The sequence below is a fragment of the Marinobacter sp. F4218 genome, from assembly GCF_019443085.1.
In the GTDB taxonomy this organism is placed as follows: domain Bacteria; phylum Pseudomonadota; class Gammaproteobacteria; order Pseudomonadales; family Oleiphilaceae; genus Marinobacter; species Marinobacter albus.
Genome location: NZ_JAHZIL010000002.1, coordinates 632,014 through 747,356, shown reverse-complemented (window position 1 = coordinate 747,356; position 115,343 = coordinate 632,014). Strand labels below are relative to the sequence as shown.

Here is a 115,343-nt window from a genome sequence, read left to right as displayed (position 1 = left end):
ACGCCTCCCTGACCGGCAGATTGCTTGAGGGGTGGGTGCAGGCGGCTGACGAACAGGACCCCTGCGGTGCGGAATGGCTTTCCGACTGGTTAGCGACCCGAGAGACTCAGCTGGCGGCGGGAACGCTGTCCGTTACGGTCCATCACCTGGACTTGCTGGCCTTGCCGGGAGAGGCGTGAGAATGAAGTGGTCGGGGCATCCAGCGCGCCGTCCCCTACTGAAATGGGGCATGGCATCATGTCTGCTTGCTGCTGTGCTCGTGTCTGTGGATCGCGAGACGCTGTGGCAGGAACTGTCGCAGTTGCCGGTCGACCTCCTGCTGCCGGCATTAGTTTTGACGGTGTTTCAGGTGCTGTTGTCGGCATGGCGCTGGTGGTACACCTCATGGCTTCTGAAAACACCTTTGTCGTATCCTGTGGCTGTGCGTGAGTATTACCTGGCCAGTTTCCTGAACCAGGTATTACCGGGTGGGGTACTGGGGGATGTGAATCGGGCATGGCAACACGGCAAGGCCAGTGGGCGGCCGCTGTTCGCGATTCATGGTGTCGCCATCGAGCGTTTGTCAGGCCAGCTGGTGCTGGGCCTCGTAGTGTTGATCGCTGTGGCCTGGTTGTCGCAGGCGGGCATGTTTCCCATCCAGTCTCAGTGGTGGGTGTGGGGGGGTGCCGGGCTGGCTACCCTCCTTCTCTGTCTGGGGCGATTTGTCATTCGTCCGGACGATGGCCCTGAGTGGTATCTGAGGCGACTTCGGAAAGACATCGGTCGCACGCTTCTGGGGTGGCCGGCATTCCCGGTTCAGATGGGAACATCCCTTCTCGTCCTTGCCAGCTATCTGGGAGTTTTTCTGATTCTGGCCCATGGCGCGGGCTACCTCGACAGTTTGAATTCCCTGTTGCTGATGACGGCGTTGTGCAGCCTTTTGCTGTTAAGCATGGTTATCCCCGTCACCGTCTCTGGCTGGGGGGTTCGGGAAGGTGCTGCTGCGTTACTGTGGCCGATGGCGGGATTGCCTCCGGAGCAGGGCCTGGCGTTGAGCGTCGGTTATGGCGGGCTGGTTTTCCTGTCCACCCTGCCGGGGCTGCTGGTTCTGGTCGCACGGATGCGAAACGCTGGATTCCTGGTCGACGGGCAGGTCAGGAAAAATCGAGATCAAAGAGCATATCACTGCCCAGATTAACCAGTCGGGACCGTGGACGCAGCGCATCCTCCAGCAGGTCAATCTCAGGAAGGGAAAAGGCGGGCCTGCCGCTGCCGATGATCATCGGGGCCACCATGACATGAAGCCGGTCAAGCAGCCCCGCACGCAGGAATGCTGAGACGGTGACGCCGCCGCCTTCGACAAAAATCTTGCGAAGTCCGAAGTCTGCCAGTACCTGGATAATAATCGTCGGATTGACCGTCTCCCGGTCTCGGTCATCACCGAGACAGGGCACTTCTGTCACGCCTTCGCACAATGTTGCCTGGGCTCTCGGCTTGTACCGTCCGGCCACCAACCTCAGTGTTGGCGCTTCGTCATCGGTGAACAGGTGGTGGCCGTCCGGAACGCGGCGATGCCGGTCGATGACGACGCGAACCGGATTGGGGCCCTGGGTGCGTCGGACGGTCAACCGCGGGTTATCCGTCATCGCGGTTCCAGCGCCGACGATCACCGCATCCGATACAGCACGGATACGGTGCAAATGAGTAATGCCGTCTGAACCGTTAATAAACCGTGAGCGCCCAGTGACCGTCGCGATTCGACCATCGAGGCTCTGCCCGAGTTGTCCGACCACGCGTGAGGGTGTGCCGGGTGCCAGTGGCTTGCACAAGGGCAGAAAGAGGGAAAGAACGTCTTTTGCCTGGGGCGTCGCAGGATGCAGCAAATGCCATGCACCCTGGCCATTGAGCCTTACCGCAGCCTCGCTGCTTTCAGGCAAGCCCAGTGTCACATCGCTGCGATTGACGGCTTGCAGCACCAGTTGCCAGGCGGTCTCGACATCCAGAGGTTGTGCAGCCATATACATCCTGTTCCGTCGCCATCGGATTCAATAAAGGTAGATTGTGTGCAAAGCTATATGTACGTTACATTTCCAGTTTGATTCACTTTTCGGTGAGATTCGGATCTTTTCTGGGCTCAGACACACTGGCCCCTGCAGAGGGTAGAGGCAACCAGTTATGCGGTACCTGCAAACGTTCAATCGTCGCTTGCGACAGATTCGTGAGGACGGTCGCCTCTCGCGGTGGGATGTAGCCCAGATGTGCGGTGTGGAGGAGACCCGCGTCAGAAGCTGGGAGGCAACCGATGCGAGGCAGCGCAGTTACCCCAGCGTGACCGAACTGCTTGATTTCTGCATGCGTACTGAAACTCCCCTGGAAAACCTTCTTGATCTGGACGAGCCTGGCGATGGCGGCCAGCTCGAGTTACCAGGCCTGGCCTTCAGCAACAGTGACGATCTCTCGGTCGCGATCAAACAACTGGAGCAGGAAATCAACCGCGTTCAACTGTCGGAGGAGGAAGTGGAACTGCTGCGCCGGTTCCGCAATACGTCCACGGAGAACCGGCGCATGATTCTTCAGATCCTCGGTGGCTAGCCAAAGCCGCCTACCTCTCAGTTTTCCTTCTTGTAGATGTTTTCGTAAACATAGTTGGTCGCTTCAACAAAGCCATCGATACTGCCGCAGTCGAAGCGGCGGCCCTTGAACTGGTAAGCGAGCACACAGCCATTTTTGGCCTGTTCCAGAAGTGCATCGGTGATCTGAACTTCGCCGTTCTTGCCGGCCGGTGTTCGTTCGATGATTTCGAAGATGTCCGGGGTCAGTATGTATCGGCCGATAATCGCAAGGTTGCTGGGCGCGTCTTCAGGTGCCGGTTTCTCAACCATGTCGGTAATCCGGTACAGGCCATCCTTCATGGAGTCGCCAGCTATGACGCCGTATTTGTGGGTCTCGTCTTCCGGCACCTCTTCGATGGCAACAATGGAACAGCGGAACTGGTTGTAAAGCTTGACCATCTGAGCCAGCACGCCATCCTCACCATCAGGGCCCAGGCAGAAGTCGTCCGCCAGAACCACCGCGAAAGGGTTGTCTCCGACCAGGTTGCGACCTGTCAGAATCGCATGGCCGAGGCCTTTCATCTCGTTCTGGCGGGTAAATGCAAAGGTGTTGTTATCGATCAGGTCGCGAATGGACGCGAGTAGGTCTTCCTTGCCCGAGCCTGCGATCTGATGCTCCAGCTCATAGCTGATATCAAAATGATCCTCGATAGCCCGTTTGCCGCGCCCGGTTACAAAACCAAATTCATGGATCCCGGCCTCGGCAGCTTCTTCCACACCGTATTGCACCAGCGGCTTGTTAACGACCGGGAGGATTTCCTTCGGCATGGCCTTGGTGGCGGGAAGAAAGCGGGTGCCGTATCCGGCAACGGGGAACAGACATTTTTTGATCATTGGGTTCGTCCTTTGTTGAGCAATCACTGCCCCTGAATGGGAATCTTCCAAGCGTGTCGCTTTAGCCTAATCACAAACTGTGCCGAGTTTAACGAAGTTGTCCGTCGAAATGGAGGTTTGCGGCCTTGGTGTAAGGAAGTGTAACCGGAATGTTTCAGGATCGGGCTTTGGTTACACTGTGCAACACTTCGCAAACAACTTTCAAATGCAATTATAAGGGCATGTATTGCCGCATATTAAAAGATGTAATTTTTGGTCAATCTGGCTGGTGTTGAACGCCGTTGGGCAGATAAAGTGCTGTTCATATTTTGGTCACCTCCCGAAGGATCACGAGTGCGAGTTACCCGTTTTTTTGCACTGATTTTGTGCATTTCACTCATCAATATTGGCGCCGCATCGGGCTATGAAGGCGCAAGCGGGCCTGCAGGTGGCTACCCGGGTGAACTGCTGCCATCAGTTGCCAGATACGTGGCGTCGAAAGTTCAGGTCACCGGCTCCTCCAATCACGACGACGAACGGACGTACGGCAGAGTTGGCCTTGCAAGCGATGACCTGGGCTGGTCAAAGCAGCGGATCGGGCTCAATTATCAGGACACTGTCTCCCGACGTGAAAATCTTGAGTCCAGCTCTCTGGTGTTCAATTACGGGCTTTCGGTGTCGAACTTTGATATCGGTATGGAGTTCGAGAACAGCGATTGGACGGGAGTGAGCGTTGGCGAAGGCAACCGGTTCGACTCCCAGAGCGAACACGATGTTTTCAGGATCAAGGGGAGCCGGCCACTGGTTTCCTGGCGCGGGTTTTCCCTGAACAGCCTGTTGAACCATGCCTCCGGCACTTCGAGCATGGCAAATGCGACGGGCTGGGCGGAGGAAACCCAGTACCAGATTTCGAAACTCGGACTCGAGGTGCGGGAAGATCACGAGTTGTTGGCGGGATTGCGGTCCTCCACAAGTCTTAGAGCGTTCGGCGGTGTTGAAACCCGGGACGTCACCAACACATCGAGTCACAACTACACGGAAGATCAGTTCCGGAAAATTGCGCTGTCGGCATCGATCCATCGGGAATTTCATGACTGGAGCCTCGGATTGGGCGGTCAGTACCAATTTGCAGGTAAGGATCTGCCCTCAGCCGAGCAGATCCAGATTGCAGGATCGTCCTTGGCCATGGGTTACAGCGGCCAAGCCAAATACGCCGCAGAAGGCGGATGGCTGCGGCTTGAAGCGGGAAGTCCGAAATTCCGGATTCCTGTGTTCCCCGGCACTCAGTCCTCTGTCCAGATGGCGATGCTCCGTGGTTGGACCCCGGGTAATGAGCCTGACGGCCTGCAAGAGGGCGGCGCGAGCGTGGGCGAAGTTTCCCTCAAACTCGATTCCCGGGATTTTTACGCCGCATTAAGTGTGGGTAAGATGCTCGCGGTTTCGGACCCTGAGTTGACTCTTCCGAGCCACCCAGATCTGTCTTTTTCCATTTTCGTCGACATGTAACCTCCGTTTCCTCTACTTTCGAGTTGCCACTTGTGGCTAGATTTGCCTATGTTGATAGGTGATCCATCGGAAGCACGCAAGGAAGAGGGCAGGATCGTGGCAGATACCAGGAAGTATCGAGTCATACTTTGCTTGGCATTTGTTATGACGTTGCCTCGCCTCGTTTACGGCTTCGATTTTAACGATGTTGAGCAGAAAGCTGAGGCGCTTGCTGGGGCGGAATTTGAGGCGCCTCAAGAAGTGCCGGATTTTCTCCGGGAACTCAGCCCGTCCCAACATCGATCCATTCAGTTTGATCCGAACGCAGCCCTTTGGCGTGAGTCCGGGGCAAAGTTCCGGGTGACGATGATGGCGCCCGGCAGCTTTTACGCTCACCCTGTGCGCCTTAATGAGGTGAAGGAGGGAAACGAGCACCCCATTCCATTTCGCCGGGAAGCGTTTACGTATCCTGACAAGGACTTGATGAACCGTATTCCAGCCGACCTGGGGTATGCGGGATTCAAAGTCACCTACCCGTTCTCTGGCTCTGATGTGAGAGAACAGTTCCTGGTATTTGGTGGCGCCAGTTACTTTCGGGGAATGGGCGAAAATCAGCGTCTGGGAATATCGGCACGGGGCATCGCCATTAACACCGGCTTGGCCTCAGGTGAGCAGTTCCCGTCGTTCACTGAGTTCTGGCTCCAACAACCTGCAACTGGCGATGACTCAATGGTGGTGTTCGCGCTGCTTGATGGAGCCTCGATTACCGGCGCCTACCGATTTGTCATCCAGCCAGGCTCCTCCACCCGGGTGGATGTCACGGCCAAGCTGTTTTTCAGGGAGGATATTGAGCAACTGGGCCTCGCGCCTTTGACGTCAATGTTTTTCTACGGCGAGAACTCGTTGAAACCCCTGGGGCAATGGCGCCCCGAAGTTCACGACTCGGATGGCCTCCTTGTTCACGACGTTGAAACCGGGGAGTGGCTTTGGCGCCCGCTGCTGAACCCGAAAAAACTGAGGATGAGTTACCACCAGGTCGGAGATCTGGAAGGCTTTGGGTTGATGCAAAGGGACCAACAGTTTGAATCCTATGAAGATGTTGGGTACCGGTATGACATCAGGCCAAGTGCCTGGGTTGAAAGCGGCGATGGTTGGGGGACCGGCAATGTGGTGCTGGTCGAACTGCCCACCGAGGAGGAGTCGAACGACAACATCGTGGCGTTCTGGAAACCCGATTCCACATTTCGCGCCGGGGAGACGTTGGACTTCAATTACCGGGTGAGTTTTGGTGGCCCCGATATCAGCGGTCAGAAAACCGGGCGCGCCATCCCGACCTTCTTCGGTAGCAGTGAACCCTCTGATGACAATCCCAACGCCTACCGGTTTGTCGTTGATTTTGAGAGTGAGGAGTTGTCAGGGCTTTCCCGCGACGCACCCGTGGTGAGTAATGTTTCCGGTGGGGAGGGTGTCGAGATTCTGGAGCATTTTGTCCAGTTTGTAGAAGCAAAGGACATGTGGCGCCTTTCGATATTGGCGCGTCCTGAGCCTGGCAAGGTGTTGTCCCTGAGGGCCTTCCTCAGCCTTGATGGCGCCCCAATGACCGAGACCTGGATTTACGAGCTGGGCAGTGACAATAACCTGATGCGTCAGTCCGAGTGAGCAACCCCGGGAGCAACGTTTCGAATGCGCGATATTGACCTTCAGGACGTCTTCAACCGGGCCTTCCTCTACCTCGTGGAATCCGGTGTCGAGATGACCGGAGACCAATGCTGCAGGCTGCTACAGCTTCTGGAGAAGGCGGTTCTGGCGTCTCAGGCAGACGATTCCCAGACCAGTGTCCGGGATCGTGTAATAGATATGATTCCCGAGTATTTTTCGTTACCCACTCTTGCCGTGCCTGAGATCTGTCCGCCCCTGAAACGGGGCAGTATTGGCTACAATCCGCCCGGAGTTGACGATGGGAAAGGCTAGGCGATCCGGTTGGCGTGGTGTTGCAATCTTTCGCCGGAGCCTGATGATATTTCTGGTGTTCGGCCAGACCGCCATAGCCACCTATTACCTGCTCTGGATATTGCCGTACCACGGCGGCACGATCGTTGAAAAAGCCCTGATCGTTCTTTTCGCTGTGCTTTACATCTGGATTGCGATTGGCTTCTGGATCGCCGTCTGGGGATTCTTTATCCGGTCCTTCGGAGGCGATTCCTATTCGCTGGTCAAGCGGCATTCAAAGGCAGAGCTTGAGTCAGCGCCGCTGGCGACAACCGCGATTCTGCTCCCCATCTATCACGAACCCGTCGACTGGACCTTCAAAGGCCTGAAAGCGGTCTATGAAGACCTTGCCGGCCAGGGGAAACTCGACCACTTCGAGTTTTATATCCTGTCTGATAGCCGATCCCCGGATGTTTGGCTGGAAGAGCGGGCGGCCTGGTACGATCTCGTGACCGAGCTTGGTGCGGAGGGCCGGATCTTCTACCGGCGCAGAGCGGTCAATCTGAATTTCAAGAGCGGAAATGTGGCAGATTTCCTCCGACGGTGGGGACGCCGCCACAAATATATGGTTGTCCTCGACGCCGATAGCCTGCTGAGCGGCCAGACGGTCTGCCAGATGGTGCAGCTTATGGAGCTGGAGCCCCAGGTCGGGATCCTGCAAACCAACCCCAACATCATCAATGGAAAATCGCTGTTTGCAAGGATTCAGCAGTTTGCTAACCGTTTCTATTCTCCACTGTTTGCCACCGGCCTGGCCGCCGTACAGATGGGTGACGCGGCGTTCTGGGGCCATAACGCGATACTTCGGGTTGAGCCTTTCATGAAGCACTGCGGGTTGCGAAAACTCCCTGGACGAGGACTCTTCAGCGGCGCCATCATGAGTCACGACTTTGTCGAGGCGGCCTACATGGGTCGTGCCGGCTACGAAGTCTGGCTGGAGCCGCAGCTGGGTGGAAGCTTTGAGGAATCGCCGCCAACACTGGGAGATGAGCTGGCTCGAGATAACCGATGGGCAAAGGGCAATCTTCAGCATCTTTGGGTCATGCTTCGGGAGCCAGGTCTGCGGTTCGCGCACCGGATGGCTTTTCTCAATGGAGTTATGGCCTATCTGGCATCCCCGCTGTGGCTGCTGTTCCTCATCGCGGTGACGATCTCGGCGGCGCAGATGACGCTTGCGCCCATTGACTACTTCCCTGAAGGGTATCAGGGCCTGTTCCCACTATGGCCGGAGTGGCGGCCCGAGTGGGCGTTGGGGCTGGCCCTGAGTACCTTGATGCTGTTGTTCTTCCCGAAGTTCCTGGCCATTTTCGATTCAGTGGTCCAGCGCACTTCCGCCGGGTTTGGTGGCTATATAAAGTTGCTGAAGAGTGTTCTGCTTGAAAGTCTGGTGTCTGTCTTGCTGGCGCCCGTTCGAATGTTGGCTCACAGTCGGTTTGTCATTGCGGCGCTCTTTAACGTTTCCCTTAAATGGGCCGGTCAGAACCGGACCGAGGAGATAACCTGGCGAGAGGGATTCTGGAATCAACTGCCGGCCATGCTGGTTGGAAGTGGTTGGGCACTGTTTGCCTGGCAGCTGGATACACTGTTTTTTTTCTGGTCGCTTCCGGTCGCGGTACCGCTGATTCTGTCGGCGCCGACTTCCGTCCTGCTGAGTCGCCAGGCGCTGGGGATAGGGTTGCTGGAGAGGCGCTTGTTGATGATACCCGAGGAATTCCAGCCACCTCCCGTGCTTGAACGTGCCTTGGAGTACCGGTTGTTGAGCAGGCCTTCCCAAACCCTCACACCTTTCCAGCAGGCGATTCTGATTCCACATGTCAATCGCCTGCATCAGGCGTTCGCTCGTGTTCATACAGCCGCTGCCCGTCAGCAGCATTGGGCCAGTGATGTGGAGAGTTGCCTGCAACACGGCCCTGTCTATTTGTCGAACGCAAAGGTTGCACGCATCGCAAGAGACAGGTGGGCGCTGGATTATCTTCACAGGGAAGCATGGAAAGCATCAGTAGGGACTTATTGGGGGCAATGTGTTCATCGGCGCATTCTGGAGAAGGTAGACGGCTCGGCCAGAGATGCCGACGTCTACAAATGAGAAGGAGGAAGCATGGACAGGCGTTCACTGCTCAGGTGGGTTGCAGTCGGTGCGGGTAGCTACTATTTCCCGTCCGGCTGGTTGTGGGCTGCAGAGAGCGAGAGTCCGTCAGAGGGTCCGAAAACGTTCAGCTACGAGTGGCTGAAAGGCAGGGCCAGGTATTTGTCCGAGCAATCTTATGAATCCCATGAGGGCGAATTGCCCGACTCGCTGAAGGCCTTGTCCTGGGATGATTATCAGGCAATCAGTTTTCGCCCTGATCGCGCGTTGTGGGCCGGTCAATCTCTGCCATTCCGGGTGCAACTCTTTCATCTCGGCCTGTATTTCCAGACCCCCGTTCGCATCCATGAGGTGCAGGAGGGTATGGCCTGGCCGCTGGAGTACCACCCGGATTATTTCAAGTACGAAGGCGAACAGCCGTTGGGAAAACTTCCCCGGGACCTGGGGTTCGCGGGTTTTCGTATTCATTATCACACCAATTTTGAGCTGGATCTTGCCGCCTTTCTGGGTGCGAGCTATTTCCGCGCTGTGGGAAAAGAGATCCAGTACGGTATGTCCGCTCGGGGGCTGGCCATCAACACGGCGGGGCCCGACGGTGAGGAATTTCCACGTTTTGCAGAGTATTGGCTCGAACGGCCAGCGCCCGGAGCAAAGGCACTCCGGGTCTGGGCTTTGCTGGATTCGCCAAGCGTCACCGGTGCCTACGCGTTTGTATTGGATCCCGGCGCCAGATTTGTGATGGACGTTGAGGTGGCGCTGTATCCCAGGAAAGAAATCGACAGGCTCGGCATTGCACCACTGACCAGCATGTATCAGGTCGGCGAGAACAGTCGCCGGATGGACTATGACTGGCGACCGGAAATCCATGATTCAGATGGCCTGCTCATGCACACCGGGGCAGATCAGTGGATCTGGCGACCGATCGTGAATCCCGGGAGTCTCCGCTACAACAGTTTCCTCGATCAGCATCCGAAAGGCTTCGGGCTTTTGCAGCGCGACCGAGACTTCGATCATTACCAGGACGACGGGGTTTTCTATGATCGACGCCCCGGTCTCTGGGTGGAACCTCTGGATGGCTGGGGCGCGGGCAGCGTCGACCTCGTAGAAATTCCAACTGTTGATGAAACGTTCGACAACATAGTGGCCTACTGGAATCCGGAAACAGTCCTGTCTCCGGGGCAGGAGTATCTGTTCTCCTATCGTCTCACCTGGGGCGATACAGCGCCGCTTGGCGAAGCCAGACTGGCAACAACCCGAGCAACCCGGACAGGGCTGGGTGGCGTTGTAGGTCAACCGAGAGAGTACTTTTCGTGGCGGTTCGTTATCGATTTTGCCGGTGGCATGTTGGAGATGCTATCCGGGGACGCGCAGGTGGAACCGGTGATAACGGTGAGTCGCGGCTCTGTCGAAATCTCGTCGGCGAGGCCCCTGGCTTCGCTCAACGGCTATCGAGCGATGTTCGATCTTGTACCGGATAATTCGACTGACCCCATTGATCTGACAGTGGTGCTGAAGTTGGGTGACGAAGTACTGACCGAGACGTGGGTGTATCAGTATTCACCGCCGCCACCCAAGGAAAGAGAACTGTACTGATCGGCAGCTTGAATGTTGACAATAACTGCACTGTGCTGAAGTGCATTGTTGACAATATGGGCTTTTCGGCGTAATTTCTCTGGAAAATATTCCGGATTGTTAACAAAAATGCCAGAGGTCAGCGAAAAAACATACACCCGTGCGGATGAAGCATTCGATTGTCTGCAAACATCCATCGTAAAAGGTGAGCTCGCTCCGGGAGAAAAGATCGGAGAGCTCGAGCTTTGTACCCGGTTCAACCTGACCCGCGGACCGCTCCGGGAGGCTCTGGGCCGCCTCGAATCCCGAGGGCTTCTGGTTCGCCGGCCCCATGCCGGCGTGAAAGTGGTGTCCGTGAGCGCTGCAGAGTTGGTTGAGCTCTATCGCATCCGGGAAGTGATGGAGGGGCTTGCCGCCCGGCAGGCTGCCGAGAGAATGACCGATGCGGAGATTTCCGACCTGCAGGCTACACTGGATGTTCACGAACGCATGATTGAAGAGGCTCAGGGGCAGGCCTATTACCAGGCAGAGGGTGACTACGATTTCCATCACCGCATTGCCACCGGCAGCCGCAATACCAAACTGGCCCAGATGTTACTGGGCGATCTCTATTACATGGTGCGAATGTACCGTTACCGGTTAAGCACCTCCGCCGGGCGCCCCCATCTGGCGCTCGGTGAACACCGCCGTATCGTCGAAGCCATTGCCCAGCGTGATGGTGAACTCGCCGAATTTTTGATGAAACGACACATCAACGCCGCTCGCCGAAATATCGAAAAGAAGATTCAGGAAGGCGTTTTAACTATCTGATAGATGAGGGTACGCATCATGTCCACCAAACTTTCCCCGGGAGCACGCTTCCGCAAGGCATTGAAAGAAAACCAGCCCCTGCAGATTGTAGGCACCATCAACGCTTATGCGGCGATGATGGCGCAGAAAGTAGGGCATCAGGCGATCTACCTTTCGGGCGGCGGTGTCGCAAACGCCTCCTATGGTCTGCCGGATCTGGGCATGACCAGCATGAATGACGTTGTAGAAGATGTTCGTCGTATTACTGCGGCCTGCGATCTGCCGCTGCTGGTGGATATCGACACAGGTTGGGGTGGGGCCTTCAACATTGCCCGCACCATTCGTGAGATGGAACGGGCGGGTGCTGCCGCTGTCCATATTGAGGATCAGGTGGCCCAGAAGCGCTGTGGGCACCGACCGAATAAGGAAATCGTGTCGCAGGAAGAAATGGTTGACCGCATCAAGGCCGCTGTAGATGCCAGAGAGGATGATGACTTCTTCATTATGGCCCGTACCGATGCCTTCCAGAAAGAAGGGTTGGACGCTGCCATCGAACGGGCCAAGGCGTGTATTGAAGCGGGGGCCGACGGTATTTTCGCGGAGGCGGTGACCGAACTTGAGCATTACAAGGCGTTCGCGGACGCGCTGGATGTGCCGATTCTGGCGAACATTACCGAGTTTGGCGCCACGCCTCTTTACAACCGCTCAGAGCTCGGCGATGCCGGTGCTGACATGGTTCTGTACCCGCTGAGCGCCTTCCGCGCGATGAACAAGGCTGCCCTGTCTGTTTACCAGAACATCCTTGAGAAGGGCGATCAGAAAGATGTGGTCGATCTGATGCAGACGCGGATGGAGCTTTATGATTTCCTGAACTACCACGAGTTCGAGCAGAAGCTGGATCAGCTTTTCCAGCAGAAGAATAACTAATCCGATACGTGACTGATGATCATCCTGAGATGAGGGAGAGCAACAATGGCTGAAGCGAAGAAACTGGGAGGCGCAGGTCTGCGCGGACAGGTAGCGGGTCAAACGGCCTTGTGTACGGTGGGCCAGTCCGGTGCAGGACTGACCTATCGCGGATATGAAATCGCCGATCTGGCTGAGAAGGCCCAGTTTGAGGAAATTGCCTACCTGCTGTTGAGAGGCAAGCTGCCCAACCGCCAGGAGCTGGACGCCTACAAACAGAAGCTGCAGAGTCTCCGAGGCCTTCCGGCTGCCTTGAAGACTGTGCTTGAGCAGATTCCCAGGGATGCGCACCCCATGGACGTCATGCGCACCGGTTGTTCCATGTTGGGCAACCTGGAGACGGAAAAAGATTTCAGCGAGCAGGACGACAAGATCGATCGCATGCTGGCCGTTTTCCCGTCGATCATTACCTACTGGTATCGATTTGCGCACGAAGGTGTTCGAATTGAGACTGACAGTGATGTTGATTCTATCGGTGGCCATTTTCTGGAGCTGCTGCACGGTAAGAAACCGAGCGAGCTTCATGAGCGAGTAATGAACGTGTCGCTGATCCTGTACGCGGAGCACGAGTTCAATGCGTCCACCTTCACGGCCCGTGTCTGCGCCTCCACGCTGTCCGATATTCACAGCTGTGTGACGGGCGCTATCGGCACCTTGCGGGGGCCTCTGCATGGCGGAGCGAATGAGGCAGCCATGGAGCTGATCCAGAGGTTCAGTACTCCGGATGAAGCAGAAGCGGGCCTGATGGGCATGCTCGAGCGGAAAGAAAAGATCATGGGCTTCGGCCATGCCATCTACAAGGACTCGGATCCCCGTAACGCGATTATCAAAAAATGGTCCGAAAAGCTGGCGGATGAAGTGGGCGATACCGTCCTTTACCCGGTTTCGCTCCGTTGTGAAGAGGTTATGTGGCGGGAGAAAAAGCTGTTCTGTAACGCCGACTTCTTCCACGCCTCGGCCTATCACTTCATGGGCATTCCAACCGAGCTGTTTACCCCGATCTTTGTTATGTCGCGGGTTTCGGGCTGGACTGCCCATGTAAAAGAACAGCGGGAAAACAACCGGATCATTCGTCCCAGTGCCGAGTATACCGGTCCCGCGGATTCGAAGTGGGTGCCCATCGACGAGCGCCCGTAAGCCTGCCGAGGCACTCCCGGAGTTTTCCCGGGAGTGCCCGTTCCCGCCCACATCTTCGATACCTGACATGAGTTTCTGCCGATGAACACTGATTACCGTAAGCCACTCCCGGGCACCGACCTGGACTATTTCGATACCCGCCAGGCCGTGGAAGACATCCAGCCTGGTGCCTATGACACGCTTCCATACACCTCCCGGATCCTGGCCGAACAGTTGGTCCGCCGTTGCGATCCGGAGATGCTGACGGCTTCACTTAAGCAGCTGATCGAGAGTAAGCGCGATCTGGATTTTCCGTGGTATCCCGCGCGTGTGGTCTGTCACGACATTCTTGGCCAGACCGCCCTGGTTGACCTCGCGGGCCTGCGGGACGCCATCGCTGAGAAAGGTGGTGATCCCGCTAAAGTGAACCCTGTGGTTCCAACCCAGTTGATCGTCGACCATTCGCTGGCGGTAGAGCACGCGGGTTTTGAAAAGGATGCGTTTGAGAAGAACCGTGCGGTGGAAGACCGTCGCAACGATGACCGTTTCCACTTCATAGACTGGACAAAAACGGCCTTCAAGAATGTGGATGTGATCCCGCCCGGCAATGGGATCATGCACCAGATCAATCTGGAGAAGATGTCTCCGGTGGTGCAGTCCCGTGACGGTGTAGCCTTCCCGGATACCTGTGTAGGGACCGACAGCCACACTCCGATGGTTGATGCTCTGGGCGTCATCTCTGTCGGTGTGGGTGGCCTGGAAGCCGAGAGCGTGATGCTTGGTCGTGCCTCGATGATGCGCCTGCCGGACATCGTCGGTGTGGAACTGACGGGTAAGCTGCGGCCGGGCATTACCGGTACCGATATGGTGCTCGCTATTACCGAATTCCTGCGTAAAGAGCGGGTTGTTGGCGCGTACCTGGAGTTCTACGGTGAGGGTGCAGACAGCCTCACGGTTGGCGACCGCGCCACCATCTCGAATATGACGCCAGAGTACGGTGCGACTGCGGCCATGTTCTACATCGATGGCCAGACGATTGACTATCTGAAACTGACCGGGCGTGAGGATGATCAGGTTGCCCTCGTCGAGACGTACGCCAAGCACACAGGGCTCTGGGCTGACAGCCTGAAACAGGTCGAGTACGAGCGGGTATTGAAGTTTGACCTGTCCAAAGTTGAGCGGACCTTGGCAGGCCCCTCCAACCCGCATGCGCACCTGCCGACCTCCGAGCTTGCCAAGCGCGGAATTGCCGGTGAGTGGGAGCAGGAAGAGGGCAAGATGCCCGATGGTGCGGTGATCATTGCAGCAATCACCAGTTGCACCAATACCTCGAACCCCAGGAACATGGTGGCAGCGGGCCTGATTGCCCGCAACGCCAACAAGCTGGGACTCACGAGGAAACCCTGGGTGAAGACCTCGCTGGCACCGGGATCCAAAACGGTGAAAATGTACCTTGAAGAGGCCAATCTCCTTCCGGAACTTGAAGACCTCGGTTTTGGCGTCGTCGCTTTTGCCTGTACGACCTGCAACGGCATGAGCGGTGCGCTGGACCCAAAGATCCAGCAGGAAATCATCGACCGGGACCTATACTCTACAGCGGTCCTGTCCGGTAACCGGAACTTTGACGGGCGGATTCACCCCTATGCGAAACAGGCATTCCTGGCTTCTCCGCCGCTGGTTGTCGCCTATGCGATTGCAGGAACAATCCGTTTTGATATTGAGAAAGATGCGCTGGGCTATGATCAGGACGGTAACCCGATAACGCTGAAAGATATCTGGCCGAACGATGAAGAAATTGACGCAATTGTGAAGGCGAGCGTCAAGCCGGAGCAATTCCGCAGTACCTACATCCCGATGTTCGACATCACTCGCGATGCCCAGGCGAACACCAATCCGAATTACGAATGGCGCCCCCAGAGCACCTACATTCGTCGTCCTCCCTACTGGGAGGGTGGGCTTGCCGGCGAGAAGACCCTCAAGGGCATGCGCCCGCTGGCGATTCTGCCGGACAATATCACCACTGACCACCTGTCGCCCTCGAACGCCATCCTCGCCAACAGTGCGGCCGGTGAATACCTGGCGAAAATGGGCTTGCCGGAGGAAGACTTCAATTCCTACGCAACGCACCGTGGCGACCACCTCACGGCCCAGCGTGCCACCTTCGCCAATCCCAAGCTGTTCAACGAAATGGTCCGGGATGAGAATGGCAATGTGAAACAAGGCTCCCTGGCCCGGGTTGAGCCGGAAGGGAAGGTAACGCGCATGTGGGAGGCGATTGAAACCTACATGGAGCGTAAGCAGCCGCTGATTATTATTGCCGGGGCAGATTATGGTCAGGGTTCTTCCCGCGACTGGGCTGCCAAAGGCGTAGCCCTGGCGGGCGTTGAAGCCATCGTCGCCGAGGGCTTTGAGCGCATTCACCGCACGAACCTGGTGGGTATGGGTGTGATGCCTTTGCAGTTCGAGGAAGGCACGACTCGCCAGACTTTGGCACTGGATGGCACGGAAACCTACGATGTCGAGGGCGTTGCCTCGCCGAAAGCCGAGCTGACGCTGGTGATTCATCGTAAGAACGGCAGCACCGAGCATGTGCCCGTGATCTGCCGGCTCGATACCGAGGAAGAGGTTTCAATCTACTCCGCCGGGGGTGTGCTCCAGCGATTCGCTCAGGACTTCCTGGAGGCGGAGGGCGCCGCATGAGCTTTCCAGCGCAAATCAGAATCCCCGCCACGTATATGCGTGGCGGAACCAGCAAGGGCGTGTTTTTCCGGCTGCAGGATCTGCCGGAAGCCGCCCGGGTTCCGGGTACGGCCAGAGACCAGCTGCTGCTGAGAGTCATTGGCAGCCCGGACCCCTATCAGAAGCAAATCGACGGTATGGGCGGGGCGACCTCCAGCACCAGCAAAACGGTGATCCTGGCTGACCCTACCCAGCCTGATCACGATGTGGACTACCTTTTCGGGCAGGTGTCTATCGACAAGCCGTTTGTAGACTGGAGCGGAAATTGCGGCAACTTGACCGCCGCGGTCGGCGCATTCGCCATCAACGGTGGGTTTGTTTCGCGAGATCGCATTCCCGACAACGGCTTCTGCAAGGTCCGTATCTGGCAGGCCAACATCCGGAAAACCATCGTCGCCCAAGTACCAATTACCAACGGAGAAGTTCAGGAAACCGGTGATTTCGAGCTGGACGGAGTGACCTTCCCGGCGGCCGAGGTTCAGGTGGAATTCATGGACCCCGCCGATGGCGACGGAGCCATGTTCCCGACTGGCAATGTGGTTGACGAACTCGAGGTTCCCGGAGTCGGTTCACTCAAGGCTACGATGATCAACGCAGGTATCCCGACAATCTTTGTGAACGCCGAGGATATCGGCTACACAGGGACTGAATTGCAGGATGACATCAACAGCGACCCAAAGGCGCTGGCGATGTTTGAGACGATTCGGGCCCACGGTGCCGTGCGAATGGGGTTGATCGAAAACATTGAGGAAGCGGCGAATCGGCAGCACACGCCCAAGGTTGCCTTCGTCAGTTCGCCCGCGGATTACATCTCGTCCAGTGGAAAACAGATCAGGGCCGGTGAGATCGATGTCCTGGTCAGAGCCTTGTCCATGGGCAAACTCCACCATGCCATGATGGGCACAGCTGCAGTTGCCATTGCAACGGCGTCAGCCGTTCCGGGAACTCTTGTGAACCTTGCTGCCGGTGGAGGCGATCGTACCGATGTGACCTTTGGCCACCCTTCAGGCACGCTCCGTGTGGGCGCTGAGGCGCGGCAAGAGGACGGCGAATGGACAGCAACCAAAGCTATCATGAGTCGAAGTGCGCGGATACTCATGGAAGGGTGGGTGCGTGTTCCCGAGGACACTTTTTAGAGTGCAATAATAGCCCGGTGGCATCCATTCCAGGGATGTCACTGCGGCCATTTTCAGCCAGAACAGTCAGGCTAACCTCTTCTCCACATCTTCCTTGAGAAAAAGCCGAGCAAACTTAGCGCTACCAGAGCGAAGGATGATGGCTCAGGCACTTCCAAGGCACTGGACCGTATGATGCCCGAAAGCAATGAGGTACTCGTGGTCCTCTCCTGGGTCCACAGTTCGTGAGCGAGTTCACCGTCTTGGAAGAATCCGGTGATATCCAGATAGTACTTTTTCGAGCCAATCGCATAGTAGGAAGAACTCGACTCGTTCAACGCGAGAGTGACGCGGTCGGCGCATCCATATTGATTAATCGTAGATTCTCTGGATTCTCCATTGGCGCATGTTTCACCGGCGGCTGGTCCGTTGACGGTTTCCCAGTGGTCGAACTGAAAGATGGATTCCAGTATTTGGGAAACTCCGTCGAGATTGACCATCGCTGTAACCTTGAGTTCAGCACTCGTTAAAGGCGTACCGCCAATCGGGTGGTTGAAATGCATGAACTCGCCGAGCGAAAACTCCTCTCCCTCAGTGGCATGAAATGCTGGAGCCGCATTGCCAAGGAAAGCATAGCCACTCTGGTAATCAGGGTTGGAATTTCCCCACTTAATTGTATCCGTGTTCAGGCCTGAGACCACGGGCGCACCCGGCGTCACGTTTACCCAAGACCCCGTAACATCCGCTATCTTGATGGGAGACGCAGCGGCCAAGCCTGTCACAAAAGCCGAGCTGCAAAGAATCAGTGTAATGGCAGAGTGTTTCATAGCTAGGCATCCCTAAATAGTGAAACGCTGCTTTAATAAAGCATTACTACTGCTCTTAAAAACGAACGCAAGGTGAGTACCAGTTCTAGAATTACTGCGCTAAAACAAGTGTGTTTATTGGGGGCGGTTGGGCTACTTTGTCTGCAAGAACGAAGGGTTGTAAAAAAATGTGACGCTGGTCACGTATTGCTGCTGACGAAGCGTGGTTCCGGTAAATCCGTCGTTCCGATAGAGAGTGAACTAGGCTTTTACCTGATAACTCTGGCTGGAAAGGAGTGTGTGATGATGACCGACAACAGCGACCAGAATGAGCGCCCGGACTTTGATGAAGTTCTCCAGACGATCGCAGACTATGTGCTGGACTTCACCATTGAGAGCGCTGAAGCCTGGCGAACCGCCCGTTACTGTCTGATGGACACCATCGGCTGTGGCCTGCTGGCGTTGCGCTTCCCCGAGTGTTCAAAGCATCTCGGTCCGCTTGTGGAGGGGACAATGGTCCCGCACGGTTCCCGTGTTCCGGGCACATCGTTCCGTCTGGACCCGGTCAAAGCTGCCTGGGACATCGGCTGCGCTGTTCGTTGGCTGGACTACAACGATACCTGGCTGGCCGCCGAATGGGGGCACCCCTCAGACAATCTGGGTGGCATCCTGGCAGTGGCAGATCATCTCTCTCAGAAACGTGTTTCGAACGGACAAATGCCGCTGACCATGCACACTGTTCTTGAGAGCATGATCATGGCGCATGAAATACAGGGGATACTGGCCCTGGAGAACTCCTTCAATCGGGTCGGCCTCGATCACGTGGTGCTCGTAAAAGTCGCCTCAACGGCTGTGACCGCGAAACTGATGGGTGCGAACCGGGACCAGCTGCTGTCTGCGCTTTCCCACGCCTGGGTTGACGGGCAGAGCCTGAGAACATACCGGCATGCACCCAACGCAGGCTCCCGTAAATCCTGGGCTGCGGGCGACGCTACTTCAAGAGCTGTTCGTCTTGCAGACATTGCCATGCGCGGAGAGATGGGAATCCCCGGTGTGCTTACAGCGCCTCAATGGGGCTTCTATGACGTGTCGTTCAGCAAGACAAACAAGGATCAGAAGCTCAAGCCGGAGGGCGAGCGCTGCTTCTCGTTGCCGCGTGCGTTCGGGTCATACGTGATGGAAAACGTTCTTTTCAAGGTTTCTTTCCCCGCGGAATTCCATGCCCAGACCGCCGTTGAGGCAGCTGTCACCTTGCACCCCGAGGTCCGCAACAGAACTGAGGAAATCGACAGGGTTGTTATCACAACCCACGAGTCCGCAATTCGGATCATTTCCAAGCAGGGCGCTCTGGCCAACCCGGCTGACCGGGATCATTGTCTCCAGTACATGGTTGCGGTGCCTCTGATATTTGGGGGCCTGACGGCCGACCACTACGAAGACAGTTTTCACGAAGCAAACCCGACCATCGACGAAGTGCGGGCCAAAATGGAGGTTGTCGAAGATCCGCGCTACTCATCGGAGTACCTCGAGCCAGAAAAGCGCTCCATCGCCAATGCGATCCAGGTTTTTTTCAAGGACGGCAGCAGCACAGAAAAAGTCGCGGTAGAGTATCCGATAGGGCATCGCCGGCGTCGGGAGGAAAGTATTCCCCTGCTTGAGGATAAGTTCCTGATGAACCTGAGGACGCGCTTTCCACTTCAGAAAACCAGAACAATCCTGGATTGTTTCGCGGACCACGCAGCACTTGACGATATGCCTGTTCATTTATTCCTGGATCAGTTCGTGATTTGATCTGGTCCCAGGGCTGAATTTGTTCATTAAGACGCGATGTCGAATTAATTTACGCGCCTGAATGGGAGAACAGGCGCTTCGATACAGGGTGAAAGAAATCAGGCCGCAAAACATAGGGATGTTGTTGTGTGGTACAGCCTATGCACGTGTTATTTGCCAGTACTGTATTGGAGGGCTTATGAGGATCACCAGTGTTGGCAGATTGGTAGGTGCTCTGTCTGTGATTCTTTCGGGTGTTTTTGTCAGTGTCCCGGCTTCGCCCGTTATGGACCACGGTATCGTACTAGCCACGCACCATAGTTCCGCCAACGAAGCCCCGTCGGTACGTTCTGAGCAAAAACGGGATCTCGAGTTTCCCGATCCTTCTGGGTGGGAGGGAAAAATCCAGGGTAGCGAAGAACTCACATCCTCCCTGATCGGACCGAATTACAGTACCCGGGCCACCCCCATGACGGGCGATGACGAACTGGGTGTCAAAGTTGTGTGGCCACTCAAAGAACCCGGGTCTTTGGCGCTTTTGGGGCTGGGCATCCTCGCACTTTTGCTACTAAGCCGGGTGGGGCGTAGACGCTGACCGGAGCTCGTCGATTCCGCTTCGAAAATTCCCATCAATCATTGAAGTTACAAAAATTTACAGTAAACTCTAATGTATTGAGTTCCCGCCGCAGTGGATGCAGGGATCAGGCTCGGTTGAACATCAAAAGGAGTTGACGTGGCCCACGTCAGGCTGTTCCGGCATTACATACACCTTCCCTTCGTAATCCTCGGCCTGATTGATTTCTCGGTGTTGGTCTGCAGCTTCTCGCTGGCCGCATTTTTTCGTTACTTTGGCGATGCTGGGTTTTTCCTTGAAAACCTCGTTTTTGTTCTCCCTTCCGCCGTAGTTTTTGCTGCTGCCAACCTGCTGGTAATGATCTCGATAGGCGTCCATCAGGCCCGACTGGAAGAGGGCATGTCGGGAATGATGCTGAGAACAATCCTGGCATTGATCGTTGGCGTGCCTGTTGCCGGTTTTACTTATCTGCTGGCTAGCGAGTGGCTATGGTATCTGGGCTCCAGCGGAGTACTGACCACGGCCTCTGTTTTCGGTTTTTTTCTACTGGGTATTGTTCGCTCCGTGTTTTTTGCCGTGGCGGGCAAGGATGCTTTTAAACGCAAAGTTCTGGTCCTGGGCTCGGGATTTCGTGCAAATCAGCTTCTTGAAGACCTGAAGACCCCCTTTAATCGCAAAGGCTTCAGGCTGAGTGGTTTTGTGCCCCTCCCCGGAGAAAAAAGAGAGGTTCCGGAGGAACACCTGATTTATCCGGGCACCACTCTGCAACAATACATTCACAAATACCCTGTTAGTGAGATCGTTGTAGCCGTTGACGATCGCAGGAAAGGACTCCCGATGGAAGATTTACTCGAGTGCAAGATGGAGGGTGTAAAAATTGTCGACGGTGCGACCTTCTACGAACGGGAATCCCGAAAAGTCGCGCTGGAAATGATTTCCCACGGATGGCTCGTGTTTTCGGACGGGTTCACTGTCTCGTCGGTTTTCGGTGTTGGCAAACGATCCCTGGACATTCTCGCGGCGACAGTGCTGCTGATTGCAGGCCTACCGCTGATGGTCCTCACGGCAATTGCCATCAAAATCGAAGACGGATTGAAGTCCCCTGTTTTCTACAGCCAGGAAAGGGTGGGGCTTAATGGGCAGGTTTTCAAAGTGTATAAATTCCGGTCGATGATTACGGACGCGGAGAAGAATGGAGCAGTGTGGGCGAGTAAGAATGATTCTCGTGTTACACATGTCGGCGAGTTCATCCGCAAGGTCCGAATTGACGAGCTGCCTCAAATCTTCAATGTACTGAATGGCACTATGGCCTTTGTCGGCCCCCGCCCTGAGCGGCCGGTATTTGTTCAGCAACTCTCTGAAAAAATACCCTTTTACAGCGAAAGGCATCGCGTGAAGCCAGGGGTGACCGGATGGGCCCAGCTTTGTTTCGCCTATGCTGATAATGAGGAAGATACTCGGGAAAAACTTCGCTATGACCTTTACTACATCAAGAATCAAAGCCTGCTGCTAGATTTATTGATTATAATTCAGACAGTCGAAGTGGTATTGTTCAAAAAAGGATCAAGGTAGTTTCGGGGTTATGCTGTTCCCGAGATATGGAAAAGCAAGGAATTGTAGAGAGGATTTACAATGTCACGGATGTACTCCCTTCCAGGGCTTGCCCTGTTTTTAGTGGTCACCCTGATTTCAGGATGTGCCGGTCAGTCTGCCTCATCTCGAGATAAAATCCAGCGGGCGTTGAGCGTCAATACTGCGACCAGTGTTGAGGAATATGTGCTCGGGGCCACGGACACCGTGAAGGTTTCGGTCTGGCGTAATGAAGACCTCAGCATCGAAGTGCCAGTTCGTCCAGACGGCAAGATCTCGGTTCCTCTCGTGGGCGATGTGCAGGCAAGCGGGCGCACACCGCAGGCACTGGCCGATGACATCGAAAGTAGCCTGGCACGCTATATTCGCCAACCCCAGGTCAGCATTGTGGTTACATCGATGGGTAGCCACGAGTATACCGATCGGGTGAGGGTGACCGGTGCCGTTGAACAACCTGTATCCGTGCCTCACCGAGCCGGAATGACCGTGCTTGATGTTGTCCTTGGTGCTGGCGGTACTACTCCCTTTGCGGCCCTGAATAAATCCATGTTGTATCGCAGGGTTGACGGTGAAGTTGTCGCCATTCCTGTGCGTCTGGAAGACATTCTGAATAACGGTGATGTAGCAACGAATTACGCGATTCGACCGGGAGATATTCTTAGTATTCCGGAGCGGAATTTCTGAGCCTCCGGATTTTAAACGGACCTGTGTTAATCCAATAGTGAGTTATGCGCCATGGCATTACCTCTGTCTGAATTACCAGTCGAAATCGTTAAGGAAGTTCGCTCCCGGAAGTGGCTGGCTCTGCTGATCTTTGTGATTGTGAGCTTCGGTGTTCTGGCCGCCGGATTTCTTTGGCCTTACAAATACCAATCCGAGACGGTGATATTTATTGACGATCAGAACATCATCCGTCCGTTGATGGAGGGCAGTGCGGTTGCCACGGAAATCAACGATAGGGCGTCTGCGGCTCAGGAATTACTCTGGAGCCGGAGCGTGATCGAAAAAATCGCCAAAGATGACGAGATTTTTGGAGAAGGTGCGGCGGACGTCGGGCGTGAAAGGCTTGAGAGCCGGATCTTCGCCTTGAAGCAGAATTTATCGGTCGTCCCGCGCGGAGACAGTTATTTTGCCATTGCGTATCAAGCCGAGTCTCCAATGCGAGCTTTTCTGGTGGCTCAGCGCATGGGGCAGCTCTTTATCGAGGAGACGAATGAACGAAAGCGTACTGAAAGTCGGAATGCGTATGAGTTCATCAATAACCAGGTGCGGAGTTACGAACGACAGCTCGCCCAGGCTGAGGAGCGACTTCAGGAGTTTCTTGCCGAAAATGTCGATGGCACCGAGGGCGATGCCAATAATCGTCTGGATAATCTGAGAAGTCAGCTTGAGCTTGCCCAGATGGAAAAATCGGAACTCGAGGCCCGGGAACGCTCGCTCGAATTGGAGCTCAGTCGAGTTAATCCGACCATTCGTCAGGGCAGGACACCGGATGCCTACCAAACTCGAATCAGTTCCCTCGAAGAGCAGTTGGATAACCTCCGTCTTCGGTATCACGATACCTATCCGGATATTGTAATCCTAAGGGAGCAACTGCAGGAGTTGCGCCGCCAGAAAGCTCGCCAACTCGCCCAACAGGGTGACGAGCCACAGCCCTTGGGAGAGGAGTCCCTATCGAACCCGGTCTATCAGGATATCCAGACAGAGTTGACCTCCACTCGAGCGGACATCCAGACCATGAATTCGAGAATCAATAGCTTTAGACGGCTGCTGGCAGAACAGGCGCAGCGGATGGAACGCATCCAGGAAAACAAGGCTCAGTACATGGAGCTTACTAGGGACATGGAGGTCAACAAAGAGATCTATGACGATCTTCTGAAAAGACGTGAGCGGGCAAGGGTGTCGATGCATCTCGACGTTGAAGGGCAGGGCTTGAACTATCGAATCAACGAGAAGGCTCAGTTTCCGCTCGCGGCATCGGGCCCCGGATTTCCACTATTCGCTGCTGCTGGTCTCTTTTTGGGGCTGGCTGCGCCTTTCGGTTTAGTCGCAGGTTTGCTGCAAATTGATCCCAGAGTCCGGGCAAGGGAGCAGCTTGAGGAAACCATTGAATTGCCGGTATTGGTGCTGCTGCCACAAATAAGGACACCTTATGAGCAACGGCGGGACCATAGGATCACCATGTTGGTTGGGATGATCGCAATCGTGGCCGTGGTTGTGTATTTGAGTATCGCTGGAGCCGCTTTGATGGGAGTTATCGGATGAATGACCGAAAAAGCAACACCGGTTCCCTCAAGGATTCGGAAGAAGACCAGCCAGTTGTTGGAGATGACAACGGAAACCATCCGGAAGATGGTTACTGGTTAAGAAGCAGGGATGAACTGAATAAAGAGGGTGTCCCATACTCGGAGTGGGATGATTCCCGAATGCTGGTTCCCAGCTCCCTTGAACTTGGGCCCGGAGCTGTAGACAGGTACGTCATCAGCAAGCAGATTGTCCGCATGCAAGAGCCTCGTCGGCTCACAGCGGATGATATGGATGAACGCCGGATTATTTATCCCGAATCTGGTAACCGTGCCATGGTGAACCGATTTCGGGATCTTCGGACCAAATTGCTTGAAGCTTCGGGAGGTAACAATTTTACAATCGTTGTGAGTGCGACCAATCGGGGAGCGGGCGCTTCATTTGTCGCCCTCAATCTGGCAGCGGCATTTGCATTCGATCAATCCAAAACGGCGGTGGTCATCGACTGCAATCTTCGTGAGCCATCCCTTCACTCTACGCTCGATATCATGCCGGAAACCGGGCTGACGGACTTTCTCGAGGATCCTGATTACGATATAGCCCGAATTCTATATCCAACAGGAATTCCCCGGTTAAGACTGATACCTGCGGGTAGTCGTCGGGAAACGCCCAGTGAGTTTTTTACCTCTTTCCGGATGAAACAGTTCCTCCAGGCGGTCAGGCGTCGTTATCCAGACCGATTTATTGTGCTCGATACTGCGCCGATCACCGAATCGCCTGATGCCCGAATTCTCTCGGAATTGTGCGATTACTCCATGTTGGTTGTCCCCCATGGTCGGGTTACTCCGAATCAAGTGGAGCAGGCAGCCACCGCCTTTAATCCCCAAAAATTCGTTGGAACGGTTATCAATGGTTAGACATGGATTGTCAGTGCTGAAACGTCGGAGTGGATTACTGTTTTTGGGGATCTGGATTTGTTCGTCAGGCCCAATAGCTGCAGCTCCCGCGGTCTTCTCGGTAGGGCTGGATTCGCGGTATACCAACAACGCAACGCAGGCTCCTTTTAATGAGGAGTCGGACCTTGAATCGAGAGTTTTTGTGGGTGTCCAGCATTCCTCCGATCCTGGTAATTGCAATTCCGAGCTGGCCGCACAGGTTGGGTATAGCCGCTGGCTTGATGAGACCTTTTCACCGGAAACAACCGCCAATGCTGACTTTGAAGGTGATTGTCGCCTTGGAAGTAACCTGGTTTGGGAGGCCTCGGACTATCTTAGAGACGTTGTGCGGGACAGCCGGGTAAACAATACACCCAATAACCGGACCCAGAAAAATGTTTTCCGAACCGGCCCGATTCTTACATTTAGGTTAGGGGCAGTGGATGAGCTCTTGCTTTCTGCATCCTACGAGAACACAGAGTTTCGTGAACCTGAGCAGAAGGATGGCGAACGGTATAGTGGGTCGGTCGGTTGGAATCATTTCTTCAGCCCTTCTTTCTCGGCCGGGCTGCGTGCGAGTGCAGACCAGTCTGAACTTGATACCGAAGAGGAATTCGATCGTGTCTCTGTCAGTGCCCCTTTCAACAAGGCGTGGGCAGCGACCAGCCTGAGCGGCGCGGTAGGCTATGGCCGAATCGAATCGTCATTACAGAACAGCAGTCCACGGAAATACGACAGCTTCGTGGGCAACTTGCTTTTGGTGCGACAGATTAATGTCACAACAGAACTTGAAATTGAGGCAAGTCGAGAGCTCACCGATCAGACCTCGGATTTCGATACTCGATTTGATGATTTTATTTTCAACCTGGACCAGACAAGCGCTGTCGAGGTGACAGCTGTGCGTCTAGGGGTAAACAATGATCTTGGTGCCTCTACCTTTGACATTGGGTTGTTCGCAAACCGATCAGACTATCTCGATATAAGGATTGAGGAGGATAGTGCTGGTATTGATGCAGCCTTTCGGCGCCCGCTAACCGGCCAGTTAAACTGGACTGTAGGAGCGCGTTATGAGTTGTTCCGATACAGTGCCGACGATACCGAGGATGATGTTATTCGAGTCAACACCGGGATCGATTTCCAATTGAACAGACAGCTCAGTTTCGTGAGCGTAGTTGGATATGAAAAGCGGACCAGTGACGTGCTGAGTCGAGAATTCGATGAAGCCTGGGTCCTGGTTGGCGTTGAATATCTGTTCCGCTGAGGCCCGAATGAGGGGCACGCCAGACAGGGAAGAATACTCTATGCAGACGACGATACAGAACGCACTCACGATCGATGTCGAAGACTATTTCCAGGTTGCGGCGTTGTCGGAGGCCGTGGAACGGGATGACTGGTCGTCCATGGAATATCGGGTAGAAGCGAACACTGATCGTCTGCTTGAACTCTTCGACAGCCACAATATCAAAGCCACATTTTTCACTTTGGGTTGGGTGGCCGAGCGGTCACCCGCTCTGGTTCGACGGATCCGGGATGCCGGTCACGAGATTGCAAGCCACGGTTACAGCCATCAGCTAATTTATGATCAGACGCCGGAACTGTTTCGGGAAGAGACTCGCCGATCCAAGAGGATTCTGGAGGATATTACGGGCGAGCCGGTCACAGGCTACCGGGCGGCGAGTTATTCCATTACATCGAAATCGCGCTGGGCGCTCGACGTTCTCTGTGACGAGGGTTTTACCTGGGATTCCTCTATATTTCCGGTTCACCACGATCGGTATGGAATGCCCGGCACGCCGTTCGAGCCATACCAGCTTCGGGCACCTGGCGGCGGTTTGCTGACGGAGTTTCCCCTTTCAACGTGTCCCATCGGAAGGTACCGGTTGCCGATCGCTGGTGGAGGCTATTTTCGGCTTTTCCCATACTGGTTTAGTCGGTGGGGATTAGGGCAAATTAATAAGGCGGGACAACCGTTTATTTTTTATCTGCACCCCTGGGAAATCGATCCTGATCAGCCGCGACTGAAAGTAAAAGCTTTCTCGCGTTTCCGTCATTACAACAACCTCGATAAATGTATGAGCAGGCTCGAAAGTTTGCTTGGAGATTTTCGGTTTGGCCCCGTATCGAGTGTACTTTCGCGTGTAACGATTTCCTCAGAGGCTGTCGCCGTCTGAGTGCCTTTCGAAGGATAGTCTGATGGAAAGGGATATTTCCTTGGTTGGTCTGGAAGATCAAAAACATCGCCTGGATCGATTGAAAAACGAGAAGGGCCGCTTGGGCCGTTTGGTAAATGAGGCGCGACGGTCGGGAGGTACAGGGGATCACTGGATCTCAGAATTTCGCGACGTGTCCCAGGAGATCAAAAGGCTTCAGAAACTAATCAAAAAGCAGGTCAATGGCGCTGAGGTCGAAAAGAAATGGGCGCCGGAGACGATAGCACCCCCTCCAGCGATTACCGAGAAGCCCCTCGATAAGCCTGTTTCGGTCAAACCCTGTGTCGGCGACATGCTTATAGCGGCCGACGAATATGTTGGCCAACATCCCGGCGCAGCGGTATGGCATCGGCCCTTAATTTCTTCCTTCATCAAGCAGACGTACGGCCATAAAGCTCGTTACCTGTGTGCGGTGACAGAGTGCGGAAAATTGGTGGGAATTCTCCCTGTGGTTCGTCTCAATAGCCGTCTGTTCGGAAATTTCATGGTTTCCATGCCGTTCTTTAATTATGGCGGTGTGCTCGCGGATAATGCCGATATCGCCCATCAGTTGATTTATGCCGCTGATCAATGGCGAAGGGAGGAGGGGGCCAAGCACCTGGAACTTCGATTCCTTCAGGACAACAAACTCGGTCTGCCCCAAAGAACTGACAAGGTAACTTTCTGGTTACCTTTGCCGGATCAAAGCGATGCCCTGTGGAACAGCTTCAAGCCAAAACTCAGGGCACAGATACGTCGAGGTAATCGGGACCTGAGCAGCCTGAGTATTGGAGGTAGTGAGCTTCTGGATGAGTTCTACAAGGTATTCTCGGTCAATATGCGTGACCTTGGAACGCCGGTATACAGCCGCGCTTTTTTCCGGAATCTACTGGCAGGTCTGGACGGACAGGCCTGGCTTGTAGTGGCCCGAATTGGTGGGCGGGCAGCCGGCTGTGCGTTTTTGACCGGCTATCGGGAACGAATGGAGATACCGTGGGCATCCACCCTCAGGAAGCAGAGCCACACCGGCATCAATATGATCATGTATTGGAAGATCCTTGAGTTTGCGATTGAGCATAAATTTAAGATTTTTGATTTTGGCCGCTGCACCGAGAACGCTGGAACCTATAGATTCAAGGAGCAATGGGGGGGGCAGCCCATTGCTCTTCACTGGGATTATGTCCTGCCAACAGGGGAGAGGCTTCCAGAACTTAACCCGGATAACCCGAAATTCCGACTGTTAATAGCGGCCTGGCGAAAGCTGCCGGTTTGGGCTGCAAATCTGTTGGGGCCGCGCATTGTCAGGGTATTGCCATAATGCTCCACCACTCGGAGAAAACCATTCTGCATCTGATTGATACCACCGGACCCGGTGGCGCAGAGACTGTCTTTATTAATTTACTCAGGGAACTGGGGCGTACAGAGTTCCGAAATGTGGTGGTTCTTCGCGGTGACGGATGGGTCGCGGACAAGGTGCGTTCCATCGGGATCGCTCCACACTTTATTGATTCGAAGGGCAGTTTTAACCTTGGTTACATCAAAGCTCTCAGACGCTTGGTAAGTGATGAAAACGTTGCTCTGATTCACGCGCATCTCCTTGGCTCCAACGTTTATGGTGCGTTGCTGGCTCTCATTTGCCGAAAGCCAATGATTGCGACCTTTCACGGGGCTGTGGATGTCGCGGATGGTGAGCGGTTCCTCCGAGCGAAGTTCTTCTTGATCGGTCTTGGTGCTTCAAAGATCGTCTGTGTATCAAAACGGCTGAAAGAAGAGCTTTCCGCCCGAAGCGCCTTGCCAGCCGAAAAAGTGAAGCTGATATACAACGGTGTCGATCCTTCGAAATTTCTTAACGCCTCTCTCGCCAACTTAAAACAATCGCTCGGTCTGAAGCCGGAATCTATCCTGGTAGTGTCTGTTGGTAATATCCGCCCTGCAAAAGGCTATGAGTATCTGGTCGAGGCATCATTACGAATGTCAGAGTCTGATCCAGACATTCACTTCGTCGTGGTAGGACATCAAAGGAAGACACTTTTCGACAGACTGACCGAGCAGATATCCGAATCTACAAAAAAGCCCAGGCTTCACTGGCTTGGATTCCGGGAAGATGTGGCAGACATTCTGAGACAAGCGGATATATTTCTTCTCCCCTCCGTTTCCGAGGGGTTCTCTATCTCAACGGTAGAGGCGATGATGGCCGGGGTTCCTGTTATTGCAACGAAGAGCGGCGGGCCAGAGGAAATTATTGTTGATCGTGAAACCGGTCTTCTTATTCCGGTCAGAAACCCCGACGCCATCGTAGCGGCGATTAAGGACCTCAGAAAACCAGATATTAGGGAGAGGGTAGTAGCCAGGGCTCACACTGTTGCGGTCGAAAAGTTTGGCCTGGAGACTATGCTTCAAGAATACCGTGGGCTCTACCAACAACTTATCGGCTAGGGCAAGATGCTAAAAAGTGTTGTTCTGAAGTTTGCCAACTGTGTTGGCGAATCGGGTCTGTTTCGATCCCTTTGTCCAGGGCGGGTACCGGTGTTTATGCTCCACCGAGTGTCTGACTCTGGAGAGGAACGCCTGCCCGGATGCATGAATTCGGATATACTCCGCTCCCATCTGGATTACCTCGCCAGGAAAGGATTTCAGATTCTGTCTATGGAGGACCTCAGGGCCATGCTTGATGACGGCCGGCACCTTCCTTCGAAATCCGTTATGTTTACTGTCGACGACGGTTTTTTTGATCATCATGATGTGGCCGCCCGGGTATTTGGAGAGTTTGGTTTCACCCTGAACTTCTTTTTGATTACCGGATTTCTAGATTTGAAACTCTGGCCATGGGACGATCAGGTTGCGTACGCGTTGCATCGCGCTCAGCCCTCAAAGGTTCAGGTAAAGATGCCCTCCGGTGCCATTTTTCCGCTAGACCTTCTGAACAACGAGATCAACGATGTTGTTTATAGTCTTCGCAGCAGGTTAAAGAAGGAAAGTCAGAGCGAACTTTATGACTGGTTGGAAACAGAGCTATATCCAGTTCTGAAGGTAGAATGTCCGGACGAGATCCCTCCTGAATACAAACCAATGTCCTGGGACAATGCCAGGACTCTCCGCGATTTGGGACACGGGGTTTTTCCACATACCTGCACTCATCGAATTCTTTCAACGTTGCCAATCGAACAAAGGCAAACGGAAATTGAAGTCTCAATCAAGAGAGTAGCGGCCGAGCTACGTTATGCTCCGGAGATTTTTGCCTATCCTACCGGGCGCCTGTCTGACTATGACGAGGTTGATGTCGAGCATCTCGGTAAACACGGCATCAAGATGGCTTTTAACACTGTTCCTGGCTATGTTCGAGCTGGACAGAATTGTTTTGAACTGCCTAGATTTTCATTGCCTTGTGATTCGGATGATTTTCGCCAAATCGTTAACGGGTTTGAGGCATTCAAGATGAAATTGCGGGGATTAGCTAAACCTGCGGCGTAATTTCTTGTTGGTTCTGCGAAAGATATTTTTAATAGCATCCCAAGAATATTTACAGGCCGGGATTGGATCTCTCCAATAGAATAATGCGCCAATCCTTCGGCGAAAGAGTAGTCTTAGATAGAGAAAAAGAATGGAGAAAATGTTTTCCCGATCTTCCAGCCTCGCAATCAAATCACCAAAGAAGTTCCAGTAGACCACGTTATTTGTTTGTGGACCAAACGCCACTTCCTGGCCATAGGCCACCCGAGTGCAGGCAAGAATGTTATTGATACCGCATCGAGTATCAAACCAGTTACACATGCCCAGGCGAGGATTAGTCTCGATATATAAGTATCGACCGGAAACGGGATCTTTTTTGAACTCGATCATGGCTGGCCCACAATAGTTCAGGGCCTTTCCGATCTTTTCACACTCCTCACGCAGCTCCATGTTCTCTCGACTAATGGCCAAAGAAGTTACACCGTAATGGGACGGCATCGTCCCTAGGCGCTGGAATAGAAAACAGGCGCTCATTTCTTTCTGGAGGTTAAAGGTGACATTACAAACCCATAGGTTGTCGTCTGCACCCTGAATGACTTCCTGGCCGATGAACCTCTCTACCTGCCCCCTGAAACGTTGTCGAAATTCATCCAGTTCGGTCTGGGTGTAGAGGATGACATTCTTGGCCCCCAATATTTGATAATCGCGAAACGTACGGGGCTTGATAATTAGTGGAAAGGATTCAGGATCGTTGACAGAGAGTTGGTAGTAGGTTTTGGGTAGAGCAATTCCGCCTTGCTCCATCGCCCGGCATTCGAGCTTTTTATCGTTCAGGATACGGGTCGTTTCCATGGAGGGGACAATCAGATGATGCTTGGAATACCCTTCATTTTTGAGCTCCCCCAGTAATTCGGCGGAATTGTCCGAGCAAGCCAACAAAACCCCCGGACCGTTCTCTCTGATGAACAACCGGTCGAGTATCGGCCTGAGATCTGCCAAAGAAGGATTAGGCGGTACCAGAAAAGTCACCTCGCTGAAACGACTGTAAGTGCTTAGGTCTGAACGTTTCGTGATCAAAGTGTAGGCCTTGAGGCCGGCCTGGGCCGCGGAACGGATCGCTCCAAGACCATTGAGGCCGTTTGCGAGAATGATGACGTAGGGAGACGGCATGGACACTGTCAGCGCCTCAGTGCTCTTAAGTATTGTCTGAGTTCAAACCAAAAAGGCCTGAGGTCGTTCCAGCGATTTACTTCATGCCGGGTTTGTAGCCCTGGCTGGAAAAAACGTAAAACTTCGATGAGCTTTTGCCCAAAGGAATAGTTTTTATTCGGCGACTTCAAGATGATGATAAGCCGATCAAGGTCTCCAAGGATCCAGCGTACCCGCCGTTGTCGCCACTTTACTTCGGGCATCTGCTGCTCGGTGCAGACGAGATACAGCCACCAGGGGAAGTCTATTCCTGAATCAATAGCCAATTGCAGGGAGCCCCAGAATCTGGGGTTTACCTCCATTAAATAGCCGGTGCCGTTATGGTCAACCCGGAACTCTACCATCGCAACACCATGCCACTGGACGCCTCCCAGGAGATGCTCGGCGGATAATCTTAACGCATCATTTAATGGTGCGGACTCGCTCAAGACACTAACGCCGCCCGCAGGGGGCTTTTCACGGATCCTGCGGTGTGAGAAATAGCACACTGGCTTACCATGATTATATAGCGCGAACACGCCTTGGCCCGTCCCCGCGATGAAAGATTGAATTGTGAAAGGATATGAAAAGAAATTGTAGGAAGCCAGGTACGAACGGGCCTGTTCAGCCGATTCAGCAATGAGAACGCGGGTTGATACAATATGGCCGTCCTCAAGAATTTTTGACTTGAACGGCTTTAACACGATGGGGAAGTGATCTATTTGGCCGAGCTTCCTCAGTCCTTCTTCAGCATTTTCACAAAACAGGGTTTCGGGAACCGGCACCCCCTTAATAGTGGCATATTTGAAAAGCTCGTTCTTGTTGGCAAGCTTCTCAACGGAGTCGCTACGTGGAAAGGGAAAGGTTACATGTTGAGGCAGTTCGTCGCGGTATCGGAGAAGGACATATGTGGTCGCTTCTGTAATGGGCAGCAAGAAGGAAATGTCCAGATCGTTGACTAGCTTTACTATCGCCTCAAAAAAGAGGCGTGGTGACTCATAAGGGTCAGGATAGGTCGCCCTTACTTTGCAATAACGGGACATTCCAGCCATCGAAGTCGCTGTGCTTTCCGCGACTGCCACCCATAGATTTCTAGAACCAAGAGATCTGACCGCTGCCAGCGATGCCCGCTGGTTCCCATCAAGCACCAAGATTCTGGATTCCATGGATAGCAACGTCCTTTGTTGGTACCAACCTTGAGAAGCGGGACTATATTATCATTAATAACAGCTCCAAATACTATCGAGGTGGGCCGTCGTAGAAGATACGTATGTTCCTCGTAATCTGATCAGGCGTCTATGTGAAAGATAGCTCAAGAACTTCTCCGTTGATTACTTCAGTTGTGGCATGATAGGGCTAGCCATAGATTTTCGGGGACTTTCACTCAGAAATAAGGAGATTATCTGGTGAACCGGGTGGTGTATGAACGGTTTGGATCAAGAAATGGGCTTGTTCGATTTCTTGGGTATTGGCTCCTCTTTCAGATAGGTGCCTATCGCCGTTTCCCCGCTTTGATACCTGCAGCCGATCAGCGGGTCGTCTTTGTTTGCAGTGGCAACATATGCAGAAGCCCTCTGGCCGAAGTGTATGCTCGCAGCCTGGGCCGTGAAGCCAGGTCCTGCGGGCTTGACTGCACCGATGGTCATCCTGCCGATCCGAGGGCTAGGGAATTCGCACGTAGGCGCGGTTTAACACTGGACGACCATAGGACGGTCAATGTCCGGAATTTCGAGTTTCAGGATAATGACCTGATCGTCCTGATGGAGCCGACGCATATCGCCTCTTTTCAGAATAAGATCGGTAAAGCCTATCCACTGGCGCTAGCGGGAAGTTATTGCAAGCGGCCTGCTCCTTATATTCACGATCCGTTTAATTGCAGTAAAGAGTTCTTTGCCAACTGTGAACACAAGATCATGGAAGCGGTGAGGAGAATCTGTGATTAAAAAGCGCAAGGAGGTCAGTCTCCAGGAGTTTTATCAGCTCAACATCGGGGCGATGTGGCGGTATTTCAGAACCGAGACACTGGCTTTCTGGATGATCTGCGCCTACCTGTTTCTGGAGTACGTAAGACCGCAGTCTATTTACCCTTTCCTGAACTTCCTTCCGTGGACACAGTTGGCTGTTCTTGGAGCATTCATCGGGTGCTTTAATGATAAGAGCGTAAAATGGGTTTCGTCTCCAATAAATATTTGGCTGGTATTGTTCTTTGTCATAATTGTCCTTTCAAGTGCCTTTGCCTATTGGCCATCATTTGCTTTTGAGCGACTGGAGAATTTTTATACCTGGTTTATTATTTATTTTTTAATTATTAATATCGTAAATACCGAGAAGCGGTTTTTTATATTTATATGTATTTTCTTTTTGGCGACGTTTAAACTATCACTTTCGCTTTCAATAACCTGGGCAAAGCGCGGCTTCGCGTTCACCGATTGGGGGTTAAGTGGGCCGCCTGGCTTTTTCCAGAACTCAGGTGAGCTTGCCATCCAAATGCTGGTTTTCTGGCCTCTTGCCTGGGCATTTGCCCTGTATCTGAAGCCACATATCAGTAAAGCTAAATATTTTATTCTGTTACTGATGCCATTTACTGCAATGATGGTCGTTCTCGGCGCCAGTTCCAGGGGCGCACAGCTTGCCCTGCTTGTTCAATTGATCGTACTTAACTCCAGGTCCCTGTTTAAACCAAAGGTTTTGGTTTCCTGTGCAGTGGTTTTATCCATTCTTTGGGCCGTTCTGCCCCAGGAGCAGAAAGATCGTTTTCAGGTGGCAGGGGACGATCGAACCTCGATTCAGAGACTCCTTTATTGGGAAAACGGCATTGATATGATGAACAATCATCCTGGGCTAGGTGTGGGGTATTTTAATTATGTCCCATTTTATGAACGGGCGTATTACGAAGACATGTTATACGATTTCGCTGAACTTCCTCACAATATCTTCATTCAAGTTGGAGCTGATTTGGGGTATCCCGCATTGGTACTCTATTTGATTATGATCTCCTATGCATTATTTAAGACTAGAAAAGTCGGGAAAGTTCTGAAAAAGAATGCAGAGAGTAGTTTCTTCACGACAATTTTTTCTTATCTAAACCTTTCTCTTATTGGGTTTGTCGTTGCGGGTCAGTTTGTTTCCGTTGTTTATTATCCTTTTCTCTGGATTCATTTTGCTTTGTTTGTGTGTGCCTGCAATATTGTTTTTTCGGAGGTTTTGGTCCCAAGTCGTCGCAAGAAAAAAATTCATCGACTTGGGCGCGGAGCTGAAGGCAAGGAACTGAGTCGGGTGTAAATTCGGCAATGCCCTGATAACTGTTCATGGGTTACAGTTTGATCAACCTAATCTAGGAATTAAAGCTGCTGAATCTGGGAGAGTAGTATCGCCCTCTGGCTGGTTTCCCTTTCGAGAATTTCTTTTTTCAGGTCAACTGCGTCCTGACGCATGGGCTCAATACCGTTTACCATTTGATCTATCGCATGCTTTATATCCTGCGCTGTGTTCTGGCTAAAAACGGCGCCTTTCGAGAAGTATCTCCTTTGCACGGGCGTGTCCGAGAGAATCACGGGTTTCTCGGCGGAAATACTCTCGTACGCTCCACATACCATGCAATCCGACCGCTTTGTCATATCAATGCAGAAGTCCGCTGAGAAAAGATGATCATGGAAAGCATTTTCATCTATGAAGCCGAGAAGATGGACGTTGCTTGGAATGGTGTTAGTACGCAAGGATCGGATTTTCTTATGGTTTCCGGAAAAAAAGAACTCGACCTCATCTGTAAAAGCTGAAGCCGCTTCAAGAATTTCGCGGTAAGGTTCGTCTTCGCTCCAGGAGGTAATGCAAAACGCTTTGATCTTCTTTTTTCCACCGCATTCGACCGGTGCCATTTTCCTCTCAAGGTTTGGAAGAGGGTCCGGCAGGATGATCGGAGTGCCGCCACACGAGGTGATGAATTCGGCCAATTCCGGGTTTGTTACGATGACGGCGTCAGCCTTTCGAATAACAAACCTGTTTATTCTTGGCAGAAACCGACTACCGTTTTCCGGCCCGTGAATTCCGGCGTTGTGGGCGTCGATGATTACTTTAAATTTTCGCCACGGTTTGAGAGTTATCGCGAGGACTGCCAGAACAATAGAAGGGTTCTGAGCAAAGAAGTAGCGCGGTTTTTGTTTTCCTACAATAGCGATGGTTCGGAGAGTGCTTCTAATATAACGCGAAGCGCGACCGGGGCCTTCTTCAATGACTTCGTAAAGCGGGACATTAAAATAATCACTCGCAGAGCGGTTTCTGGTTTGCCGCTCCCATGTCACCCAGACTGCATCATCCCTGATTGTGGGGGGCATAAGAATACCTTTCTTGAAATGGTCTATTCCACGTTGAGCTGTGGTGCCGCTGGACGAACACTTGGCTCCCCGCCACCGCTACTGGCACCGCCAACCATTGGATTGCCGCTAGCGTCTCGGTTCGAAGGCGTATCCGACGTAACCACGATATCGTCTACATACATGAACTGCGTCTTGGGCGCTGCGCCATTCCAGTATGTGAAAAGATGAGCCCGGTCAGACGTGTCGGAAGAGCTGTTCAGCGTTTCAGCCCCCGTGATTTCCCGGAGCAGCCTTCCGTCTTTCCATACCCGAACGACGGCAGTTCCGCCTTGGTCGGCGGGAACATTATCAAATTTGATATACATCTCATAGGTTTCCCACCGTCCGCGTTGGACCTCATCCGAGGGCGCACCGAATTCAAACCATTGTTGCTGACCTTCGTAAATAAACTTGTGGGGAACCGTGGATGCTTCCGGGTTCATGTACCAGTCGTTGTACCCGGAGTTGGAACCATCACTCTTCTGAGCATGAATCCTGAGAAACTTCAGGTGACCGCCACCGCCGGTTGAGTCGTAGTTGAATCCCTCGGGAAAATAGGTGTTGACGCTGAACCAAACTTCATCGCCCTTTCTTAACAACTCCGGGTAATTGATGATCCCTCCCCACTCACCAAAGGCCGTCGAGCCTCCGGTCACAGTCAACTTAGCGGCCTTGCTGCCAGTCAGAACCCGCTCGTCGGTAATGTAGGATCCTCCGGCTGCGTCATCGAAATCCTGATCACTGCCGCTCTGCGCTTTGGAACCGATCGCCCCTTGCTCGAAAGTCAAAGCTCGCGTCCAGGAGTAAGCGGGAAGGGAAAGGGCCACTAACAGCGAAAGTGCCGCTGTTTGGACGAAAACATTGGAGTGTTTCATGTTTACTCTCTCCATGTTGCGGACTTGGGAGGCGTGTCTGATGCAGAGGCAGAAACGCGGTTTGACGTTGGAACAATTATAGCTGATTGTCCTTTAGTCGGAGCAATAAATTTTCTGGTTTCCGTCGCAACTTTAATTGTTCGTTCTGGTGCTCCCGGACAATAGAAATCTCACTATCTGAGTCGTATAAAAGACGGTTTCATATAACCTCTTGTTTTTAACCGAGTCTGTGTGGGGCGTTTAACGGTGAAGTTGGCCAGTAATCGGTCATTAAGGAATTGTCATCATTAAAAGAGCATTACCAAAATGCTAATCATTTGGTGTCGAGTACTACGTAAGTGCAGACAATATTACGACTCTACGTAATGGTCATTTCGGTCTCCGAAATGGGAGAATTTGAAACTTTTCGAAGTATTTAATCGAGCGCTAAAGAAGAATCAGTTAATGTTTCTTGAAAAATCCTATTACATAGTCTTTCGATCCTGAGAGTTCATGTTTCTCAAACAGTGAGAAAAGAACTGCTAGTGAGAATGTTATTGCAAGTAAAATTTTACTGGATATTGAAGGAATAGATAAATCTTGATTAATAAAGGACTGGTCAACTATTGCAGCTAGCAATAATACCACAATGCCGGTAAGCAATGATTTTTGGTTTATCTTCATAGGATAGATTTTATTTGCGATATGTAGTGCATACGCGTATTGGACAATAGAGCCAGCTGCCAGCGCAATTGAAGCCCCAACGAAACCATAATCGGGTATTAAAACGAAATAGAATGCGGTAATAAAGGCCGCGGTAACGATGTTATTCTTGGTGAGCTCGAAAGTTCGGTTTCGATACATAAAACTGAAGTTGTTGAAGATCGTCAAGCTTTGAAAAATCCCCGCCAGTACAAGAAACGGGACGGCGTCAGTTGCAGGGTGGAATGGCGGGGCAGACATAAACTGAATAATCATCGTCGAGAATGTGTTTACGCTGATGCCTGAAACCAGCAAGAGTGCAGTGATCATCCGAAATGCCAGTGAGTATGAGGGGTAGGGGTTAGCCGTTTTGGCAATGGCAAAGCGCTCAGTTTGCCAGTATTGCGAGAACGGACTCCAGACTAGGACACCTACAATCGCACCGAATTTTGATGCTAATTCGAAAAGTCCCACATCATCCAGGGACGAGAATATACGGATAAAATAACGGTTGGATGAACCAATATAAAGTCCAATGAGGCCTGATATCCACAATGGCCAGCTGAATTTTAAAATTTTAACGGCCACAGATTTTGTTAAATGGAAGCCGGTATGATATATCGTGTAGGTCGTTAAGGTAATAGATATAATGACTGAAGATATAAGGCTGCTTAGTGCAAGGCCCATTAGGCCCCAGTCTAATATAACGATTGTCAGAATGTTCAGGCTTAGCTGGAGGGCAAGCTTAGCCATGCTAAAGTTAAAGAAAGTCCATGGCTTTTTAACTATTCGTAAATAGGTGAGGCTATATTGCTCTAAGGCATGGGTAAGTATCAATGCGGAGAAGATGATTATGTAGATGCTGTATTTTTCGTCTCCGAATACGAGTGACGATAGGGGAGTTGAAAAACTGGCCATTATCAAGCAGGCAAAACCACTGAAAAAAGAGGTGATCAAAAAAGCAGTAGTGACTACGGAGTTTTTTCGTCTCCGACTATCTTCTTCGTGAAAAAATTTCGGTACGGCCTGAAACATGTGGCCACCTAAAATAATTTCAAAAAGGCTTACCAAGAATATTAAAAGGCCAATAACACCATAGTCGGCAGGCGTTAAGTAACTTGTGTAGATTGGGAGCATCAAGAACCCAACAAGCTGTCTGGATATATTTCCGACAGCGTAGATTGTTGAGTGTTTGACCATTTGTTGGGTTTGGCTCACAACACAAGCTCCTGCTCGCGTTCCAGTTCTCTGAAAATATTGATTATTCCCTTCGCTTGAGCGGTTCGGGAGTAATGTTTGATGACACGTTCTCGGCCTTTACTTCCCATGGTTTCGAGAAGTTCTGTTTGATTGAGAAGAGTATTCAGTTGCTCTGCTGCAGCAACATGATCGTTAACGGGGAATTTTCTACCGGTGTCGGGTGCTACCGCTTCATTCAACCCCGGAAGATCTGATACCAGGAGTGGTAATTCGGTTGCCGCCATCTCAAGTGAAGACATAGGGAAGGAGTCCCATTCAACTGAGGCGATCATCCCAACGGAGCAACTCTTCAGGAGGTCAGGTACATCGGCCCGGTATCCGCCAAAGGTGATGTGTTCATTGACCTCAGGGTCCTGCAGATATTCCAGGAAGTTCTCACGCTCTCCCGGTCGGTTTCCGAGGATAAGGAACTGAACGTTCTTTTGTTTTAGCTTGCGGGTCAGGATTTCTGCGGCCTGAAGGATAACGTGCACACCCTTTCTTCTTTCCATATGCCCGGAAAATACAACGATTTTTCGGTCCCTTGGTATGTCAAAACATTCGTGGGCGTACCAACGTCTTGACGGGTCGGGTGCATACTTCCGAGTGTCTATTCCGGTTTTAACAATGGAGGTTTTCGAGAAGGGGATTCCTCTACCATTAACAGCGGTATCACGCATTCCGTCAGATTGAAAAACATAGTGATCGGGGCCGTAACGTTTGGTTGAAACCTCGAGCTTTTTTAGGAAGAGTTTTAGGCCGCTGTTTAGCGAGCTCATTGGCGCCCCCCAATATGATACGAAGGTTTTTACACCGCCCTTCCGAAGCGCCTGATACATCGGACGTGAGACAGGCTGATCAAATCCGAGGAGGCGCCGGATCCGGTGTTTCCTGACATAGGATTCGATGCTCCTGAGTTGATCGGGGTCTGACCACTGTGTATCAAGGTGAAGGATATTGGTCAGCTCCGCCGGCAGTGAAGAGGTCATTCCGCCGGTCAAATCTGAGTACGCGTAATGCACGTTTTGAATATCGCCCGCCAGATTCCTCGCAACATCTAGGAACGTGTGTTCATGGCTTGATGCTGCATACCCGGGGTTCGACTCACAGTGAAAAAGAACCATCATTCCTGTCACGAGCCCTTTGCCTCCGTTGGCTTCCCAATGGAATCGGCGAGCGGTTCCTCCAATACATCTGCGAGTAATCGGTAGGGGCGCTCGCTGACTTTTTTTTCTTCCTGCTGAATCTTGTGAGCGGCGGCTTCGAAACTCTCCCGGGATTCAAGAGCCTCGGACACCAAGGCGTCCAGATTGTCATCGACGTGATTTATGGATGTAACCAATGGCTTTAGCCCCAGGGCCTCAAAAGACCCCGTAAGTTTTGCCTGGGTATACTCATCAACATAAATTCCGACCGCTGGGACGCCTATCGACAGGGCAAATACGAGCTGATGGTACCGCATGGATATAACAAACTGACTGTCTGCGGTGAGAGCCTTTAGTTCGGATGCCAGAGGTATGGGATCCACGAGGTGGAAGCTCTCCTTCTTCCACAAATGCTTTATTTGATTCGCCAGCGCGATGTCACCCTTGGTACCCATGGGCGCATGGTGAGGAATAAAGACACTATTTAGGTTATGCGACCGAACGGCTTGTTCAATGGCTGCAGCCACTCGGAGAACGTCGGAGTCATCCATGTCCCCAAATTTCCGCATGGAGATACAAGCGAAGTCACCGCTATCGGCGCTGATTGACCGGCTGTACTCGCTGTGACGTTTCTCCAGATAGCAGGCATCATCCAGAGCAAAGTGAACCGGTGAGCTGACTTGCGTGTGGGAAAAGTTGATGTCCCGAACACCGATCCATTTTGCTTTGCGCAGAGCCCGATCGACGGCTTCTCTGTGTGGCTGTTCAAAGGGTCCGATCGTTTGGCTGACGAGGATGACGTCTTTCTTGAAAAAATTGGCGACTTTCAGAAGCCGCAGCCGAGCCTCAAGAACCCCAGGCCAGACACTCGTCATATTCCCGCCACCGCACACCAGGACTTTGTCGCAACGCGCCACCTGGTATACGTTCATGGCAAAGGCTTTGAAATAGGACAGTGGTTTGGTCCAGAGCATGCTTCTGAATTGGTTGTCCGTTATGTGGTAGAACGCAAAGGCGCGAATTCCGTAGGTTTCCGGAACCTGGGCGGGACTGGCGCAGCCCAGTATCAGGTTCTCCTTTCCTACCAACTTGCCGAGGCGTTCTATAGCCACCTGCGCCATTGCTTCGTCCCCGACATGGTAATCGGGTCCGAGTCCAGTGATGTCCGATAACATGAGAATTTTTGGCATTTCCCTATACTCTGTAATTCACAAACAAGTTAACGATCCTTGTCGCTCTCGGAGCTTCCGGGTAGTGTAAATCCCTGGATCGGTATTTAAGTCGCTTCAAACTCGCTCAGGCCTGTATATCTATTGTAGAGCCCCAAGTACTTTTCTGTATTCGATTGCTTTCCAAAAATGCCGGTGGCGTGTGCCAATCCTCTCTGGCATTTCCGCGCGCGCTCCTCGCAGGCGTTGAGGGCCATTGACGTAACTGACGCATAGGCTTCCGGTGTTTGCTCGTCCACGAGCCAACCACATGCTCCCTGATCGAGCACTTCGGGTATTCCGCCTACTCGATGCCCGATAACCGGAATCTCAAGCGAGAGGGCTTCCAACAGGGTCAGCGGCAGACCTTCGTGGTCCGATGTCATCAGAAGGGCATCAAGCGTTCTTAGTTCCGTAAATGCGGGGTTCACAAAGCCTCTAAATTCAATTTTTGTAGTGACCCCCAAGCTTTCAGCCAACTCCCGCAGTTCACTATCCAGCGGCCCGGTTCCGATGATGATCCCTCTGCAGTTTTCGCCCGTCTGATTAAGGAGGGCAATTGTTTTGATGAACAGATCCACTCTCTTTACCGGAGTAAGACGGCCAATGATCCCTAACCGTTTTGTTTCCCCAGCTTGCCTGACCAATTTCGGCCACTGAGCCCGGATAGCTTCGACATCTACAAAGTTGAATATCTTGTGTACCTTGCCGGGAAATACCGGCGAGAGACGTTCCTCTAACTGTGTCGACACGGCTACAACAGCCTGCTGCCTAAACCGGCCAAGGAAATGATCAAGCTTGTGAATCAACCATTTGTGGGGGGCGCTCAATTTAAACGCGGATTCCGGATTGCCGTGGACAGTTCGGACTGAGTAAGGGACATGAGCGAGATCTTTGCCGACTATCCCCAGGATGTTTTCCTTGAACCCGTGGGTGTGCAGCAATTGTGTTTGATATTTCCGGCAGTGATCCCGTATTACCTGGATCATCTGGAGGGCGTTCAGCCGGGATTCGTCAGCCAGGTCCACTGGGATGCCGAGCTCGCGAAGCTTTTGACTGAGTATGCCTTCGTTAAAAACGATAGCCGTCAGGTTTAGTTCGTTGGATGCCTTCAATGCCCGACACAGGCTAAAGACCTGTACTTCGGCGCCAGCCCACAGGTCTCCGGATACGACATGAGTGACAACGCCGGGAATGTTCATAGCTTTCATAAAATTCCCCGACCGATCGTGGCCAATAAGTGTCGGGCACTGCCACTGTTTCCGTCATGTAGATTGAATCGGTGTAGGTCAAACGGATCGCGGTTTCCGAGATTCCACCCTGTCTTGGTGGTACAGGCCGCTCGATAGCGATCTTCTACCAGCTTCCTGCCTTCAGCGGTAATGTCCCCATTGGGGTAACAAAAAATGGGCACTATTCCCGTCCCGAATTCGTTCAAGTCATCCAGACATCCAAGAATCTCTCGCTTCAGCGTGGCGGGATTATCAAGACGATTAAGACGGAAATGATGCTGAGTATGAGCGCCATAGCGAACAAGATCGTCAGAGGCCATTTCCGTTAGTTCCTGACGATTCAGTATCGACCTGCCGTCTCCGCTGGCGTCTGAGGACGGGGATCTTTGGCTGGCCTCACTGAGGTGGGCCATGATCGTGGCGTCATCAAGGCTCTTCAGTCGGTTTATAGCCTGGTCAGCCTGATACAGTGTCAGCGGCGATTGATTAGACTGGGCATTCGGCAAGTACGGGGTGAGCCATTGGTATTCAGGCCCTGCCTCATTGATGGGCTTTGAAGTAAGCAGTTTAAGGACCTTCTCCGGCCAGAAAACGTCGTTTGTATCGACAAGGCGCGTCACCAAAAAAACTGTTGCCGGCACATTCTCTGATTTGAGGATAGGGTAGGCATACTGGAAGTTGTCTTTCCAGCCATCATCAAACGTCAGGGCTACGGAAAGCTTCGGCAATGCCCGGTCGCTTGCGCGAAGCCGCAGCCACTCGTCGAGATGTATCGGGATGGCCCCGAGAGATTTCATAAGATGGATGTGGCGCCTTAATACCTCTGGCGCCGTCACCATTCCCGGTTGTTCAAACTCACGGTCGGGATGATGTTTAGGCAGGATCCGGTGGTACGTCAGGATGATCAGTATTGGCTCAGATGCCAGCTTCACTCTCAGCCAGCCATAAACAGCGAGAGCGGCAATGACCAAAAATTTCAAAGCAGAGCGTAAATAGGCCAAGACCATGCCTCCTTGAAAGCCACCAGTGGTGTTGGCTTTATCGTCCCTGTATAGTCTGTAACCATGATTCTGCCAGTAGAAGGCGGAGTTGTCATTAATGCCGGTGCACAGGGATTGAGAGCTATGCTGGTTTTATTGTTTTGGTTGGCCGTCTTCGGCGTTTCGTTCAGCTATTTTATTTATCCCCTCCTGTTAGCTCTGGTCCCCAAACGAAAACACACCGGTCACAAGCGGTCCAGCCCGGAAGACGAGTCTCCAGCGGTTTCCCTCATCGTGACTGCCCACAATGAAGAATCACGAATACGTGAAAAAATCGAAAACTGTCTGGAAATCGATTATCCCAACCTCGAGATATTGGTCGCTTCGGACTGCTCTACCGATGCTACCGATCAAATCGTAGGGGATTATGAGAAAAATAACGTTCTGCTTGCCCGCGCGGAGGAGCGAAAGGGTAAGGAGCATGCGCAGTTGCAGGGAATCCTGAAATCCTCCGGCCAGATCTTGGTGTTCTCCGACGTTGCCACCTCTATTCCGAAAGATGCGCTTCACAAACTCGTTCGATATTTTAAGGACCCTGCTGTCGGCGCGGTCTCGAGCGAGGACCGATTTTTCAGTCGGGACGGCAGTATCGTTGGGGAAGGGGCCTACGTGCGCTACGAGATGTGGTTGCGTGGGCTTGAGTCTGACCGGGGCGGTGTTGTGGGCCTGAGTGGTTCTTTCTTCGCAGCCAGAAAAGAAGTCTGTGAGCGCGACTGGGATATTTATTCTCCCAGTGATTTTAACACCGCCTTAAACTGCGTGAGAAAGGGGCTGGTAGCAGTTACCGCGCCGGATGTTCTTGGCTTCTACCAGGATGTCAGTGATCCGTCTCGAGAGTATCAGAGGAAGATACGGACAGTAATCCGGGGGCTTACGGCCCTGAGTCGGCACCTTGAAGTGCTGAACCCAAAACGTTATGGACTTTTTTCGTTCCAGGTTTTTGGGCACAAAGTCATGCGCTGGGCAGTGCCGTGGTTTCAGCTACTATTGCTCGGCACTTCTTTGCTCTTGTCGAGCGAGGGGGTTACCTATTTCGTGGCGCTTCTCGGTCAAATTGCGTTCTATGGTTTGGTCATTTTGGCGCGTTTTGTTCCGACAGTAAGGGGCAAGACCTGGGGAAAGATCCCGTATTTCTTCGTTCAGGTTAACCTTGCCATAGCCCAGGCGACTCTCTCCTTCCTGACTGGTCGAAGGATGACAGTGTGGACTCCCTCGAAACGTTAGATACTCGGAAGGTAGGTCTATGTTGGGCAAGCTAAGACCGGTGGGCAGCCGGATCCCGAATCCAGATGCAGTGTCGACAACCGAAAAGTTTCCCTGGCATCGCGATTACCGTGCCGAATTCACCAGTTCTGGAACTGCGGCGCTCGCAATGGCTATTTCCCTGGCCGTTTCCCGAAAGGCGGCGATTTCGCCTCCTGAAGTCATTATTCCAGCGTATGGCTGCCCTGATTTGGTGGCAGCAATTGTGGCTAATGGGGGAAAGCCCGTTCTGGCTGATCTCATTCCCGACACCGGTGTCATGGACGAATCTCAGGTGAGAGGTGCGGTGACGTCCCAAACGGTTGCCGTGGTGGCGGCGGGACTGCTTGGGTTTCCGGAACGTCTTGAGGTGCTTGCGAAAATCTGCAATGACCTTGAGCTTTTCCTGATTGAGGACTCCGCCCAGTGCTTTCCTCCGGCGAGCACTGAGAACCCCTGGGCAGATGCCGTTGTAGTCAGTTTTGGGAGGGGAAAACCGATTAACTTGATGGGAGGAGGGGCTCTGCTGGTCAGGGTTGAACTCGAAAAAGACGCGAGGGACGTTATCGAACGATTTCCACTGCTAAAAGCCAAAGCCGGAGTGATTTGGCGGCTCAAACGGCGCCTCTTTCACCTGCTTATGGCCCGTTACCCTTTCTTTGTCTTGGAAAAACTTCCTTTTTTAAACATCGGCGACACGAAATATCAGGAATGTTCCGCGATATGTCGAGTTGCAATGTCTGAGTTAATGGTTCTTGCGGGAATTGATGATTTTTTTTCTCGGCCCCTGACTTATCCGCTTTATGATCGAGAGTTAAAGCCCTTGGAGCAATTCGGCTGGAAAAAACTGGAAGGAGAGGGCGCCTCAGTTCAAAACCCGCGGATTCGCTATGGTTTGCTCGCGCCAACGGAAGATGTTCGTGACCAGGCTTGCCGGGCACTCAATAGCTCAGGAATTGGCGCAAGTCGTTTTTATGGGCAGACTTTGGCGAAAATCGAAGGCTTGCAAGACCTCTGTGGCTCCGGATATTTCCCGGTTGCCGAGGATTTTGCTTCCCGATTGTTAACCCTGCCATGCCACGAAGATGTCAAGGCAGATGACGTGGCCCTGGTAGCCCGGATCCTTTTAGGTTTATACGAGAACTAAGTCCAAAGGGCCATGAGGCAGGGACTGGCCGTCTCGCCTATATCACCACCTTCAATTTCAGTTACTGGACAATACTCGTTTCTACACCTGAGTATTCTCCAGCCACACCATCGGTATCAATTGCCCTGATCTTGAACTGCCATTCGCCTGCTTCAAGGTCTTTGACCAGGTAGCTGTTGGTTCCGGTAGGCTCTATTATTTGCGTTTGCGCCGGAGCTCCCTCTGCATTCACTCTTATCGCGTCGGCAACTACGTAACCATCGGCGTCGTTATCGATCCGAACAACGACCCCGACATCGTTTGTGGTGAAGGTGCCCAACAACTGGAACGAACCGCCGTTTTCACGTTGGTCAACGGTTGCGGCATCGGTAGTCTCACTGCCACTGCTGTCTGTGTAGGTGTACTCGTAAGTCGCATTGGACGCGCGCAGACCTGACGACACCCAATGGGCGTAGAGTTCGTAGGTGGTTCCAGGAACCAGGTTTGTGACGCGCCACTCCGCTGCGGTTTCTCCGGAACCCGGCTCCATGATGAAGTAGTCGCTGCCAATAAATCCGCCATAGCTGCTTGAGGTCCGTCCGCCTCCTGAACTCATAAAATTGCCTGATTCGTTGTCAACGACTATCTCCGCTCCAGCCACGGCCAACTGATAGGAGAGTTCATACTGGGCGATATCGCTCTCGCTTAGAGGACTACCATCGGTACGCTGAGTGGGTGGAGTCCATGTCACCAGAACAGAAGTAGTGTCCGGTACGCTAGAGGCGTCATTCGGGTCAGTTCCGGCGGTGTACTCCTCTAAATTGGAGAAGCCATCGTTGTCCGAGTCGGCACCTGAATCGTCGGTCGTTGGGTCGAGGCCGACGGAAACCTCATAACCATCCGGAGAACCATCGCCGTCCGTATCTGAATCGGTGGGATCAGTCAGGGTCAGGAATTCGTCGAGATTGGTCAGATTGTCGCCATCAGGATCGAGATCGGCGTCTGCGGCAGAGTTCGGATCAAGTCCATAGGTGAGTTCCCACTCATCAGGAATACCATCACCATCCGAGTCATCGGTTACTTCGCCGCCAGAGATCCCTACTTCCCTGAAAAGAACGGCATCGGCGATTACGTAACCATCCGCATCGTCGTTTACGGTTACCCGCCCGGTTAAAGTCGACATTCGGTAAGTACCAAGCTTGAACCACTCGCCCCCGTTTTCTCGCTGATCGACGATCACCGTCTCTGTTACCAGGTTGTTTCTGCTGTCCAAGTGGTGGACAGTGTATTTGACATTCGATCCACGTCTTGGTGTTGACGACCACTTTGCGTAAATATCAAAGGTTCTGATTATGTTTAAGTTCCAGGTCGCGACATTGTCTCCCTGACCGGGAGGCACGATCAGATAGTCACTGCCCTGATAGCCTGAAATAGAACTTGATATTCTCCAGTCGCCGTCGGCGTAAAAGCCGATATCCTCCCGGTCAATAATGTGTTCAGAGAGGTCACCTGCCGCAGGGGGACCAAGTTCTTCGACGTCTAAGGGCGTTTGAATGGCACAACCGGCGAACAGTGAGCTCGAAATAGACAGAAGTAAAATCCTATTATTTCTGACCATGAGAGCATCCTCAGACCTAAATAGAAAGTGCGGGGTAATTCACTGAAGCATGGCACAGGGCTGTGATAAATAAATATGTAGGTTAGTTTTTCTACTTTTATAAAATGGGTTTTGATGAAGAAATAGAATTTCCAAATACTGTCATAGCCAGTCCTTGATGCTCGCGAAAAGAATTTTGCCGGAGCATCCGGTTTTCCTGACAATCTTTCAGGTTGGATTGTATGCGATACGCCTTGGCTTGAGCCGATCCCGCATAGGGGCTTCGAGGAGATGGTAGGTTAGGTGTGACAGTCCCAGGACAATCAGCGTTAGCCCTGCCATAACGATGAGCTGCTCAGAGAAAGACAGCACCTCGCTCACGGGCACCCCCGTAAAAAACACAATACTTTCTCGAACCAAGTCCATGATGAACCAGTGTACGAGGTAAATTGAGTAGGAAATTTTGCCTAGATAGACCAGTGCCGGGTGATTCAGTAAGTGCGGTTCAGAGCCTGGTAGTCTGGCCGCACAGAGTACCAGCCACATAAACCCGGCGACGGAAATCACGCCGGGGATGGGGAGTGCAAGCAGGACCAGATTCACGGCCAAGGCCGGCATAAGAAGCCGGCCGGAGGCATAGTCACTGAAAAGCCCCACTTGATAGCATCGGAATAACATCAAACCCAATGCCGCCTCGCTCAGGCAGCGGACCAGCATCGGCCACCCCGCGTATTCAAGGCCAAGGTCGCCAAAATTCCATTCAATGATGGCCAGCGGTAGTAGTGCAAGCCCAGTCAGGAAAGCGGGGCTTCTGTGGGCAACTGGGAGCAGCCAGCGCATCAGGAAAGGAAGCGAAAAATAGATGATCCATTCGGCGCTGATGGACCAGGCAGGCTGATTCCAGTAAGCCTTCCAGTGTAGCGTTTGCACCAGGAACACGTTCGTCAGAAGGGTGTCCGCACTCTGGTCGCTGGTGAAGGGTTCGGTCAGATTTTCCATGCCCTCGGCGCCAAGCATACTCAGGAGCCATTGAAGGCTTTCAAACCCGACGAACAGTAGCAGGACGAACAGGTGTAACGGATAAATCCGTGCAAACCGGGTCTGCATAAACCTTCGATAGGTTGAGCCGTCAACGCCTGCACGGAAATGATTCTGATAGACATAGGCAAGTACGAAACCGCTGAGGATAAAGAACAGGTCAACCCACAGGTAGGATTTGTAGAAGAGTTTTGAGGGGATTATTCGGCCGATGTCGAGGAGCAGGACAAACATGAAGTGATGGCACATCACTAGAATCGCGGCAATCCCCCTCAGAGAGGTTAGGGCAGATAGTTCCGATCTGGTTTGGTGGGGCGCCTGCGTTGCTGTTTCCATGGCCTTTAATGTAACCCATTCAATAAGCTGGCAATTTTTCGTTTACCCAGTCCGTAATTGCCTCGATGACACGCCTTCGATCCTCTGGTTCCGAGAGGATGTGCGTTGCATTGGGGCGATGAATGACGGTGAGATTGTCTTTGAAAGATACGTCGTCGAAACAGTCCTCGAACTGTTTGTGGTATTTGTAGTGTTCGTTGCCAAGAAACACATACAGCATATCCAACCCCCTATCATTCAGAGTCTTGAGTCCTTGTTGTACGTCTTCCTTTGGCGGATAACTGGCAAAATCCGGGACCTCGAAAAACTGCTCTTCGATACCTGAAACTTCCACCCCCTTCTTGACCTTCCGCAAACCGAGTTTCCGTAATAGCCAGGTTAGCCATCGGGTAGGTGAGAGCAACCTCGGTGAATAGTGCATCATATGGCTTTTCCAGGTCGTGTAGCAGTAGCCGTCCAGTTGCACTGTGCCTAGAACCCGTTCGTCAGCGATGGCGGTGCGGTAGGCGGCGAATGCCCCGGAGCAGAGGCCGTAGAGGATGAAGCGGTCAATCTTCTTCCATTTCCCGAGGTAATCCATCACTTCCTGCACTTCCTCAATCGCCGCCTGGTTCGCGGTCAAGGTGCCCCGCCGTGCGTCACTGTCACCAATACCGGAAAAATCGAACCGAAATGTGGCTATGCCCGCGTGTTCGGCCAGCGCCCGCCCCAACGATACCGACAGGCGGCAGGAACCAACCCGGTGGATAACACCTGAGTTCAGTAAAATCACGGCCGTTTTGGAATCCGACACCCGATCGGCGTCTGGTTCACAGAAGATGCCCACCAGGGGCAGATGATCGCCAACTGTGACTACCCGTTCTCGCATGATCTTCCCTTTATGAAGAGGTTGTCCGGCCGAAATACTGCTCAATCGCATCGATCACTGGCTTTGGCCACAGAATTCCTCCGACGTGATCAACATAGTTCCAGTCGTGGGGCGCCGGGGCCAGTTCTGAGTAAAAGCCCGGCTGGCTGGACAGGAAACGTTTCAGTCGAGCGAAGGTCTCGGATTCATGAGACATGATCTGTGCAATAGGAACCCCGACCCGGGGTGCCAAGTCCTCGAGATGCCAGCTCGAGATGGATTCTTGAAAAAGTGGCGGCATACAAAAGCCATTGAAATGCAGGGTTCCATCCGAAGCGATGATTCGGGATCGGCTGCCAAGAGGTTGGGCATCAACAATTGCGGACCGAATGCCCTCAACATAGGCTGAGCCATCAACGACGGGATCCCACATTACCAGACGAGACACCTGATCGTTCTCCAACGTTGCCTTTGCCGCCAGTAAGGCCCCCAGTCGCAGTCCTATCAAGGCAACCCTGGGTACCGCGGCCATGTCCTGTAGTTCCTGGATGGCGTGTCCGATGTCGGTTACCCATTGATCGGCGGATACGCCAGTAATATCACCCGCGGAATCCCCCGTCCCCCGGTAGTCGAACCGAAGCACCGGGTAGCCGAGGCTTGCCAGATTAATCGCCAGTCGTCGTATGGATTTGTGCGACCTCAAATACTCCTGGCCGAATGGATTACACAGGACAATGGCCTCATCGCGGCTGGCACCCTGTCTGGGGTGGAACGCCCCGAACAGATAGCTCTCAGACGGACCGAAGTAAAACGCTTCCAATATGCTCTCCCGATCACACTGCAATTTGGCACGAGGAACGTTCATCGACTTGTTGGGAGCACCAAGAGGAACCGAAGCCATCACGATGCACCGAAAAGTCGCCTGAACATACCTCGTCCGGTTTTCATGGGTTTATCGTTATCTGACTGCGCCCCGGACTCGGCTTTCACCGAAGCCTGTTTCTGGTCGATCAGGTTGGCTAGTTGCTCTAGTGTATTCACCCAAAGGTCCTGCGGCATTAACCTCGCTCCGAAGGCTTTCTCAATATCTACGATAACCTTTAACGCCAGAAGGGAATGCCCTCCTATGTCAAGAAATTGATCGTTCAGAGCCACTTCGTCACGCTTGAGTAATTCCTTCCATATGGCCATCACGCGTGCTTCGGTTGCGCTCGGTTCCCGATGGGATGCGATACGACTTGGAGACTGGTTGCCATTGGCTTCGGCCAGTAGTTTCCGGTTGACCTTACCTGAAGGCAGCAACGGAAGGCCTTCATGGGCCGAAAATTGCTGGGGAATCATGTAGTCCGGCAAGAACTTCCGGAGGTATTTACGCAACTCACTTCCGGTAGGCTGTTCTTCGCCGCAATAGCTAACATGCGCGACGAGGCGCTGGTCATCCGAGCTGAAACTCTGGACGACAACGGCCGCATCGGCGACGTTTGGATGGGCGCGGAGGTTGATCTCGATTTCCCCAAGCTCGATTCGATATCCACGCACCTTTACCTGATTATCGAGACGATCTGCGAACTCGATCTGGCCGTCCAGTGTCCAGCGTGCCCTGTCTCCGGTGCGGTAAAGTCGCTCGCCATCCTGAGATTGGGGAAATCGCTCTGCTGTTTGCTCAGGCTGGCCACGATACCCGTTAGCGAGGCCGGCACCGCCAATCCATAGCTCGCCATAGACTCCGATAGGGAGTGGGGTGCCCTGGTCATCAAGAACGTGCAACTGAGTGTTTGCCAGTGGCCTTCCAATCAGGATTCTTGGCCAGGTTCCCGCTTCACTCTCTGGAATTCGGTAACAGCTGGTCCAGACGGTTGCCTCGGTTGGGCCGTACATATTCCATAGCTCAACGCCCTGATCGACCAGGCTTCCTGCCAGGTCCGGGGGAAGCTTCTCTCCCCCGATCAAGCCCTTGATAGAGGTTTGAGGCTTGAACCCCGCGTTGATCAACAAACGCCAGGTTGCGGGAGTTGCCTGTAAGGTCGTGATGCTGTGCTGTGCGATCAGCGAGAGGAGTTGGTGAGGGTCCGCACTTTGGTTTGCCGAAGCCACAAACACGGTCGCGCCGACACTGAGTGGCAGGAAAAGCTCAAGCAAAGAAATATCGAAGGCCAGAGTGGTGATGGCAAGCAACCGATCATCCGCGTTGAGGCCGGGTTCCACAGCCACGGCCTTGATAAAGTTATGCAACGCGCCGTGACTGATTTCCACACCCTTTGGTATGCCGGTGGACCCGGAGGTGAAAATTACATAGGCCAACTGCTCTGGTTTAAGCAATGTGGAAACGGTGTCCGATCTCTGATCGGCAATATCAGACGCCACCTGATCCAACAGGATAGTTGTTCCCTCATGTGCCGACTGGGCAGCAGCGTAACCTGAGTAAGTCACCAGTACCTGAGCCTGGGCGACTCCGAGTATGGCTCTGATCCGCTCTTCCGGGTAAACCGGGTCCAGGGGGACATAGGCGGCACCGAGTTTCCAGAGTGCAATGACGGTTGCGGGCAAATCGACATTCCGGTCGAGCAGCAGTGCGACAATATCGCCCTCTCCAACGCCGTTGTTGGAGAAGAACCGCGCAAGTTGGTTGGCACGCTGTTCGAGCGTGCGGTAACTGTAACTCGAACGTTCGTCCTGGCAGGCTGGTTTATCGCGGTTAACAGCAACCTGCCGTTCAAAGTCGGTGAGAAATCCCTGTTCAAACTTCCATGAGGTGTCGGTCTTATTCCAGACTGAAATTTGCTCCAGATCCTGCGCCGTGGCACCAACCATTTGCCGAAGATCCAGATCATCCTGCTGTTCGGTCAGTGCCAGAACGCTTTCTCTAAAATTCGTCACTAAAGCCTCGATAGTTTCGCGTTTAAAGAGTTCGATCGGGTACTCGAAACCGGCCTGCATCCCGCTGACCTGTCTCTTGAACCAGACATCAAGGTCTGTCTCGACTCCCACCCGGTCGAGGTTGATCTGGGATCGATGTATGCCGGTCATCTGGTCTTGGCGGTTACGTACATCCTGATAATTGAATAATGTCTGGGCAATCGGATTGCGCGACGGATCCCTGGGTGGATTGATCGTGCGCACCAGAAGATCGAAAGGTACGTCCTGATTGTCTATGGCATTGAGAATGGTTTCCTTTACATGCTGCACAATGTCATCAAAAGACTGGGTCCCGGCCAGCCGGAATCGGCAGACCAGCACGTTGATCATTGGCCCGATAACGTCACGCAGTTCGTCCTGGTTTCTGGCATAGACCGGGACATTTATGATCAGATCAGACTGTCGACTGAATCGATGGAGCATCAGGACATAAAGGGACAGGAGGACCATGAAAAGGGTGGTTTGATGCCGGGTTGCAAGTGACTCGAGTGCATCCACGGCCGTCTCGTCGATGTCGAATTTGACCCCCTCCGATCGGTGAGCCTGGGTGAGCGGTCGATCAAAATCAGTTGGCAGATCCAGCACCGGCAGTTCTCCGGCCAGCTGCTCTTTCCAATAGGATAATTGGTCATTAACGGCATCGCTGTGCAACCAGTCCCGCTGCCAAAGGGCGAAATCCTGGAACTGAACGGGCAGGGCGGGAAGGGGATTGCCCAGTCCTTTGCTGTACGCGTTGTAAAGCGCGCACACCTCTTTCAGGAGCAGATCAAACGACCAGCCATCGAACACCAGATGGTGAATCATCAAAAAAAGTATGTGGTCGTGATCGTCGATACGGATCAGCCAGACCTTGAACAAGGCACCTGACGCTACGTCAAAACTCTCGGCAACTTTCAATCGCAGGGCCCGCTCCAGAGTTTCAAGGTCCACGGCGCCATAGTCCGACAGGGTTTGTGGTTCGAGGCGCACTGACCGGGACTCGTCGATGAGTATCTGTACCTCGCCATCGGGATTGATAAAGTTGGCCCTCAGTATCTCATGCCGCTGCAGGATCGTATTGAAGGCCCGCTCAAGCGCCGCGGTATCCAGATCACCCTGAAAACGGAACACAGCTGGAAGATTAAAAGCATAGGAGTCCGGGACGATCTTTTCGTAGAGGTACCAGACCTGTTGTTGGGGGATTGCATAAACGGTGGCTTCTGGCAGGCGCTTTTGAATCTGTTGCACCTGCCGGCCACTCTGCAGTTCCTGATCTATTAGTTTAGCCATCGTTCGGACCGTCGGTGCTTCGAACAACTTACCCAGGCCCAGGGTAATGCCGTAACGGCTTTTGATCTGAGCCAGCATTTGTGTCCCCAGAAGGGAGTGCCCACCCAAGTCAAAGAAATTGGCGTCCACGCTCAGAGTGGGAACACCAAGTACTCTGGACCAGATGTCACAAAGATCCGATTCCGTCAGGGTTGCTGGCGGAACGTAATCGGACTCTGCCGCCATGGAGATATCCGGTAAGGGAAGCGCGTTGCGATCCACTTTGCCGCTGGAGGTAAGGGGCAAAGCGGTCAGCTGTATGAAATGTTGCGGCATCATGTAGTCAGGCAAACTTTGCCCGATATGCGCTTTCAGCTCTGCGAGCGAATCCGCGACCTTTGATTTTGCCACAATGTAAGCGACCAGGCGCTGATCATTCTTGCGATCTTCCCGAGCGAGAACTGCGCATTGGGTAATATCGGGGAACCGGAGAATGACGGATTCAATTTCGCCGAGTTCGATCCGCAGTCCTCGAAGCTTCACCTGGAAATCATTTCGCCCGATGTATTCAAGTACCCCATCCGAGCGCATTTTCACCAGATCCCCGGTCCGATAGGCTTTGAACGGCTCATCGGAGAACGGGTCCTCAATAAAGCGCTCGGCCGTGAGGTCGGGTCGGTTCATGTACCCCCTAGCAACCTGAACGCCGGCAATCAGAAGCTCCCCAACCAGGCCCGGAGCAAGCAGCTGCATCTGGTTATTCACCACATACAGCCGGGTGTTGGGCGGTGCTTTCCCCATGGGCACGGTATGGGCAAAAATTTCTTTGCCGCATTGCCACAGACTGGCGTGCACGGCGGCCTCCGTCGGTCCGTAGAGGTTCCAGCACTCGGCATCTGGAAACGCTTCGGTTAACCGGGATTCCAGTTCCGTACTGACGGCTTCGCCCGCCAGGATGAACCGGCGAATGGAGGGGCAGTCGGACTGCTTGCAGATGTCAAGGAACAGGTACGCCAGGGAAGGTACAAAATGAATGTGAGAGATCTGGTGTTGGTTAATCAGGGCTGCGAGATACTCTGGATCCTTGTGACCTCCGGGGCGGGCAATGATCAGCCGGCTTCCCACCATCAGAGGCAGGAAAAGTTCGCACAGCGATACATCAAACGTGTATGGGGTTTTCAGCATCACAGAGTCCGTTTCATCAAGTGGAAACGTCTCCTGAAGCCATAGCATGTGATTGCAGATAGAGCGGTGTTCCAGCATCACACCTTTGGGTGTTCCAGTCGATCCGGAGGTATAGATCACGTAGGCGAGCTGAGAGCAGGAAAAGGGCACGTCGGGGCGCCGTTCTGGATACTCCGTCAGGTCAATGTCATCGGCATCCAGGGCGATGGCTTGAGCGTCAGCGGGAATCCGGTCTGCGAGAGCTGATTGTGTCAGTACAAAGCGGGCGCCAACCTCTTCCAGGATAAACGCCAATCGGTCGTGGGGATGATCTGGATCCAGTGGCAGGTAAGCGCCACCCGCCTTCAGAATGCCATTAATTGCGATCAGCATATCGAGGGAGCGGTCCATCAGAATGGGGACGACCGTTTCCGTCATGACCCCCCGGTCTATCAGCCAGTGTGCGAGCCGATTAGCCTGTCGATCCAGTTCTCCGTAGGTCAGTTCGACGTTCTCGAACACCAGTGCCGTCCGATCCGGGAACCGTTCTGCCGCAGATTCGACCAGTCCGTGCAGGCTTGTGTGCTCAAGATCGTACGGGCGATAAGCCGTTGCCCACTGGCTGCGATAGAGCAACAGGTCCTCGTTCCTGATCAGGTTATGCCGATTAAGAGGGGCGTCCGAATCGTCGAGAACACCCCGCATGAGAAGCAGTAACTCCTCCATACGGCGATCCATGGTCTCGGTATCCCAGAGCTGCAGATTGTGAGTGCACTCCATTACTGCGGCGGAATCCGACAACGTAATATTGAGGTTCAGGTCGAAATTTTCGAACGCGCGAGGATTGGATTGAAACGAGGCCGTCAGGCCAGAGAACTGGAAATCCGATTCGTTGGCCTGATCCACATTGAAAATGACGGAGACCAAGGGCGGTTTCGAGGGATCACGGGCAACCCCCAAGGTCTTCAGAAGCGTGCCGTAGGTCAGGTACTGGTGCTCGAACGCTTCGAGCATATTCTGTTGGGTCTTCTGGAGCAGTGTCTTGAATGAATCGTCCCCCGAAACAGTGATGTAGAGCGGGATAATATTGACGCAATGGCCGACCAGGTTGTGCTCTTCTTTTGCCATCTGCCCGGCAAACGGGATACCGAGGACGATATCCTCGCACCCTGAAATACGATTCAGGTACGCGACGAACGTTGCAATCAAAGCCGTGGTAATGGTGCTGCTATTTCTCGCTGCCAGCGTTTTCATGCCACCCAGAAGTTCCATGGGCAGGTCTTTGTCCAACCGGAATGCATCAAAGCTTCGGGAGAATGAGCGGGGTCGGTCATAGGGAAGATCAAGCGCCGGGATTCCCTGGGCAAAACGTTTCGTCCAATACTCGATGCTTTGTTCCCGCAAGGGCCGGGTATCCTCGCTGCGCTCCCAATCGGCGTAGTTGCTGAATCTTGGCGCGGGGTCCAGCAAGGATGTTTCCGATGGCTCAACAAAGTCGGAGTACAACTTGCCAAGCTCGCTGGCGAGGATATAGAGCGACCAGCCGTCACAGATCGAATGATGCAGGGTCAGCAGGACGCGGGTCTCCAAAGCGGAGCACTGAATGACGTCCATTCGGGCAAGGGGGCCGTTAAACAAATCAAACGCATCGACAACGGCGCTGCGAGCCAGTGCCGCGATCTGTTCATTTCGCAAATTGGGCGGCTTTGATGAAAAGTCGTGTGTGTAGATCGGGGCAGGGCGATTCTTGTAGATCACCATTTCTTCCCCGTCATCGCTGAAACACCCACGCATGGCCTCGTGACGGTCCCAAAGTGCCTTCAGCGCGTTGGTCAATGCGGTTTCGTTGACCTGTCCCTGTAGGTTGACGAAAACCGATTCATTGAAGGCCGCACTTGCGCCTTCACCGAACTGTGCCGCCAGCCAGACTTCTCGCTGGGATTCGGTGGAGATGATGACCCCTTCCAGTTCACCGAACTGGAAGGGGTCATGTCGGTCAACGTAATTCAGAACGGCAGTATTCATAAGCGGTTAACCTGCCCATTTCTCGAACTGGTTCTTGTTCGTTTTGGAAGGGATATACCAGGCGGCCTTTCCGGATTCATCACGACCGAGTCGAGCACCCTCGACCGGAGGCCGTTGACCGCTCCCGTTTGCCGCCTGTACCGAATCCTGGGTGGTCGGGAAAAAGTCCATGGCAATCATCTCGTCCATGGCCTGTTTGAAAGCGTTGACGATACCGCTTATGTCTTCGTCACTGTGGGCGGTGGTGATGAACATTGGGCGCGCATCCCAGATATGGATGCCTTTCTCGCGCAGGAGGATATAGATCAGCTCCTCGAACGCTATGTCCTGCGGAATCTTTACCTTGCACATAGATCCGCAATTTTCGATTTTCAGCGGGGCGCCAACCAGTTGGGCGTAGTGATTGATATCCCTCACCATCTGACTGGCACGCTGGTTCAGGTCGTCCTGAAGCCCTGGTTCTTCGGTCAGGCGCTGCAAAACAGCAACTGCGGCGGCCAACACCAGGGGGTGGCGAACGAATGTGCCGGCAAAATAGGTCACACCGACCTCGGGAGCAGAGTCGTCACCGAATTGCCATTGGCCGCCGTCCAACGCGTCCATGAACTCGGCTTTTCCGGATATGGCGCCGATAGGGAGACCGCCGCCGACAATCTTGCCGTAGGTACAGATATCGGCATCAATACCGTAATAACCCTGTGCTCCGCGTGGGTGGATTCGAAACCCGGTGATTACTTCGTCAAAAATGAGCGCAATCTGCTTTTCTGAACACAGTGTCCGGGCCTTCTGAAGAAAGCTTTTTGGCTGCAGGTCAGGGTTGCGGCTTTGAACAGGTTCAACCAGGATGGCCGCGATCTCTTCAGCATGCTCTCGAATGTAGGCGAGCGAGTCGTCATTACCATAATCGAGGACAATCATGTTCTCGACGGCAGCTTCGGGAATGCCCGCGGCCGCCGGAACGGCGAATCCGCTGCTTCCCCGGGTAACGATAACGTCGTCGTGGATGCCATGGTAATCGTTCTCAAAGATGACGACTTTCTCCTTGGCGGTCACCGTCCGGGCCAAACGCATGGCCCCAAGAACCGCTTCTGACCCGGTATTGCAGAAGGCCACGCGTTCGTTGCCCGTGATCTGGCAAAACAGTCGGGAAGCATCGGCAACGAGAGGGTGTTGCGGGCCAATCTCATAGCCGAGATCGAGCTGCCGCGATATCGCATCCTTGATAAAGGGCGCAGAGTTGCCAAAGACATTACTGCCAAAACCACAGGTGACATCAATCAGTTTTCCGCCGTCGATATCCCAGAGGTAGGGGCCCTCGGAACGCTCAACCACAATCGGATAAATGACTTCCTTGATCACATTACGAAACCCCGAAACAACCCTCGGGTCCGCCAGTTGCTTGCGGTTGTTCTGGGCAAACTCCTTTGAGCGTGCAAATCGAGTGTTGTAGCGAGTTGCCAGTTCGTCGAAATTCGCCTGCTGCTTGGGCGTCATCTCATTACTGCGTTTGACATTGATGCGTGTGCCGGCCCCGAAAGGCTTGATCGGCGAAGTCGTTGGCCTCGTCTGGTCATGACTGCCGGTTACACCCTCAGAAGAGGAATGAGTCGAGCCACCCTGGGAGGGCTGGCTCGATAATGACGAAAGCAGTGCCAGTTGGCCTTGGAGAATCTGCATTTGTTGATGCAGTAACGACTGAATTTCGCCGGATGCCCCTGCTGTAAGGGCGAACGAGGGCAATGGACTGGGTTGGCCGGAAGAAACTGTTGCATTGGCTTCGCCTGGCGTGGCGGTTTGACGCGGTGCCGGAACATCCCCGGAAACGCTCTGGGTCACAGTGTTGACGCCGGTATCGGCCCCCTGACTAATGAGATACTCGCCCAGCTTATCGAGGTTTCCATAATCATTGAGAAGTTGTCGGAAGGTGATGTTTACCTTGAACTTCTTCTTGATCTTGATGGTTGACTGCGTGAGCAATAAGGAATCCAGACCGAGTTCGAAGAATGTCGCGTTTCCATCGGCCTGACTGAGATCAATACCGGATAGGTCAGAAAACAGAGTGCGCAATTTTTCAGCGATGTCATCGTTCATGCTTTGCCCAGCCGAATTCTGTGAAGTAGCGATTGCAGTGACCTGATCGGTGTCAACTGCGTTGATAGCGGTACTTGCCGCCGCCGGGGCAACCGGCTCGGGTTCGATTACGTGGGTCCGATGCTGGAAAGGGTATCCCGGCAATTGAACCCGCAAAGACGGGTTTGCCAATTCGCAGGGCCAGTCGATCACCACGCCTTTGGACCAGGCCTGACCCAGCCCCCGAGAGAATGAAGCGAGTTCTTTGTCGGAGTTGCCGGCTTCTATGGCCAGAGGAATCAATGCAAGATCGGATTTATCGTCCAGGTTCTGCAGAGCCATCCCGGAAACCGTGCCTTGTGGTCCGCACTCCAGGACGACCAGATTCTTGAGTGTTCCGAGGGTCTGGCAACCTTTGCGGAACTGAACCGGCTCTCGAATCTGCCGGGCCCAGTAACGGATGTCAGTTGCCTGCTGATCGGTTATCCACTCGCCCGTGACGCAGGAGATAAAAGGCAGGCTAGGGGCGTTAAGTTCCACACCCTTCAAACGCTGACTGAAGGCCTCACTGGCAGCATCCATGGCGGGTGAGTGAAAGGCGTGAGAGGTATTCAGCGCCCGGAATTTGATGGAATTCTGTTCCAGTATTGCTGCTGCCTCATCAATCCCATCATGGTCTCCGGACAGGGTGCAGGCGTCGGCGGTATTTTCAGCCGCAACGACGACTGTCTTAGGCAACAGCGGAGACAGTTGGTCGATACCGGCACGCGCTGCCAACATTGAACCCGAGGGTTGTGCCTGCATGACTTCGCCGCGGGTCATGACTACTCGAATAGCCGTGGGCAGGTCAAAAACCCCCGATATTGTCGCTGCTAACAACTCACCGATACTGTGCCCAATAGCGGCACTTGGCTTTATCCCGATGCTGTGCAGTGCAGCGAAAAGGGCATATCCGAAGCAGAACAGGCTGATCTGGGTTTTCTGGGTATCCTTCAGGGGATCGCCGGACTCAAACACCAGTGAGAGGATATCCAGATCATGTTGACGCCGGAGGATTCCGGCACACTCGTCAAAGGCCTCACGAAACGCCGGGATGCTGGCATAAAGGGCGCGCCCCATGCCCGCTACCTGACAGCCCTGGCCGGGGAAGGCAAAAGCGACTGTGGGGGCTGTGAATGCCGCCTCGGTATCCTCGGCCTCCTCAATCATGGCGATAAGGTCGTGAACCTCGATGTCCTGTGGGAGAGCAATGCGGTAACGAAATTTGCGACGGTTGTGGATCAACGCGGCGGCTAGCTCTGCTCGATACGTTCGGTCGTTGGACTCGTTCAGGAACGGTTGATAGCTTGCCAGCAGTGACGAGAGGGCACTGGCAGAGTGCGCACTGAAACAGAGTGGCACCCATTCCGGTGTGGCCGAGTGGTCGGGCCCGGCCATGGATTCGGTGCCCTTGAGCAGAACATGGGCATTGGTGCCGCCAATCCCGAAAGAGCTGACCCCGGCAATGCGCTCTGACCGGGGTTTATTCCAGTCGGTCGCGCTATGCGCGACCATAAACGGAGTCTGGCTCAGGTTCAGTTCCGGGTTAGGGGTCTTGAAATTGATTGTTTGTGGAATCTTGGCGCGATCAACGGCCAGGGCGCATTTGATAAGTCCCGCGACCCCCGCGGCAGCAGTCAGGTGACCAAAATTACTCTTCACTGACCCCAGTTGGCAGAATTGTTTGTTTGGCGTGTACTCGGCAAACGCCGCACTCAGCGCCGAAACCTCAATCGGGTCACCGATCGGGGTAGCGGTGCCATGAGCTTCAACGTAGCCGACGCGGTTAACATCGAGGCGTGCATCATTGATGGCGGCCTGAATGACGGATTTCTGGCCTTGAACGCTGGGCCCGGAAAAACTGCCTTTCTCCGCCCCATCGTTATTGACCGCAACGCCGGTTATGGCCGCGTAGATGTAGTCCCGATCTTTCTGGGCTTCATCCAGCCGTTTCAGTACGACGATGCCGCCGCCATCGCTGAAGACCGTGCCTGAACTGTCTTTATCGAAAGGACGCGTGTGACCGTCACGGGTATAAATGCTGCCTTCCTGGTGGGTATGGGGCTGTTGCTGCGGAAATGTAAGGGATGCGCCCCCAGCGATGGCAATATCACAACGGCCTTGTCGGATGGCTTCAACGGCCTCCGCTACAGCTACCAGTGAGGTCGAACAGGCACTGTGAATGCTGAGAGCCGGTCCGACCAGGTTCAGTTTGTGGGCGAGGCGGGTTGCGGCGTAATCCTTTTCATTCGCCACCATTGCCTGAAGTGCGCCATAATCTTCGAGTTTCTCCTGATTTTTCAGAACATTGTTGAGGTAGTAAGTGTTGTTGCCAACGCCACAATAGACGCCAATCCGACCGGCGAACTGCTCCGGATCGTAGCCGGCATTTTCCAGGCCGTGCCACGCGAGTTCGAGCAGCAAACGCTGTTGCGGATCTATGAACTCGGCCTCGATCGGACTGATCCCGAAGAAGCGATCATCGAAGCCCAGGGGATCGTCCAGGATCCCGCGGGCATTAACGTAACCACTGTCACTGTCTGTGGGCGTGAAGAAGGTGATGCTCTCTGTGCCTTCAAGGAGATTCTGCCAGAAGGTTTCCAGTGAATTCGCGCCGGGAACTCGCAAGGACATTCCAATGATCGCGACATCCCGGGCTGCAGCGTCGGTGCTGCTCTTTGTCTGAGCCGGGCCGTCAGCGGTGCCCGTTACCGGAACACTGTGGCGGGTCACTGCATAGTTCAGGAACTGCCCCAGGGTTCGGTACTGGAACAGGGAGTACACAGGGATGGAAAGCCCCTGCTGCTCATAGAACGACGCAGCAATCCGGTTAGCGGCTAGGGAATCCATTCCGCGATCCTGCAGGTTATCCTCAGTGACCAGATCGGCGAGATCCAGTTCTCGTCTGATAATGGTCAACAGGGATTCGGACAGGTCTTCCTGCCGGCTGGAGGATTCCGTGGCGACGCCGTCCAATGATTCCAGCATTGATTTCCGGTCTATCTTTCCCGAGGGCGTCTTCCTGAGCTTATCAACCCAGTAAAACCGGCTCGGAATCATGTAGCCCGGCATCAGTGCCTGAAGTCTCCGTTTGAGGGAAGCTTCGATGTCGCCGGTCCCGGAGTCAGCAGTGACGAAAGCCACCAGCTTCTTCTGCCCGTTGATTTCCTGAACTGCGGCGGCAGCTTCCTGGATCAGGCCAGTGTCCAGCAGTCGGGCTTCAACTTCACTGAGCTCCACCCGGTAACCACTGATTTTGACCTGGTTGTCGATGCGTCCGCGGTAAAGAAGGTCGCCCGCAGCGTCACGACTAACAAGGTCGCCCGTGCGGTAGGCTCGCTGTCCGTCGAGATTCGAAAGCGTGATGAAGCGTTGTTCGGTCTGTTCGGGGCTGTTTATGTAACCGTGTGCCAAGACCGGGCCCGCGATGTACAGTTCGCCGACTTCGTCTTGATCAACCGGGTTTCGCTCCTCGTCCAGAATCAAGAGTTCTGCGTGGTCGATGGCTTTGCCAATCGGTGGCAAAGCTGGCCAGTCATCCGCCGGCCAATGGAGCGCATATTCGCTTACCACATGGGTTTCGCAGGGCCCGTACTGGTTAATCAGGGTCGCATTTTTCAATGCGTTAAAGGCGGTACGTAATTCCTTGCTAATGACCAGCTGTTCGCCCGCAGTGATAACTTCCCTTAGGGAAACCGGGTATAGCCGCAGGCGGTTCGCCCACATGACCAATTGAAGCAGCGCGATGTAAGGGAGGAAGATCCGCTCAATTCGTTGCTCTTCAATGAACTCAAGCAGGCGGCGGAAATCCTGTTTGAGCTCCTGGTCGATGAGATACAGGGTTCCACCCTGACTCAGGGTGGAAAAGGTTTCCTGAAACGAGACATCAAAACTCAAAGCTGAAAATTGCAGGGTCCGGTAGCGCGTACCCGGCTCATAATGGTTGTTTTGCCAGAAAATCAGGTTGTCCAGCGTGCCGTGATTCATCAGAACGCCCTTGGGCTTGCCTGTTGAGCCGGAGGTATAGATGACGTAAGCATCAGTTTCCGGCGTAATAGGGGCACTCTGCGGCGCTGACTCTGAAACAGGGCCAAAAGCAATATCACGAAGATCCAGGTGGCTACCGACAGGGGATCTGAAATCATCGTTATCGGTAACGGTAAGGGCCGCGCCGGCGTGGCTGACCATATAGTTAAGGCGATCCTCCGGATACATGGGGTCCAGAGGAAGATAAGCACAGCCATGCCGAAGAATGGCGATCATTGCCGTAATGGCCAACTCACGATTGTGGGTGTGGATGGCTATCGGGGTGCCTCGGGGGACGCTTATTGCTGCAATTTCTTCCTGAATGATGAGCGCATTGTTGTACAGGTCCCCATAGGAAACCGTTTGCCCGGATACCCACAGGGCAGGATCTCCGGCACACTCGCGGACCGTGTGTTCAAACTGGGCGAGGAAGCCGGGTACTACGGGGGGAGACTCTCTAGCATCCATCTCTCTGCCTTCCCTAGATAGAGATCAACGAACACAGCTCGGCGGGACTCCATGCCAAGAATCAGGTGGCCTGTAAGACAGCGCACAGACCGGTTGTTACAATATGTAAACTAGCATAGCAAAGAGCATTGCGCTATATCCCGTGCGGGCATCCTGGAGGTATGTCAGGTGGTATAAGCTTTCAGTTCCTGAGGCGGAAAAAGCACGCGCTCAAGAGTCCGAATTCTGTCGCAATTACGATGCAGGGTATCGGGCGAGGGAAGCCATTGACCCGGGCACTGATCCCCTGATCCGAGGCCGTCAGCTGGATGTCCAGAAAATCCATGAAACGGCCAATGTGTACGGAGACAGCTTTAACCACTGCTTCCTTAACACTGAAAGCGACCGCAGGGGCAGGCAGCTCCGGAAAGCGGGCTGCCAGCAGTAGTTCTTCCTCAACGTGCATGATCAGGTGGTCGATTTGGCGGTCAACCTTGCCCGGGTTCTCAATCAGATCAATGCCGATACCCTGAACTTCACTGTCGTGGGTAACAACTGCCATGCCGAAGTGCTGGTCGTGCGTTATCGAGCCAATGATGTGCGCAGGCCAGATCGGGTTACCCAGGGGGCCACGATCGAGCGCCTGGATTGGCCATCCTGCGCGTTTGAGCGCCAGGCGGGCCAGGCAGCGACCGGAAAAAAACTCTTTCTTTCGTTTGGCACCCGCCCTGCGCATCAGTTCTCTTTCAATGACATATTGGGACTGGTCTTGCGTCAGTTCCCCTGCGCAGAGGTAGAGATTTGCCTGGCTGAAGGATCTCAGTCGCCGTTCAATCGCCACAATACTGTCTGCATTCATGAGAGGGGCATTCGCTCGATTGGCGTTAGAAAAGAGTTCGCCTGTCTCCCGGATGAATTTTCCGGGGAAGTATCCAGACTGATGGCGGTAAAACTCCAAAAAAGGAAAGCCAGTATTATAAACATTAGGATGTTGACTAGGCTCGATCAAGCGAGGACCGGGATACTTTATCCAGTTTAAGCGGGCAGGTTGTAGGTTACACCGGTATAAATACGATGAAAAATTGATTCAGCGCCAGCCGTTAATCGCTCAGATCGGATAAGGTTCAGGGAACAAACTGGTTGAGAAGCTGTTGAATATGAAAGCCGTTGGTAGTGCTTGCAGCTTTAGGGACCATGGCATATCGTTAAATTGTCCCTCGCCATCCGGTGAAAAGCAGGGCTAGGCTTTTAAAGGGAATTCGAACAGTTCCAGTTCGTTGAAAAGGGATGTCATGATGAACTTATTTGATCTGTCTGCGCCGGAAGCTATTGAAACCATTCCTTTTCCCTCCGATCAGGAGGGCTTGACCAGATTTATCCAGAAGCGACAACCTGTTTTGCTGGACGGTATCCGGGAGGCGTTGCCGTTTACGCGAAACTGGGACTATGAATTTTTCAGGAATTCACTGAAATCGATCCGGATTCAGCGTAAGTCCGAGGATGGGATTTATCATTACCTTGGCTTCGAACGTATCCCGATGCCCGATTTTGACCAGGTCATGGAGACGACTCAGAACGGCTATGCGCTTGAACCGCTGAGGGGACAAGGCGTGTCGGGCGATCTTCCCCAGGAAATTGACGTCTCTCTACCGCCGTTCGTTCCAGAATCCCGGTTCCGGGTTTCCAACCTGTACATCGGACCGGGGCAGAACAAATCCCTTCTTCACTACGATGAAACCCACAGTCTCTTGATGATGTTGGAGGGACGGAAGCGCTTCATTCTTTTCTCTCCGGATCAAAGCGACTGCATGTATCCATACAGTCCCTTCAGCCTGAAGGCTCTCCTTGAGAACCGGGTGGTTGACAGCAAAATTGATTGTCAGAATCCGGACTTCAGTCGGTTCCCGAAACTGAGCCAGGCAAAGGGATTGTCTGGTTGGCTGGAAGAAGGGCAGGCCCTTTTCATCCCGGCTGGAACCTGGCACTTCATTGAAGCCGAAGGGCGTAATGTGTCGGTCAATTACTTCTGGCTTCAGAACAGCCTGAAGGACTGGCTGAATCAGCCGTTGCTGGACTTCTGGATCAAACGCCGGGCGATCGATGTACTCGACCAGCTTCGCAAGGTCAAACACCGGCTATCTGCAGCCTAGATCCAGCAGAGCACTTGCCAATGACAGGAATGATTCATTTTCCCAACGAGAAAAACGATGGTGGTTTTCTGGATAGGAGAATATCTCATGTTTGGCGCTAACCTCTTATATATTGGCGGGAAAACCTAATACTGTGGAGTTAAAAAGAATCAGGGGGGAGGAAGAGTTTAATCGCATACAACCAGAATGGGACGAATTTGTCGCCAAGCTGGCTCCGACTCCTCTACCACTGACCCATGGCTGGCTTCTTGCCTGGTGGAAAGCGTTTGCCGTCGATATGGAGATGGAATTCAGGTGCGTCTATAGAAACGAGGCGCTGGTTGGCATTGCACCTCTGATTCGTACCCGGGAGCGCTACCGTGGAGTGCCTATTACGCTGTTGAAATTGGCAGCTAACGGTCATAGTCCCTATTCTTCGGTAATTGTTGATTCCGCACTAACCCCCTCTGAAACTGAGGAGGTCTATTCAGCACTGACTCAGATTAGCTCAAAGGAAGTTGGTCTTTTCTTCAAGATAGACCAGACAAGTGAGCTCAAACGCTTTCTTACGGATAGGTCAAAGCCTGGCCATGAGAGGGTGCTGGAAAAGCCCAGTCTACGAACCCCGGTCATTGATATTGATGGCAGTTGGAAAGAGTTTTATCAGTCAAGGTCACGAAGCCTGAAGAAAAGCCTGAATCACAAACTTAACAGGTTTAGGAACGACGGTGACTTTACGATCGACCACGAGATGATCACTGGCGCCGATCAACCAATCATTGATGAGCTCATCGCGATCTCAGCCAATAGCTGGAAGGCCTCTATCGGAAATGACTTGCGATCGAATCAGCGAAGCCGGCATTTTTTGCTCAATCTGGTGGGGACGTTTGGTAAGTCCGGGGATCTTAGCGCCTGGATCGTTCGTCATAAAACCACCCCCGTCGCTTTCGAGGTTCACCTGACTTTCGACAATGTCGTTTATCCCATTCGGGCAGACTACGATGAGCGGTTCAAGGCGTATTCGCCTGGATCAGTCCTGGAGTATTCCGCGCTCAAAGACCTTTTCGAGCAAGGGCTCTATCGGCAGTATTACACCTGCGCCGACGATTACTGGTACCTGAGCAAATGGACCAGCGACTACCGGAGTTTCTGTTCAGTTGAACTGTTTGGAGACAGCCTGAAGCTGCGGGCTATCTATTTTGTTGAACGCCGCGTTATTCCGGTAATTAAGCGGTTGATCAGATCGACGAAAACCAGGCCTCGGACCGCCTGAATACGCCATAAGGAGATTGGATCAATGCGCACAGTGGTAGTGGTCAGTCAGGACAAGTCGGATATTTTCTTCGCGAATCAGCTCATGAAATCCCTGAATGTCGTTGGGATTGTAGTTGAGAACCAGATCCCCGAGAGGGATGGGTCGTCACTTCTCAGTAAAGCCATGAAGTATGCAAGCAATCCCCTCGTATTTTCGCGGAAAGTCGTGGAAGTCGTGGACCGGAAGTTGATTGAGGGAAAGCAGGATTACAATCGGGAAGAGAATGCCCTCGACTTCGGTGAAGAAGGACGTGTCCTGCATCCGGTGGATGGGGTCGAGGTTCTGCGTACCGAAGGGGTCAACGCAATTAATTCGCCGGAATATCGAGATTGGATCCAGCAGTTGGCGCCCGATGTCATTGCAGTCTGTGGCGCCTCGATTATGAAGGCAGAGATACTCTCCATACCGCCACATGGCACTCTGAATCTGCATGGTGGTTTATCCCAGTTTTATCGGGGATTGTTTACGACGGATTGGGCTATTCACAATCGGGAGCCCGAATGCATTGGTGCAACCGTCCATTTCGTCTCCGAAGGCGTAGACGACGGTGATGTGGTTTACCAGGGAAGGCCGAGCATCAGCGATGGCGACAACCCGAACAGCCTTTACGAAAAGGTGGTGAGATTGGGAGTCAGCATGATGATAAAAGCTATTGAAGATATTGAGCATTCGAGATGCCGCTCGACCCGGTTAACAACAAAAGGACGACTGTACCTGCATGATATGTTCGACACCCGCGCTAAACGCGACACTTGGCGTCGGATTCGGGAGGGTGTCATTGGTGACTACCTGGAGGAGAAGTCCGAAAGGGATGAACGCGTTTTGGCCGCGCTGATCAACGAGTTCCCGGTGCAGGGAGTTCCTGTAACCCGGCTTTCAGGCGCTGTCTGATTTACTGGAGAAAGCTTTCAAGAAATAGTGTGAACGCCTTTCTCTGCTGTTCACACTCTGAGCTTTTCGAAACCTCGCAACGTCCGGCTAGTGCCCAAAGTGCGCCGCGGCTGTCCCCGGTTATTTTTTTGAAGGCTCCAGCCACCTTGGCCTCAAATTTGGAATCGGTCAGGAACCCACCGACGTCATACCAGGACCAGACAATAACCTGCGCCCGGTCTACCTTGTTCCGGATGACCGTCTCATTGACGTGATTGGGGCTTTGGCGGTAAGCATCCCCGATTTCACGTTTCTCAGTTGAAATAAGCTGCCAGTCAGCACTGTCAAAAAGTCGATTCTTATAAAAGATCAACTCCTTGTTCTGGGACTGGTTTCGGTACCCGGTGATCTGTAATTGAACCTGGTTGAGATCATTGGAAACATAGACACCACTGAGATCGATGTCTGGATCTGAGAAGTCGGGCTGCCAAACGTTGGCGTGTTTCAGCGGGCCTCGCCAGTCGGAATCACCCTCCACCAGCGTCGGATGCCAGGATTGCGCCACCTTCTCGGTTTTCGCTTGAAGGGCGATGGGGACGAGTGGCGGCCAGATAAGCAGAAAAGACGCCACAATGGGCCAGAAGACCGAAGTATGTTTTCCGCCAACCCGCCCCGATGTCGTACCGGATATCTCGTCTTTCGTGGTTTCCTGCGGCGAGCTCTCCAGCCTGGAAGAGATCAGGAAAACTGGAACCAGGGTAAAGATGATGAAGATAACCCAGCCAAACAGCTCATGGTCCTTCACCAGCGAGGTTTGCATATTGGTATAATGGCCTGCGGCAATGATCCCGAAGACCCTGATCCAGTTAGCCAGCAGGGAAAACAGGCCTGCCGTGATGATCAATAGCACCTTTGACCTGAATGAACGGTAGTAAAGCTGCCCATAGAAGGCGCCAAGGAAGAGCGCAACCATGAGGTAACGTACGCCACTGCAACCGCCTTCAACCAGGAAGGCTCCCACTTCCAGGGTGATCAGAAATTCGTTGATGGTTGCTTCGATATCGGCTATTTGAAGAAAGATATTGTTGAAAAAAACCGTGATGTGCTGGAGCAAAGGTGAGAAATCGTCCCAGATGGGAGCAGCGAAACACAACAGCAAGATGGGTCCGCCGGCTACTTTCAGGAAATCCCGCCCCCAGATGGACCAACCCCAAAGCAAAATGATAATGGGCGCCAAGAGAAGCCGGAAAACCTGTATATCCGCGGCCTGAGAGAACAAAAGGGCGACGCTGGCACCCACCAGCAGAACGATTGCCAGGGGTGAGCCATTGATGGTGAGCTTTTGGAGGGCATGTCTGCGGACAAACAGCAGATACAGCGTACCGGCAAGAACCAGGTAGCCGTGATTGTAAATGATGGAGTCATACCAGAGGCTGAAAAAATCCTGCCATTCCGCCCACAGGCCAAGGATCAGCAGCGGGATAGCAAGTACCCACAGGTAGTGGCGTGAAAACCCGGGACTGGCACTCATAAATTCCTTTTACTTCGACCGTCTTCTGGCTAAACCTGTTTAAAGATACCCCAAAATGACACCTTATCACAGGTTTCGCGAGTCCCAGTTTAGCCGTCGCTGTTAACCTTGTTCGCCAAACTTCTTCAGGATCCTCTGAGCGGCGGAGTTCATACCGACAACACGGTAGGCTTCGGCAAGATGTCGGGCGATCTCTTCTGAATCCGGCTGAAGTGCATGAGCTTTTTCGAGAACCGGTACGCTCTCCCGATGGTTGCCCGATTTCAGCATGATCCAGCCATAGGTGTCTGCGATTGCGGCGTTCTCCGGACTGAGCTCGTAAGCACGCTCAGCCAGAGCAACGGCACGCTCGTCGCCTGTTTTGTGGTAAAGCCACGCCAGATTATTCAGAACCACGGTATTGTTCGGCATCGATTCCAGCAGCACCTCGTAATTGGACCTGGCGCTGTTCTCTTTTCCAGTCGACTGCTGTAAAAGGGCGAGGTTGAGCCGGAGCTTGCTATTGCCGGGGGAGTTTCCGAGTTCAGACTCCAGATAGGCCAGGGCGTCGTTGGTGCGTCCGGACCTCTGCAGATTTCTTACGTAACCGGTGATGATGTCCGCACTCGAGGCCTTATCCAGTGCCTCATGATAGAGTTGAGCGGCGCGTTGGTACTCGGCCTCTCTTTCACGAAACTCGGCCTCGGTCAGGTAAGGGCGAGGAGAGTTTGGAAACTGTTCTTTGGCCTTGTTCAGAATATTCATCGCCTCATCGGTCCGGCTATATTCGAACGCCTGCTGGGCAGCCTGGAGAGTTATCTGCTCATTGTCCGGAAACAGAACCTGCGCCCGTTCAAGAACTGAAGCCGCTCTCTCATCATTGCCGGTGCCCTTCAAGTTCGACACAACGTTACTGTAGATGTCTGCAACCAGATGTGAGGCAGGCGAAGGGGTATCCTCTTCCGCGCGTTCCAGCAGCGAGGCCGTGAGAGTGTTCGCGGATTCATTGTCGTTTTCGAGCAGGGCGATTTCCAGCAGTATCAGGCGGGGACCGGTCGCATCTGGACGCTGCTGCAGAATCTCGCTCATGAATTGTTCGGTTTCTCCTCGGTCCTGAACGGAGATCAGCCCCTGCAACGCCTGTGCACTGTCGGGAGCCAATTGGGCCGCCTTCTGGAACTGTTCTCGGGCTTCCGCTCGGTCATTCTGCGCCAGGGCCAGCTTACCGAGGGCGATCACGGGCGCAACGGACTGGGGCGCTTTTGCTTTGGCGGCCGTAAAATACTTGCGGGCTGCCTCCGGATCACCAGCATTCAGCGCAAGATTACCTCGCATAATCAGCGCTGCAATACTTTCAGGCTTGGCTTTGACCCAGCTGTCCGCCGTTTCAACGGCAGCCCTTCTGTTCCCGGAGCCAAGGTGGGCCTGGATGATAATGCTTCGGGCCTGATCCAGATCTGGTGCTGCTTTTCTGATCAGATCGGCCTGGTTGATCGCGCGCTGATACTCGCCGCGTTGATTGAGGTAGCTCGCATACCGTAACCTGAGTTCATGGTTGTTGGGGTTGATGCTCAGCGCTTTTTCCATCAGTGCTTCGCCTGTTTCCACGTCTCCGTTTTCCAATGCAGCAATCGCCACCAACGTGAGAATTTCGGGGTCGGAATCGCCGTTTTCCAGTTCCGCCAAGGTGGTCTGTGCGCCTTCGGGATTCCCCATCTGGAGCATGGTGGCAGCAAGCATCTTACTGGCGATCTCGGAGTTGCCCATTTTTGCGATGGGAGCCAGCAGTTCCTGTGCCTCTTCAGCCCTGCCTTGCCTGAAGCGCACAAGGCCAAGCATCAGAACCGATTGTTCGTGGTTAGGTGCCTGGGCCAGAATCTCCTCAAGGTACCGTTCTGCCTTGGCCAGATCACCTTCCTTAAGGGCGTCATCCGCTGCAATCAGATTGCTTCGGATTTTACCCGGTGGTGATTTGGCCAGGATTTCTTCGTAGACAAACGCTTCCGAGAATTTGCTCTGGGCGCGGAGTACGCGAATCAGCGCTGAAATCGTGGAGTATTTCCGGGCGGTCATCACATCGAACTGGCCAATATCCTCCAATGCCCTGATATAGGCGTCTTCGGCTTTCTGCCACTCTTCTTCGAGGTGGGCAAATTGCGCTTTCCACAACCACAGCTCGGCGTTTTCCTTGTCAATTTCTTCCGCTTCCGCCAGGAATTCCCTGGCCTTGGCCTTGTCGCCCTCGGCCAGGGCAACCTTCGACAGACCGATCAAGGCTTCAACTGAAGCTGGATCGGTTGAGCGAGCCTCCCCGAAGGTCTGTCCTGCTTTGGCGAGGTTACCCGCGCCCAGGAGGATCTGGCCTTTGAGCAGGAGTTCCTTGATTTTGGTGTCTGTGTCTGTCGAGGAGAGTTTGTCCAGGGCTTCGAGAGCGTCGTCGAATTTACCTTGTTTCAGTTTGGCTTCCGCCAGAATGAGGTTGGCCCGGTTCCGAATGGTCTCGCTGACGTCTTTCTCGGAGATTCGCTCCATCAGGCGCCCCAGCTGCCGCTCAGCGTTGACGGCGTCACCGGCCGTAAGCAGGTTGTCGATGATCAGGAAGTAGGGTTCAAGATTATTTGGCTTCAGTTCTATGGCGCTTCGTGCTTCCTGTGTGCTGGCCTTGAGTTCTCCCTGGCGCTGAAAAAACCGTGACTGGTCCAGATGGCTCAGGAACTGAATGTCTGTCTGGGTCATATCGTTGTCGTCATTGCCACAGCCCACCAATGACAATGCGATGACGAGGGAGAGGAGGGTGGCACGTACTGCTAAAACTGATTTCATGGCCCTGGTCCTTTTCCTTTCGGGTCTTATTATGAACATCCTGATGTTCAGGTCTTTGACGGCGCGGTCGATGTCTCAATCCGGTACTTGTCCGTCAGGTTGTAAAGGGTCGGTCGAGTCACGCCAAGTAACCTGGACGTCTGGGCGATGTTGAAATTACAGGTTCTAAGTGCCTGAACAATGGCCTGGCGTTCAGCATTTTCGCGGACCTGTCTCAAGTTCAGTTGGTGATCTTTTGTTGGATTTTCGGTCGGAAGTTCCAGGTCCTCCGCGGTCACTCTTTTTCCATCGGCCATGATGGTGGCCCTTTTCACCTTGTTGATCATTTCCCGGACATTACCTGGCCACGAGTAGTTGTTGATGGCATCTATGGCGTCCTCGGTGAAATTGAGGTTGGGGCGATCCATGTCCTTGCTCAGTGCCTTGAGGAGAGATTGTGCAATCACAATCGAATCCCCATTCCGCTCCCTCACGGCGGGAACATCGAGGGTTATCTCACTGATCCGGTAGTAGAGGTCTTCGCGGAAATCGCCGCTTTCGATGAGGGTTTTGACATTACGGTGGGTGGCACACACCACCCTTACATCGACCGGAATCGGCTGAACGGACCCGACCCGATCGACAACCCGCTCCTGCAGAAACCTCAGAAGTTTTGCCTGCAGGGCCATAGGCATGTCGCCAATTTCATCGAGGAACAGGGTCCCGCCGTTGGCACTCTCGATCTTGCCTTTTTTGGTATGGGTTGCCCCGGTAAAGGAACCCTTTTCAAACCCGAACAGTTCGCTTTCCAATAGGTTCTCAGGAATCGCGGCACAGTTGATGGCGGCGAACGGCTTCTTGGCTCGGTGGCTCAGGTCGTGAAGCGCGCGGGCGAGCAGCTCCTTGCCTGTACCCGTTTCGCCGGTGATCAGGGTCGTCACGTCGGTGGGGGCCACCTTTTCCAGGGTCCGGCAGATGGCTAGCATTTGAGGGCTGGCAGCAATGATACCCTTGATGTTGGTACCGTTACGATGCTGGGCCAGATCCTGGTTTTCCCGTTCGAGCTCGGCGAGTCTGAACGCGCGATTCACAACAAAGGTGAGTATCTCGGCATCCAGAGGCTTCTGGTAAAAATCACAGGCACCCATACCGATCGCCTTGACGGCATTCTCCTTGTCCTCGCGACCGGTCACGACGATGACTTTCGTCATGTGTGCAAGGCGCAGTATGTCCTCCAGCAGACCGAAGCCTTCGCTGGCACCTCCCGGGTCAGGAGGTAGGCCCAGGTCCAGTGTCACCACGTCGGGTTCGACCCGTCTGAGCGCGGCGAGGGCGGAATCCCGGTCAGAAGCAACGGTAATATCCAGGTCGTCGCTGAAACACCACCGCATCTGGCTCTGGAGGCCCGGATCGTCCTCTACTATCAAAAGTCGTCTAGTCACGACAGCAACAATTCCCTTGTTTTAGAGACCCTGTTCGATTATCGAGACACCCTTCTCCCTAAGTGCCCTGTATTTGATTCTCGACCGAAGATTGACGCTTTGCAATGATTTCGTCGAGTGTTAATGAAAAACGCCGATTAATTGGCGCTCTCTCTGGAGTGTCCGTCCTCGGACAGAAACCCTCCGGGAGTCTCCTGATCGACGTCGAGGCCGGTTTCGGCAAGCGGAAAGCGGAGCGAAAAGCAGGAGCCAACTCCGGGCTCACTGGTAACATCAATACTTCCACCCAGTTTCTGAAGGTATTCTCGGGCCTGGAATGCCCCGATCCCCATCCCGGTCAGGCCCTTGGTGCTCTCGAAGGGTTTGAACAACTGATAGTTGATGAACTCTTCCGTCATCCCGCAACCGGAATCGTGGATAAACAGTACGGCATTACCCCTGGAGATCTTGAGCGTCAGGGTTATCTCGCCGTCCGGGGGCGTCGCGTCCTGGGCATTCTGAATCAGGTGTCCGAGAACGCTTCTCAACTGCTCATCATCAGCCATAATCAGGGCTTGGGGTGGATCTCCGTCGAAACGCGGAACCGGGCGTTGCTGGACGTAGTGCTCCAGAAGTTCGCTGACCAGCGCGGTAAGATCCAGCTCTTTAATGTCCCCGCCGGTATCACTGGAGGGCCGGCGCATGTGATCAACCAGATTCGACATCTTGCGCACGGCGTGATCAGTGGTATTGATCATGTCGTCGATGAAGGCCGGATTGTTCCTGTGTTTGGACGCGTTCTTGACCAACAGGGACAGCTGGGCGATGACTGTTTTCAGGTCATGGATCATAAAGGCCGAAGCCTTGCTTACCGCTTCGAATTGCATTGCGCGCGATAGTCGGTGTTGGGCATCTGCCTGGGCCAGCAGATTGCAGGTCTGTCGGGCAACCACCTTGACCAGATCGAAGTTCTCCCAGTTCAGTTCAACCTTTGCGTAGGGGCTCCCCACCATGGCGATTCCATAGAGTTCGTTGTCAAGGTAAAGGGGAATGATCAGCCAGGCATCGGGCATCTTGGCAATGGCATCGGGAATCTCGAGCAGGTCGTAGCTGATAGGGTCGGCGCGGTATTCCCGAAGATCGACGACCCATTCCCGGTGTTTGAAAAAGCGCACGAGCTCGGAGTCCTTGTCAATGACGGTGTACCGGGGCGGCGAAAGGTTGACCGAAGCTTTCAGGGCATAGCTGTCCTGTTCACCCTTGAGCCAGATTGCGCCCGCATTGCTCTCCACCAGACCCGCGAGGATTCTCGTCACTCGCTCGGGAAGGGGCGGCTGGTCACCAAGATTGGCCAACTCCTTGGTCATCTTCAGCCATTCGTCGCGATAGTCGTACTTATAATCGAAGAAATTCCGACTGATGAGCACCATGAGTTTGGCGCGGATACGGCGAGACAGAATGAGCGTCGCCAAAAAGGCCAGTGAAATGGTGAAGAATAGGACCTGAAGGGCATCTCCCCAGTCACCTCCAAGTACCCGGACATAATAGCCGCCAATCGCCAGGCACAGTAAATAAGCGCCGGCAAAGATCAGCGTCCCGGCGTGGAAGACGGCAGCATGGGACAGCTGAAAATCAACGGGTTGTTTGCGGGTATTGATCACGTTGATGGCGAACAGGGGAACGAGAAGGGCGTTCACAAAACCGCGGGCATTCCAGAACGAGTCTGCCACCTGGCCAAACAGCAAGGCATCTGCATACATGAAGAAGTCGAACGCAAACAGGGTGGCCACGCCAATACAGAGATATTTAATGCTCGAACGGCCAAAGCCGGGGGAGTTTCGCCAGATCTGCTCGACCAGAGACAAGCCGAGCAGTGACAGTGCAATCTGCCCAAGGAGTCGTGTCTTGCCATTCAGAATGGATAGCCCGAAAACGTACTCGAGTATCCCGAAGCCAAGCAAGAGTATGAGAAGGATGGTGGTGGATATTCCCAGGACCTGTTTCAATTGGCCAGTCAGGCTGCCCTGGTGAAAGGCATTCCGGAGCATGGCAAAAAGCAGAATGATCCAGGCCGCATACCGCAGCAGTTCCAGCAGGTAGCGGATGAAAAATCCGGGATATCCGAGAAGACTCTGCATGACCAGCGCAGACGACCAGAGGGTTGTAACAATTGCGGCCAGGAAAAGGGCACGGTCGACATCGCGCCGAACGTAACGGGTGGCGACAAGAATGGCCAGCAACCCGAAGGTCAGGGCCGCCGCTACATGGCTGATTACGCTAAAGTCGCTTAGCATTCCTCGCATCCTGCGTGAATGTCATCTGGTCCCTGACGGCAGAAACGTTACACCGGTTTCTTGTTATCCCGATAGAAGCGGAAGATTTCCTTGAGCGGCCGCTTGGGTTCGAAGCCGAATTCTTTAGCGAATGCCCTGCCGTCTATAACGACAGGATACTTGAAAAACGCCATTAGATACGAAGGAAAACTTTTCAGATTCAATGTGCGCAGGATCAGTGAGGGAAGAACCGGCGGCACCGATGGGATTGGTATCCGTCTGCAGCTACATAGTTTCAATGCGTGCTGATAGGCAACCCAGTCCTGAGGTGCAACGTTGAAAACTCCCCGAACGGGTCGTTTATACGCGAGCACAATCGCGTCCGCCATATCGTCGATATGGATGAATTGCATCATGGGCGAGAACCCGGCCAATACCGGTGCCCGCTCACTGGCAAGCAGGGTACTTATGGAGTTCTTTACGCCGGGACCAACAATATTGCAAGGCCTCAAGATGGTAATATTGAGCTCCGGGTAGCGCCAGAGATAGATGTTGGCAAGGTTCTCAAGTTCCACCGAATCTATCAGGTCGGCACTCAGGCCAGCGCTCTTCAATGGCGCCGATTCATCAATCAGCGCCGGGTTATAGGCGACAGCACCGTAAACGTGAAAGGTGGACAGCACAACAACCCGTTTGATGCCGTACTTGTGGCTCAGATCCAGCAACTTCTGAGTGCCAAGCACGTTGGCATTATACCGTCGCATGCGGGTGAGCTGGCTCGACATGATTCGGCCAAGATGTATGACCCCATCGAACTCATAGCGGCGAAACAGGTCCTCGAAGACCCGTTTGTTGAAATCAATGCAATAACTCGGGATGTCATCACCCAAGTAAACCTGCTCCCGGAAATCGACGGCCACGAGATCGCAGCGGTCGCGCAGTTGGTTGATCACTTGCTGGGCCAAGGCACCCGCGGCGCCGGTAACCAGAATGTGAGGTCTGCGTTGCTGTGTCATCAGAAAAGCCTTTTCCGTTCACTCAATCCCTTGTCTATCAGCCGGCTGATCTCAGCTTTCACCTTTTCTACCCGTTCGGTGACTTGTTCTTCCTGTATTTCAAGGTCATCAAAGTACATGGGGTCGCCAAAATTCAGGTGAACCTTGGCCGGCAGAACCACGGGCAGGGCAACCGGCGCGTAGGGAATTCCCAGAGTTTTGGCCAGCGGCTTGATGTTGGCGATGGCCGGGATGGTTTCTTCGCAGCCCACGACACCCACTGGAACAATCGGGGCCTTGTACTTCATGGCCAGGTGCATGAAGCCGTTGCCGAACCGCTTGAGTTCGTAACGGTCGCGATACAGTTTGCCGGAGCCCCGGATGCCCTCGGGGAAGACAATGACGGCTTCATCATTGGCCAGCATCTTGGCGCAATTCACCGGATCTCCGAGTACAGCGCCCACTTCATTCAGTAAATTTCCCAGCCAGGGCACCGTGGGGAAGAACCGTTCGATCATCGCTCGCGGCATACGGGGCTTTTCTTTGCGGGACGCCAGCGCATAGCCAATAAGAAGTCCATCAATGGGCAACTGACCACTGTGGTTGGCGATGATGAGAACGGGACCTTCGGACGGGACCTTCTCGACGCCATGGGCCTGGACGCGGAAGTATTTCTCGTAGATCTGTTTGGTCAGAGCAAGCCCGTATTTGATCGCTTCATTGTTGTAGCCCCATGGGTCATAGCCCAACGTGCCGATGGGTTTACGAATGCGATTTACGTGGTGCTCCAGATCTTCAGAAATCAGCCTGGATTTCAGGAACGATGCCAGACTCATGCTGACTCCCTGTTGGTTAGCGGATTCGATCGTAAGTTCAACTGCGCCCAATCAGAACGCCAAGCGTGTGGCTCTGGCCTTCATAGAGCACCCGGTAATCGCCAGTTGCATTGGCCGTTTCCACACAAAGCATGTTTTTCCAGGCATAGTCCGGAAAATCGGAGAGCCGTGCCGCTTTATCCGGGCCAGGATTCCAGACCACCGTGGAGTCGCTGCCCACTGACTTCAGCTTGCGGCTGCCGGCAGGTGTGATGATCGTAAGAGGCTCCCCGCTCTCGTAAATCCTGTCGGTTTCCCCTTCAAAATACACAGGGCCTTCCTGGCTGAAATACTCCCAGTTTCTGAGGGTATCAATATAGTTGCTGCTCCCCAGGCCCAGGACGCGGCTCCTGGAAATGTCGGATGTGGGGAAGTAGCTGTGCAGGGCCTGGCTGAACGCCAATGGATCACTACCGAGGTTGGTTGTCGTCAGCGCCACCTGGCAGCCGCGAATGGAAAAGCTGAAGGTAATGAGGGCAATCGCGTGGCCGGTCCACACTTCCGCGAAATCTTCGTTGGCGTCAAGTGACAGACTGATTTCAACCTCGTGGGCGCTTTCCCTAACGTCTTCCAGTTTCCACAAGGCAGTTCTGGCAAAGCCATGAGCGCTGTCTGTGTGAATACGTTTCCGGACTTCCGGAGCGTTTCGGGCGGGATCTCCAAACCAGGGCCAGCAAATCGGAATGCCGCCCCTTATCGCTCGCCCGGGTTCCAGGCGGGCAGTGTCACTCAGGAACAGCCAATCGGCTTCATCCCTCGGGACAAAGTGCGTCAGGTGGGCCCCCTGAAGGAAAACGGTCGCTTTGAACAGGGGGTGGTGAACATCCAGTGCTTCAAGCTGCCCGATTGTTTTCCAGCGCGTAAAGGACCACTGGCCGGGAGAGAGTGAAAGTGGTGGTCGGTTACTGCTTTCAGACATGGTTCGGATCTAAATCTTCAGGGTTAACGGTATTTGCCTATACAGAGAGTAAATTAAATCTCCCTCCCCGGCGAGAACTGTGGATAAAATACAATGAGATGTTCAGGGAGCACTTAATGGATCAGCCAGTTGTTATTCCCCTCACCGCGTCGCGGCTGAATCAGATCAATTCCGGCCAGGGTATTGATGCCGTTGCCAACGGCGCCTGTCTGGCGGGCGTGGACGCCGGAGTTATCGGGCGTGTCGACAGTCAATGGTTAGAGACGATTGCAGGTGGGCTGAGCGAGCATGGCTGGATCACCCTTGATGTGCAGGAGCGCCTCGGTCGTCCACTGCTGGCAGCCCTGGCGTCAGAGGTTGCACTGCTGGACAGGTCTGACGCCATGAAGAGCGCCGGCATTGGGCGCGGCAGTGATCTGATGCGTGACCGTTCGGTGCGCCGGGATAAGATTGCCTGGCTTCAGGGAATCACTGCGCCTCAAGCGGCTCTCTTTGAATTTTTCGAGGAGATACGTTCCGGGCTCAATCGACGGTTGTTCCTTGGCCTGAAGCGCTTCGAGAGCCACTATGCGACCTATCAGCCGGGGGATTTCTACAAGAAACACGTGGACAGCTTTCATGGCCGGGCCTCAAGGGTTGTGAGCCTCGTGCTTTACCTTAATGATGGTTGGCGGGCGGAGGACGGTGGTGAGCTCCGTGTTTTCAACAGGGAAAGCGATAGTGAAATTTGCGGGTTGGTGCGGCCGGAAGCAGGTCGACTGGCACTTTTTCTGAGTGAAGGGATTCCCCATGAAGTGTTGCCTGCCAACCGCACCCGTTACAGCCTCGCGTGTTGGTTCAGGCAGGATGAGGTGCCCCTGCCGCTATAGGGCGATGCCCTGCTTCTGACATTTCCGAATTGTCGTTGTAGTCGTCAAACCCTTTTGCTACTATGCGCGCCGCTTTCAGGGAATTGTCCTGAAACGCCGTTATGGTGGCCCCATTGGTGCCTCCGCAACATGAAACCGTGAACCCGGTCAGGCCCGGAAGGGAGCAGCCGCAGCGGTGGAATTGTGTGCCGGAGTGTCGCTGGTGGGGTCACCCCCAGATTTTTCCCTCCTTGTCTGTAATTACCTGATTTTCCCCGGTCTGAAGGCTCTTTCTGCGCTTTTTCCTGGTCGATCTTTGCTTCTTCTCAAGTCGGGTCCATGCTAAGGTTAAGCCCGTTTTTCACTGCAGTTGACGGATCATGAGCTACCAGGTACTTGCCCGTAAATGGCGCCCCCGAACCTTCGAAGATATGGTGGGCCAGGAACATGTTCTCCAGGCATTGATTCATGCTCTGGAAAATCAGCGTCTGCATCACGCCTATCTGTTTACCGGGACCCGGGGTGTCGGTAAGACCACGATTGGCCGATTGCTGGCGCGGTGCCTGAACTGCGAGACAGGAATCACCCCGAAGCCCTGTGGCGAGTGCTCGAGCTGCACAGAAATCCAGGAAGGCCGGTTCGTCGATCTGATTGAAATCGATGCTGCGTCCCGCACCGGCGTGGACGACATGCGGGAGCTTACCGACAACGTTCAGTATTCGCCCACGCGCGGTCGTTATAAGGTGTACCTCATTGACGAGGTTCACATGTTGACCAACCAGTCGTTCAACGCCTTTCTGAAAACGCTGGAAGAGCCCCCCGAGCACGTTAAATTCCTGCTTGCCACCACCGATCCCCAGAAGCTTCCGGTAACGGTGTTGTCTCGCTGCCTGCAATTTAACCTGAAGCGCATGACGCCTGAACACATTGCCGGCCATCTCCAGCACGTCCTTACCGAAGAGCAGATACCGTTTGAAGAGCCAGCCTTGTGGCTCCTTGCCCGCGCTGCTGATGGCAGCATGCGGGATGCCCTGAGTCTGACAGATCAGGCCATCGCCTTCGGGAACCAGAAGCTTGCCGCAAGCGATGTCAGCAACATGCTGGGTACGATTGATCAGCGTGATGTGGAGCGACTGGTGCATGCGCTGGTTGAAAGGGATGGCCCGGGTTTGCTGTCCGAAATCAACCGGATCTCCGACTTTGCCCCGGATTACAGCGTTATCCTCGCTGATCTGCTGTCATTGTTCCATCGGGTCACCATGGAGCAGGTGGTGCCGGGCAGCGCAGACAACGCGCTCGGAGACGCTGGCCAGGTCCAGGCATTGGCCAGGAAGCTGAGCGCCGAAGACGCCCAGCTTTTTTATCAGGCGGCGCTCATGGGGCGGAAAGACCTCTCCATCACACCGGACGCTCGCATGGGTTTCGAAATGACCTTGTTGCGCATGCTGGCTTTTCGCCCGGGTGCCGACAGACGGGATCCGCCGGCGGTAAGCTCCGGCGGGCAATCGGAGGGACGAGCGTCCTCTGACGAACCTGACCCTGCGCCAGCTTCTTCGGCCGTGTCCGAGGCCTCCGCTGTCACCCTGCCGGCTGGCGAGCCCGGGGCCGGCGCCGAACCTGATCAGGCCGTTGACGTCGTTCCGGAAAGCGCAGATGAAATCGCGCAACCTCAGACCGTTCCCGAGGTTGATGGATCGCACGACGACTCCTGGCTCGCGAGTCTTGACGCTCAGGCGTCTGCCGAGCCGGAATCCGAACCGGAGGAGCCCCAGCCCCAACGAGGTATGGCAACGTCGCAGGATGCCCCAATCTCCGAGGCGGAATCCGAGCCTGTTCCAAGTGCCCCGGAATTCAATGAACAGGGCATGGTTGGAACACAGCCTCCCCAAGAAATCGAGCCCAACATACCGGCGGAGCAGGAACCGGTCCCCGAGTTGGATGGCGAGTTTGTCTGGGAGCGGCATTTCAGGTCATTGGGCATTGTGGGGATGCCGGGAAATCTGGCGAGCCATGGAGCGTTGTCGTGGCAGGGGGATACTGTCGTTCTGACCATTGATGATGGCCACGCGCGGCTTTTGAACGCACGACATGAAGAAAAGATTCTGGCCGGCTTGAGAAATCGCTTTGGTGCTACCACTAAGTTACGTGTAGAACCGGGTGAACCCGGCCCGCAGACACCGGCGGCCTATGAGGAACGTCAGCGAAAGGCCCGGCAAAAGGCAGCGGAAGAGTCAATCCGTAAGGATCCGGCCGTGCAATCGATCGTTGAACGTTTCGGGGCGCGTGTAGTCGAAGATAGTATTCGGCCGGTCGAGACAAACAGGAGATGACAGCATGATGAACAATATGGGCGACCTGATGAAAAAGGCCCAGCAGATGCAGGAAGAAATGCAGAAGGCGCAGGAAGAAATCGCCAAGGCGGAAGTCACTGGTGAAGCCGGAGCCGGGCTGGTGAAAGTCACCATGAACGGTCGTCACGATGTTCGCAAGGTGGAGATCGACCCCTCGCTCCTCACTGAAGAAAAAGAGATTCTTGAGGACCTGCTGGCGGCAGCGGTGAATGATGCTGTCCGCCGGGTGGAGGCAAATCAGAAAGACAAGATGTCCGGGATGATGTCAGGCATGGGAATGCCGCCCGGCTTCAAGATGCCGTTCTGAATGCCGCAAGATTCGTGATCAGGAAGTTTGAGGACGTTTAATGGCCTTCAGCCCGCTCGTAGATGAACTGGTGGAATCGCTTCGTTGTTTGCCCGGAGTGGGGCAGAAGACCGCCCAGCGCATGGCGTTTCACCTGCTGGAACGGGGGCGCAGCGGTGGCAGCCGGCTCTCGGAAGCCTTGAGCAGTGCCATGACAGGTGTAAGGCGCTGCGACAGTTGCCAGAACTTCGCGGATACCGAAATTTGCGGAATCTGCGATAACGACGCCCGGCGTAACGCTACGCTGTGCGTGGTGGAAAGTCCCTCGGACCTGCTGGCCATCGAGCAGGCGGGAGACTACCGCGGTGGCTATTTCGTCCTGATGGGGCATCTCTCTCCCATTGATGGGGTTGGCCCCGAAGAAATCGGTATCGAACGTTTGCTTGCTCGCGTCATTTCCGAGGGAATAACGGAACTGATTCTGGCGACCAACCCCACGGTAGAGGGAGAGGCGACCGCTCATTACATTGCCGACCGGCTCGATGGTCGCGATATCCTGATTACTCGCCTGGCCCATGGCATTCCCGTGGGTGGCGAGTTGGGGTACGTTGATGGCTTCACCCTGACTCACGCCTTCCGCGGTCGCAAACCACTCTCCGAATAAAATAACACCAGGCTTTTCTATGACACATTCGATTCCGGCCGTTGACGTTCCCCCGGCACCAGACACTGTTCATTGGCTCCGGGATCCGGCCACTCTGGACCAGTGGCTGGAAAACGTCAGGGGAGAGCCGTTGGCGCTGGACACCGAGTTTGAACGTGTAAGTACCTTTTATCCGATACCCGGCCTGGTGCAGCTTGGCTTCAGGGGTGAGTTCCGGCTGGTTGACCCTGAGGTTGCCGAGGCATCGTCCCGATTCCGGGAGGTGCTTGCGGACCCCAAAACCCCGAAACTGCTCTACGCCATGAGTGAAGACCTGGAGCTGTTCCGCCAGTGGCTGGGTATTCAGCCCAAGGGCGTGCTTGACCTTCAAATAGGCGCGGCTTTGGCTGGGGCCGGCTTTTCGCTTGGATACGCCCGTTTGGTTGAAAGTCTGTTCGGCGAAACCCTGGACAAATCGGCCACCCGGTCTGACTGGCTGGCAAGACCACTGTCCGAAGCCCAGCAGAGATATGCCGTAGAGGATATTCGGTTTCTTGAACCAATGTATCGGTGGCTTCAGTCACTTCTGCGTGAACGGGAGCTGGAATCGGCCTTTATCGAGGAGTCGGAGCGCTTTGCCGAGGAGTTGGGACGGCAGGACGATCCCGGCAAACATTATCTCAAGCTTCGCGGAGGTTGGACGCTGACAACCCAGCAGCAGGGTATTTTGCGGGAGCTCGCTCAGTGGCGTGAGCAGGAGTGCCAGCGCCGTGACCGGCCCCGGAATCGGGTGTTAGCGGATCCCCTGCTGATCGCCATCGCGGAGAAAATGCCCGAGTCGACGGGGGCTCTTTCAAACATTCAGGGGATACCCACGGGCGCTGTGAGGCGTTATGGCGATGTCCTTCTGCAGCTTGTTGATAAAGGCCGGACGGCGGATAATTCCGGGCTTCAGCGCATAGCGCCACCGCTGACACGTGATCAGCAGGCGTACTTCAAATTGTTAAAGCGCCTGTTCGTAAGATCAGCGGAAGAGGCTGATATACCGGTGGAATTACTGGCACCGAGAAAACGTTTGGAGAAGGTTGTCCAGGAGCGCAGTTTAGTGGATCAGCCTTTTTTCCAGGGTTGGCGCGAGCGGATTCTGGCGCCGGCAAGGGCAGATATCGAGGAATTACTGGCATCATGAAAGAGCGGGAATTTGTTTCTGTATTTCGCAGCAGCAAGAAAAGCGATACCTATATCTACGTCCGTCGCGGACAGGTCTGGGAGGATCTGCCGGAGAGTCTGCGGGGGATTTTCGGCCAGCCCGTACACTCCATGGATCTGATCATGACACCGGATCGGAAACTGGCGCGTACCACCGGCAAGCAGGTTTTGGAGGCGCTGGCGGAGAAGGATTTCTACCTGCAGATGCCCGAGGAGCACGACAGCTACGTGGTCGATTTCCGCAAGAAACCGGAGCACCGTGACAAATGATTGCCCAGATTCCCTTCTGGCAGCGAAAACGCCTCCACGAGATGAGTTCGGCCGAATGGGAATCCCTGTGTGATGGTTGCGGCAAATGCTGCTTGAACAAACTCGAGGATGAGGACACCGGCGACGTCTATCACACCGATCTGGTGTGCCGTTACATGGATGAAGCGACCTGCCGGTGCACCGTCTATTCCGAGCGACTGAAGAAGGTCCCCGGGTGCACGGTGCTGACAGCGGATACTGTCAACGACTACCATTGGCTCCCATACACATGTGCATACCGCACGCTGGCCGAAGGCAGGCCGCTGGCGGACTGGCACCCATTGCGCAGTGGCGATCCCGCTTCGGTCCACGAGGCCGGCGTCTCCATTCGCGACAAGGTGGTCTCTGAAGATCAGGTCCCCGAGAAGGACTGGGAAGAACACATTATTCACTGGATTATTTGATGATCGATACCGACGCACAATTGGCCTATGGAATTTTCTGGGCCGCTTACGCCTTTGCCTTTGTTGTGTTTTTTTACATGATGAAGCACCTGTTCCGCTTTTTGCCCTTCTACGGGTTGAGGACTCTTCTCCTCGCTGCACTGGTGGCGTTGTTGCTGACGCCCGTGGAGTCGCCGGAATTCGCCGATTGGTGGATTCCTGCCTGGTTGTACGGTGGCTACGAGCTGGTCCTTGGCGAGGCGGAAGCGGCGGGAAGAGCCCTTTTCAACCTCGGTATCGCGGCACTGGTGATGCTACTGGTCTGGGTGCTCGATCTCGTGCGCTACCGTTTGGTTCGGCGTTAACGTGGCGAGTCGGTAGCACTGGACGGACCTATTCTCGAGAGTAACGATGCCAAAACTCCTGACGCTGCTTATTGTTATCGTCACTCTGTTTCCGGCCACCGTTCACGCTCAGGAGATGACAGCGCCCGGTCTTCCGGATCGATCCGATATCCGAATCATCGTTGATATTTCCGGGTCGATGAAAGACAACGATCCGGAAAATCTGCGGCAGCCCGCCGTCAGGTTATTGGCTTGGATGGTTCCGGAAGGGACAACGGCAGGGCTCTGGACCTTTGGCCAATACGTGAACATGCTGGTTCCGCACCGGGTTGTCGGTGATGATTGGCGCGAACAGGCGATAGAACGGTCTCGTCAAATCAACTCGGTGGCGCTAAGAACCAACCTTGGCAAAGCCATTGAAGTCGCAAGTGATGGCTTTTATACCGGCGGTGTTCTTGAGAATACCCATTTCATTCTGCTGACCGATGGCAAGGTCGATGTTTCGGACAACGCAGACATTAACCAACAGGAAGAAACCCGGATACTGGAAACCATTGTTTCCGGGCTTGCAGAACAGGGCGCGACCTTCCACCCGATTGCCCTTTCGGAGGAAGCGGACGCCGAATTCCTGCAAAAGCTCGCCCGTGAGTCCGGCGGACGTTATCAGGTTGCCGATACCGCAGAAGCACTGAACCGAGCTTTCCTGGAGGCCTTGAACACGGCCATACCCCAAGAGCAGATACCTATCGTCGGGAATGCATTTTCGGTTGACGAAGGGGTTTCCGAGTACACGGCACTCGTGTTCTGGGGCGAACGGGAAACCCGCGAGACACGGGAGCTCGAGATGGTTCGACCGGACGGCAAGATCATTAATCTTGACCGCCGGCCTGAAAATATTCGGTGGGCACGGGAAGCCGGGTACGATCTCATGACCGTCAGCGAACCGATGGCGGGTGATTGGCGTATTAATGGCGAACTGGGCGACGGTAGCAGGGTTACCGTTGTCAGTGATCTTCGCATGGCGGTAAGTCCGGTGCCACCAACTTTCTCCAACGAGGAACCCATCAACCTGGAAATTGCGTTCTTCGAGAATGGCGAGAGAATTACGAACCGGGACTTCTTGCAGGTTCTTGATGTCCGACTCAGAATAACCTCGGAGGACGGCCGGAGCGGTACCAAGGTGCTTTCCGGCGACGAACCGCCTGAGAATGGCGTGTATGAAGACACCATTGGCAGGCTGCCGGCCGAGGGACTCTATCAGATAGAGGTCATCGCTGACGGTCAGACATTCGGCCGGAAGTTTAGCGTTCGCACTGGCTTTGGTTCCAGCCAACCAACTTCAGACAATCAAGCGGATGTTGTGTCCCCAGAACCGCCCGAGGCTGGCGCGTCGACGTCGGGGACGTCCTCGGTCCCTCTAAAACAGGCCGAAGGGTTCGGATCGCAGACTGAGAAAACAACCGGGCCGGCAATCAAGAATCCGATTGATGTCAGTGAGGTGGAGAAGCCCGCCGCCCCGGAACCTGAGGAGCCCGTGGCTGTCGCCACGCCACCTGCCGGGCCAGAGGACGAGGCGGTGAGCGCACTGCCGGTTCCAGTCTGGACAATCGGGGCGGGTGTCGGAGGTATGGGGCTGATGGCCGTTATCTGGCTTGCCATGAGGAGGCGCCAGTCGCAGCGTTCGGAGCAGGCGACGGATGCCATTGCCATTCCCGAGCTCGACAATAAGGTCGATGAAAACGGGCAGGCTGATGAAGAGGAGTTCGGGCTGGATGACTTCGATCTGTCGGAATTTGATGATCTTCCCGAGTACGATGAGAATGATCCCGAGCCTGCGGACGACGAGCCCCAACAGCAAGCTGAAGATTCAGATCAGAAAAAGTAACCAACAGGACATTTAGACATGAAGTTTACCGGTACCGATAAGTACGTAGCCACCGATGACCTGCAAATGGCCGTCAACGCGGCGATATCGCTTCAGCGCCCACTGCTGATCAAAGGCGAGCCCGGAACCGGCAAGACATTGCTGGCGGAGGAAATGGCCGCCGCACTGGGTATGCGTCTGATTCCCTGGCACATCAAGTCAACCACCAAGGCGCAGCAGGGCCTGTACGAGTACGATGCCGTCTCCCGCCTTCGTGATTCCCAGCTTGGCGATGAAAAGGTCAAGGACATCAGCAACTACATCGTGAAGGGCAAGTTGTGGGAGGCCTTTGAAGCCGACGATCAGGTCGTGCTGTTGATTGATGAAATAGATAAGGCCGACATCGAATTCCCCAACGACCTGCTTCTGGAACTGGATCGTATGGAGTTCTTCGTCTATGAAACCCAGCAGTCCGTGAAGGCCCGCAAGCGCCCGATCGTAGTCATTACTAGCAACAACGAAAAGGAACTGCCTGATGCTTTCCTTCGCCGCTGTTTCTTCCACTACATCAGTTTCCCGGACCACGACACAATGAAGGACATTGTTGATGTTCACTTTCCGGGTCTGCAGCAGGAAATAGTCCGTGACGCGCTGGAAGTATTTTTCGACGTTCGCAAGGTTCCGGGATTGAAGAAAAAACCGTCCACGTCCGAACTGATTGACTGGCTGAAGCTGCTGATGGCGGATGAATTGTCTGCGAAAATGCTACAGGAGAAAGATGCCGGTTCTGCGCTGCCGCCCCTGTACGGAGCACTGGTGAAAAACGAGCAGGATGTTCACCTGCTGCAAAAACTGGCATTCATGGCCCGTCGTCGCAGCTGATACTCAGCAAGAGTCTCGTTTTATGTTGATTGATTTTTTTCTCGAAGTGCGGCGGGCAAAAGTGCCCGCCAGTCTGCGCGAATTCCTGGACCTTCTGGAGGCCCTCCAGAACCGCTTGGCGTTTGCCGATATGGAAGACTTCTATTATCTGGCACGCCTGTGTCTGGTTAAGGACGAGCGCCATTTCGACAAGTTTGACCGGGCGTTCAAGGCTTACTTTGAGGGTATCGAGAACCTTGAAGACCTGATGGAGATGCTGATTCCAGACGACTGGCTGCGGGCTGAATTCGAAAAGCACCTGTCTGAGGAAGACAAGGCAAAGATCGATTCTCTGGGCGGACTGGAGGAGCTCATCGAGACCTTCAAGAAACGCATGGAAGAGCAGAATGAGCGCCACGCCGGCGGCAATAAGTGGGTCGGGACAGGTGGTACCTCGCCTTTTGGTGCGGATGGCTACAACCCGGAAGGCTTTCGTATTGGCCAGAAAAACGGTCGGCACGGTCGAGCGGTTAAAGTCTGGGAGAAGCGGGCGTTCAAGGACCTTGATGACAGCATTACCCTGGGGATCCGAAACATCAAGGTAGCCCTTCGTCGCCTTCGAAAGTTCGCCCGCCAGGGTGCTGCCGACCAACTCGACATGGATGACACCATCCGTTCGACTGCCCGCAACGCCGGTTACCTGGACCTCAAAATGGTGCCGGAGCGCCATAATGCAGTGAAGGTGCTGATCTTCTTTGATGTCGGCGGGTCAATGGATCCCCATATCCGGGTGTGCGAGGAACTGTTCTCGGCGGCGAGACTCGAGTTCAAGCATATGGAGTATTTTTACTTCCATAATTTCGTCTACGAAAGTGTCTGGACCAACAACATTCGGCGGATGAACGAAACCACAAGCACGTGGGACATCCTTCATAAATACTCCCCGGATTACAAGGTTATTTTTGTCGGGGACGCCACCATGGCACCCTATGAAATCTCTCACCCCGGGGGCTCGATAGAGCACTGGAACGAGGAGGCCGGTTCAACCTGGTTCCAGCGGATTTCCGATCATTTCCGAAAAGTGGTCTGGCTCAACCCTCTGCCTGAAAGCTATTGGGGCGGTGGGGGTTCCCTGGGTATGACCCGTCAACTGGTCAATGACCACATGTATCCATTGACGATCGATGGCCTTGAATCGGCGATGAAGTACCTGAGCAAATAAAAAAAGCCGATGCGGTTGAGAGCATCGGCCAAGCTCGGCATATTTAGCGGGGTGCCCGGATGGGTTCCCCGCGAAATTTCCCAAAGCAATTCCGGGGCCATTAAACAAAAGTCTATATAAAACAGCGTCCTGAGCGTGAAGTCGATAGATTTCACGAGCACTGTCACATTTTTCTTTCTTACCCTGTCAAATAAATCGACACTGCTTGAAATTCCTTTCCGAGGATTTGCATTTGGTGATCTGGATACCGTTCTTGCGGGTTACCAAGTGTTACGATTTCTGCCAGCTTGTTACAAAACAATGCCCGTCACCACAAGGGCAGGAGGCAGAAACGGCTTTATGTTCGGCAAAAAACCAACAAAAGAACGCCGGATAAACGCATGGCGTGCGTTGCTTACCGGCATTTGCAGCTTGACGGTGCTGTCCCCATTGGCGTCAGCATCAACGGTCGATCAGGAAATAGACCAGTTGCGGGCCGAGATTTCAGAGCATTCCGCCCGGGTGTTCGCCCTGGAACAGGAGCTTCTTCATCCCGCCGATACGCGGATGGCAGTTTTCCTGACACTGGGCAATCGGGAGGCCCTGGATCTGGATTCCGTCGAGCTGTTCGTTGACGGTCAACCCGTGGCTTCACACCTCTATTCGCAACGGGAGCGGGATTCCCTTGAGGCAGGCGGCATTCAGCAGCTGTTTGTCGGCAATCTCTCGAACGGCGAACATGAGTTAAAAGCCGTAGTTACTGCACGTTCGGCGAAGGACCATTTCGTTCGCCGCGAGACAACCCACCATTTCCAGAAACACCCCGGAAACCTGCGGCTTCAGATGAGTCTGGAAGCAGAAGCACCGAGCTATGATCCCCGGGTGTCGTTTGTTGAATGGAAGTAACTGCCATGATGTGCCGGACACTCAAAGCCTCCATGCGCGCCGCATGCAGCCTCCTTCTGTTTGTTATGGCGCCGGCGGGGCTGGCCGCAACTGTCGGGGTGCCGGGTGAGCTCGCGGCAGGGCTGGCCAGGTATGCACTCGCGACCGACCGTGTAGCGCCCGCTCTCGGGCTCGCTGACAGCATCAAGGGCGAATCGGCATCCTTTCTCGGGGCTCAACTCCTGTTGAGCAGCGGGCGGACGGATCAAGGTCTTGCCGAGCTCAGGCAGGTTGCCAATGGACAGCACCACCGCGCGGAAGCGGCCTTGATCCTCGGTCGACATCTGCTGGCGGGTGACCAGCCCAGCGAGGCGGAGCAGTGGCTCGGCAAGGCGGTGCGTTTCGGATTTGGCGAGACCCGACAACAGGCATCCTATGAGCTGGCGGAGTTGGCCAGAAGAGCCGGGCGAACGGACAGGGCCGGGCGGATTCTGGCCGGAATGGAAGAAGGCTATTGGGCGGCCGTGGGTTATCTCAACCTTTCCTCCGATTACGCGAGGGAGGACCTGAATCCGAGCCGCGCGTTGGTTGCCCTTCGGGTGGCATTAGCCATGGCAGAGAAAGACGGTGTCGGTGAGCGCAGCCGTCATCTGAAAAGCCGCTTGCTGGTTCGTGCCGGCTATCTGGCGTACCAGAATGGCGAGCATGATAAGGCCATTGGCTTCCTTGATAAAATTCCGCTCGACAGTTACAGCACTCCGCAGGCGCTCTACCTCCACGGTCTGGCGCTGGCCGCGAAAGGAAATCACCGGGCTTCGATGCAAAGCTGGCACCGGGCAAAGAAATATCCACTGGCGTACCCGGGTGTTGCAGAAGCGTGGATTGGCATGGGACGTGGCTTCGACCTGTCAGGTTATCTTGGCCAGGCCGGCGAGGCTTATCTGGCGGCCAATGCGGCCTATGAAAGCGAACGGGTCACGCTTCGGAAACTGGCAGACCGGATTCGTCAACAAGGCGCCTATAAAACCTTGGTTGAGGACGCCCGTGACTCTGACCTGGAGTGGTTCCTGGCGGACAGCCGCACGTTGACGCAACCGCGAATGGCGTATCTGCTTGAGTTTGTTGAGCATCCCAATGCCCAGAAAAGCGTGAGGCGGGTTGCTGACCTCGTTCAATTGGCGCGAACGCTTGAGCGGCAAAAAGGCGACCTGGCCGTCTTCATTCAGGCCCTGGAAGACCAACTGGCAACATTGGGCACCGAGCGGGGTGGTGCCGCTTCGACATTGAAGAAGAAGCAAGAGTCCCTTGAAACCGCGCTTGAGCGGTTGGCCGGTGCGAACCTCAGTGCTGAGCAGAAACGGCAGATGCGCCGGATGAGCGAAACCCTGTCGATGTCTGCAAAGAGTCTCAAGGAGCTCGGAAGCCGAATCCAGAAACGTCCCTCAGTGCTCAGGCAGCAGCTGCGTCAGGCCCGGGCGTTAAAGGCACAAACCACCGGGTTGCAGGATCAGCTCGCCCGATTGAGGCAGCAGTCAGAGGAACGTCTGAATAGGCGCGCCCTCGATTTTGTCGCCGAGCAGGATCGCCAAATGGCGTTTTCGCTGGACAAGACCGAGCAGCAAATTGCCCATCTCTATGAGTACCTGGCTCTCGAGAACCTGCAGGAGACCAAACCTTGAAACGTCTGCTGCTTGCTCTTTTATGCTTGTCCCAGATTGCCGCGCCGTCCTTCGCGCAGGAATCCTTCCGTGTGGAGCTCGGACGAGACGGCGAGACGATTGGGGATATGCGCCCGGTATTCCTCAAATTCGAGTCCCGGCCGTTACCGGCAATCTCGCCTGCTGAGGTTGCCCGTCGATATCAACGCCTTTTCGATTCCTCGGATGAGCCGGAAGTCCGGATTGATGCCCTGAACCGTCTCACTAACATCCGGGATCGATCTGGACAGGACGTCGGGTTTTCACCGGCGGAAGAAGAACGGGTGTACCGGGAGGTGATCGACAGTTACGAGTCCATCTTGTCCCGCGGATCCTTCAGCGGTCGACTGGACGAGCTGCTGTACCAGATGGCCAAGGCGCATGCATTGACGGGACAGGCCGATCAATCCATTGAGCGCCTGAAACAGCTGGTGGGTCTGTACCCCAAGTCCGAGCTGGTACCTGAAGCCCGGTTCCGAATCGCCGAGTCTGCTTTTTCTGCCGGCGACTACTCAGAGGCCGAATCGGTTTACCTTACCTTGATCGACTCCGTCGAGCGGGGTGCGCTGAAAACAAAAGCCGGATACATGCTGGGCTGGAGCCAGTTCAAGCAGGGGCCTTCGGCCTGGGAGCGTTCAGCGAAAACCTTCCTGTCCGTACTCGATGATTTTTTGCCGACGCCGCAAAGTATAAGGGAAATTGACCGGTCCAGCGTTGATACGATCGACGATACCTTACGTGTTCTGGCGTTGATGTCAGCGAGAAAAGATGGTCCCGAAAGTCTCATGGCCTGGCTTGATGATGAGCCCGAAAGGCACTGGGCGTACCTGCTGTTCGACAGACTCGGGGATTACTACGCGATCCGTGGTGAATTCGACGCGAGCGTCCAGGCTAACCGTGCGTTCGTTCGATACTCCCCGAACCATCCGATGAATCCGCTGTTTATGGCTCAGATTGCAGAGGTTTGGGAGCGGGCAGGGGACAGGTACAGGGTTCGGGAAGCGCGGGCGAACTACGTTGCAATGTTTGAGTCGAAATACGCGGATCTTTCCGGCTCCGATCAGCAGCGCTGGCGGCAGTTCAGCCGGGGTCTGGCAGACTTCTATTACGAACAGGGAGCGGCGGCGTCGGCAGACGGTGCCCCTGAGAAGTCCCGTCAGGCGTTCTCGACCGCGGCAGAATACTACGAGGCTTTGGCGAACCGTAGCGATACGTACGGAGAGCTGCTAAGGCTGGCAGGGGATGCCCGGCTGCAGTCTGGCGAATACGCCGAGGCCCTTTCCGATTTTCAGAAAGCCGCCTATGAAGATGCAACCTATCAAGAGGCCGACGATGCCGGTTGGGCGGCTGTGGTGCTGCTCAGGGAGGGAGTCGATGGCAAAAGCCAGGCCCCGGAATTCCGACCGGATCTGGCGGCGCTTTCGCTGGAGTCCAGCCGGTTTGAAGAGCATTTCCCCGAGGATTCTCGGTTGCCCGGTTTGACCGCGGATCTGGCATCGCGATGGTATGCGGCGGCGGGCAATGCCGAGCGGGCCCTCGAGTATGGTGAGAAAACCGTGGTGAACGGGCGGGCCTCTCCGTCCGAACGGTACGCGGGCTGGCTCACCATAGCCAAGGTCCGGCAGCAGCAGGGTGAATATGAGCTTGCGGAACGCTCCTGGAATCACGTTCTGGACCTCCTGTCTGAAAACAAGATCAATGGTCAGGAGGCAGAGGCAGGCGCATCGGTGCGGCAGCAACTGGCGACGGCGATCTATCGGCAGGGTGAACAGGCTGCCGCCAATGGTAGCGTGGCTTCGGCTGTCGACCACTTCAAGAGGGTGGGAGCTGCGCTACCCAACTCCGAGATTGCGATCATGGGCCGCTACGATGCCGCTAACACATTGTTGAAAGCATCGGAGCTGACCGCTGCCATCACCGAACTCCGTCTTTTCCGCCAAGATTTCCCGGAGCATCCATTAGCCGAAGAGGTCAGTGCCAAGCTGGTCCATGCTTATGTGGCCTCTGACCGTCCAGCTTCCGCAGCTTTGGAACTGCTGGATGCGGCCGAGGAGGCCGAGAACTCCTGGCCATTGAAGCTGAGGGCCGCAGCCCTTTTCCATCAGGCAGGTGATACGGCCAACCGCAATGGGGTGTATCGGGAGTATCTGGCGGCGCACACAAGCGCGGATACTGCCGACCAGCACATTCAGATGCAGACCATGCGGCATCGGCTTCTTGAGAACGATACCAACAGCCTGAAACTGCAGCAGGATCTGGTTGACCGTGAATTGGCGAGTCAGTGGCACTCGGAAGACACCCTTGCCTGGGCATCGCGGAGCTCACTGGCGCTCGGTGCCAGGGCCGCAGCTTCCTTTGCCGGCATTGCATTGACTCACCCCCTACCTGAATCCCTTGATCGGAAACAACGGGCATTGGCGCTCGCTCGCCAACGCTTTGTGGATGCCGAAAAGCTCGGCGGGGAAGCAGTTCGGTCCGAATCGCTATATCGCCGGGCGGAGCTATACCGCGTTCTGGCGAGGGATCTGATGGCATCGTCGGTTCCCGCCGACCTGAACGAGCTGGAAACCATGCAGTACCAAATGCTGCTCGAGGAAGAGGCGTTTCCGTTCGAGGAGAAAGCAATTCGTCTGCACTCCGAAAACCATCAGCGCGTTACCTCGCGGGGGTATGACGCCTGGATCGGGAAAAGTCTTGAGGTGCTTGCGGAGCTGAACCCCGGCCGTTATGACCGGTCGGTTCGCTGGATGACATGGACGCTGGAGACCAATGATGATGCTGGATAGAGACATTATTCGCCGGGCCTGCCTGGTCGCGGGTTTCGTTACGTTTACCGGCTGTTCGGCGCCCGCAGTACAAGAACGGGACCCCGTCAGCGCTAGCCCGGAAATGGCACTGGATTTTGCCCGCCAGGGCAAGCAGGCCTATGAACAGGGGCGGAAGCGAGCGGCTGAGCAGGCCTGGCGGCATGCCGTAGAACTCAACCCCGAAGATCCGGTTGCCATCAATAATCTTGCCTTGTTGTTGCAAGAGGAGAAGCGGTTTGCGGAAGCCGTTACGTTGCTGGAGCGAGGCTTGGATTATTCGCCCGATGTTGCACAGCTGCACTACAACCTCGCCGTCATCGCCGAACTGTATCTGCTCGATCTCGAAAAGGCCCTGACCCATTACCAGAGATACCGCGAGATTTCCGGGGCGGAAGATAAAACCGTGGCCGGGTGGATTGCAGATCTGCAAAGAAGGTTGGACTGAGTGATGGGATACCGGGATTTGATGGGCAAACCCAATTCTGCGCTGCTTGCCCTGGTCGGCATGTTGGCTTTCGCGTGGAATTCTGGCATTGCGGCGTCAGAAGCCTCCGGTGATTCCTCACGCGATGGGAACCCTCTGACAGTGGAGGGTATTTCGGCGAGTGTCGGAGAGGACAACCCCAGGGTTCTTTACATTCTTCCCTGGCAGGCGCCCAGCCTTCCTCGCCGGCCGAGACAAGAACTCGAAGACAAGGCACCGGAACTGGTTCAACCGGTGAATCCGATCACACTGGAGCAACACCGGGTATTTCGACAAACCCTCAACCCCCTGGTTCTGAGTCCTGGTCGGGACTCAACCGTGACGACGCAGTAACAATGGAGAAGAGACATGCTGGATACAGTGCTTCGGTTTTTTCAGGATGGTGGTCCCTTCATGTACCCCATTGCGGCCGTGCTGGCCGTGGGTCTTGCTATCACCCTGGAACGCTTTTTTTATCTGGCGTCGGTCCGGCGCCGGAACCGTATGGCTTTTGAGAAGGGAATCCTGCCGCTTCTCCAGAAACGGGATTACCAGCGCGCCATGAAGGCTGCGAGCAGTTCGGACAGCGCCATCGCTTCAATCATGGGCGCGGGCATCGGCCGTCTCCTGAATAACAGCCGTCGAGAGGACATCGAATACGCCATGGAAGAAGGCTTGATGGAGGTTCTGCCACGTCTGGAAAAGCGGACCCAGTACCTGGCGACTCTGGCCAATATCGCGACTCTGCTGGGCCTGCTGGGCACGATAATTGGTCTGATCTCGGCGTTCACCGCTGTCGCTGCAGCGGATCCCTCGCAGAAGGCAAGCCTGTTGTCCGAAAGCATCTCGGTTGCCATGAATACCACTGCGTTCGGATTGATGTCAGCTATCCCTCTTTTGATGTTCCACGCATTACTTCAAACCCGCACCAATGAAATCGTGGACAGCTTCGAGATGGCGGGTGTCAAACTGCTCAACATCATCTCGGACCAGAACAGCCAGGGTGCCGTTGCCTGATGATGGGAAGCGGACATTGGGTCGAAAACAGTATGGGTGATCCTGTATGAGGCGCCGACACCGCAAGTTCTCCGGTTCACCGGAATTGGACATTACTCCGTTCATGAATCTGATGATCGTTCTTGTTCCCGTTCTGTTGCTGGGAATGGTGTTCAGCCAGGTAAGGATGATTGAGCTGAACTTTCCGGGTACAGAGAGCGGAGAGGCTCCATCACCGGAACAGCTCACTCTGGTCGTCACACTGATTCCCGAAGGGATTGAGGTTGCCGACAGCAGCCGTGGGGTTATCCAGGCATTGCCGGTTGCCGGAGGTGAGCAGGACTTTGATGGGCTGAGGCAGGTTTTGCGGCAGGTTAAGCGCAGCTTTCCAGAGAAAACCGACATCGTCCTGGAGGTCGGTCCGGACATCGACTACCAGACTCTTGTGACTGCCATGGATACGGTCCGATCCTACCCTGCGGTGGTTGCCGCCAGCGTCGTTGAAGGAGAGCTATTTCCGGATGTGGCGCTGATGGATGCACCGGAGGACCGAAAGCTGGCGGTCCGAGAGGGTTTGGATAGGGGGAAGGGCGCATGAAGGCCTCGCGAAAGGCACGCAGGATACGGCGTCATTATGGCCGGATGCACAAAGCGGGGGGGTTGAACCTGGTGTCGCTGATGGACATTTTTACCATCCTCGTGTTTTTTCTGATGGTTAATTCATCCGACGTCAAAGTCATGCAGAACACCGCCGACGTGCCCCTGCCCGAATCCTCAGCCAAACAGGCGGCAGTGGAGAATCTTACGGTTCAGGTTATCGGCGATGCCATTCTGGTGCAGGGCCGCGAAGTGGCAAGGCTGAGTGCAATTGAAGCCGGCGATACCCAAATCCGGGGCCTGTCGGACGAACTTGCGTATCGCCGGGACCGGTGGTCTGAAATTCCCGAACAAGGCCTGGAGGTCACCATTATGGCGGGCAGGGAAACCGACTACCGTCTGTTGCGCAAGATCATGCAGACCTGTGTTGACGAACAGTTCCGTCAGGTTCGCCTGGCAGTCGAGGCGGAGGTGCGCAATGGCTGAAGCCAGGGACGATCGGGGACAGGGAATGGGGCTGCCCTGGAGACCCGCTAAAGGAGAAAATCGTCGGTTCGTATTGATGTCGATGTTCGTGTCGGCCGTTTTCCTGCCCCTGGCCGTGTTGATCCCCACACTCGAGGTCCCGGAAATCGAACGTTCCCAAGCTGAAAAGGTCCCTCCGCAGTTGGCTCGTCTGGTTGATCGGCCGGAACCTGTGAAGCCACCCGAGCCGCAACGTCCTGAACCCGAGCCGGAGCCAAAACCGGAAAAATCGCCGGAACCGAAAAAAACCGCTGAATCCGCCGAGCCGCCGGCGGTTGCAAAGCCGACTCCGGCACCTGAGAAGCCCAAGGCGACTCGGCAGAGCGTCGAACAAGCTCGTGAAAAGGCATCACGCTCCGGTCTTCTGGCCATGAAAGACCGCTTGGCCTCGCTGCGGAAACCGGATAATGCCTCCGTGGAACAACTGCAGGCTAACACTGGGGCCGGTGGGTCGATTGTCGGCACCGAAGCCACCGGCGCGGACGATGTGCTGAAGGGCAGTGGTGGAGTGAAGGATACTGCAGCCCCTGACGCAAAGGTGGCCGTTGAGGGCCATCGGGTGAAAGAGGTAGAGGCCGCACCGGAGCCGGTGGCTCAGCAGGTGGCGAGTGCGCAGCCGGCGAAGCCGACAACTGGCGAACGTGCAATGAGCAATATCCGGCGGGTATTTGATGCCCAGAAAACCGCCCTGTACTCCCTGTATCGACGGGAGTTGCGACAGGATCCGACTTTGGAGGGCAAGGTGCTGCTTGAACTGGTGATTGAGCCAGACGGGTCTGTTTCGGCTTGCCAGGTCGTCAGCTCGGAACTGGAAAATCCAACCCTTGAACAGCGTATTGCCATGAGAGTACGTCTGTTCAACTTTGGCCCGGACAACGTCGAAACCCGGAGGGTCAGGTTCCCCATCGACTTTCTCCCCGGTTAACCACCAGGGGAGCGTTCCAATACCGGTTCCCCGGTCACCGTCGACCCATCAGCTCTCGATGGTGATCTTGGGTAGACGCGGTTTTTGCAGGGACACTTTTTCCGTCGGAGCGATGACCTTTGCCTCTCCGGAAACCACTTTCTGCCCATTCTGGTTCTGGACATCGCACTGGAACACCACCCGGTTCTTGGGTTCCTTGCTCAGCACAGTGAGCGTCACCGTCAACGTGTCATCCAGTTTGACCGGTCGCTTGAAGGCAAGGCTCTGTTCCAGATAGATGGTGCCCGGCCCAGGCATAACCGTCGCCAGCGCCGCGGAAATGAGCGAGCCACTCCACATGCCATGGGCGATGCGTTCCTTGAACATGGACTCGGCCGCGAATTCCGAATCCAGATGAACCGGATTTACGTCTCCGGATACCGCGGCGAATAGTACCAGTTCTTCTTCAGACAGGGTGCGTGTGAAGGTGGCGGTGTCGCCCTCGTTCAGCTCGTCATAGGTAATATTTTCAAGAGTATCAAGGGTGTCGCTCATGGTGTGCTCCGCACGATTGGCATTTGAGTACAGGTGTTCAGAGTTGTTTTCTGAAAACTACCTCATCGTTAACAAAACTGCTATTCTCTCCCCTCTTTTTTGAGGCTGAGACTTTTGTAGGGTTGATTTTTGACCAGCCTTGCATTGGTGAATATTACAATCAGAAGCGCCAAACAGGAGATGGTGATGGATTTGGAGCAGTTCTATCAGGACAAGTACCCCGCCGGCGTCCCTCGCGAGGTCGACCTGAACAAGTACAACAGCATGGTTGAAGTGTTTGAACAGTCCGTAAAGAAGTACGCGGACCGTCCGGCATTCACTGCTGTTGGGGCGACTCTCACATACCGTGACCTGGATACCCAGAGCCGTAATTTTGCCGCCTGGCTGCAGAACAAGACCGATCTTAAGCCCGGTGACCGGATCGCCGTCCAGATGCCCAACGTGAGCCAGTATCCTGTGGTTGTTTTCGGCGCCATGCGTGCGGGTTTGATTGTGGTGAATACCAACCCGCTCTACACCACTCGGGAAATGGAACACCAGTTTAACGATTCCGGTGCCAAGGCTCTGGTTGTTCTTGCCAATATGGCAGAGAACGCCGAAAAGGTTCTGCCTCACACCGGTGTTGAGCACGTGATCATCACCGAGATCGCAGACATGCACTCGCCCATCAAGCGCACACTGATGAACTCGGTCATCAAGCACGTCAAGAAGATGGTGCCACCGTTCAACATTCCCGGTGCTCACAAACTGCCGGCAGTGCTTAGCGCAGGCGCTCGTGAAAAATTCACGCCGGTTGAGTGCAAGAAAGACGACATTGCCGTGCTCCAGTACACCGGTGGCACCACCGGCGTTGCCAAGGGTGCCATGCTGACCCACGGTAACCTGGTGGCCAACCTGCTCCAGACCCGCCCAATGATGGGCGACATTGTTGTTGAAGGGCAGGAAGTCGTGGTCGCACCTCTGCCGCTCTACCATATTTATTCCTTCACCCTGAACTGCGGCATCATGCTGGAAGCAGGGGCCCATAATGTGCTCATCCCGAATCCCCGTGACATCCCGGGGTTCGTCAAAGAACTCAAGAACCACAAGTTCACTGCGTTCCTGGGCCTCAATACCCTGTTCGTGGCGCTCTGCAATAATGAAGAGTTCCGAAACCTCGACTTTAGCAGTCTGAAGCTGACTTCGTCTGGCGGTATGGCGCTGACCAGCGATACCGCGAAAATGTGGGAACGGGTTACGGGCTGTGAGATCTCCGAAGGCTACGGCATGACCGAGACGTCACCGGTCGTGACCTTCAACCCGCACGTGGCCATCCAGTTGGGCACCATCGGTCTTCCGATTCCGTCCACCATGATCAAGACCATTGATGATGAGGGTAACGAGACTCCGCTGGGTGAACCGGGCGAGCTGTGTGTCAAAGGTCCCCAGGTCATGCGCGGTTACTGGCAGCGGCCCGAGGACACGCAGAAGTCCTTTACAGAAGACGGATACCTCAAGACCGGTGACGTTGCGCTGATCCAGGAAGATGGCTACATCCGGATCGTTGACCGTAAGAAGGATATGATCATTGTGTCCGGCTTCAACGTTTACCCCAACGAAATTGAGGATGTGGTGAGCAGCCATCCCAAGGTTGTTGAGTGCGCAGCCGTAGGTATTCCGGACGACAAGAGCGGGGAGGCCGTCAAGGTATTCCTGGTTCCGACAGCGGAAGGCGTCACTGAAAACGAGTTGAAGGAATTCTGTCGGGAACGCCTCACTGCCTACAAGGTTCCGAAGCATTATGAGTTCCGTGAGGAGCTGCCAAAGACCAACGTTGGTAAGATCCTGCGCCGTGAATTGCGCGACGAAGCCAGCGCCAGTTAGTATCGGTCGGGCACCAGCGGTGCCCGGTCCCTCGGTTGGGACCGTTGGTAAGGATGACCCCGCCTCGGCGGGGTTTTCCGTTTTTAAGCGAGGGGCTTTCCCGCTAGACTATCGCCAATCCCGGAAAACCGACCTTGAACGAGAGCAATCCCGCATTTTGATGACAAACACCTCCGCCGATAACGCCAGCGCTTCAAACCGAAAGTCCGACGGGCAGTCAGCAGTCAAAGCTTTTATGGGCCAATTGGACGCCTGCAACCAGCTGGAGGCGGCCCGAATTTTGAAGGCCGTCGCGCGCTGTAAGGGAAATCCCGGTCCGAAGGATCTGGAGAAGATGGAGCGGTGGCTGAGTCAGGGGCTTGAGACAGCGCAGCGACGCCGCGCGCTGCACAAGCCCGCCTCATTTCCGGAAGGACTCCCGGTTTCGGAACGGGTCGATGACATTCGGGAAGCCATCGAACAGCATCAGGTGGTCATCATTGCCGGGGAGACCGGTTCGGGTAAGACCACGCAGATTCCCAAAATCTGCATGAACAGCGGCCGGGGCATTCGCGGACTGATTGGCCATACCCAGCCCCGAAGGATTGCCGCCCGGAGCGTTGCAGCCAGAATTGCGGAAGAACTGGGAGAGCAGACAGGCCAGCAGATCGGTTACCAGGTTCGATTCACCGACACTACCTCGGAGCAGTCCCGGGTCAAGGTCATGACCGACGGCATACTATTGGCCGAGGTCCAGCATGACCGATTTCTCGATCGCTACGACACGATTATCATCGACGAAGCTCACGAACGAAGCCTGAACATCGATTTCCTGCTGGGTTATCTGCGTCAGCTGCTGCCCAAGCGTCCAGACCTTAAAGTCATCATCACCTCCGCCACCATCGAAGTGGAACGGTTCAGTGAGTTTTTTGATCAGGCGCCCGTCATTGAAGTCAGCGGCCGGACCTACCCGGTGGATATTCGTTACCGACCTTTGACTGGCGACGAGGATGACCGAGACCAGGGCTGGACGGATGGTGTCCTGGGCGCGCTGGATGAGATCGAACAGCATGAGCGTGCCCAGAAGCAGCCGCCGGGTGATGTTCTGGTATTCCTGCCGGGCGAGCGGGAAATACGCTCGCTCAGCAAGGTGCTTCGCCACGTGGACCTGAAGCACACGGAAGTCCTGCCGCTGTATTCGCGCTTGAGCAACCAGGAACAGAATCGGGTTTTCCAGTCCCACAAGGGGCGCAGACTTGTTCTCTCGACCAACGTGGCCGAAACGTCGCTGACCGTACCGGGTATCCGCTATGTCATCGATACCGGTGTGGCTCGGATCAGTCGATACAGTGTTCGATCCAAGATTCAGCGGCTCCCGATTGAGCCGATTTCACAGGCCAGTGCCAATCAACGGGCAGGGCGATGCGGGCGCGTTGCCCCGGGTATCTGTTTCCGGCTCTACGACGAGACCGATTTCATCAATCGGCCGGAGTACACTGACCCGGAAATCCTGCGGACCAATCTTGCCTCCGTCATCCTGCAGATGGCTACCTCCGGACTGGGTGAAATACGACACTTTCCGTTCCTCGAGTCACCGGATCGCAGGCAGGTTAATGATGGCTACAAGCTGCTCGAAGAACTTAGTGCGGTTGATGACAAGCGCCGGGTCACCAGGCTGGGGCGGACCATGGCCAGGTTGCCGCTGGATCCACGCCTGGCCCGTATGCTGGTTACGGCAGCCGGGCACGGCAGTCTGGCGGAAACGCTCATTATCATTGCCGGCCTGAGTGTTCAGGACCCGCGCGAACGCCCCCAGGAAAAACAGCAGGCCGCAGACCAGGCCCATGCCCCGTTTAACGACAAGGAATCGGACTTTGTCACCCTTCTGAATATCTGGAACTTCTACGAAGAACAACGCCAGGAACTATCCCAGAATCAGATGAAGAAAGTGTGCCAGAAGCATTTTCTTAGCTGGATGCGCATGCGGGAATGGCGGGACATTCACCGTCAGCTCACACTGATTTGCCGTGAGCAAAAGCTGGCCTTCAATAAAGACGCTGCAAGTTACGAGGCGCTTCACACGGCGATCCTTGCCGGGCTCCTGGGACAGGTTGCCGTAAAAGTTGAGAAGAAGGAGTACCTGGCGACCCGAAACCGGAAGGTGCTGATTTTCCCGGGGTCCAAAGTGGCCAAAACGGGGCCCAAATGGATTGTAGCCACTGAAATTGTGGAAACCAGCCGGGTCTTTGCCCGCATGGTTGCGGCTATCCAGCCGGAATGGATTGAGCCGCTTGCGGAACACGTCATCAAGCACCATTACTTTGAGCCGCACTGGGAGCAGAAGCGCGCCCAGGTGATGGGCTACGAGAAAGTGACGCTCTATGGCCTGGACGTTGTTCCGAAGCGTCGCATTGCCTATAGCAAAGTAGACCCTGTGGAATGCCGGAACCTGTTTATTCGGCGAGCTCTTGTGGAAGGGGACTACCAGTCCAGGGCACCATTTATTGCCCGCAACCGGGAAATGCTGGACACCGTTGAGAATCTGGAAAAAAAGACCCGCCGCAGGGATCTGTTGGTCGACGACGAAACATTGGTCGCCTTCTATGACGAGAGGTTACCCCAAGACATAGTCAGTGGTCGGCATTTCGAGAGTTGGTGGAAAGGCCTTTCTGCTGACCAGTTAAAAAGCCTTGAATTGACCGAGGAAGACATTCTGCAGCGCCCGGTGGACGCCCGCGCCGGAGAACTCTACCCAGACTATCTTGAGTGGGAAGGGGTACGGTATCCCCTGAGCTACGAATTCGAGCCCACCAGTGATCGCGATGGGGTTACCCTGCAGGTGCCGCTTATGGCTCTGAAACAGATTCCGTCCCGACGGCTGGAGTGGCTTGTGCCAGGGCTGCTTCGAGAGAAGTGCGTGGCACTGGTTAAGGGCTTGCCCAAATCGCTTCGGCGCAACTTTGTGCCAGTACCCGATTTCGTGGATGCAGCGCTTGCCAACCTTCAACCCTCCAACGAGCCCTTGGCTCTGCAACTGGGGGAACAGCTCCGGCGCATGACCGGCGTCCAGATTGATCCGGATGCCTGGCCTAATGCCGAACTGCCCCGCCACCTGCGGATGAATCTGCGGGTCCTGGGAGACGGCGGCAAAGTAATGGCGGAGGGTAGGGAGGCATCCCGGCTACAGGACCAGTTGGAGGGTAAGGCCGAAGAGGCCCTGGCCTCGGCAACCAACGATTCCGGAGCGACCGAGGCAGCCCACGAACACGATGAATGGCTGTTCGGGGACCTGCCGGCGCAGGTTCAGACTGAAAAAGGTGGAATGCAGGTTACTGTTTATCCGGCGCTCGAGGATCTGGGAAAGACGGTTCGCGAGATCCGGTGCCTGGACAGGTTGACTGCCGAAGACACCACGCGTAAAGGCATCGCACGGCTGATACTGAACCGATTTGGCAGGACGCTGGACGATCTTGAACGCAAATTGCCCCGGTTCAAGCAATCGGCGCTCATGTTTGCACCCGTCGGGCAGGCCAAGGTGTTACTAGACGACCTCCTGCTTGCCACCGCCATTCAGCATTTCCTGGGAGAAAAGCTGCCCCGGAACCGGGACGATTTCGAAAGGCTTTTCGATCACCATCGTGGCGATTTTATTCCGGCCCTTGAAGAAGCGGATGACCGTCTTTATCAAGCCATGTCCGGTTATCAAAAGGTGGCAAAGCAGTTGAAGGGTAAAATACCTCTGGCCCTCGCCAACAGCATGGCCGACCTCAAGTTCCAGTTGCAGAATCTGGTTTACCCGGGGTTCCTTGTCGCCACGCCGTCGGAATGGCTGGGTGAATTCGGTCGGTATTTTGAGGCTGCCATGATCAGGCTCGAGAAGATGCCCAGGGAGTTGGGCAGGGAACGGGAGTTCCTGCACACCATCGAACCCTTGTGGGCACGCTATGCTGCCAAACGGGATGAGCAGCAGCGCCAGGGTATCCGTGATCCGGAATTGATTACCTATCGATGGATGCTGGAGGATTTCCGGGTGTCCTTCTTTGCACAGCAACTGGGCACGTCGATGACCGTTTCAGTCAAAAGGTTGGATAAGCAATGGGAACTGACCCGCGTGTAGTGGCTGGCTCCGACTTGCACTAATGCGGTGCCCTTTGCACGGTTTGCTGGCGGGCAAACGCCAAAGACTGTGTTAGTATTTCGGGCAGCGTTACATACAAGTTTTCAGTTTTCACAACCATGACGTGGGGTTAGTGTGATTAAAGCCGTCATTAGCGGGACCGGTCTCTATACGCCACCGGAAACCATCGATAACGACGAACTGGTCGAAGCGTTTAATCAGTACGTTGAGCTTTTCAATTCCGAGCATGCGGATGACATTGCACGAGGTGAGGTGGCCCCATTGCAGCCTTCTTCCTCAGCCTTCATCGAGAAGGCGTCGGGCATCAAGCGCCGGCATGTTATCAACAAGGACGGCATTCTCGACCCAAAACGGATGACTCCACTTATTCCCGAGCGCAGTAACGATGAGCCCTCGGTCCAGTGCGAGATGGCGTTGTCGGCTTGCAAGCAGGCACTGGAACAAGCCGGCAAGACAGCAGACGACGTGGACGCCGTCATTGTTGCCTGTTCGAACCTGCAGCGGGCGTACCCGGCTATTTCCATCGAAGTCCAGCAGGCGCTGGGCGTTAACGGATTTGCCTACGACATGAACGTGGCATGCAGCTCCGCTACGTTTGGGCTTCAGGCCGCCGTCAACTCCGTTGAAAACGGGGCCGCACGATCGGTACTTGTGGTCAGTCCGGAGATCTGCTCCGGCCACCTGAACTTTCGCGACCGCGACAGCCACTTTATTTTTGGCGACGCCTGTACCGCCATTCTGGTCGAGCGGGAAGAAGACACCGCCGCGGGTCAGGGCTTTGAAATCCTGGGTACCAGCCTGAAAACGCAGTTCTCGAACAATATCCGTAATAACTTCGGTTTCCTTAACCGGGCGGATGAATCGGGAATCGGCAAACCGGACAAGCTCTTCATTCAGCAGGGCCGAAAGGTCTTCAAGGAAGTGTCTCCGCTGGTGGCAGAGACTATTCAAAAGCAGCTTCAGGGCTTGTCGCTGGCGCCAGAGGACCTGCGCCGCATGTGGCTTCACCAGGCTAACCTGAATATGAATCAGCTCATTGCCCGAAAGGTTCTGGGTCGTGACGCCTCAGAGGATGAAGCGCCGGTGATTCTCGATGAATACGCCAACACCAGTTCAGCTGGCTCGATCATTGCCTTTCACAAGCACAAGGAAGACCTGGAGGCCGGAGAGATCGGTGTTATATGCTCGTTTGGAGCTGGCTATTCGATCGGCAGCGTTGTTGTACGTCGACGTTGATTTCGTGCCTACCCCGCTGCCAGCGCCCTGAGGGTGTCTGGTAGCGGGGTCGAGGTTCGGGTTTTTCGATCGAACCAGACCACCTTGGCGTAACCTTCCGCGTATACATTCCCGGTCTCAGCGTCTGTGATCACGTGGTAGGTATCCAGACTGGTATTCCCCGCCTTGTCAGCGTATGTTTCCACCAGCACTGTTGCCGGATGATTCAGTTCCTTCAGAAAGGTTGCACTGGTCTTTATAATAATAGGTCCGGTCGGCTCCTCGGGGCCACCCAGATCCAGTGAGGAGAGCCAGACAATCCGCGCCTCCTCGAAAAAACGGAAAAAAACCGTATTGTTGGCGTGGCCGTAAGCGTCCATGTCGCCCCAGCGAAGCGGCACCGTAAGGGTGCTGACATGATTACCCGGTACTGACATTGAATCTCTCCAGAGCAATGATTTGAATAATGATAAGAAAAGCGCCGGTATTTTCGACGAACCGAAACGACTTAGACAACCCAAGAGCAGAAAATGAGACAACTTTTTTCTCGGCGCTGGCCGCTTTTCTTATTGATAATGGCCATGGCGATCGGGCTCTCGAGCGGCAACGTGTATGGGCAGGCCATGCAGGAACCCGCGCCCGAGGGTTCTGCGCCCGTAACCCCTTCGGATCCATATGAAAACTGGAACCGAAAAGTTTTCCGGTTTAACGAAACCATCGATCAATGGTTCTTGAAACCCGTTGCGCAGACGTATCGGACGTTCACGCCGAACGTCATCGATCGTGGCATCACAAACTTCTTCAATAATCTGCAGGAAGTGCGAAATTTCGCGAACAGTCTGTTGCAGCTTAAAGGAGAGTCGGCCGTTGTTGCTGCGGGTCGCTTCACCTATAACACGGTTTTCGGACTGGCCGGCTTTTTTGATGTTGCGACATCGTTTGACTTGCCGGAACGTCCGGAGGATTTTGGTCAGACCCTTGGATACTGGGGAGCCGGATCTGGCCCCTATCTGATGCTTCCTCTTCTTGGGCCTTCCAGCCCACGGCATTTTGGCGGTCTTGCCACTGATCTTTTCGTCCTACCGTCGCTTTGGGATAATGTCGAAAGTCCGGAGAACTACTATGCACGGGCTGTTCAGATTGTGGACACCCGCGCAGACTTGATCCCCGCCGAGGGTTTTATTTCCGGCGACAGCTACATATTTGTTCGTAATGCGTTTCTTCAGCGCAGAGAATTTCTCATCAATGATGGCCGGCCGGTGGAAGATCCGTTTGCCAGCGGCGATGAGGAAGACCTGATGCTTGAGGATTTCTGAGGCTGCGCGGTTCGCACAGAAAAGGAGAAAATCGGTGATCAGGGACCCACGGATCCGAAAATTCCGCAAGATGCTCGCCGAAGCACCGAACTACGAAGTTTGGAAAGCCGCAGCATTGGAGCTGGATTTCCTTGAGGGCAAAGCTGAGTGGAAAGAAGACTTTGCCTCCGATCTCTATCATTACGAACTGATCTATGAGCGCCTCAGTAACCTGAAACAATATCGTCAACAGAACGACTTTGACCGCCTGAAACGCGCCCTGCGGGAAGGTCTGCACCATGATCTTGGTAACATGGGGAATCCGGCCCTCTACACCCAGTCGAGGGTCGGTACCAAACACCTGGTGGAGGAATACATAACACAGGCTTGTGAGGCGCTGGATTTCCTGTGTGATCACCCGGTTCCGGGGTTCTCGGTGGCCGACAAGCTTCAGTTCTTCCGCGATACCCTGACCAGCTACGGTCGTCCAACCCTTCTGCTTAGTGGCGGAGCAACACTGGGCATGTTCCATTTTGGTGTCATCAAGGCGCTCTGGGAAAAAGGGCTGTTGCCTCAGGTGATTGCCGGGTCCAGTATCGGAGCGATTATTGCCGGTATTCTTGGTGTGCACACTGACGCCGAGATTCCGGAAATGCTGGTGCCGGAGAACCATAATCTGAAGGCATGGAAATGGCGCGGGTTGCTGAGCGCCGTCCGAGGTGACGGTCTGATGGACCAGGAGCAGTTAAGATCCTGTTTGCGGGCCAATATAGGCGAGTACACCTTCGAGGAGGCCTACGAAAGAACCGGCCGATCCATCAACGTTAGCGTTTCGCCCATACAGGCACATCAGAAGGCACGATTGTTGTGCGGTTATACCTCACCGTATCTGTTGGTCTGGAGTGGCGCGCTCGCCAGTGCCGCGGTCCCGGGTATTTTTCCGCCAGTCACCCTGATGAAGAAGGATATCCACGGCAATGCGCTGCCCTACATGCCGCGACTCAAGTTCGTGGATGGCTCGGTGGTAAGCGATCTTCCGATAGAACGACTGATGCATCTGTACGACGTTAATTTCACCATTGTCAGCCAGACCAATCCCCATGTCGTGCCGTTCCTCGCCAATCGCGGGCGTGATGAGAAGCTCTCAGTCGCCAACCTGCCGTTGCATCTGCTGAAGTCGGAAATCCAGTTTCATGGGCAGGGTGTTTTTGATTACCTGCGCAAGCGCGTCAAGCCCGAGTTGTTGCGACAGATGTCAGGTCAGTTTTACACCATCATGGCCCAACGCTATTCGGGTGATGTCACGATTGCACCGTCTTATTCGCTCAAGGATTATCGGCGGATGTTATCGAATCCCGACCCTGCCTATGTGAAAGAGATGATTCTCGCGGGCGAGCGTGCGACCTGGCCGAAGATCTCGATGATACGCTCTCACGCCCGGATATCGAAAACCCTGGAGCGCTGTGTCAGACGGCTGAAGCAACAGAACCGTCGTACCGCGGAGCTTCGGCTGGTCAGTAATTCGGGTTCCGAAGATTCCTGAGATGACAGCTCAGCTCAGCGGGCGGTATGATACCGCGATAGAGCCGGGATCGGTTGACTGCCGCCGGTCCTGACGCCTGAGTACCAGACTGGATGCCCATGTACTACGACTTCTTCGGCTTTCGGGAACCCCCCTTTTCCATTGCCCCGGATCCCCGTTACCTGTATCTGAGTGAACGCCACAAGGAAGCACTGGCGCACCTGATGTACGGTGTGCAGGGGCAGGGCGGCTTTATCGTGATTACCGGAGAAGTGGGAACCGGAAAAACCACCGTTTCCAGATGCTTCATTGAAAATGCGCCGGATCACGTAGACATAGCCCTGATCCTCAATCCGCGTTTGTCGGCCCGAGAACTGCTATCGTCGATTTGTGGTGAGATGGGGGTGTCTCATAAGGGCAACGCCAGCGTCAGGGAAATGGTTGATCTCATCAACAAGGATTTGCTGCAAGCCCACGCCGCAGGACGCCACAAGGTCCTGATGATTGACGAGGCACAGAACCTTTCCGCGGATGTGCTTGAGCAACTGCGACTGTTGACCAATCTGGAAACGGCCGAAAAGAAGTTGCTGCAGATAGTTTTGCTTGGTCAGCCCGAGTTGCAGCAGATCCTGGCTTTGCCCGAACTTCGGCAACTGAACCAGCGGGTCACCGCCCGATATCATCTGGACGCAATCGGTAAATCTGAACTCCCCAACTATTTGCGATACCGGCTGAGTGTTGCCGGCATGCGCGGCGACATTTTCACCGCCGGTGCAGTGACAAAGCTTTATCGGGAAAGCCAGGGGATTCCCCGTCTCATCAATCTGATCAGTGATCGGGCCCTGCTCGGCGCATATGCCGAGGGGGAGCACGAAATTACTGCCACGCATATACGACACGCTGCGCGGGAGGTCCGGGGAGATTTCTCCGCACCGGCGTCCAGCAAGTCCGGGGGCGCCGTTCAGCCCGCCCGGTATTTAATGTTGACCGCCTCTTTATTGGTGGCAGTGATCGGAACCGCCTGGCTGGTTGATCGTTGGCCGGTGACGGTTACCGACATTCGATCGGAGTTGGCTGCGTCCGCCATACAGGCAGGCATCGTTGAACGGGAGGAACCTGGGGAGCCAACAGCTCCACCTGTTTCCGAATCGGAAAGCTCCGGGCACGAGGCTGCGGAATCGGCTGATGCCGGCAAGCCCAAGGCATTTCGCTTCCCGGAACAATCCCGAAGTCTGCCAGATGCATTTCGGTCGTTGTTTAAGCTCTGGGAGCGGGATTACAGTCCCGCATTGTTTCCGGTTGCGTGCCAGTTTGCTCTCGAAGATGGTCTGGGCTGTCTTGAGCGGCAGGGCTCGAGGCGTAGTCTGGAGTTTCTTGACCGTCCCGCCATCCTTGAGCTGCAGGACGGCTCCGGTAATCGCGGGTATGTGGTCCTGAGTAGCCTGGAGGGTGAGGTGGCCGAGATCCGGCTTCCGGACGGGTCACATGAGGTTTCCTTCGCCAGTATCGAGCCCTTCTGGTTCGGTGGCTATCGGGTGCTGTGGAATCGTCCCGAGTTTCTGTCCGAGGGACCGGCTAACGGGAGTCGATCTGAGCAGTTGTGGCTCGGGGCCAAGATGATGGAACTGGCGGACAGATATAGCACGTCGGTGACGGAAAATGGACGTATCAAGCGAATGTCCACGGAGGAGCAGGTTCGTTGGTATCAGGGCATCAAGGGGCTGACCGTAGATGGCATTGCAGGGGCAATGACCATTATCCAGATCAATAATGATCTGGATGCGGACGTGCCCAGGCTTGCTCCTTCGGCGTCCCCGGAGGGGCAATAGGCGATGTCGTACATACTTGATGCGCTCAGAAAATCGGAAACCGAGCGTCGGCAGGGCAAGATCCCGGATCTCGGCCATCAGGTCCAGTTGATCCATCGACCAAAGAAAAAACGGTTATCGGCGGTTGGCTGGATTGCCATTGCCCTGGTGTTGAACGCGGCCGTGCTTGCTGCGGTTTTCTGGCCGCGTCTGGCACCGGTCACCGCGGAGTCACCACCTGTCTCACCTGCTGGCGATGAGGTCAGCGCCAGTGCGCAGCGGGAGGCGTCACAGCAGCAATCCGGCCGAACCGTTACCGACGAGATTGCAGCTGAGCCCCCGATGCCTGCCGACACTGAAGCGCCGGCCTTGCCGGAGGCCCAACCGGAGACTGCATTGGCGGAGAGTGGGGGCAATACCAGTGACGAAGCGGTTCGTGAACGGCCCACCATTATCGTGCCGTCCTCCCGTCCGGACAGGGACAATCCGGTATTGCCAGATTCGATGTCGGCTGGCAGGGTACCGCATCTTGTCGAGTTACCCCTTTCCTTTCAAAAGAGCGTTCCGGATTTGACCTTCAACAGCCATATTTACTCCTCGGATCCCTACGCCAGTCGCGTCATGATCAACAACAACTACCTGCGCAGGGGCGACAGCTTTTCCGGGCTTCGGGTGGAGAGGATTACCGAGGATGGCGTGATTCTCAGTAAGCAGGGCCAGCGATTCCGGGTGGGGATTGTACGGGACTGGGTGAGTCCCCGCTAATGGCGTTAACTGACGAGATCAAACAGCAGATTCAACAGGGTTATCGAGACGTACTGGCGGGCAAGGAAATCCGGGCCCGCTATGGCCAGCGTCTGATGATTGCCGAGATCGCCCGTTACATGGGGGACATCACGGATAACGATGGCCAGCGCACCTCGCCTCCATCGACCTGTGTGGTCGAGGCTGGCACAGGTACGGGCAAAACCCTCGCTTACCTGATCGCCGCCATACCGGTCGCCAAGGCACTTGGAAAGACTCTGGTAATTTCCACTGCCACCGTTGCGCTGCAGGACCAGATTGTTCTGAAGGATCTGCCGGACCTGCGAAAGCACAGCAAGATGGATTTCAACTGGACCCTCGCCAAAGGCCGCGGCCGCTATTTGTGCATGTCCAGACTGGAGGCCCGTCTCCACGACGAGGGCAATGGCGACAGTGATACCATGCCGCTGTTCCTGCTTGATGGCCCGCAGGGTGAAGAGCCGGGCACGCGGGCGTTCTTTGAGGAGATGCTGGCCAGCTATGGCTCGCGGGAGTGGGATGGTGACCGGGACCACTGGCCGGAGCAGATCCCGGATGATGTCTGGCGCCAGGTAACCACCGATCACCGCCAGTGCACCAATCGCCATTGCAGCTACTTTGACAGCTGTGCGTTCTTCGACGCCCGAAAAGACCTCGACGATGCAGACATCGTGGTCGCCAATCATGATCTTGTCTTGGCCGACCTGGCCCTGGGTGGCGGCGCTATCCTGCCCGAACCGGAAAACGCGCTGTTCATCTTCGATGAGGCGCACCACCTGCCTGACAAGGCGCTGAATCATTTTGCCGCATCGGTACCTCTGAACTCGACACGGCAATGGTTAAAACAGCTCTCGCAGGCACTGACGAAGATGCAGCCATATCTGGCGCCGGCGACTCAGGCGGCCAAAACGCTCGACCGCATCAGTACGGCGTCGCGGGACGTTGATCTCGTGCTGGCCCGGGTCTATGAAGAGGCAGAGCAGAATACCGGCTGGGAGTTCAACGAAGAACGGCGGACTGCACAATGGCGCTATCCGGAAGGAGAGTTGCCTGAGGCGCTCGGGGAGCTGGCGGGCGAAACGCGACTTGCCACGGCCAATCTGGCTCGCCATCTTGGTTCCCTGGCTGACGAACTTCAGGGCGCCTTTGACGAGCGCAAGGCACACGAGATCGATCGAGATACCGCGGAGGCCTGGTTTCCGGTGATTGGAGCGTTTCACAGCCGATCCGAGGAACAGCTTCGTCTCTGGACCGCCTGGTGTGAGCAGACCGGGAACCAGCAGACCAATGGCGAGACAAGTCCAACAGAGGGTTCGGAGCAGGTTGAGCCCCAACGCACAGGCTACAAGAGTCCCGCAGCGGCACGCTGGGCCGTGAAGCAGCGCTGGGACCACGCCGAGGACATTACCCTCTACAGCTCCCCGGTGCTCGCCGATAACCTTCTGTATGCGCGACTATGGTCGCGAGCCTACGGTTCGGTATTAACCAGCGCCACTCTCACCGCGCTGGGCAGGTTCGATCGGTTGAAGGCGCGGGCAGGGCTTCCGGAGTCGAGCAGGTATCTGGTGGTCCCCAGCTCCTTCAAATACGGGGAAATGGCCACCGTCGAAGTTCCAGCGATCTCGGTTATGCCCACTGACAATGCGTTTACTGACGAACTGGTCACCCGTTTGCCGGATTTGTGGGCCGGGGAGAAGGCGACGCTGGTGCTGTTTACTTCCAGGCGCCAGATGCAGCAGGTTCGTGATGGCCTGGCGCCGGAATACCCGGATCTGATTATTACCCAGGACGATATGGCCAAGGGTGAGGTGTTGCGGCAGCACTGCAAACGGGTGGATGAGGGCAGGCCCAGCGTATTGTTCGGCGTTGCCAGTTTTGCGGAAGGCATCGATCTGCCAGGAAAGTACCTGCACCACGTTGTGATCACCCGACTGCCATTCTCGGTTCCGGACGATCCTATTGAGGCGAGCCTGGCCGAGTGGGTCACCCAGCGCGGAGGCAATCCATTTATGGAGATTACCGTTCCCGACGCTTCTATCAAATTGGTGCAGGCAGTTGGGCGGTTGCTCAGGACCGAACAGGACACCGGCCGGGTAACCATTCTGGACAGGCGGATCATCGCGAGGCGTTACGGCCAACTTCTGCTGGATGCGCTTCCGCCATTTCGCCGGATCATTGAGTACTGACGGGCAGATGCCGGTGCCTCGCCCATAAAAAAAGAGCCAGCCCTTGCGGGTTGGCTCTCGTGAAAGGGTTCTTACGAACCCGGGGCGTCGAAACAACGCGGAACAAGAAGTCTGAAGGCCTGAAGTTTCAGAATTCGAGGTGAGGGTTTTGCCTCACCGTTGGAAAGATAATAGGGGATTAGAGGGCGTAGCCGGATCGTCCAAAGGGCGTAGTGGACATCATTAGTTGCCAGAAAATGAGATGTGCGTCACAAAAACCTCCGTTGGACCTCAGGGGTTCAGTAGCCCCAGATCCCTGGCTTTTGCGAGCGCCTCGGTCCGTCGGCCCACGCCAAGCTTACCGTACAGGTTGCGTATATGAGCTTTCACGGTCGCGGGTGCCACGTCCATCTTTGTCGCAATTTCCTTGTTGGCATGCCCCTCGTGGATTAGGGCAAGCACTTCCATTTCCCGGTGGCTCAGCGGTTCCTGCAACTGGTTGCCCGGGGGAGTTTGTGGTGGCGCCACGGAAGTTGGTCCCGTGGTGTCAGCCATCACGGATGCCTGCTGTTTTAGCATCTCCAGGAGTGCCTGGTTCCAGCGGCCGGGAGTTTTCAATACTGAAAGTTCCTGAATCAGATGGCGCAGCCGGGGACTTTCCTCTGCGAACAGGCGCATAAATCCTGCCTCCGACGCCTTTAACACCGCGCGATTCAACATTTCGGTGGCCTCCCTATGGCGGCCCTGCAGGTCCAGCGCCTCGCCGTAAACCAGGAGTATCTCGACGAGGTGGCGATTGTGAGCATTGCGCTCAGCCAAGGGCAGCAGATCCTCGAGTATTTGCTGGGCTTTTTCAGGGCATTTTTTAGCCACCAGAACTCTGGCGATGCTGATAAGATTCTGCTCGCGATTCAGTGGGTTGGTGAACTGGCGATCGTCCGGCGACCCGAGGCATGCCTCTGCTTTTTCCGGATGCCCGGTGGCCAGATAGCATCTGGCCAGAAGGGCGGAGCTTGCCGGCGGTTCAAACACAATGTGGTCCCGGCGTTTGCGCCCAGTCAGGACGGCATCCTCAAGCACTTCAATCGCATCCTGGAGTCGGCCTTCGCTGAAGGCGAGGTGGCCACGAACGTATTGGATAATAACGTGCTGCCCAGGCTCTGTGCCCCGATTAACATGCTCCAGCAGGGGCGCAAGGTGCGTTGCCGCCAGTTGAGGTTCATTCCGTTCCCGATAGATCTCGGTCAGGGCGCTGTTTTGCCAACATGAAATGAGCCGCGGTTGGCTGGGGTCGGAGTAATGTTTGTCGACCCACCTGCGTATCTCCATGCAGGTTTCCAGGGCCAGGTCGACATCGCCTCGGTTGTATTGTATCCACGCCAGCAGACCTCCGCTGGAGAGCACGGTGCTAGGCTTTCGCTCAACCTGACCGTATCGGACAGCTGATTGCAGCGCGTCTTCCGCGTCGGCGAGAAGTCCTTCGCCATGGTAGTCCAGCCCCAAGCCGTAATAGGTAACCGACTTGAGCGGAATCTGGGTGTGGTCGATGTCTTTGAGTACCTGTCTGGTCAGGTCGCTGGCACTCTTGTCGTCACTTCGTGTGCGGGCCAGGTATGACCGAATGAGAGAGATTTCGCTCTGAAGGCCCAAGGCGCCTTCAGCATCGGGATGCGAGTCGGCGACCCGACGGTCCAGCAGGTCTTCAACCGAGGCCAGCAGCGGGGCGAGGGCATCGAGGCGATTGGCAAAAAAGAGGCCCCAGATTCGGAGCATCTGTAACTGTGGGCTGTCCTGAACGAGGTGCTCCGGCAGCGACTCAATCCAGTCCAGCACCGGTA

General features: G+C 54.6%; 87 protein-coding genes and 1 other RNA gene (2 of these 88 only partly in view). 59 read left to right on the top strand and 29 right to left on the bottom strand.

Annotated elements, in window-relative coordinates:
* On the top strand, window positions 1-179 hold the 3' portion of the coding sequence (locus tag K0B93_RS03765; protein WP_219865898.1) for a glycosyltransferase family 4 protein. It extends 1,756 nt beyond the left edge of the window; 179 of the gene's 1,935 nt are visible here — the last part of the coding sequence; its start codon lies off the left edge, out of view; the stop codon is at window positions 177-179.
* 50 nt (window positions 180-229) lie between these two features.
* A complete protein-coding gene (locus K0B93_RS03760; RefSeq protein WP_228743211.1) occupies window positions 230-1,177 on the top strand; it encodes a lysylphosphatidylglycerol synthase transmembrane domain-containing protein in 948 nt (315 codons plus the stop codon).
* Here the strand turns inward: K0B93_RS03760 and K0B93_RS03755 are convergent.
* Window positions 1,134-1,997 carry a RibD family protein gene (locus K0B93_RS03755; RefSeq protein WP_219865896.1) on the bottom strand — a complete coding sequence of 288 codons (864 nt, stop codon included), beginning with the start codon at window positions 1,995-1,997 and terminating at the stop codon, window positions 1,134-1,136. The genes K0B93_RS03760 and K0B93_RS03755 overlap by 44 nt on opposite strands.
* Window positions 1,998-2,154: 157 nt before the next feature.
* Between K0B93_RS03755 and K0B93_RS03750 the strand changes: the two genes are divergently transcribed.
* On the top strand, window positions 2,155-2,571 hold the full coding sequence (locus K0B93_RS03750) for a helix-turn-helix transcriptional regulator (RefSeq protein ID WP_219865895.1): 417 nt from the start codon (window positions 2,155-2,157) through the stop codon (window positions 2,569-2,571).
* 17 nt (window positions 2,572-2,588) lie between these two features.
* Here K0B93_RS03750 and galU read toward each other — a convergent pair whose 3' ends face one another.
* Window positions 2,589-3,425 (bottom strand): UTP--glucose-1-phosphate uridylyltransferase GalU, encoded by an 837-nt coding sequence (gene galU / locus K0B93_RS03745; protein WP_219865894.1) that lies wholly within the window; start codon window positions 3,423-3,425, stop codon window positions 2,589-2,591.
* Window positions 3,426-3,758: 333 nt separating this feature from the next.
* On the opposite strand from galU, the gene K0B93_RS03740 reads away from it, so the two are divergent.
* From K0B93_RS03740 to prpF, 10 genes are all read left to right on the top strand, one after another.
* Window positions 3,759-4,910: a ShlB/FhaC/HecB family hemolysin secretion/activation protein gene (locus K0B93_RS03740; RefSeq protein WP_219865893.1), complete on the top strand. Its 1,152-nt coding sequence runs from the start codon at window positions 3,759-3,761 to the stop codon at window positions 4,908-4,910.
* Window positions 4,911-5,054: 144 nt separating this feature from the next.
* Window positions 5,055-6,548: a glucan biosynthesis protein G gene (locus K0B93_RS03735; protein WP_219865892.1), complete on the top strand. Its 1,494-nt coding sequence runs from the start codon at window positions 5,055-5,057 to the stop codon at window positions 6,546-6,548.
* A gap of 24 nt (window positions 6,549-6,572) precedes the next feature.
* The gene (locus K0B93_RS03730; RefSeq protein ID WP_219865891.1) at window positions 6,573-6,860 is read left to right on the top strand and encodes a hypothetical protein; all 288 of its coding nucleotides are present in this window, start codon (window positions 6,573-6,575) and stop codon (window positions 6,858-6,860) included.
* Complete coding sequence (gene mdoH, locus K0B93_RS03725) at window positions 6,847-8,964, top strand: glucans biosynthesis glucosyltransferase MdoH (RefSeq protein WP_219865890.1); 2,118 nt, start codon at window positions 6,847-6,849, stop codon at window positions 8,962-8,964. Before K0B93_RS03730 ends, mdoH begins: the two co-directional genes overlap by 14 nt.
* Window positions 8,965-8,976: 12 nt before the next feature.
* Window positions 8,977-10,557: a glucan biosynthesis protein gene (locus K0B93_RS03720; RefSeq protein ID WP_219865889.1), complete on the top strand. Its 1,581-nt coding sequence runs from the start codon at window positions 8,977-8,979 to the stop codon at window positions 10,555-10,557.
* A 108-nt stretch (window positions 10,558-10,665) separates the two neighbouring features.
* Window positions 10,666-11,346 carry a GntR family transcriptional regulator gene (locus K0B93_RS03715; protein ID WP_219865888.1) on the top strand — a complete coding sequence of 227 codons (681 nt, stop codon included), beginning with the start codon at window positions 10,666-10,668 and terminating at the stop codon, window positions 11,344-11,346.
* A gap of 18 nt (window positions 11,347-11,364) precedes the next feature.
* Window positions 11,365-12,252 carry a methylisocitrate lyase gene (prpB, locus tag K0B93_RS03710; protein ID WP_219865887.1) on the top strand — a complete coding sequence of 296 codons (888 nt, stop codon included), beginning with the start codon at window positions 11,365-11,367 and terminating at the stop codon, window positions 12,250-12,252.
* Window positions 12,253-12,297: 45 nt separating this feature from the next.
* Window positions 12,298-13,428 carry a bifunctional 2-methylcitrate synthase/citrate synthase gene (prpC, locus tag K0B93_RS03705; protein WP_219865886.1) on the top strand — a complete coding sequence of 377 codons (1,131 nt, stop codon included), beginning with the start codon at window positions 12,298-12,300 and terminating at the stop codon, window positions 13,426-13,428.
* Between the two features lie 81 nt (window positions 13,429-13,509).
* Window positions 13,510-16,107: a Fe/S-dependent 2-methylisocitrate dehydratase AcnD gene (gene acnD, locus K0B93_RS03700; protein ID WP_219865885.1), complete on the top strand. Its 2,598-nt coding sequence runs from the start codon at window positions 13,510-13,512 to the stop codon at window positions 16,105-16,107.
* Complete coding sequence (gene prpF / locus K0B93_RS03695) at window positions 16,104-17,282, top strand: 2-methylaconitate cis-trans isomerase PrpF (protein WP_219865884.1); 1,179 nt, start codon at window positions 16,104-16,106, stop codon at window positions 17,280-17,282. The genes acnD and prpF overlap by 4 nt, the downstream gene beginning before the upstream one ends.
* Before the next feature lie 71 nt (window positions 17,283-17,353).
* Here prpF and K0B93_RS03690 read toward each other — a convergent pair whose 3' ends face one another.
* Window positions 17,354-18,088, bottom strand: a complete 735-nt coding sequence (locus K0B93_RS03690; RefSeq protein WP_219865883.1) for a THxN family PEP-CTERM protein — start codon at window positions 18,086-18,088, stop codon at window positions 17,354-17,356.
* 285 nt (window positions 18,089-18,373) lie between these two features.
* On the opposite strand from K0B93_RS03690, the gene K0B93_RS03685 reads away from it, so the two are divergent.
* The 10 genes from K0B93_RS03685 (at window position 18,374) to K0B93_RS03640 (ending at window position 30,840) form a co-directional block, all read left to right on the top strand.
* Entirely contained in the window at window positions 18,374-19,858 is a 1,485-nt protein-coding gene (locus K0B93_RS03685) for a bifunctional 2-methylcitrate dehydratase/aconitate hydratase (RefSeq protein WP_219865962.1), read from the top strand.
* 712 nt (window positions 19,859-20,570) lie between these two features.
* Entirely contained in the window at window positions 20,571-21,983 is a 1,413-nt protein-coding gene (locus tag K0B93_RS03680; RefSeq protein WP_219865882.1) for a TIGR03013 family XrtA/PEP-CTERM system glycosyltransferase, read from the top strand.
* 60 nt (window positions 21,984-22,043) lie between these two features.
* Window positions 22,044-22,685 carry an XrtA/PEP-CTERM system exopolysaccharide export protein gene (locus tag K0B93_RS03675; RefSeq protein WP_219865881.1) on the top strand — a complete coding sequence of 214 codons (642 nt, stop codon included), beginning with the start codon at window positions 22,044-22,046 and terminating at the stop codon, window positions 22,683-22,685.
* Between the two features lie 51 nt (window positions 22,686-22,736).
* A complete protein-coding gene (locus K0B93_RS03670) occupies window positions 22,737-24,266 on the top strand; it encodes an XrtA system polysaccharide chain length determinant (protein WP_219865880.1) in 1,530 nt (509 codons plus the stop codon).
* Window positions 24,263-25,162: a polysaccharide biosynthesis protein gene (locus tag K0B93_RS03665; RefSeq protein ID WP_228743209.1), complete on the top strand. Its 900-nt coding sequence runs from the start codon at window positions 24,263-24,265 to the stop codon at window positions 25,160-25,162. Before K0B93_RS03670 ends, K0B93_RS03665 begins: the two co-directional genes overlap by 4 nt.
* 13 nt (window positions 25,163-25,175) lie before the next feature.
* Window positions 25,176-26,441, top strand: a complete 1,266-nt coding sequence (locus K0B93_RS03660; protein ID WP_219865879.1) for an outer membrane beta-barrel protein — start codon at window positions 25,176-25,178, stop codon at window positions 26,439-26,441.
* Window positions 26,442-26,481: 40 nt separating this feature from the next.
* On the top strand, window positions 26,482-27,351 hold the full coding sequence (locus K0B93_RS03655) for an XrtA system polysaccharide deacetylase (RefSeq protein ID WP_219865878.1): 870 nt from the start codon (window positions 26,482-26,484) through the stop codon (window positions 27,349-27,351).
* Between the two features lie 22 nt (window positions 27,352-27,373).
* Window positions 27,374-28,687: a FemAB family XrtA/PEP-CTERM system-associated protein gene (locus K0B93_RS03650; RefSeq protein WP_219865877.1), complete on the top strand. Its 1,314-nt coding sequence runs from the start codon at window positions 27,374-27,376 to the stop codon at window positions 28,685-28,687.
* Window positions 28,687-29,805: a glycosyltransferase family 4 protein gene (locus K0B93_RS03645; RefSeq protein ID WP_219865876.1), complete on the top strand. Its 1,119-nt coding sequence runs from the start codon at window positions 28,687-28,689 to the stop codon at window positions 29,803-29,805. Before K0B93_RS03650 ends, K0B93_RS03645 begins: the two co-directional genes overlap by 1 nt.
* A gap of 228 nt (window positions 29,806-30,033) precedes the next feature.
* Window positions 30,034-30,840: a polysaccharide deacetylase family protein gene (locus K0B93_RS03640; RefSeq protein WP_219865875.1), complete on the top strand. Its 807-nt coding sequence runs from the start codon at window positions 30,034-30,036 to the stop codon at window positions 30,838-30,840.
* Here the strand turns inward: K0B93_RS03640 and K0B93_RS03635 are convergent.
* A complete protein-coding gene (locus K0B93_RS03635) occupies window positions 30,820-31,989 on the bottom strand; it encodes a hypothetical protein (RefSeq protein WP_219865874.1) in 1,170 nt (389 codons plus the stop codon). The genes K0B93_RS03640 and K0B93_RS03635 overlap by 21 nt on opposite strands.
* An 8-nt stretch (window positions 31,990-31,997) precedes the next feature.
* Window positions 31,998-33,173, bottom strand: a complete 1,176-nt coding sequence (locus tag K0B93_RS03630; protein WP_219865873.1) for an ATP-grasp domain-containing protein — start codon at window positions 33,171-33,173, stop codon at window positions 31,998-32,000.
* Window positions 33,174-33,413: 240 nt separating this feature from the next.
* Here K0B93_RS03630 and K0B93_RS03625 point away from each other — a divergent pair, with 240 nt between their 5' ends.
* Both K0B93_RS03625 and K0B93_RS19375 read left to right on the top strand, forming a co-directional pair.
* Window positions 33,414-33,950, top strand: coding sequence for a hypothetical protein (locus K0B93_RS03625; protein WP_219865872.1), 537 nt, complete (start codon window positions 33,414-33,416; stop codon window positions 33,948-33,950).
* Window positions 33,943-35,289: an O-antigen ligase family protein gene (locus tag K0B93_RS19375; RefSeq protein WP_219865871.1), complete on the top strand. Its 1,347-nt coding sequence runs from the start codon at window positions 33,943-33,945 to the stop codon at window positions 35,287-35,289. Before K0B93_RS03625 ends, K0B93_RS19375 begins: the two co-directional genes overlap by 8 nt.
* 59 nt (window positions 35,290-35,348) lie before the next feature.
* Here the strand turns inward: K0B93_RS19375 and K0B93_RS03615 are convergent, their stop codons facing one another.
* From K0B93_RS03615 to K0B93_RS03585, 7 genes are all read right to left on the bottom strand, one after another.
* Window positions 35,349-36,338 (bottom strand): glycosyltransferase, encoded by a 990-nt coding sequence (locus K0B93_RS03615; protein WP_219865870.1) that lies wholly within the window; start codon window positions 36,336-36,338, stop codon window positions 35,349-35,351.
* A gap of 23 nt (window positions 36,339-36,361) precedes the next feature.
* The gene (locus tag K0B93_RS03610) at window positions 36,362-37,249 is read right to left on the bottom strand and encodes a polysaccharide lyase (RefSeq protein ID WP_219865869.1); all 888 of its coding nucleotides are present in this window, start codon (window positions 37,247-37,249) and stop codon (window positions 36,362-36,364) included.
* A 426-nt stretch (window positions 37,250-37,675) separates the two neighbouring features.
* Window positions 37,676-39,133, bottom strand: coding sequence for a lipopolysaccharide biosynthesis protein (locus tag K0B93_RS03605; protein ID WP_219865868.1), 1,458 nt, complete (start codon window positions 39,131-39,133; stop codon window positions 37,676-37,678).
* Window positions 39,130-40,281 carry a glycosyltransferase family 4 protein gene (locus tag K0B93_RS03600; protein WP_228743282.1) on the bottom strand — a complete coding sequence of 384 codons (1,152 nt, stop codon included), beginning with the start codon at window positions 40,279-40,281 and terminating at the stop codon, window positions 39,130-39,132. The genes K0B93_RS03605 and K0B93_RS03600 overlap by 4 nt, the downstream gene beginning before the upstream one ends.
* A 5-nt stretch (window positions 40,282-40,286) precedes the next feature.
* A complete protein-coding gene (locus K0B93_RS03595; RefSeq protein WP_219865866.1) occupies window positions 40,287-41,489 on the bottom strand; it encodes a polysaccharide pyruvyl transferase family protein in 1,203 nt (400 codons plus the stop codon).
* Window positions 41,490-41,575: 86 nt separating this feature from the next.
* Complete coding sequence (locus K0B93_RS03590; protein ID WP_219865865.1) at window positions 41,576-42,718, bottom strand: glycosyltransferase; 1,143 nt, start codon at window positions 42,716-42,718, stop codon at window positions 41,576-41,578.
* The gene (locus K0B93_RS03585; RefSeq protein WP_228743206.1) at window positions 42,715-43,740 is read right to left on the bottom strand and encodes a polysaccharide deacetylase family protein; all 1,026 of its coding nucleotides are present in this window, start codon (window positions 43,738-43,740) and stop codon (window positions 42,715-42,717) included. Before K0B93_RS03585 ends, K0B93_RS03590 begins: the two co-directional genes overlap by 4 nt.
* 63 nt (window positions 43,741-43,803) lie before the next feature.
* Here K0B93_RS03585 and K0B93_RS03580 point away from each other — a divergent pair, with 63 nt between their 5' ends.
* On the top strand, window positions 43,804-45,003 hold the full coding sequence (locus K0B93_RS03580; protein ID WP_228743204.1) for a glycosyltransferase family 2 protein: 1,200 nt from the start codon (window positions 43,804-43,806) through the stop codon (window positions 45,001-45,003).
* Window positions 45,004-45,022: 19 nt separating this feature from the next.
* Window positions 45,023-46,168, top strand: a complete 1,146-nt coding sequence (locus K0B93_RS03575) for a DegT/DnrJ/EryC1/StrS family aminotransferase (RefSeq protein ID WP_219865863.1) — start codon at window positions 45,023-45,025, stop codon at window positions 46,166-46,168.
* Between the two features lie 61 nt (window positions 46,169-46,229).
* Here K0B93_RS03575 and K0B93_RS03570 read toward each other — a convergent pair whose 3' ends face one another.
* The 7 genes from K0B93_RS03570 to K0B93_RS03540 form a co-directional block, all read right to left on the bottom strand.
* Window positions 46,230-47,765 (bottom strand): hypothetical protein, encoded by a 1,536-nt coding sequence (locus K0B93_RS03570; RefSeq protein ID WP_219865862.1) that lies wholly within the window; start codon window positions 47,763-47,765, stop codon window positions 46,230-46,232.
* Between the two features lie 207 nt (window positions 47,766-47,972).
* Window positions 47,973-49,118, bottom strand: a complete 1,146-nt coding sequence (locus tag K0B93_RS03565) for an acyltransferase family protein (protein WP_228743202.1) — start codon at window positions 49,116-49,118, stop codon at window positions 47,973-47,975.
* A 19-nt stretch (window positions 49,119-49,137) separates the two neighbouring features.
* Complete coding sequence (locus K0B93_RS03560; RefSeq protein WP_219865860.1) at window positions 49,138-50,031, bottom strand: alpha/beta fold hydrolase; 894 nt, start codon at window positions 50,029-50,031, stop codon at window positions 49,138-49,140.
* Window positions 49,997-50,866 carry a serine aminopeptidase domain-containing protein gene (locus tag K0B93_RS03555; RefSeq protein WP_219865859.1) on the bottom strand — a complete coding sequence of 290 codons (870 nt, stop codon included), beginning with the start codon at window positions 50,864-50,866 and terminating at the stop codon, window positions 49,997-49,999. The genes K0B93_RS03560 and K0B93_RS03555 overlap by 35 nt, the downstream gene beginning before the upstream one ends.
* Entirely contained in the window at window positions 50,866-57,318 is a 6,453-nt protein-coding gene (locus K0B93_RS03550; protein WP_219865858.1) for a non-ribosomal peptide synthetase, read from the bottom strand. The genes K0B93_RS03555 and K0B93_RS03550 overlap by 1 nt, the downstream gene beginning before the upstream one ends.
* Before the next feature lie 6 nt (window positions 57,319-57,324).
* The gene (locus tag K0B93_RS03545) at window positions 57,325-63,921 is read right to left on the bottom strand and encodes a polyketide synthase (RefSeq protein ID WP_219865857.1); all 6,597 of its coding nucleotides are present in this window, start codon (window positions 63,919-63,921) and stop codon (window positions 57,325-57,327) included.
* Window positions 63,922-64,102: 181 nt separating this feature from the next.
* Window positions 64,103-64,759 carry a 4'-phosphopantetheinyl transferase family protein gene (locus tag K0B93_RS03540; RefSeq protein ID WP_219865856.1) on the bottom strand — a complete coding sequence of 219 codons (657 nt, stop codon included), beginning with the start codon at window positions 64,757-64,759 and terminating at the stop codon, window positions 64,103-64,105.
* Between the two features lie 433 nt (window positions 64,760-65,192).
* On the opposite strand from K0B93_RS03540, the gene K0B93_RS03535 reads away from it, so the two are divergent.
* The 3 genes from K0B93_RS03535 to K0B93_RS03525 all read left to right on the top strand — a co-directional run bounded on the left by K0B93_RS03535 (window position 65,193) and on the right by K0B93_RS03525 (window position 68,235).
* Window positions 65,193-66,050 carry a cupin-like domain-containing protein gene (locus tag K0B93_RS03535; protein WP_219865855.1) on the top strand — a complete coding sequence of 286 codons (858 nt, stop codon included), beginning with the start codon at window positions 65,193-65,195 and terminating at the stop codon, window positions 66,048-66,050.
* A gap of 91 nt (window positions 66,051-66,141) precedes the next feature.
* Window positions 66,142-67,302 (top strand): GNAT family N-acetyltransferase, encoded by a 1,161-nt coding sequence (locus tag K0B93_RS03530; protein ID WP_219865854.1) that lies wholly within the window; start codon window positions 66,142-66,144, stop codon window positions 67,300-67,302.
* 24 nt (window positions 67,303-67,326) lie between these two features.
* Window positions 67,327-68,235 carry a formyl transferase gene (locus tag K0B93_RS03525; protein WP_219865853.1) on the top strand — a complete coding sequence of 303 codons (909 nt, stop codon included), beginning with the start codon at window positions 67,327-67,329 and terminating at the stop codon, window positions 68,233-68,235.
* A 1-nt stretch (window position 68,236) separates the two neighbouring features.
* Here the strand turns inward: K0B93_RS03525 and xrtA are convergent, their stop codons facing one another.
* The 7 genes from xrtA to K0B93_RS03490 form a co-directional block, all read right to left on the bottom strand.
* Window positions 68,237-69,745, bottom strand: a complete 1,509-nt coding sequence (gene xrtA, locus K0B93_RS03520) for an exosortase A (protein WP_219865852.1) — start codon at window positions 69,743-69,745, stop codon at window positions 68,237-68,239.
* 102 nt (window positions 69,746-69,847) lie between these two features.
* Window positions 69,848-72,547, bottom strand: coding sequence for a tetratricopeptide repeat protein (locus tag K0B93_RS03515; protein ID WP_219865851.1), 2,700 nt, complete (start codon window positions 72,545-72,547; stop codon window positions 69,848-69,850).
* A 47-nt stretch (window positions 72,548-72,594) separates the two neighbouring features.
* Entirely contained in the window at window positions 72,595-73,968 is a 1,374-nt protein-coding gene (prsR, locus tag K0B93_RS03510) for a PEP-CTERM-box response regulator transcription factor (RefSeq protein ID WP_219865850.1), read from the bottom strand.
* Between the two features lie 137 nt (window positions 73,969-74,105).
* Complete coding sequence (gene prsK, locus K0B93_RS03505) at window positions 74,106-76,241, bottom strand: XrtA/PEP-CTERM system histidine kinase PrsK (RefSeq protein ID WP_219865849.1); 2,136 nt, start codon at window positions 76,239-76,241, stop codon at window positions 74,106-74,108.
* 47 nt (window positions 76,242-76,288) lie between these two features.
* Window positions 76,289-77,236, bottom strand: coding sequence for an SDR family oxidoreductase (locus K0B93_RS03500; protein ID WP_219865848.1), 948 nt, complete (start codon window positions 77,234-77,236; stop codon window positions 76,289-76,291).
* Window positions 77,236-78,051, bottom strand: a complete 816-nt coding sequence (locus tag K0B93_RS03495) for a lysophospholipid acyltransferase family protein (protein WP_219865847.1) — start codon at window positions 78,049-78,051, stop codon at window positions 77,236-77,238. Before K0B93_RS03495 ends, K0B93_RS03500 begins: the two co-directional genes overlap by 1 nt.
* A gap of 37 nt (window positions 78,052-78,088) precedes the next feature.
* Entirely contained in the window at window positions 78,089-79,009 is a 921-nt protein-coding gene (locus K0B93_RS03490; RefSeq protein WP_219865846.1) for a D-hexose-6-phosphate mutarotase, read from the bottom strand.
* Window positions 79,010-79,125: 116 nt separating this feature from the next.
* Here K0B93_RS03490 and K0B93_RS03485 point away from each other — a divergent pair, with 116 nt between their 5' ends.
* The 21 genes from K0B93_RS03485 (at window position 79,126) to K0B93_RS03385 (ending at window position 98,203) form a co-directional block, all read left to right on the top strand.
* On the top strand, window positions 79,126-79,878 hold the full coding sequence (locus tag K0B93_RS03485) for a 2OG-Fe(II) oxygenase (protein ID WP_219865845.1): 753 nt from the start codon (window positions 79,126-79,128) through the stop codon (window positions 79,876-79,878).
* A gap of 111 nt (window positions 79,879-79,989) precedes the next feature.
* Window positions 79,990-80,086: signal recognition particle sRNA small type (ffs, locus tag K0B93_RS03480), an RNA gene on the top strand.
* Between the two features lie 151 nt (window positions 80,087-80,237).
* Entirely contained in the window at window positions 80,238-82,187 is a 1,950-nt protein-coding gene (gene dnaX / locus K0B93_RS03475; protein ID WP_219865844.1) for a DNA polymerase III subunit gamma/tau, read from the top strand.
* Between the two features lie 4 nt (window positions 82,188-82,191).
* On the top strand, window positions 82,192-82,515 hold the full coding sequence (locus K0B93_RS03470) for a YbaB/EbfC family nucleoid-associated protein (protein WP_219865843.1): 324 nt from the start codon (window positions 82,192-82,194) through the stop codon (window positions 82,513-82,515).
* Window positions 82,516-82,555: 40 nt separating this feature from the next.
* Window positions 82,556-83,158, top strand: coding sequence for a recombination mediator RecR (gene recR, locus K0B93_RS03465; protein ID WP_219865842.1), 603 nt, complete (start codon window positions 82,556-82,558; stop codon window positions 83,156-83,158).
* A 19-nt stretch (window positions 83,159-83,177) separates the two neighbouring features.
* Window positions 83,178-84,326 (top strand): ribonuclease D, encoded by a 1,149-nt coding sequence (locus K0B93_RS03460; RefSeq protein WP_219865841.1) that lies wholly within the window; start codon window positions 83,178-83,180, stop codon window positions 84,324-84,326.
* Window positions 84,323-84,616, top strand: coding sequence for a YcgL domain-containing protein (locus K0B93_RS03455; RefSeq protein WP_219865840.1), 294 nt, complete (start codon window positions 84,323-84,325; stop codon window positions 84,614-84,616). The genes K0B93_RS03460 and K0B93_RS03455 overlap by 4 nt, the downstream gene beginning before the upstream one ends.
* Window positions 84,613-85,059, top strand: a complete 447-nt coding sequence (locus K0B93_RS03450) for a YcgN family cysteine cluster protein (protein WP_219865839.1) — start codon at window positions 84,613-84,615, stop codon at window positions 85,057-85,059. Before K0B93_RS03455 ends, K0B93_RS03450 begins: the two co-directional genes overlap by 4 nt.
* Window positions 85,059-85,403 (top strand): hypothetical protein, encoded by a 345-nt coding sequence (locus tag K0B93_RS03445; RefSeq protein WP_219865838.1) that lies wholly within the window; start codon window positions 85,059-85,061, stop codon window positions 85,401-85,403. Before K0B93_RS03450 ends, K0B93_RS03445 begins: the two co-directional genes overlap by 1 nt.
* 46 nt (window positions 85,404-85,449) lie before the next feature.
* Entirely contained in the window at window positions 85,450-87,267 is a 1,818-nt protein-coding gene (locus K0B93_RS03440) for a vWA domain-containing protein (RefSeq protein WP_219865837.1), read from the top strand.
* 18 nt (window positions 87,268-87,285) lie between these two features.
* The gene (locus K0B93_RS03435) at window positions 87,286-88,128 is read left to right on the top strand and encodes an AAA family ATPase (protein WP_219865836.1); all 843 of its coding nucleotides are present in this window, start codon (window positions 87,286-87,288) and stop codon (window positions 88,126-88,128) included.
* 22 nt (window positions 88,129-88,150) lie between these two features.
* Window positions 88,151-89,329 carry a vWA domain-containing protein gene (locus K0B93_RS03430; protein WP_219865835.1) on the top strand — a complete coding sequence of 393 codons (1,179 nt, stop codon included), beginning with the start codon at window positions 88,151-88,153 and terminating at the stop codon, window positions 89,327-89,329.
* 135 nt (window positions 89,330-89,464) lie between these two features.
* Window positions 89,465-90,214: an AraC family transcriptional regulator gene (locus K0B93_RS19205; RefSeq protein ID WP_228743200.1), complete on the top strand. Its 750-nt coding sequence runs from the start codon at window positions 89,465-89,467 to the stop codon at window positions 90,212-90,214.
* Window positions 90,205-91,872 carry a tetratricopeptide repeat protein gene (locus K0B93_RS03420; RefSeq protein WP_219865834.1) on the top strand — a complete coding sequence of 556 codons (1,668 nt, stop codon included), beginning with the start codon at window positions 90,205-90,207 and terminating at the stop codon, window positions 91,870-91,872. The genes K0B93_RS19205 and K0B93_RS03420 overlap by 10 nt, the downstream gene beginning before the upstream one ends.
* Window positions 91,869-94,676, top strand: a complete 2,808-nt coding sequence (locus K0B93_RS03415) for an outer membrane protein assembly factor BamD (protein WP_228743198.1) — start codon at window positions 91,869-91,871, stop codon at window positions 94,674-94,676. The genes K0B93_RS03420 and K0B93_RS03415 overlap by 4 nt, the downstream gene beginning before the upstream one ends.
* Entirely contained in the window at window positions 94,660-95,142 is a 483-nt protein-coding gene (locus K0B93_RS03410; RefSeq protein WP_219865833.1) for a tetratricopeptide repeat protein, read from the top strand. Before K0B93_RS03415 ends, K0B93_RS03410 begins: the two co-directional genes overlap by 17 nt.
* A gap of 21 nt (window positions 95,143-95,163) precedes the next feature.
* Window positions 95,164-95,514: a hypothetical protein gene (locus K0B93_RS03405; RefSeq protein ID WP_219865832.1), complete on the top strand. Its 351-nt coding sequence runs from the start codon at window positions 95,164-95,166 to the stop codon at window positions 95,512-95,514.
* A 15-nt stretch (window positions 95,515-95,529) separates the two neighbouring features.
* The gene (locus tag K0B93_RS03400; protein ID WP_219865831.1) at window positions 95,530-96,177 is read left to right on the top strand and encodes a MotA/TolQ/ExbB proton channel family protein; all 648 of its coding nucleotides are present in this window, start codon (window positions 95,530-95,532) and stop codon (window positions 96,175-96,177) included.
* Window positions 96,178-96,223: 46 nt separating this feature from the next.
* Window positions 96,224-96,754 carry an ExbD/TolR family protein gene (locus K0B93_RS03395; RefSeq protein ID WP_219865830.1) on the top strand — a complete coding sequence of 177 codons (531 nt, stop codon included), beginning with the start codon at window positions 96,224-96,226 and terminating at the stop codon, window positions 96,752-96,754.
* A complete protein-coding gene (locus K0B93_RS03390) occupies window positions 96,751-97,239 on the top strand; it encodes an ExbD/TolR family protein (RefSeq protein WP_219865829.1) in 489 nt (162 codons plus the stop codon). The genes K0B93_RS03395 and K0B93_RS03390 overlap by 4 nt, the downstream gene beginning before the upstream one ends.
* Window positions 97,232-98,203: an AgmX/PglI C-terminal domain-containing protein gene (locus K0B93_RS03385; RefSeq protein ID WP_228743196.1), complete on the top strand. Its 972-nt coding sequence runs from the start codon at window positions 97,232-97,234 to the stop codon at window positions 98,201-98,203. The genes K0B93_RS03390 and K0B93_RS03385 overlap by 8 nt, the downstream gene beginning before the upstream one ends.
* 48 nt (window positions 98,204-98,251) lie before the next feature.
* On the opposite strand, the gene K0B93_RS03380 is transcribed toward K0B93_RS03385, so the two are convergent.
* Entirely contained in the window at window positions 98,252-98,737 is a 486-nt protein-coding gene (locus K0B93_RS03380; protein WP_219865828.1) for a MaoC/PaaZ C-terminal domain-containing protein, read from the bottom strand.
* A gap of 186 nt (window positions 98,738-98,923) precedes the next feature.
* Here K0B93_RS03380 and K0B93_RS03375 point away from each other — a divergent pair, with 186 nt between their 5' ends.
* The 3 genes from K0B93_RS03375 to K0B93_RS03365 all read left to right on the top strand — a co-directional run bounded on the left by K0B93_RS03375 (window position 98,924) and on the right by K0B93_RS03365 (window position 105,953).
* Window positions 98,924-100,600: a long-chain fatty acid--CoA ligase gene (locus K0B93_RS03375; protein ID WP_219865827.1), complete on the top strand. Its 1,677-nt coding sequence runs from the start codon at window positions 98,924-98,926 to the stop codon at window positions 100,598-100,600.
* 235 nt (window positions 100,601-100,835) lie between these two features.
* Complete coding sequence (gene hrpA / locus K0B93_RS03370) at window positions 100,836-104,696, top strand: ATP-dependent RNA helicase HrpA (RefSeq protein ID WP_416383191.1); 3,861 nt, start codon at window positions 100,836-100,838, stop codon at window positions 104,694-104,696.
* A 135-nt stretch (window positions 104,697-104,831) separates the two neighbouring features.
* Window positions 104,832-105,953 carry a beta-ketoacyl-ACP synthase III gene (locus tag K0B93_RS03365; RefSeq protein ID WP_219865825.1) on the top strand — a complete coding sequence of 374 codons (1,122 nt, stop codon included), beginning with the start codon at window positions 104,832-104,834 and terminating at the stop codon, window positions 105,951-105,953.
* An 8-nt stretch (window positions 105,954-105,961) separates the two neighbouring features.
* Here the strand turns inward: K0B93_RS03365 and K0B93_RS03360 are convergent, their stop codons facing one another.
* The gene (locus K0B93_RS03360; protein ID WP_219865824.1) at window positions 105,962-106,369 is read right to left on the bottom strand and encodes an acyl-CoA thioesterase; all 408 of its coding nucleotides are present in this window, start codon (window positions 106,367-106,369) and stop codon (window positions 105,962-105,964) included.
* 93 nt (window positions 106,370-106,462) lie between these two features.
* On the opposite strand from K0B93_RS03360, the gene K0B93_RS03355 reads away from it, so the two are divergent.
* The 5 genes from K0B93_RS03355 to dinG all read left to right on the top strand — a co-directional run bounded on the left by K0B93_RS03355 (window position 106,463) and on the right by dinG (window position 113,526).
* Window positions 106,463-107,248, top strand: a complete 786-nt coding sequence (locus tag K0B93_RS03355) for a VacJ family lipoprotein (protein ID WP_219865823.1) — start codon at window positions 106,463-106,465, stop codon at window positions 107,246-107,248.
* A 34-nt stretch (window positions 107,249-107,282) separates the two neighbouring features.
* Complete coding sequence (locus K0B93_RS03350) at window positions 107,283-108,770, top strand: DUF3336 domain-containing protein (RefSeq protein WP_219865822.1); 1,488 nt, start codon at window positions 107,283-107,285, stop codon at window positions 108,768-108,770.
* A gap of 98 nt (window positions 108,771-108,868) precedes the next feature.
* On the top strand, window positions 108,869-110,578 hold the full coding sequence (locus K0B93_RS03345; RefSeq protein WP_219865956.1) for an ExeA family protein: 1,710 nt from the start codon (window positions 108,869-108,871) through the stop codon (window positions 110,576-110,578).
* A 3-nt stretch (window positions 110,579-110,581) separates the two neighbouring features.
* The gene (locus K0B93_RS03340; RefSeq protein WP_219865821.1) at window positions 110,582-111,322 is read left to right on the top strand and encodes a general secretion pathway protein GspB; all 741 of its coding nucleotides are present in this window, start codon (window positions 110,582-110,584) and stop codon (window positions 111,320-111,322) included.
* Complete coding sequence (dinG, locus tag K0B93_RS03335) at window positions 111,322-113,526, top strand: ATP-dependent DNA helicase DinG (protein WP_219865820.1); 2,205 nt, start codon at window positions 111,322-111,324, stop codon at window positions 113,524-113,526. Before K0B93_RS03340 ends, dinG begins: the two co-directional genes overlap by 1 nt.
* Before the next feature lie 270 nt (window positions 113,527-113,796).
* Here the strand turns inward: dinG and K0B93_RS03330 are convergent, their stop codons facing one another.
* Window positions 113,797-115,343 carry the 3' portion of a LuxR C-terminal-related transcriptional regulator gene (locus tag K0B93_RS03330; RefSeq protein ID WP_219865819.1) on the bottom strand. 1,192 nt of this gene lie beyond the right edge of the window, so the window shows 1,547 of its 2,739 coding nt (coding positions 1,193-2,739); the start codon falls outside the window, past its right edge — the gene reads right to left on this strand; it ends in the stop codon at window positions 113,797-113,799.

What these genes read in the sequence shown, in the direction of transcription:
- K0B93_RS03655 (WP_219865878.1), top strand. Translation starts at nt 26,482, where the DNA reads ATGCAGACGACGATACAGAACGCACTCACGATCGATGTCGAAGACTAT.
- K0B93_RS03525 (WP_219865853.1), top strand. Translation starts at nt 67,327, where the DNA reads ATGCGCACAGTGGTAGTGGTCAGTCAGGACAAGTCGGATATTTTCTTC.
- prsK (WP_219865849.1), bottom strand. Translation starts at nt 76,241, where the DNA reads ATGCTAAGCGACTTTAGCGTAATCAGCCATGTAGCGGCGGCCCTGACC.
- K0B93_RS03430 (WP_219865835.1), top strand. Translation starts at nt 88,151, where the DNA reads ATGTTGATTGATTTTTTTCTCGAAGTGCGGCGGGCAAAAGTGCCCGCC.
- K0B93_RS03760 (WP_228743211.1), top strand. Translation starts at nt 230, where the DNA reads ATGGCATCATGTCTGCTTGCTGCTGTGCTCGTGTCTGTGGATCGCGAG.
- K0B93_RS03460 (WP_219865841.1), top strand. Translation starts at nt 83,178, where the DNA reads ATGACACATTCGATTCCGGCCGTTGACGTTCCCCCGGCACCAGACACT.
- K0B93_RS03580 (WP_228743204.1), top strand. Translation starts at nt 43,804, where the DNA reads ATGATTCTGCCAGTAGAAGGCGGAGTTGTCATTAATGCCGGTGCACAG.
- K0B93_RS03500 (WP_219865848.1), bottom strand. Translation starts at nt 77,236, where the DNA reads ATGACACAGCAACGCAGACCTCACATTCTGGTTACCGGCGCCGCGGGT.
- prpC (WP_219865886.1), top strand. Translation starts at nt 12,298, where the DNA reads ATGGCTGAAGCGAAGAAACTGGGAGGCGCAGGTCTGCGCGGACAGGTA.
- mdoH (WP_219865890.1), top strand. Translation starts at nt 6,847, where the DNA reads ATGGGAAAGGCTAGGCGATCCGGTTGGCGTGGTGTTGCAATCTTTCGC.
- K0B93_RS03640 (WP_219865875.1), top strand. Translation starts at nt 30,034, where the DNA reads ATGCTTGATGACGGCCGGCACCTTCCTTCGAAATCCGTTATGTTTACT.
- K0B93_RS03420 (WP_219865834.1), top strand. Translation starts at nt 90,205, where the DNA reads ATGGAAGTAACTGCCATGATGTGCCGGACACTCAAAGCCTCCATGCGC.
- prpB (WP_219865887.1), top strand. Translation starts at nt 11,365, where the DNA reads ATGTCCACCAAACTTTCCCCGGGAGCACGCTTCCGCAAGGCATTGAAA.
- K0B93_RS03545 (WP_219865857.1), bottom strand. Translation starts at nt 63,921, where the DNA reads ATGGATGCTAGAGAGTCTCCCCCCGTAGTACCCGGCTTCCTCGCCCAG.
- K0B93_RS03405 (WP_219865832.1), top strand. Translation starts at nt 95,164, where the DNA reads ATGGGCAAACCCAATTCTGCGCTGCTTGCCCTGGTCGGCATGTTGGCT.
- K0B93_RS03485 (WP_219865845.1), top strand. Translation starts at nt 79,126, where the DNA reads ATGGATCAGCCAGTTGTTATTCCCCTCACCGCGTCGCGGCTGAATCAG.
- K0B93_RS03495 (WP_219865847.1), bottom strand. Translation starts at nt 78,051, where the DNA reads ATGAGTCTGGCATCGTTCCTGAAATCCAGGCTGATTTCTGAAGATCTG.
- K0B93_RS03345 (WP_219865956.1), top strand. Translation starts at nt 108,869, where the DNA reads ATGTACTACGACTTCTTCGGCTTTCGGGAACCCCCCTTTTCCATTGCC.
- K0B93_RS03610 (WP_219865869.1), bottom strand. Translation starts at nt 37,249, where the DNA reads ATGGAGAGAGTAAACATGAAACACTCCAATGTTTTCGTCCAAACAGCG.
- K0B93_RS03665 (WP_228743209.1), top strand. Translation starts at nt 24,263, where the DNA reads ATGAATGACCGAAAAAGCAACACCGGTTCCCTCAAGGATTCGGAAGAA.
- K0B93_RS03435 (WP_219865836.1), top strand. Translation starts at nt 87,286, where the DNA reads ATGAAGTTTACCGGTACCGATAAGTACGTAGCCACCGATGACCTGCAA.
- K0B93_RS03340 (WP_219865821.1), top strand. Translation starts at nt 110,582, where the DNA reads ATGTCGTACATACTTGATGCGCTCAGAAAATCGGAAACCGAGCGTCGG.
- acnD (WP_219865885.1), top strand. Translation starts at nt 13,510, where the DNA reads ATGAACACTGATTACCGTAAGCCACTCCCGGGCACCGACCTGGACTAT.
- K0B93_RS03455 (WP_219865840.1), top strand. Translation starts at nt 84,323, where the DNA reads ATGAAAGAGCGGGAATTTGTTTCTGTATTTCGCAGCAGCAAGAAAAGC.
- prpF (WP_219865884.1), top strand. Translation starts at nt 16,104, where the DNA reads ATGAGCTTTCCAGCGCAAATCAGAATCCCCGCCACGTATATGCGTGGC.
- dnaX (WP_219865844.1), top strand. Translation starts at nt 80,238, where the DNA reads ATGAGCTACCAGGTACTTGCCCGTAAATGGCGCCCCCGAACCTTCGAA.
- K0B93_RS03380 (WP_219865828.1), bottom strand. Translation starts at nt 98,737, where the DNA reads ATGAGCGACACCCTTGATACTCTTGAAAATATTACCTATGACGAGCTG.
- K0B93_RS03755 (WP_219865896.1), bottom strand. Translation starts at nt 1,997, where the DNA reads ATGGCTGCACAACCTCTGGATGTCGAGACCGCCTGGCAACTGGTGCTG.
- K0B93_RS03730 (WP_219865891.1), top strand. Translation starts at nt 6,573, where the DNA reads ATGCGCGATATTGACCTTCAGGACGTCTTCAACCGGGCCTTCCTCTAC.
- K0B93_RS03555 (WP_219865859.1), bottom strand. Translation starts at nt 50,866, where the DNA reads ATGGCTTCGGTTCCTCTTGGTGCTCCCAACAAGTCGATGAACGTTCCT.
- hrpA (WP_416383191.1), top strand. Translation starts at nt 100,836, where the DNA reads ATGGGCCAATTGGACGCCTGCAACCAGCTGGAGGCGGCCCGAATTTTG.
- K0B93_RS03385 (WP_228743196.1), top strand. Translation starts at nt 97,232, where the DNA reads ATGGCTGAAGCCAGGGACGATCGGGGACAGGGAATGGGGCTGCCCTGG.
- K0B93_RS03390 (WP_219865829.1), top strand. Translation starts at nt 96,751, where the DNA reads ATGAAGGCCTCGCGAAAGGCACGCAGGATACGGCGTCATTATGGCCGG.
- K0B93_RS03715 (WP_219865888.1), top strand. Translation starts at nt 10,666, where the DNA reads ATGCCAGAGGTCAGCGAAAAAACATACACCCGTGCGGATGAAGCATTC.
- xrtA (WP_219865852.1), bottom strand. Translation starts at nt 69,745, where the DNA reads ATGAGTGCCAGTCCCGGGTTTTCACGCCACTACCTGTGGGTACTTGCT.
- K0B93_RS03675 (WP_219865881.1), top strand. Translation starts at nt 22,044, where the DNA reads ATGTCACGGATGTACTCCCTTCCAGGGCTTGCCCTGTTTTTAGTGGTC.
- K0B93_RS03400 (WP_219865831.1), top strand. Translation starts at nt 95,530, where the DNA reads ATGCTGGATACAGTGCTTCGGTTTTTTCAGGATGGTGGTCCCTTCATG.
- K0B93_RS03550 (WP_219865858.1), bottom strand. Translation starts at nt 57,318, where the DNA reads ATGAATACTGCCGTTCTGAATTACGTTGACCGACATGACCCCTTCCAG.
- K0B93_RS03360 (WP_219865824.1), bottom strand. Translation starts at nt 106,369, where the DNA reads ATGTCAGTACCGGGTAATCATGTCAGCACCCTTACGGTGCCGCTTCGC.
- K0B93_RS03535 (WP_219865855.1), top strand. Translation starts at nt 65,193, where the DNA reads ATGATGAACTTATTTGATCTGTCTGCGCCGGAAGCTATTGAAACCATT.
- K0B93_RS03720 (WP_219865889.1), top strand. Translation starts at nt 8,977, where the DNA reads ATGGACAGGCGTTCACTGCTCAGGTGGGTTGCAGTCGGTGCGGGTAGC.
- K0B93_RS03490 (WP_219865846.1), bottom strand. Translation starts at nt 79,009, where the DNA reads ATGTCTGAAAGCAGTAACCGACCACCACTTTCACTCTCTCCCGGCCAG.
- galU (WP_219865894.1), bottom strand. Translation starts at nt 3,425, where the DNA reads ATGATCAAAAAATGTCTGTTCCCCGTTGCCGGATACGGCACCCGCTTT.
- K0B93_RS03565 (WP_228743202.1), bottom strand. Translation starts at nt 49,118, where the DNA reads ATGGAAACAGCAACGCAGGCGCCCCACCAAACCAGATCGGAACTATCT.
- K0B93_RS03595 (WP_219865866.1), bottom strand. Translation starts at nt 41,489, where the DNA reads ATGCCAAAAATTCTCATGTTATCGGACATCACTGGACTCGGACCCGAT.
- K0B93_RS03540 (WP_219865856.1), bottom strand. Translation starts at nt 64,759, where the DNA reads ATGAATGCAGACAGTATTGTGGCGATTGAACGGCGACTGAGATCCTTC.
- K0B93_RS03750 (WP_219865895.1), top strand. Translation starts at nt 2,155, where the DNA reads ATGCGGTACCTGCAAACGTTCAATCGTCGCTTGCGACAGATTCGTGAG.
- K0B93_RS03470 (WP_219865843.1), top strand. Translation starts at nt 82,192, where the DNA reads ATGATGAACAATATGGGCGACCTGATGAAAAAGGCCCAGCAGATGCAG.
- K0B93_RS03395 (WP_219865830.1), top strand. Translation starts at nt 96,224, where the DNA reads ATGAGGCGCCGACACCGCAAGTTCTCCGGTTCACCGGAATTGGACATT.
- K0B93_RS03515 (WP_219865851.1), bottom strand. Translation starts at nt 72,547, where the DNA reads ATGAAATCAGTTTTAGCAGTACGTGCCACCCTCCTCTCCCTCGTCATC.
- K0B93_RS03445 (WP_219865838.1), top strand. Translation starts at nt 85,059, where the DNA reads ATGATCGATACCGACGCACAATTGGCCTATGGAATTTTCTGGGCCGCT.
- K0B93_RS03630 (WP_219865873.1), bottom strand. Translation starts at nt 33,173, where the DNA reads ATGGAATCCAGAATCTTGGTGCTTGATGGGAACCAGCGGGCATCGCTG.
- K0B93_RS03355 (WP_219865823.1), top strand. Translation starts at nt 106,463, where the DNA reads ATGAGACAACTTTTTTCTCGGCGCTGGCCGCTTTTCTTATTGATAATG.
- K0B93_RS03575 (WP_219865863.1), top strand. Translation starts at nt 45,023, where the DNA reads ATGTTGGGCAAGCTAAGACCGGTGGGCAGCCGGATCCCGAATCCAGAT.
- K0B93_RS03440 (WP_219865837.1), top strand. Translation starts at nt 85,450, where the DNA reads ATGCCAAAACTCCTGACGCTGCTTATTGTTATCGTCACTCTGTTTCCG.
- dinG (WP_219865820.1), top strand. Translation starts at nt 111,322, where the DNA reads ATGGCGTTAACTGACGAGATCAAACAGCAGATTCAACAGGGTTATCGA.
- K0B93_RS03590 (WP_219865865.1), bottom strand. Translation starts at nt 42,718, where the DNA reads ATGAAAGCTATGAACATTCCCGGCGTTGTCACTCATGTCGTATCCGGA.
- K0B93_RS03375 (WP_219865827.1), top strand. Translation starts at nt 98,924, where the DNA reads ATGGATTTGGAGCAGTTCTATCAGGACAAGTACCCCGCCGGCGTCCCT.
- recR (WP_219865842.1), top strand. Translation starts at nt 82,556, where the DNA reads ATGGCCTTCAGCCCGCTCGTAGATGAACTGGTGGAATCGCTTCGTTGT.
- K0B93_RS03735 (WP_219865892.1), top strand. Translation starts at nt 5,055, where the DNA reads ATGACGTTGCCTCGCCTCGTTTACGGCTTCGATTTTAACGATGTTGAG.
- K0B93_RS03450 (WP_219865839.1), top strand. Translation starts at nt 84,613, where the DNA reads ATGATTGCCCAGATTCCCTTCTGGCAGCGAAAACGCCTCCACGAGATG.
- K0B93_RS03670 (WP_219865880.1), top strand. Translation starts at nt 22,737, where the DNA reads ATGGCATTACCTCTGTCTGAATTACCAGTCGAAATCGTTAAGGAAGTT.
- K0B93_RS03690 (WP_219865883.1), bottom strand. Translation starts at nt 18,088, where the DNA reads ATGAAACACTCTGCCATTACACTGATTCTTTGCAGCTCGGCTTTTGTG.
- K0B93_RS03650 (WP_219865877.1), top strand. Translation starts at nt 27,374, where the DNA reads ATGGAAAGGGATATTTCCTTGGTTGGTCTGGAAGATCAAAAACATCGC.
- K0B93_RS03570 (WP_219865862.1), bottom strand. Translation starts at nt 47,765, where the DNA reads ATGGTCAGAAATAATAGGATTTTACTTCTGTCTATTTCGAGCTCACTG.
- K0B93_RS03685 (WP_219865962.1), top strand. Translation starts at nt 18,374, where the DNA reads ATGACCGACAACAGCGACCAGAATGAGCGCCCGGACTTTGATGAAGTT.
- K0B93_RS03615 (WP_219865870.1), bottom strand. Translation starts at nt 36,338, where the DNA reads ATGCCCCCCACAATCAGGGATGATGCAGTCTGGGTGACATGGGAGCGG.
- K0B93_RS03645 (WP_219865876.1), top strand. Translation starts at nt 28,687, where the DNA reads ATGCTCCACCACTCGGAGAAAACCATTCTGCATCTGATTGATACCACC.
- K0B93_RS03600 (WP_228743282.1), bottom strand. Translation starts at nt 40,281, where the DNA reads ATGATGGTTCTTTTTCACTGTGAGTCGAACCCCGGGTATGCAGCATCA.
- K0B93_RS03410 (WP_219865833.1), top strand. Translation starts at nt 94,660, where the DNA reads ATGATGATGCTGGATAGAGACATTATTCGCCGGGCCTGCCTGGTCGCG.
- K0B93_RS03635 (WP_219865874.1), bottom strand. Translation starts at nt 31,989, where the DNA reads ATGCCGTCTCCCTACGTCATCATTCTCGCAAACGGCCTCAATGGTCTT.